This window comes from Streptomyces sp. NPDC090088 (genome assembly GCF_044747345.1).
In the GTDB taxonomy this organism is placed as follows: domain Bacteria; phylum Actinomycetota; class Actinomycetes; order Streptomycetales; family Streptomycetaceae; genus Streptomyces.
On the sequence record NZ_JBIVDZ010000003.1, the window covers coordinates 875,363 to 987,129 of the forward strand.

General features: G+C 72.4%; 103 protein-coding genes and 1 tRNA gene (2 of these 104 running past the window's edge). 65 read left to right on the forward strand and 39 right to left on the reverse strand.

Translation table 11 applies throughout. The annotated features are described in order from the left end of the window. The 8 genes from tmk to ACIPSJ_RS19815 all read left to right on the forward strand — a co-directional run. A protein-coding gene (gene tmk / locus ACIPSJ_RS19780) for a dTMP kinase (protein WP_401347278.1) crosses the window boundary here: on the forward strand, window positions 1-2,471 show its 3' portion. The gene continues 844 nt to the left of window position 1, outside the view; the window shows 2,471 of its 3,315 coding nt (coding positions 845-3,315); the start codon falls outside the window, past its left edge; its stop codon occupies window positions 2,469-2,471. 250 nt (window positions 2,472-2,721) lie between these two features. After that, complete coding sequence (locus tag ACIPSJ_RS19785) at window positions 2,722-3,927, forward strand: DNA polymerase III subunit delta' (protein WP_401347281.1); 1,206 nt, start codon at window positions 2,722-2,724, stop codon at window positions 3,925-3,927. Window positions 3,928-4,015: 88 nt separating this feature from the next. Then, a complete protein-coding gene (locus ACIPSJ_RS19790; protein WP_401347284.1) occupies window positions 4,016-5,656 on the forward strand; it encodes an alpha/beta hydrolase in 1,641 nt (546 codons plus the stop codon). Window positions 5,657-5,762: 106 nt separating this feature from the next. Then, window positions 5,763-5,839 (forward strand) — tRNA-Thr (locus ACIPSJ_RS19795). A 496-nt stretch (window positions 5,840-6,335) separates the two neighbouring features. Next, window positions 6,336-6,977, forward strand: coding sequence for a hypothetical protein (locus ACIPSJ_RS19800; RefSeq protein WP_401347286.1), 642 nt, complete (start codon window positions 6,336-6,338; stop codon window positions 6,975-6,977). Further along, window positions 6,974-9,208: a bifunctional serine/threonine-protein kinase/ABC transporter substrate-binding protein gene (locus tag ACIPSJ_RS19805; protein WP_401347289.1), complete on the forward strand. Its 2,235-nt coding sequence runs from the start codon at window positions 6,974-6,976 to the stop codon at window positions 9,206-9,208. The genes ACIPSJ_RS19800 and ACIPSJ_RS19805 overlap by 4 nt, the downstream gene beginning before the upstream one ends. A gap of 68 nt (window positions 9,209-9,276) precedes the next feature. Further along, complete coding sequence (locus ACIPSJ_RS19810; protein ID WP_401347291.1) at window positions 9,277-11,394, forward strand: ABC transporter substrate-binding protein; 2,118 nt, start codon at window positions 9,277-9,279, stop codon at window positions 11,392-11,394. Window positions 11,395-11,684: 290 nt separating this feature from the next. After that, the gene (locus ACIPSJ_RS19815) at window positions 11,685-14,414 is read left to right on the forward strand and encodes an AAA family ATPase (protein ID WP_401347293.1); all 2,730 of its coding nucleotides are present in this window, start codon (window positions 11,685-11,687) and stop codon (window positions 14,412-14,414) included. Here the strand turns inward: ACIPSJ_RS19815 and ACIPSJ_RS19820 are convergent. After that, entirely contained in the window at window positions 14,398-14,814 is a 417-nt protein-coding gene (locus tag ACIPSJ_RS19820; RefSeq protein WP_359206094.1) for a hypothetical protein, read from the reverse strand. The genes ACIPSJ_RS19815 and ACIPSJ_RS19820 overlap by 17 nt on opposite strands. Window positions 14,815-15,108: 294 nt before the next feature. On the opposite strand from ACIPSJ_RS19820, the gene ACIPSJ_RS19825 reads away from it, so the two are divergent. Beyond that, on the forward strand, window positions 15,109-16,002 hold the full coding sequence (locus ACIPSJ_RS19825; RefSeq protein ID WP_355727048.1) for a glycosyltransferase: 894 nt from the start codon (window positions 15,109-15,111) through the stop codon (window positions 16,000-16,002). 400 nt (window positions 16,003-16,402) lie between these two features. Then, complete coding sequence (locus tag ACIPSJ_RS19830) at window positions 16,403-19,546, forward strand: BTAD domain-containing putative transcriptional regulator (protein WP_401347296.1); 3,144 nt, start codon at window positions 16,403-16,405, stop codon at window positions 19,544-19,546. A gap of 45 nt (window positions 19,547-19,591) precedes the next feature. Here the strand turns inward: ACIPSJ_RS19830 and ACIPSJ_RS19835 are convergent, their stop codons facing one another. Together ACIPSJ_RS19835 and ACIPSJ_RS19840 are read right to left on the reverse strand one after the other, a co-directional pair. Further along, window positions 19,592-21,280 carry a bifunctional 3'-5' exonuclease/DNA polymerase gene (locus tag ACIPSJ_RS19835; protein ID WP_355727051.1) on the reverse strand — a complete coding sequence of 563 codons (1,689 nt, stop codon included), beginning with the start codon at window positions 21,278-21,280 and terminating at the stop codon, window positions 19,592-19,594. Window positions 21,281-21,347: 67 nt separating this feature from the next. After that, complete coding sequence (locus ACIPSJ_RS19840; RefSeq protein ID WP_359206089.1) at window positions 21,348-22,136, reverse strand: Clp protease N-terminal domain-containing protein; 789 nt, start codon at window positions 22,134-22,136, stop codon at window positions 21,348-21,350. Window positions 22,137-22,271: 135 nt separating this feature from the next. On the opposite strand from ACIPSJ_RS19840, the gene ACIPSJ_RS19845 reads away from it, so the two are divergent. Continuing rightward, complete coding sequence (locus tag ACIPSJ_RS19845; RefSeq protein ID WP_401347299.1) at window positions 22,272-23,432, forward strand: DUF2786 domain-containing protein; 1,161 nt, start codon at window positions 22,272-22,274, stop codon at window positions 23,430-23,432. A 135-nt stretch (window positions 23,433-23,567) separates the two neighbouring features. Here ACIPSJ_RS19845 and ACIPSJ_RS19850 read toward each other — a convergent pair whose 3' ends face one another. From ACIPSJ_RS19850 to rpmB, 4 genes are all read right to left on the reverse strand, one after another. Further along, window positions 23,568-24,083, reverse strand: a complete 516-nt coding sequence (locus ACIPSJ_RS19850) for a DUF4232 domain-containing protein (protein WP_359206085.1) — start codon at window positions 24,081-24,083, stop codon at window positions 23,568-23,570. A gap of 153 nt (window positions 24,084-24,236) precedes the next feature. Further along, window positions 24,237-24,794 carry a hypothetical protein gene (locus ACIPSJ_RS19855; RefSeq protein WP_401347302.1) on the reverse strand — a complete coding sequence of 186 codons (558 nt, stop codon included), beginning with the start codon at window positions 24,792-24,794 and terminating at the stop codon, window positions 24,237-24,239. A 123-nt stretch (window positions 24,795-24,917) separates the two neighbouring features. Beyond that, a complete protein-coding gene (rpsN, locus tag ACIPSJ_RS19860) occupies window positions 24,918-25,223 on the reverse strand; it encodes a 30S ribosomal protein S14 (RefSeq protein WP_355727058.1) in 306 nt (101 codons plus the stop codon). A gap of 18 nt (window positions 25,224-25,241) precedes the next feature. Beyond that, window positions 25,242-25,478, reverse strand: coding sequence for a 50S ribosomal protein L28 (rpmB, locus tag ACIPSJ_RS19865; RefSeq protein WP_401347448.1), 237 nt, complete (start codon window positions 25,476-25,478; stop codon window positions 25,242-25,244). A gap of 64 nt (window positions 25,479-25,542) precedes the next feature. Here rpmB and rpmG point away from each other — a divergent pair, with 64 nt between their 5' ends. The 8 genes from rpmG (at window position 25,543) to ACIPSJ_RS19905 (ending at window position 29,110) form a co-directional block, all read left to right on the forward strand. After that, a complete protein-coding gene (gene rpmG, locus ACIPSJ_RS19870) occupies window positions 25,543-25,707 on the forward strand; it encodes a 50S ribosomal protein L33 (RefSeq protein ID WP_355727060.1) in 165 nt (54 codons plus the stop codon). A 9-nt stretch (window positions 25,708-25,716) separates the two neighbouring features. Beyond that, a complete protein-coding gene (locus ACIPSJ_RS19875; RefSeq protein WP_401347306.1) occupies window positions 25,717-25,965 on the forward strand; it encodes a type B 50S ribosomal protein L31 in 249 nt (82 codons plus the stop codon). Next, window positions 25,965-27,140 (forward strand): CobW family GTP-binding protein, encoded by a 1,176-nt coding sequence (locus ACIPSJ_RS19880; protein ID WP_401347309.1) that lies wholly within the window; start codon window positions 25,965-25,967, stop codon window positions 27,138-27,140. Before ACIPSJ_RS19875 ends, ACIPSJ_RS19880 begins: the two co-directional genes overlap by 1 nt. Before the next feature lie 7 nt (window positions 27,141-27,147). Continuing rightward, window positions 27,148-27,384: a 30S ribosomal protein S18 gene (gene rpsR, locus ACIPSJ_RS19885; protein ID WP_359206074.1), complete on the forward strand. Its 237-nt coding sequence runs from the start codon at window positions 27,148-27,150 to the stop codon at window positions 27,382-27,384. Window positions 27,385-27,473: 89 nt separating this feature from the next. Next, the gene (locus ACIPSJ_RS19890; protein ID WP_359206072.1) at window positions 27,474-27,851 is read left to right on the forward strand and encodes a VOC family protein; all 378 of its coding nucleotides are present in this window, start codon (window positions 27,474-27,476) and stop codon (window positions 27,849-27,851) included. Window positions 27,852-27,878: 27 nt separating this feature from the next. Then, the gene (locus ACIPSJ_RS19895; protein WP_355727068.1) at window positions 27,879-28,223 is read left to right on the forward strand and encodes a metalloregulator ArsR/SmtB family transcription factor; all 345 of its coding nucleotides are present in this window, start codon (window positions 27,879-27,881) and stop codon (window positions 28,221-28,223) included. Next, window positions 28,220-28,690 (forward strand): SRPBCC domain-containing protein, encoded by a 471-nt coding sequence (locus tag ACIPSJ_RS19900; protein ID WP_401347312.1) that lies wholly within the window; start codon window positions 28,220-28,222, stop codon window positions 28,688-28,690. Before ACIPSJ_RS19895 ends, ACIPSJ_RS19900 begins: the two co-directional genes overlap by 4 nt. A 150-nt stretch (window positions 28,691-28,840) precedes the next feature. After that, entirely contained in the window at window positions 28,841-29,110 is a 270-nt protein-coding gene (locus ACIPSJ_RS19905; RefSeq protein WP_177232996.1) for a DUF397 domain-containing protein, read from the forward strand. A 92-nt stretch (window positions 29,111-29,202) separates the two neighbouring features. Here ACIPSJ_RS19905 and ACIPSJ_RS19910 read toward each other — a convergent pair whose 3' ends face one another. Continuing rightward, window positions 29,203-29,682: an ATP-binding protein gene (locus ACIPSJ_RS19910; protein ID WP_401347313.1), complete on the reverse strand. Its 480-nt coding sequence runs from the start codon at window positions 29,680-29,682 to the stop codon at window positions 29,203-29,205. A 354-nt stretch (window positions 29,683-30,036) separates the two neighbouring features. On the opposite strand from ACIPSJ_RS19910, the gene ACIPSJ_RS19915 reads away from it, so the two are divergent. From ACIPSJ_RS19915 to ACIPSJ_RS19925, 3 genes are all read left to right on the forward strand, one after another. Continuing rightward, window positions 30,037-30,861, forward strand: coding sequence for a helix-turn-helix transcriptional regulator (locus ACIPSJ_RS19915; protein WP_359206852.1), 825 nt, complete (start codon window positions 30,037-30,039; stop codon window positions 30,859-30,861). Between the two features lie 110 nt (window positions 30,862-30,971). After that, window positions 30,972-32,432, forward strand: coding sequence for an aldehyde dehydrogenase family protein (locus ACIPSJ_RS19920; protein WP_359206066.1), 1,461 nt, complete (start codon window positions 30,972-30,974; stop codon window positions 32,430-32,432). Between the two features lie 112 nt (window positions 32,433-32,544). Then, entirely contained in the window at window positions 32,545-33,081 is a 537-nt protein-coding gene (locus ACIPSJ_RS19925; protein WP_359206064.1) for a DinB family protein, read from the forward strand. A gap of 23 nt (window positions 33,082-33,104) precedes the next feature. Here the strand turns inward: ACIPSJ_RS19925 and ACIPSJ_RS19930 are convergent, their stop codons facing one another. Both ACIPSJ_RS19930 and ACIPSJ_RS19935 read right to left on the reverse strand, forming a co-directional pair. After that, window positions 33,105-34,514, reverse strand: coding sequence for a glutamate decarboxylase (locus ACIPSJ_RS19930; protein WP_359206062.1), 1,410 nt, complete (start codon window positions 34,512-34,514; stop codon window positions 33,105-33,107). Between the two features lie 58 nt (window positions 34,515-34,572). After that, complete coding sequence (locus ACIPSJ_RS19935) at window positions 34,573-35,859, reverse strand: ion channel protein (RefSeq protein WP_401347317.1); 1,287 nt, start codon at window positions 35,857-35,859, stop codon at window positions 34,573-34,575. 103 nt (window positions 35,860-35,962) lie between these two features. On the opposite strand from ACIPSJ_RS19935, the gene ACIPSJ_RS19940 reads away from it, so the two are divergent. Further along, the gene (locus ACIPSJ_RS19940; RefSeq protein ID WP_359206059.1) at window positions 35,963-36,733 is read left to right on the forward strand and encodes a MerR family transcriptional regulator; all 771 of its coding nucleotides are present in this window, start codon (window positions 35,963-35,965) and stop codon (window positions 36,731-36,733) included. Here ACIPSJ_RS19940 and ACIPSJ_RS19945 read toward each other — a convergent pair whose 3' ends face one another. Continuing rightward, window positions 36,734-37,102 (reverse strand): YbjQ family protein, encoded by a 369-nt coding sequence (locus ACIPSJ_RS19945; protein WP_401347319.1) that lies wholly within the window; start codon window positions 37,100-37,102, stop codon window positions 36,734-36,736. 156 nt (window positions 37,103-37,258) lie between these two features. On the opposite strand from ACIPSJ_RS19945, the gene ACIPSJ_RS19950 reads away from it, so the two are divergent. Further along, window positions 37,259-38,101, forward strand: a complete 843-nt coding sequence (locus ACIPSJ_RS19950) for a DedA family protein (RefSeq protein ID WP_401347450.1) — start codon at window positions 37,259-37,261, stop codon at window positions 38,099-38,101. Between the two features lie 122 nt (window positions 38,102-38,223). Here the strand turns inward: ACIPSJ_RS19950 and ACIPSJ_RS19955 are convergent, their stop codons facing one another. Both ACIPSJ_RS19955 and ACIPSJ_RS19960 read right to left on the reverse strand, forming a co-directional pair. Continuing rightward, a complete protein-coding gene (locus ACIPSJ_RS19955; RefSeq protein WP_401347322.1) occupies window positions 38,224-39,879 on the reverse strand; it encodes a threonine/serine exporter ThrE family protein in 1,656 nt (551 codons plus the stop codon). 128 nt (window positions 39,880-40,007) lie between these two features. Further along, window positions 40,008-40,499 (reverse strand): inorganic diphosphatase, encoded by a 492-nt coding sequence (locus ACIPSJ_RS19960; protein ID WP_089099927.1) that lies wholly within the window; start codon window positions 40,497-40,499, stop codon window positions 40,008-40,010. 124 nt (window positions 40,500-40,623) lie between these two features. Here ACIPSJ_RS19960 and dacB point away from each other — a divergent pair, with 124 nt between their 5' ends. The 6 genes from dacB to folE all read left to right on the forward strand — a co-directional run bounded on the left by dacB (window position 40,624) and on the right by folE (window position 48,369). Next, window positions 40,624-42,234, forward strand: coding sequence for a D-alanyl-D-alanine carboxypeptidase/D-alanyl-D-alanine-endopeptidase (gene dacB, locus ACIPSJ_RS19965; protein WP_401347325.1), 1,611 nt, complete (start codon window positions 40,624-40,626; stop codon window positions 42,232-42,234). A 77-nt stretch (window positions 42,235-42,311) separates the two neighbouring features. Then, entirely contained in the window at window positions 42,312-43,445 is a 1,134-nt protein-coding gene (locus tag ACIPSJ_RS19970) for a zinc-dependent metalloprotease (protein ID WP_359206053.1), read from the forward strand. Window positions 43,446-43,657: 212 nt separating this feature from the next. Next, complete coding sequence (tilS, locus tag ACIPSJ_RS19975; RefSeq protein WP_355722252.1) at window positions 43,658-44,752, forward strand: tRNA lysidine(34) synthetase TilS; 1,095 nt, start codon at window positions 43,658-43,660, stop codon at window positions 44,750-44,752. Window positions 44,753-44,818: 66 nt separating this feature from the next. Continuing rightward, entirely contained in the window at window positions 44,819-45,379 is a 561-nt protein-coding gene (gene hpt / locus ACIPSJ_RS19980; RefSeq protein ID WP_359206847.1) for a hypoxanthine phosphoribosyltransferase, read from the forward strand. A 207-nt stretch (window positions 45,380-45,586) separates the two neighbouring features. Next, a complete protein-coding gene (gene ftsH, locus ACIPSJ_RS19985) occupies window positions 45,587-47,626 on the forward strand; it encodes an ATP-dependent zinc metalloprotease FtsH (protein WP_359206050.1) in 2,040 nt (679 codons plus the stop codon). A 137-nt stretch (window positions 47,627-47,763) separates the two neighbouring features. Continuing rightward, window positions 47,764-48,369, forward strand: a complete 606-nt coding sequence (gene folE / locus ACIPSJ_RS19990) for a GTP cyclohydrolase I FolE (protein ID WP_355722245.1) — start codon at window positions 47,764-47,766, stop codon at window positions 48,367-48,369. 19 nt (window positions 48,370-48,388) lie between these two features. Here the strand turns inward: folE and ACIPSJ_RS19995 are convergent, their stop codons facing one another. The 6 genes from ACIPSJ_RS19995 to ACIPSJ_RS20020 form a co-directional block, all read right to left on the reverse strand. After that, window positions 48,389-48,877 (reverse strand): DUF3180 domain-containing protein, encoded by a 489-nt coding sequence (locus ACIPSJ_RS19995; protein ID WP_355722242.1) that lies wholly within the window; start codon window positions 48,875-48,877, stop codon window positions 48,389-48,391. 50 nt (window positions 48,878-48,927) lie between these two features. After that, window positions 48,928-49,539, reverse strand: a complete 612-nt coding sequence (folK, locus tag ACIPSJ_RS20000; protein ID WP_355722240.1) for a 2-amino-4-hydroxy-6-hydroxymethyldihydropteridine diphosphokinase — start codon at window positions 49,537-49,539, stop codon at window positions 48,928-48,930. After that, window positions 49,536-49,895 carry a dihydroneopterin aldolase gene (gene folB, locus ACIPSJ_RS20005; protein ID WP_355722237.1) on the reverse strand — a complete coding sequence of 120 codons (360 nt, stop codon included), beginning with the start codon at window positions 49,893-49,895 and terminating at the stop codon, window positions 49,536-49,538. Before folB ends, folK begins: the two co-directional genes overlap by 4 nt. Before the next feature lie 278 nt (window positions 49,896-50,173). Beyond that, window positions 50,174-50,677, reverse strand: a complete 504-nt coding sequence (locus ACIPSJ_RS20010) for a nuclear transport factor 2 family protein (RefSeq protein ID WP_401347333.1) — start codon at window positions 50,675-50,677, stop codon at window positions 50,174-50,176. Next, entirely contained in the window at window positions 50,674-51,552 is an 879-nt protein-coding gene (gene folP / locus ACIPSJ_RS20015; protein WP_359206045.1) for a dihydropteroate synthase, read from the reverse strand. The genes ACIPSJ_RS20010 and folP overlap by 4 nt, the downstream gene beginning before the upstream one ends. A 96-nt stretch (window positions 51,553-51,648) precedes the next feature. Then, window positions 51,649-53,460, reverse strand: coding sequence for a phosphatidylglycerol lysyltransferase domain-containing protein (locus ACIPSJ_RS20020; protein ID WP_401347336.1), 1,812 nt, complete (start codon window positions 53,458-53,460; stop codon window positions 51,649-51,651). A 224-nt stretch (window positions 53,461-53,684) separates the two neighbouring features. Between ACIPSJ_RS20020 and ACIPSJ_RS20025 the strand changes: the two genes are divergently transcribed. Together ACIPSJ_RS20025 and ACIPSJ_RS20030 are read left to right on the forward strand one after the other, a co-directional pair. Then, window positions 53,685-54,800, forward strand: a complete 1,116-nt coding sequence (locus tag ACIPSJ_RS20025) for an alpha/beta hydrolase-fold protein (RefSeq protein ID WP_359206041.1) — start codon at window positions 53,685-53,687, stop codon at window positions 54,798-54,800. Between the two features lie 97 nt (window positions 54,801-54,897). Then, entirely contained in the window at window positions 54,898-56,163 is a 1,266-nt protein-coding gene (locus tag ACIPSJ_RS20030; protein WP_401347339.1) for a hypothetical protein, read from the forward strand. Between the two features lie 119 nt (window positions 56,164-56,282). Here the strand turns inward: ACIPSJ_RS20030 and ACIPSJ_RS20035 are convergent, their stop codons facing one another. Then, window positions 56,283-57,614, reverse strand: a complete 1,332-nt coding sequence (locus ACIPSJ_RS20035) for a PH domain-containing protein (protein ID WP_355722223.1) — start codon at window positions 57,612-57,614, stop codon at window positions 56,283-56,285. Beyond that, complete coding sequence (locus ACIPSJ_RS20040) at window positions 57,611-58,114, reverse strand: PH domain-containing protein (RefSeq protein WP_359206036.1); 504 nt, start codon at window positions 58,112-58,114, stop codon at window positions 57,611-57,613. Before ACIPSJ_RS20040 ends, ACIPSJ_RS20035 begins: the two co-directional genes overlap by 4 nt. A 31-nt stretch (window positions 58,115-58,145) precedes the next feature. Here ACIPSJ_RS20040 and ACIPSJ_RS20045 point away from each other — a divergent pair, with 31 nt between their 5' ends. After that, window positions 58,146-59,297 carry an NADH-quinone oxidoreductase subunit D gene (locus ACIPSJ_RS20045; RefSeq protein WP_401347342.1) on the forward strand — a complete coding sequence of 384 codons (1,152 nt, stop codon included), beginning with the start codon at window positions 58,146-58,148 and terminating at the stop codon, window positions 59,295-59,297. Between the two features lie 35 nt (window positions 59,298-59,332). Here the strand turns inward: ACIPSJ_RS20045 and ACIPSJ_RS20050 are convergent, their stop codons facing one another. Then, complete coding sequence (locus ACIPSJ_RS20050; protein WP_401347345.1) at window positions 59,333-60,355, reverse strand: SAM-dependent methyltransferase; 1,023 nt, start codon at window positions 60,353-60,355, stop codon at window positions 59,333-59,335. 118 nt (window positions 60,356-60,473) lie between these two features. On the opposite strand from ACIPSJ_RS20050, the gene ACIPSJ_RS20055 reads away from it, so the two are divergent. Next, window positions 60,474-61,679 (forward strand): sensor histidine kinase, encoded by a 1,206-nt coding sequence (locus ACIPSJ_RS20055; protein ID WP_359206030.1) that lies wholly within the window; start codon window positions 60,474-60,476, stop codon window positions 61,677-61,679. 74 nt (window positions 61,680-61,753) lie between these two features. Beyond that, on the forward strand, window positions 61,754-62,428 hold the full coding sequence (locus tag ACIPSJ_RS20060; protein ID WP_359206028.1) for a response regulator transcription factor: 675 nt from the start codon (window positions 61,754-61,756) through the stop codon (window positions 62,426-62,428). 24 nt (window positions 62,429-62,452) lie between these two features. On the opposite strand, the gene ACIPSJ_RS20065 is transcribed toward ACIPSJ_RS20060, so the two are convergent. Both ACIPSJ_RS20065 and ACIPSJ_RS20070 read right to left on the reverse strand, forming a co-directional pair. Beyond that, on the reverse strand, window positions 62,453-63,553 hold the full coding sequence (locus ACIPSJ_RS20065) for a DUF5937 family protein (protein ID WP_401347348.1): 1,101 nt from the start codon (window positions 63,551-63,553) through the stop codon (window positions 62,453-62,455). Between the two features lie 83 nt (window positions 63,554-63,636). Continuing rightward, entirely contained in the window at window positions 63,637-64,815 is a 1,179-nt protein-coding gene (locus tag ACIPSJ_RS20070) for a threonine aldolase family protein (protein WP_401347350.1), read from the reverse strand. Window positions 64,816-64,997: 182 nt separating this feature from the next. On the opposite strand from ACIPSJ_RS20070, the gene ACIPSJ_RS20075 reads away from it, so the two are divergent. From ACIPSJ_RS20075 to ACIPSJ_RS20120, 10 genes are all read left to right on the forward strand, one after another. Beyond that, a complete protein-coding gene (locus tag ACIPSJ_RS20075; protein ID WP_401347353.1) occupies window positions 64,998-65,930 on the forward strand; it encodes a Rossmann-like and DUF2520 domain-containing protein in 933 nt (310 codons plus the stop codon). Continuing rightward, complete coding sequence (gene panC / locus ACIPSJ_RS20080) at window positions 65,927-66,949, forward strand: pantoate--beta-alanine ligase (RefSeq protein WP_401347356.1); 1,023 nt, start codon at window positions 65,927-65,929, stop codon at window positions 66,947-66,949. The genes ACIPSJ_RS20075 and panC overlap by 4 nt, the downstream gene beginning before the upstream one ends. Further along, the gene (locus ACIPSJ_RS20085) at window positions 66,946-68,679 is read left to right on the forward strand and encodes an L-aspartate oxidase (RefSeq protein ID WP_401347359.1); all 1,734 of its coding nucleotides are present in this window, start codon (window positions 66,946-66,948) and stop codon (window positions 68,677-68,679) included. Before panC ends, ACIPSJ_RS20085 begins: the two co-directional genes overlap by 4 nt. Window positions 68,680-68,684: 5 nt before the next feature. Beyond that, on the forward strand, window positions 68,685-69,662 hold the full coding sequence (nadC, locus tag ACIPSJ_RS20090) for a carboxylating nicotinate-nucleotide diphosphorylase (protein ID WP_401347361.1): 978 nt from the start codon (window positions 68,685-68,687) through the stop codon (window positions 69,660-69,662). A 4-nt stretch (window positions 69,663-69,666) separates the two neighbouring features. Then, window positions 69,667-70,464: a type III pantothenate kinase gene (locus ACIPSJ_RS20095; protein ID WP_089099902.1), complete on the forward strand. Its 798-nt coding sequence runs from the start codon at window positions 69,667-69,669 to the stop codon at window positions 70,462-70,464. Between the two features lie 325 nt (window positions 70,465-70,789). After that, window positions 70,790-71,407: a hypothetical protein gene (locus ACIPSJ_RS20100; RefSeq protein WP_365679950.1), complete on the forward strand. Its 618-nt coding sequence runs from the start codon at window positions 70,790-70,792 to the stop codon at window positions 71,405-71,407. Between the two features lie 343 nt (window positions 71,408-71,750). Then, window positions 71,751-71,933, forward strand: coding sequence for a hypothetical protein (locus ACIPSJ_RS20105; RefSeq protein WP_401347363.1), 183 nt, complete (start codon window positions 71,751-71,753; stop codon window positions 71,931-71,933). A 168-nt stretch (window positions 71,934-72,101) separates the two neighbouring features. Then, window positions 72,102-72,518 carry a BlaI/MecI/CopY family transcriptional regulator gene (locus ACIPSJ_RS20110; RefSeq protein ID WP_401347365.1) on the forward strand — a complete coding sequence of 139 codons (417 nt, stop codon included), beginning with the start codon at window positions 72,102-72,104 and terminating at the stop codon, window positions 72,516-72,518. 9 nt (window positions 72,519-72,527) lie between these two features. Then, window positions 72,528-73,061, forward strand: coding sequence for an amino-acid N-acetyltransferase (locus ACIPSJ_RS20115; protein WP_359225467.1), 534 nt, complete (start codon window positions 72,528-72,530; stop codon window positions 73,059-73,061). Window positions 73,062-73,325: 264 nt separating this feature from the next. After that, entirely contained in the window at window positions 73,326-73,661 is a 336-nt protein-coding gene (locus ACIPSJ_RS20120; protein ID WP_046730878.1) for an Lsr2 family protein, read from the forward strand. Here ACIPSJ_RS20120 and ACIPSJ_RS20125 read toward each other — a convergent pair. After that, window positions 73,640-74,341: an SCO3374 family protein gene (locus ACIPSJ_RS20125; RefSeq protein ID WP_401347369.1), complete on the reverse strand. Its 702-nt coding sequence runs from the start codon at window positions 74,339-74,341 to the stop codon at window positions 73,640-73,642. The genes ACIPSJ_RS20120 and ACIPSJ_RS20125 overlap by 22 nt on opposite strands. A gap of 430 nt (window positions 74,342-74,771) precedes the next feature. Between ACIPSJ_RS20125 and ACIPSJ_RS20130 the strand changes: the two genes are divergently transcribed. After that, the gene (locus tag ACIPSJ_RS20130; RefSeq protein ID WP_355722186.1) at window positions 74,772-77,297 is read left to right on the forward strand and encodes an ATP-dependent Clp protease ATP-binding subunit; all 2,526 of its coding nucleotides are present in this window, start codon (window positions 74,772-74,774) and stop codon (window positions 77,295-77,297) included. Window positions 77,298-77,349: 52 nt separating this feature from the next. Here the strand turns inward: ACIPSJ_RS20130 and ACIPSJ_RS20135 are convergent, their stop codons facing one another. Both ACIPSJ_RS20135 and ACIPSJ_RS20140 read right to left on the reverse strand, forming a co-directional pair. Then, window positions 77,350-80,394, reverse strand: a complete 3,045-nt coding sequence (locus ACIPSJ_RS20135; protein WP_401347371.1) for an NACHT domain-containing protein — start codon at window positions 80,392-80,394, stop codon at window positions 77,350-77,352. 47 nt (window positions 80,395-80,441) lie between these two features. Continuing rightward, on the reverse strand, window positions 80,442-81,044 hold the full coding sequence (locus ACIPSJ_RS20140; RefSeq protein ID WP_359225475.1) for an HAD family acid phosphatase: 603 nt from the start codon (window positions 81,042-81,044) through the stop codon (window positions 80,442-80,444). Window positions 81,045-81,500: 456 nt separating this feature from the next. On the opposite strand from ACIPSJ_RS20140, the gene ACIPSJ_RS20145 reads away from it, so the two are divergent. Continuing rightward, on the forward strand, window positions 81,501-82,052 hold the full coding sequence (locus tag ACIPSJ_RS20145) for a M23 family metallopeptidase (protein ID WP_359225478.1): 552 nt from the start codon (window positions 81,501-81,503) through the stop codon (window positions 82,050-82,052). Here ACIPSJ_RS20145 and ACIPSJ_RS20150 read toward each other — a convergent pair. Next, window positions 82,049-82,648: a TetR/AcrR family transcriptional regulator gene (locus ACIPSJ_RS20150; RefSeq protein ID WP_401347374.1), complete on the reverse strand. Its 600-nt coding sequence runs from the start codon at window positions 82,646-82,648 to the stop codon at window positions 82,049-82,051. The genes ACIPSJ_RS20145 and ACIPSJ_RS20150 overlap by 4 nt on opposite strands. A gap of 147 nt (window positions 82,649-82,795) precedes the next feature. Between ACIPSJ_RS20150 and ACIPSJ_RS20155 the strand changes: the two genes are divergently transcribed. The 4 genes from ACIPSJ_RS20155 to ACIPSJ_RS20170 all read left to right on the forward strand — a co-directional run bounded on the left by ACIPSJ_RS20155 (window position 82,796) and on the right by ACIPSJ_RS20170 (window position 86,263). Next, window positions 82,796-84,406: an MDR family MFS transporter gene (locus tag ACIPSJ_RS20155; RefSeq protein ID WP_401347377.1), complete on the forward strand. Its 1,611-nt coding sequence runs from the start codon at window positions 82,796-82,798 to the stop codon at window positions 84,404-84,406. A gap of 125 nt (window positions 84,407-84,531) precedes the next feature. Further along, the gene (locus ACIPSJ_RS20160; RefSeq protein WP_359225552.1) at window positions 84,532-84,975 is read left to right on the forward strand and encodes a helix-turn-helix transcriptional regulator; all 444 of its coding nucleotides are present in this window, start codon (window positions 84,532-84,534) and stop codon (window positions 84,973-84,975) included. Next, entirely contained in the window at window positions 84,972-85,403 is a 432-nt protein-coding gene (locus ACIPSJ_RS20165) for a VOC family protein (protein WP_359225485.1), read from the forward strand. Before ACIPSJ_RS20160 ends, ACIPSJ_RS20165 begins: the two co-directional genes overlap by 4 nt. Window positions 85,404-85,405: 2 nt before the next feature. Then, window positions 85,406-86,263, forward strand: a complete 858-nt coding sequence (locus tag ACIPSJ_RS20170) for a class I SAM-dependent methyltransferase (RefSeq protein ID WP_359225488.1) — start codon at window positions 85,406-85,408, stop codon at window positions 86,261-86,263. A 411-nt stretch (window positions 86,264-86,674) separates the two neighbouring features. Here the strand turns inward: ACIPSJ_RS20170 and cseC are convergent, their stop codons facing one another. The 5 genes from cseC to ACIPSJ_RS20195 all read right to left on the reverse strand — a co-directional run bounded on the left by cseC (window position 86,675) and on the right by ACIPSJ_RS20195 (window position 91,141). Continuing rightward, window positions 86,675-88,030 (reverse strand): two-component system sensor histidine kinase CseC, encoded by a 1,356-nt coding sequence (cseC, locus tag ACIPSJ_RS20175; protein WP_359225491.1) that lies wholly within the window; start codon window positions 88,028-88,030, stop codon window positions 86,675-86,677. 11 nt (window positions 88,031-88,041) lie between these two features. Then, window positions 88,042-88,746, reverse strand: a complete 705-nt coding sequence (gene cseB, locus ACIPSJ_RS20180) for a two-component system response regulator CseB (protein WP_401347379.1) — start codon at window positions 88,744-88,746, stop codon at window positions 88,042-88,044. Between the two features lie 56 nt (window positions 88,747-88,802). Continuing rightward, complete coding sequence (locus ACIPSJ_RS20185; RefSeq protein WP_365679864.1) at window positions 88,803-89,471, reverse strand: hypothetical protein; 669 nt, start codon at window positions 89,469-89,471, stop codon at window positions 88,803-88,805. Next, complete coding sequence (locus ACIPSJ_RS20190; RefSeq protein ID WP_217559609.1) at window positions 89,459-89,998, reverse strand: SigE family RNA polymerase sigma factor; 540 nt, start codon at window positions 89,996-89,998, stop codon at window positions 89,459-89,461. Before ACIPSJ_RS20190 ends, ACIPSJ_RS20185 begins: the two co-directional genes overlap by 13 nt. A gap of 267 nt (window positions 89,999-90,265) precedes the next feature. Continuing rightward, complete coding sequence (locus tag ACIPSJ_RS20195; protein ID WP_355722159.1) at window positions 90,266-91,141, reverse strand: A/G-specific adenine glycosylase; 876 nt, start codon at window positions 91,139-91,141, stop codon at window positions 90,266-90,268. Window positions 91,142-91,334: 193 nt separating this feature from the next. Here ACIPSJ_RS20195 and ACIPSJ_RS20200 point away from each other — a divergent pair, with 193 nt between their 5' ends. Continuing rightward, window positions 91,335-92,183, forward strand: a complete 849-nt coding sequence (locus ACIPSJ_RS20200) for a hypothetical protein (RefSeq protein WP_401347382.1) — start codon at window positions 91,335-91,337, stop codon at window positions 92,181-92,183. A 119-nt stretch (window positions 92,184-92,302) separates the two neighbouring features. Here ACIPSJ_RS20200 and disA read toward each other — a convergent pair whose 3' ends face one another. Both disA and radA read right to left on the reverse strand, forming a co-directional pair. Beyond that, on the reverse strand, window positions 92,303-93,427 hold the full coding sequence (gene disA, locus ACIPSJ_RS20205) for a DNA integrity scanning diadenylate cyclase DisA (RefSeq protein WP_355722153.1): 1,125 nt from the start codon (window positions 93,425-93,427) through the stop codon (window positions 92,303-92,305). An 80-nt stretch (window positions 93,428-93,507) separates the two neighbouring features. Beyond that, a complete protein-coding gene (gene radA / locus ACIPSJ_RS20210; RefSeq protein WP_359225507.1) occupies window positions 93,508-94,917 on the reverse strand; it encodes a DNA repair protein RadA in 1,410 nt (469 codons plus the stop codon). A 207-nt stretch (window positions 94,918-95,124) separates the two neighbouring features. Between radA and ACIPSJ_RS20215 the strand changes: the two genes are divergently transcribed. Beyond that, on the forward strand, window positions 95,125-96,819 hold the full coding sequence (locus ACIPSJ_RS20215) for a hypothetical protein (RefSeq protein WP_401347385.1): 1,695 nt from the start codon (window positions 95,125-95,127) through the stop codon (window positions 96,817-96,819). Between the two features lie 50 nt (window positions 96,820-96,869). On the opposite strand, the gene ACIPSJ_RS20220 is transcribed toward ACIPSJ_RS20215, so the two are convergent. Further along, a complete protein-coding gene (locus ACIPSJ_RS20220) occupies window positions 96,870-97,664 on the reverse strand; it encodes a hypothetical protein (protein ID WP_359225554.1) in 795 nt (264 codons plus the stop codon). A 146-nt stretch (window positions 97,665-97,810) separates the two neighbouring features. Here ACIPSJ_RS20220 and ACIPSJ_RS20225 point away from each other — a divergent pair, with 146 nt between their 5' ends. From ACIPSJ_RS20225 to ilvD, 4 genes are all read left to right on the forward strand, one after another. Next, a complete protein-coding gene (locus tag ACIPSJ_RS20225; protein ID WP_355727905.1) occupies window positions 97,811-98,743 on the forward strand; it encodes a Ppx/GppA phosphatase family protein in 933 nt (310 codons plus the stop codon). Between the two features lie 86 nt (window positions 98,744-98,829). Beyond that, window positions 98,830-99,660, forward strand: a complete 831-nt coding sequence (locus ACIPSJ_RS20230) for a sugar phosphate isomerase/epimerase (RefSeq protein WP_355727903.1) — start codon at window positions 98,830-98,832, stop codon at window positions 99,658-99,660. Beyond that, a complete protein-coding gene (locus tag ACIPSJ_RS20235; protein ID WP_359225518.1) occupies window positions 99,657-100,292 on the forward strand; it encodes a TetR family transcriptional regulator in 636 nt (211 codons plus the stop codon). The genes ACIPSJ_RS20230 and ACIPSJ_RS20235 overlap by 4 nt, the downstream gene beginning before the upstream one ends. Window positions 100,293-100,400: 108 nt before the next feature. Continuing rightward, on the forward strand, window positions 100,401-102,254 hold the full coding sequence (gene ilvD, locus ACIPSJ_RS20240) for a dihydroxy-acid dehydratase (protein WP_359225520.1): 1,854 nt from the start codon (window positions 100,401-100,403) through the stop codon (window positions 102,252-102,254). Between the two features lie 100 nt (window positions 102,255-102,354). Here the strand turns inward: ilvD and ACIPSJ_RS20245 are convergent, their stop codons facing one another. Then, complete coding sequence (locus ACIPSJ_RS20245; RefSeq protein ID WP_401347388.1) at window positions 102,355-104,514, reverse strand: serine/threonine-protein kinase; 2,160 nt, start codon at window positions 104,512-104,514, stop codon at window positions 102,355-102,357. A 180-nt stretch (window positions 104,515-104,694) separates the two neighbouring features. Between ACIPSJ_RS20245 and ACIPSJ_RS20250 the strand changes: the two genes are divergently transcribed. From ACIPSJ_RS20250 to proC, 7 genes are all read left to right on the forward strand, one after another. Further along, window positions 104,695-105,015, forward strand: coding sequence for an SH3 domain-containing protein (locus ACIPSJ_RS20250; RefSeq protein ID WP_401347390.1), 321 nt, complete (start codon window positions 104,695-104,697; stop codon window positions 105,013-105,015). Between the two features lie 19 nt (window positions 105,016-105,034). Then, window positions 105,035-105,373 carry a hypothetical protein gene (locus ACIPSJ_RS20255; protein ID WP_401347393.1) on the forward strand — a complete coding sequence of 113 codons (339 nt, stop codon included), beginning with the start codon at window positions 105,035-105,037 and terminating at the stop codon, window positions 105,371-105,373. Between the two features lie 55 nt (window positions 105,374-105,428). Then, on the forward strand, window positions 105,429-105,935 hold the full coding sequence (locus ACIPSJ_RS20260) for an EamA/RhaT family transporter (protein ID WP_359225529.1): 507 nt from the start codon (window positions 105,429-105,431) through the stop codon (window positions 105,933-105,935). An 89-nt stretch (window positions 105,936-106,024) separates the two neighbouring features. After that, entirely contained in the window at window positions 106,025-106,822 is a 798-nt protein-coding gene (locus ACIPSJ_RS20265; RefSeq protein ID WP_401347396.1) for a class I SAM-dependent methyltransferase, read from the forward strand. 316 nt (window positions 106,823-107,138) lie between these two features. Continuing rightward, window positions 107,139-107,948: an ABC transporter ATP-binding protein gene (locus ACIPSJ_RS20270; protein WP_359225534.1), complete on the forward strand. Its 810-nt coding sequence runs from the start codon at window positions 107,139-107,141 to the stop codon at window positions 107,946-107,948. Then, a complete protein-coding gene (locus tag ACIPSJ_RS20275) occupies window positions 107,945-108,727 on the forward strand; it encodes an ABC transporter permease (RefSeq protein WP_359225537.1) in 783 nt (260 codons plus the stop codon). The genes ACIPSJ_RS20270 and ACIPSJ_RS20275 overlap by 4 nt, the downstream gene beginning before the upstream one ends. Before the next feature lie 69 nt (window positions 108,728-108,796). Then, the gene (gene proC, locus ACIPSJ_RS20280) at window positions 108,797-109,609 is read left to right on the forward strand and encodes a pyrroline-5-carboxylate reductase (protein WP_359225540.1); all 813 of its coding nucleotides are present in this window, start codon (window positions 108,797-108,799) and stop codon (window positions 109,607-109,609) included. Window positions 109,610-109,631: 22 nt separating this feature from the next. On the opposite strand, the gene ACIPSJ_RS20285 is transcribed toward proC, so the two are convergent. After that, a complete protein-coding gene (locus ACIPSJ_RS20285; RefSeq protein ID WP_401347400.1) occupies window positions 109,632-110,258 on the reverse strand; it encodes a cysteine hydrolase family protein in 627 nt (208 codons plus the stop codon). Between the two features lie 75 nt (window positions 110,259-110,333). On the opposite strand from ACIPSJ_RS20285, the gene ACIPSJ_RS20290 reads away from it, so the two are divergent. After that, window positions 110,334-111,383, forward strand: a complete 1,050-nt coding sequence (locus ACIPSJ_RS20290; RefSeq protein WP_401347402.1) for a GlxA family transcriptional regulator — start codon at window positions 110,334-110,336, stop codon at window positions 111,381-111,383. On the opposite strand, the gene trpS is transcribed toward ACIPSJ_RS20290, so the two are convergent. Next, window positions 111,302-111,767, reverse strand: partial view of a tryptophan--tRNA ligase gene (trpS, locus tag ACIPSJ_RS20295; protein ID WP_401347404.1) — the final stretch only. The gene runs 581 nt beyond the window's last position; only the last 466 of its 1,047 coding nucleotides appear in the window; its start codon lies beyond the right edge, outside the window — the gene reads right to left on this strand; it ends in the stop codon at window positions 111,302-111,304. The genes ACIPSJ_RS20290 and trpS overlap by 82 nt on opposite strands.

Below are 111,767 nucleotides of genomic sequence, written 5' to 3' on the forward strand. Positions count from 1 at the left end.
GCACCGACATGGGCCGCACCGGCGTCATTCCGCTGCTGGTGCTGGCCTGCGCCGCCGTCGCCGGGGCGGTCTCCGCCGCCGTCGCCGTCTCCGTGCTGCACGCGCGGGACCTGGGCGGCGGCCCGGTCCTGTACGGCCTGCTGGTACTCGCCCTGACCGGCGGAGTCGCCGTCGGCATCCGGACGGCGCCCGCGCTGCTGCCGACGCTCTCGCGCCGCCGGCTGCTGTCGCTGGCCATCGCCTTCACCGGCATCGCGCTGCTGGCCGCCGGTCTGGTCCCGGACGTCACCACCGTGCTGCTGATCGTCACGCTGGCCGGCATCGGCGCGGGCGTGGCGGCCAACACCGGGCACACCCTGCTCGACCAGGAGACCGAGGACTTCCGCCGGGCGCGCACCACCGAGCACCTGCACGCGGTGGTCCGGGTCGCCATAGCGCTCGGCGCGCTCGTCGCCCCCCTGGTCGCCGCGCTGATCGGCCCGCACCGGCTGGAGAACGGCAAGTTCGTGTTCGCGCACGGCGGCGCCGCGTTCACGCTGATGCTGGTCGGCGCGCTGCTGCTGCCGGTGGCCGTGCTGGTGCTGGCCAAGCTCGACGACCGCGCGGGCGTACCGCTCCGCCACGACCTGCGGGACGCGCTGCTCGGCGGCGACGACCCCGCCCAGGCCCCCGCGGGCAACGGTTTCTTCATCGCCCTGGAGGGCGGCGACGGCGCCGGCAAGTCCACCCAGGCCGAGGCCCTCGCCGAGTGGATCCGCGCCAAGGGCCACGAGGTCGTGCTCACCCGTGAGCCGGGCGCCACCCCGGTCGGCAAGCGGCTGCGCTCGATCCTCCTGGACGTCTCGTCCGCCGGTCTGTCGCACCGCGCGGAGGCGCTGCTGTACGCCGCCGACCGCGCGGAGCACGTCGACACCGTCGTACGGCCCGCCCTGGAGCGCGGCGCGATCGTCATCTCCGACCGCTACATCGACTCCTCCGTCGCCTACCAGGGCGCCGGCCGCGACCTGTCCCCGACCGAGGTCGCCCGCATCAACCGCTGGGCCACCGACGGGCTGGTCCCGCATCTGACCGTCCTGCTGGACGTGGTGCCGGAGACCGCCCGGGAGCGGTTCACCGAGGCCCCCGACCGCCTGGAGTCCGAGCCCGCCGAGTTCCACGCGCGCGTACGGGCCGGATTCCTGACGCTGGCCGCCGCCGACCCCGGCCGCTACCTGGTGGTGGACGCGGGCCAGGAGCCCGAGGCGGTGACCACGGTCATCCGGGCCCGCCTCGACACCGTGCTGCCGCTGTCCGAGGCCGAGGTCAAGGCCGCCGAGGAGGCCCGCAAGAAGGCCGAGGAGGAGGCCCGCCGCAAGGCCGAGGAAGAGGCCGCGCGCAAGGCCGAGGAGGAGCGCCTGGAGCGGGAGCGCCAGGAACAGCTCGCCAAGCTGCGCGCCGAGGAGGAGGAGCGCAAGCGCCGCGAGCTGGAGGAGGCGCAGCGCCGCGAGGCCGAACGGCAGGCGGAGGAGGCCCGGCAGCGGGCCGAGGAGGCGCGCCGGAGGGCCGAGGAGGAGCAGGCCCGGCTGCTCGCCGAGGAGAAGGCCCGCGCGGAGGCCGAGGCCCGCCGCAAGGCCGAGGAGGAGCAGCGCCGCAAGCGTGCCGAGGAGGAGGCGCGGCTGCGCGCCGAGGCCGAGGAACGGCGCCTGGAGAAGCAGCGCAAGGCCGAGGAGGCGCTGCTCAAGGCCGAGCAGGCACGGCGTGCCGCCTCCGAGGCGGCGGCCGCGGCCGACACGGCCGCCCGGGAGTCGGCCGCACCGCAGCCGACGGCGCCCGGTGTCACCCCGGAGGCCACGACCATGCCGACGCCCGTGGTGCGGCCCGGCGACGGGCCTCCCGCGGCACCCACGCGCGCGACCGACGAGACCACGGTGCTGCGTCCGGTACGCGACGAGCGTGCCCCCGCCACCCGGCAGTCCGAGCCGGAGTCCGAGTCCGAGGTGACGGCGCAGCTGCCGCAGCCGCAGCCGCCGGTGCCGTCGGCGGGGGCGGCCGACGAGACCGCGGTGCTGCCCGCGGTGGGCGCGGCCGACGAGACGGCCGTACTGCCGCCGGTGCGGTCCGGTGCCGCCGACGAGACCGCCGTACTGCCTCCCGTGCGCGACGACGCGACCCCGCCCACCGGCACCACTCCGGCGGACCGGATGCCGACGGGCTTCTTCCGGGACGAGCGGGACGAGCGGGACGGGCGCGACGGGCGGGATGAGTCGGACGGGCGGGACGGGGGGAACCCCGACGGCTCCGAGGGCCGCACCCGCGAGCTGCCGCAGGTCGAGGCCGAGGGCCCGGCCCCGCGCCGGCGCCCGCGCCCCGACTGGGCCGAGGAGACCCCGCTGGACGACCTGCCGTCGCTGGCGGACGAGCTGCTGGGCACGTACGACGAGCAGGAGCACGACGACGGGCGGGGCCGCCGGGGTCGCGGTCGGCGCGGCTGAGGTTTCCGCACGGAGCGTGGGGGCGGTGCGGGCCGGGGTTCCGGCCGGTGCCGCCCCCACGCCGTTGTGACGGGCGTGGACCGCGTCGTCAGTGGGGGCCGCACAGCTGTCGGTGGAGCCCGCTGTCAGTGGGGGCCCGCACAATGGAAGCCGGATCGGAACCGGCTCAGGATCGGAACCGGATCCTGATCGGGACCTTGGACATCGGACGTTCGGGCATCGACCTTGGACGGAAGGGTGGCGTGACCCCATGACCGTGTGGGACGACCTCGTCGGGCAGGAGCGGGTGAGCGAGGCGCTCGTCGCCGCCGCCCGGGACGCCGACGCCCTGGTCACCGCCGCCGCGGCCGGCCAGCCGCCGCCGGAGTCGTCGAAGATGACCCATGCCTGGCTGTTCACCGGCCCGCCCGGCGCCGGCCGCAACCAGACGGCGCGGGCCTTCGCCGCCGCCCTCCAGTGCGTCAGCCCCGACCGTGCCCTCGGCGGGGCCCCCGGCTGCGGCTTCTGCGACGGCTGCCACACGGCACTGATCGGCACCCACGCGGATGTCACGACCGTCGCCGCCGTCGGCGCCGAGATCCTGGTCAAGGACATGCGCGACACGGTCCGCAAGTCGTACACGTCTCCCGCGAACGGCCGCTGGCAGATCATCCTCGTCGAGGACGCCGAGCGGCTGAACGAGAAGTCGGCCAACGCCGTCCTCAAGGCCGTCGAGGAGCCCGCACCCCGCACGGTCTGGCTGCTCTGCGCCCCCTCGCTGGAGGACGTGCTGCCCACGATCCGCTCCCGCTGCCGCCACCTGAACCTGAGCACGCCCTCGGTCGCGGCGGTCGCCGACATGCTCGTCCGGCGGGAGGGCATCGAGCCCCAGGTGGCCGAGGCGGCCGCCCGCGCCACCCAGGGGCACGTCGACCGGGCCCGCCGGCTGGCCACCGACCCGGCCGCCCGCGAGCGCCGGGCGGCGGTGCTCAAGCTGCCGCTGCGCCTTGACGAGGTCGGGGCCTGCCTGAAAGCGGCCCAGGAACTGGTGGACGCGGCGGCGGAGGACGCCAAGCAGCTCGCCGAGGAGATGGACGGCAAGGAGACCGAGGAGCTGAAGGCGGCGCTCGGCGCGGTCCAGGGCGGGCGGCTGCCGCGGGGCACGGCGGGCGTGATGAAGGACCTGGAGGACATGCAGAAGCGCCGCCGGACCAGGACCCAGCGGGACAGCCTCGACGTCGCCCTCACCGACCTGACCGGCTTCTACCGCGATGTCCTGGCCCTCCAGCTGGGCTCCAGGGTCGCGATCGCCAACGGCGATGCCGAGGACGCCCTGGAACGGCTGGCCCGGGCCGGCTCGCCCGAGTCCACACTGCGCCGCATCGAGGCCATCGCCGCCTGCCGGGACGCCCTCGACCGCAATGTGGCGCCGCTGCTGGCGGTGGAGGCGATGACGATGGCGCTCAGAGCGGGCTGAGGTCCGACTCCGGTTGACGGGGTCACCCGTACGAGCCACAGACCTCACGCACGGCTCGTAGATCATCTCTCAGCGTTACGCTCGATTGATGCACATCAGGCGAATCCCCCGCCAGACCCGGAATCGGACCCAGGCCCGGAATCGGCCCCAGACCCCCACCCGGCGCCGGACCCGCACCCGGACCATGGCGGCCGCCCTGCTCTCGGCCGCCGCCCTGCTCGGCTCGGCGTGCTCCTCCTCCGACGGCACGCCCGCGTCGACCTCCGCCGGGGTCGCCCAGCTGGCCGCGCTGCCCCGCTCGACGCCGTCCACGCTGGCCCCGTACTACGACCAGAGGCTCACCTGGCGCAGCTGCGGTGTCCCCGGCTTCCAGTGCGCGACGATGAAGGCGCCGCTGGACTACGCGAAGCCGGGCGCGGGTGACGTCCGGCTCGCGGTCGCCCGGAAGCAGGCCACCGGCAAGGCGAAGCCGCTCGGTTCGCTGCTGGTCAACCCGGGCGGCCCGGGCGGCTCCGCGGTGGACTACCTCCAGCAGTACGCCGGCATCGGCTACCCCGCCGAGGTGCGGGCACGCTACGACATGGTCGCGGTGGACCCGCGCGGGGTCGCCCGCAGCGAGCCCGTCGAGTGCCTGGACGGACCGCAGATGGACACGTTCACCGAGACCGACATGACCCCCGACGACCAGCGGGAGACGGACCAGCTGGTCGCCCAGTACAAGAAGTTCGCGGAGGCCTGCGGGGCGCACTCGGCGCGGCTGCTGCGCAACGTCTCCACCGTCGACTCGGCGCGGGACATGGACATCCTGAGGGCGGTGCTCGGCGATCCGAAGCTGAACTACGTGGGGGCGTCGTACGGCACGTTCCTCGGCGCGACCTACGCGGGCCTGTTCCCGGACCGGGTCGGACGTATGGTCCTCGACGGCGCGATGGACCCCTCTCTCACCGCGCGCGAGCTGAACCTGCAGCAGACGGCGGGGTTCGAGACGGCGTTCCAGTCCTTCGCCGAGGACTGCGCGAAGCGCACCGACTGCCCGCTCGGCGACAAGGGCAGCACCCCGACGCAGATCGCCGACAACCTCAGCACCTTCTTCAAGAAGCTCGACGCGCACCCCCTCCCGACCGGCGACCCGGACGGCCGCAAGCTCACCGAGTCGCTCGGCACGACCGGCGTGATCGCGGCGATGTACGACCAGGCGGAGTGGGAGCGGCTGCGCGACGCGCTGCACGCGGCGACGAAGGAGAACGACGGCGCGGGCCTGCTCGCCCTCTCCGACAGCTACTACGAACGCGACCCCGACGGCCGCTACTCCAACCTGATGTTCGCCAACGCCGCCGTGAACTGCCTGGACCTGCCGCCCGCCTTCAACGGCCCCGCGCAGGTGGAGAAGGCCCTGCCCGAGTTCGAGAAGGCGTCCCCGGTGTTCGGCCCCAACCTGGCGTGGGCCTCGCTCAACTGCACGTACTGGCCGGTGCGGGCGACGGGGACGCCGCATCGCATCGAGGCGAAGGGTGCCGCCCCGATCGTCGTGGTCGGCACCACCCGCGACCCGGCGACCCCCTACCGCTGGGCCCAGTCCCTCGCCGGCCAGCTCTCCTCGGCCCGCCTCCTCACCTACGTCGGCGACGGCCACACCGCGTACGGCCGGGGCAGCGCCTGCATCGACTCGGCGATCGACACCTACCTCCTCAAAGGCACCCCTCCGACGGACGGAAAGCGCTGCTCATAGCCCTGCGGCCCGCCCCGGAGCCACCGCTCCGGGGCGTGTACGGAGCACCCCGGGAAACTGTGTAGACTTACCGACGTCGCTGATCGCACCATAGTGCGGGCGACGCGCCGCCTTAGCTCAGATGGCCAGAGCAACGCACTCGTAATGCGTAGGTCTCGGGTTCGAATCCCGAAGGCGGCTCCATCAAGACCCAGGTCACGGCGTTAGTGACCTGGGTCTTTTGTTGTGTTCCCGGAGGTTCTCAGTCGCGACCGGGGTGTTCGGGTTGTCGTGTTCGTGTCACGGGGTGGGCTCGGGGTCGCAACGGGGGAAACCGGGGGAGCCCGCGAGGTCGTCCGGAGCCTTAACTGGCTATTTCCTTAAGGGTAGTTGGCGTTGTGCGGAGTTGCGCCACACTGCCTGCAGGCGACGGGGGCAGGGAGGGGTGTGAGGCATGGCAGGGTGGAGACGCAGGCCCGTCTTAGGCGTGGCGGCGGGGGCGCTGCTGCTGGCGGGCTGTACGAGCGGGTCGGGGGACGACACCGGGGCGAGTCCTCGTAAAGGCTCAGCAAGCCCTGGAAGTCCTACGGGTTCCGCAAGTCCCAGTCCCCGTCCCAGTGCTTCGGCGGCGGCCTCCAGCGAGCCGTACACGCTCGCCGAGGACCGGGCGCCGAAGACGCGGGCCGAAGCGGTCGCGTTCGTGCGGGGGCTGGCGGTGCGGCCGGACTACTTCGGTGCGGGGTATCGCAGGCGGGAGCCGTACGAGAGCGATCCGGCGCAGTGGGCCGTGCTGGGCGAGGACTGTCTGTGGCGGCGCCAGGCGCTGCCGGACACCGCGCTGGCCAGCCTCACGCGGGCGTTCGAGCTGCCGGAGCAGGGCGGCAAGGGGCCGGTGTACGTGTCGTTGACCGTCACCGTGCACGAGAACACCGTGGCGGCGCGGCGCGACATGGCGGGGGCGTTGGAATCGGCGCTGCGCTGTCCGGAGCAGCGGCTGAACGCCACGGACGTGGTCAGTGGTCTGTACTCCCGGGTCGACGCGGCCGCCGACGGGCGCAACCCGGTCACCGAGGACGACCTGACGGAGTCCGGGGAGTGGATCGCCGACGGCGCGAGCAAGGCGTACCCCTTCGACTGGTACAAGTTCCGGCTCGGCCCGGTGACCGTGGCCGCGACGGCGCGGCACGGCGCGGGCCGCAGCGAGCAGGAGGAGGACACCGTCACCGGCGAGGTCTTTCAGGGGGTGAGCCTGGTCGCCACCGACATCGACCGCTGGGGTGAGCGGGGCGGCGACGCGGGCGGCACGGACGAACCCACCGCCACGAAGGGGGCGGACCGGTGAGCGAACCGTTGCGGTCCTCCGACCCGTCCCGCATCGCGGGGTTCCGGCTGCTGCGGCGGCTCGGCGCGGGCGGCATGGGCGTCGTCTACCTCGGGCGGACCGACGCGGGCGCCCTCGCCGCGGTCAAGGTGATCCGGGGCGAGAGCGCCGGTGAGGACGACTTCCGGGCACGGTTCGCGCGGGAGGCGGAGCTGGCGCGGCGGGTGGACAACCCATGGGTGGTGCCCGTCCTGGACGCCGACGCCGAGGCGCGCGAGCCCTGGCTGGCCACCGCGTTCGTCCCCGGCCCCGACCTGTCCGAGGCGGTGGCGGCGTACGGTCCGCTGCCGGTGCGCGCCGTCGGCGTGCTCGGCGGGCTGCTGGCCGGCGCGCTGGACGCGGTGCACACGGCCGGGCTGGTCCACCGGGACGTCAAGCCGGGCAACGTCCTGCTCGTGCCGGACGGCCCCCGCCTGATCGACTTCGGCATCGCACGCGCGGCGGACGACACGGCGCTCACCGCGTCCGGGCTGGTCGTCGGCACGCCCGGCTTCCTCGCCCCCGAACAGGCCGAGGGCCGGCCCGCGACACCCGCGAGCGATGTCTTCGCCCTCGGCTGCGTGCTGGCGTACGCGGCCACCGGAACCCCGCCCTTCGGCACCGGGGCACCGGACGCCCTGCTGTACCGCACCGTCCACGACGAGCCCGGACTCGGCGGAGTGGACGGCGAGTTGCGGACCCTGGTGGAGCGCTGCCTGGCCAAGGACCCCGACGCCCGGCCCACGGCCGAGGAGATACGGCGGCTGCTCGCCCCGGACGTTCCGGACGGCTCCGGCGACTGGCTCCCCGACTCCGTCGCCCGGATGGTCGCCGCGCGCGCCGCCGAGAGCCTCGCCCTGCCCGACATCGAGCCCACGGCCGTGGACGGGCCCGACCCACGGGACCCCGGGGACACGCGGGATGCGGGGGACCCGCGGGACCCGTCGGACGCCCCCGTCCGCCACCCCGGCCGCCGGCGCCTGCTGCTGGCCGGCGGTGCGCTGCTTCTCGCGGGCGCGGGGACGGGCGCGGCGGTGTGGGCGACGGGGGACGACGACAGGAAGCCGTCCGCCGCCGCGCGTCCCGTGTACGTCCTCGGTGTGCACACGGCGGCCGACGCGGCCCACACCGCCGTCAGCCGGGCCTGTGAACGCGCGGCCCGGCTGGCCGTCGCCCAGCACAACGCCACACCGAAGCGCGCCTACGACCTGAAGGTGCGGGTCCGCTCCGACCAGGGGGACGCGTCCTCCGCCCGCAAGGTGGCGCTCGCGTTCACCACCGACCGCGACGTCGTCGCCGTACTGGGACCGGTTGCCGAGATCCCGATGCAGTCGGCGGCGGCCGTCTACGGCGAGGCGGGGCTGACCCATGTGTCCAGCACCACCGGCCTGCAGGACTACTTCGTGACCTCGCCGAAGACCTCGTTCCAGACCGGCGCCCCGCATCTCGCGCTCGGCACCTGGATCGCGTACCACGCCCTGGCGACCGGGCAGGTGGGTCTGGCCGGCGTCGTCATCGACCGGGCCGGCGGCTCGATCGTGCAGGACCAGGGCACCCCCCTGGTCAGTGGCTGGCGCAAGATCGGTGGCGAGGTCATCCCCCGCGTCGTGGCGGAGGGGACCGACGACGGCCCGCGGGCGGTCCGCGACCTGCTCGCCGCCGGTGTCCAGGACGTCGTCTACCTGGGCCTGCTGGACGCCACCGTCCGCGCGGCCGGGGAACTGGCCGCGGCAGGCTTCACCGGTCCGCGCTGGATGCAGCACCAGCTCTACGGCTCGGACTTCCCGCGCCGCGCGGGAGCCGCGGGCGAGGGCTGGTACGTGGTCACCTCGGCCGTGGACCCCGCCGTACTGACGACGCAGCGGGCCAAGGACTTCACCGCGGCCTGGCGCAAGCGCTACCGCACCACCCCGGAGCCGTACGCCACCGAGGCCTACGACAGTGTGCGGATGCTGCTCACCGAGTTCGCCCGCACGGTCCCGGCCGGGGCCCGCCGCAGGCCGGTCCGGTCCGAGCTGGCCGAGCGGCTGGGGAAGCCGAAGTACAAGTACCAGGGCATCGCCAGGACATACGCCTTCGGCGATTATCACCACTACGACAACTCCGGGAACGGCTGGGCGGCCCAGACCTTCGTCCACCAGGTCCACGACGGGAGCTTCCGCCAACTGGGCTCACTCGCCGACCTGTACAGCGCGTCGAAGGCACAGAGCTGACGAAGGTGCGGAGCTGACGAGGGCCGACGGCGGGCGGGACCGACGGCCGGGGAACGGAGGCGGCTGACGTGGAGCGGCTTCTGCCCGCCGATCCCTCGGTGATCGGCGGGTACCGGCTCGCGGGGCGGCTCGGGGCCGGCGGCATGGGCGTCGTCTACCTGGCGCGCTCGCCGCACGGCGCCTGGTGCGCGCTGAAGGTGATCCGTGCCGAGTACGCCGACGACCCCGGTTTCCGGGCCCGGTTCCGCCGGGAGGCCGAGCTCGCCGCGCGCCTCACGGGCCGATGGACGGTACCGGTCCTCGGGGCGGACGCCGAGGCGCGGGAGCCGTGGCTGGCCACGGCCTATGTGCCCGGCCCGTCCCTGGCCGAGGCCGTCGCGCTGCACGGGCCCTGGCCGGAGGCGCAGGTGCGCGGCCTGGGCTCCGCGCTGGCCGAGGCGCTGGACGGGGTGCACACCGCCGGGCTGGTCCACCGGGACGTCAAGCCCGCGAACATGCTGTTGGCCGTGGACGGGCCGCGCCTGATCGACTTCGGGATCGCGCGGGCCGTCGGCGCGACCGCGCTCACCACGGACGGCTCCGTCGTCGGCTCGCCCGGCTACCTTTCGCCCGAGCAGGCCCGCGGGCGCACCGTGGGCCCGTCCAGCGACGTCTTCTCGCTCGGCTGCGTCCTCGCGCGTACGGCCACCGGCCGGCCCCCGTTCGGCACCGGCGGTGCCGCGGCCGTGCTGTACCGGACCGTGCACAAGGAGCCCGACCTCGACGGCTTGCCCGAGGGCCTCGACGGGATCGTACGGCGGTGTCTGGCGAAGCAGCCGGAGTCGCGTCCCGGGCCGCGGGAACTCGTGGATGTCTTCGGTGAGTTCGCCCCGGAGCGCTGGCTGCCAGAGGGGCTGCCCGCCCTGGTCGCCGCCCGGGCCGCCCGCGTCCTCGACCTGCCCGTGCCCGAACCGACCATGCTCTCCGGGCCCGCCCCCGCGGACCCGGCCGACGCCCCGCCCTCGCCCACCCGGCGCCGGCTGCTCGTCGCGGGAGCCGCGCTCGGGGTCTCCGCGGCGGGCGGGGCGGGCGCGTGGTGGCGGTGGGGCCGCGGCACCGCGCCCCCGAGCGACGGCTCCACCCGGCGGACCCGCCAGGTGATCGCGCTGCTCGGCAGCCCGGACGACGCCTTCCACCAGAACCAGGTGCGCGGCGCCCGGCTCGCCGTCGAGCAGCACAACAAGGACGCCGGGCGCACCGTCGACCTCGTGCTGCGCACCGCCGACGACCGGGGCACCGCGGCGGGCGCAGCCGCGGCCGCGGCCCGGCTGGCCGCCGACCCGGCGGTGTCCGTGGTGATCGCCACCGGCGGCAACACGACCGCGCCCGCGACCCTGCCGCCGTGCACGGAGGCCCGGCTGACCGTGCTGATCACCCGCGCCGACACCGAGGAACTCAACAGCGTCAACACCACCACCGGGCTCGTGCTGCGCATCACCCGGACCACCGGCCCGCCCGCGGTGCTGCGCTATCTGAACCGGGCCGTCCGACCCGCCCGTACGGTGATCGTGAACGACCTGGCCACCGCGACGGCGAGCCTGTCCGCGGTCCGCATCACCACCACCTACGGCAAGCTCGACAGCAAGACCGTGGTGGAGGACGTGGCCGCGGACGCGGACTTCACCGCCGTCGCCCGCCGTATCGCCGTCCGTCCCGAGGACGCCGTCCTCTTCGCCGGGGTGCGGCCCGATCGTGCCGCCGCCTGTGCCCGCGCGCTGCGGGACGCGGGCCACCGGGGCGTCCGGGTCGCGGGTGAGCACGTCCTCGCCGCGCCCTTTCTCGCCGTCGGCGAGGACTGGCGGGTCGGCGCGGGCTACACCGACGCCGGCGCCGACCCCCGTACCAGGGCGTTCGCCGCCGCGTTCCGGGCCCGCCACGGACAGCCGCCGGGCCCCTGGGCGGCCGAGGCGTACGACGCCGTCCGGTTCGCCGCCCAGGGGCTCACCGCCCTCGGCGACGACGAGCGGTCCACCCTGCGCGCGGTACTCCTGCGCCACCCCTGGCAGGGCATCACCCGCCGCGTCGGCTTCGACTCCGTCGGACAGTTCTTCCAGGTCCAGGAGGACACCGGCGAGTTCCTGTACCGCGTGACCGACGGAACGGCACGCTTCGTGACGCGCTCCGACGACATCGACGCGAAGACGTGAGGGGGAGGGGGAGGGGAGGAGAGGAGGGGAAGGGACGGGAGGGGGAGCAGGGCGTGAGGCGCGGTCGGTGACGGCGGGGTGTGGTGCGGCGGCGGGGGTGTGGCCCGGTGGCGACGGTGTGGCCCGGCGGCGAGGGCCCGGGGTTGGGTGGGCCGGGTGCGGTGCCGCGGGGCGGGGGAGTCGTCTGCTTCTGATGCGATTCGCCGGATATGTTCACAGGCTCCGTCGCCGGTCCTAGAGTGAGGCTGCCACGCGGCGCAGGGTCCGGGGACGGATGGGGGGCGGGCGTCATGGCCGAACGCTTCGGCGTGGGCTGCGGGTTCGTGGGGCGGGAGGCCGAACGGGAGCTGCTGGGGCGGTTGTACGAGGAGGCGGGGGCGGGGCGGCCCCGGGTGGTGGTGGTCGAGGGGCCGGCCGGGATCGGGAAGACCGCGCTGGTACGGCGGTTTCTCGCCGAGTCGGGGGCGGAGCGCGTGGTCGGCGGGAGCGGTGCGGAGAGCGAGAGCGGGTTGCCGTACGGCGGGGTGGCACAGCTGCTGGGGAAGGGGCGGAGGTATCCCGATCCGCTGGCCGCCGGGTCCTGTCTGCTGGAGGCGGTCGGTGAGCTGCAGGGCGGCCGGGGGGCCGTCGTGCTGTTCGTCGACGACCTGCACTGGGTGGACGGGCCGTCCCTGCACGCGCTGGCCTTCGTGCTGCGGCGGCTGCGGGCCGACCAGGTGCTGGCCGTGCTGACCGTGCGGGACAGCGAACGGCCGCGATTACCGGAGAGCCTGCGGAGGGTGCTCGACCAGGACTCCACCGTGCGGGTGCGGCTCGGCGGGCTCACGGTGGCCGAACTGGCCGAACTCGGCGCCCGGATGGGACGGGGGACCGGCCTGCCGGGGCGGGCGGCGGTCCGGCTGCACGCCCACACCGGGGGCAATCCGCTGCACTGCCGGGCCCTGCTGGAACGGCTGTCCGAGGAGGTGATCGGCGCGGACGACACACCGCTGCCGGTACCGGAGCCGTACGCCGCGCTCGTACTGCACCGGCTCGCGCGCTGTACCGGGCCGGCCCGGGACCTCGTCGTGGCGGCCGCCGTGCTCGGCACGCCCTGCGCGCTGGAGGCGGCGGCCCGGCTGGCCGGCCTCGCCGAGCTGCTGGAGCCTCTCGAAGAGGCCCTGAAGGAAGGCCTGCTGACCGAAGGCCGGGACGGCTGTACGACGAAGGTCGACTTTCCGCATCCGCTGTCCCGAGCCGCCGTCTACCACGCGCTGGGGCCCGCCCGGCGGACCGAACTGCACGCGCGGGCCGCCGAGTTGGCGGAAGGGGAGTTCGCCCGGCTGCGGCACCGGGTCCGTGCGGCACACGGACCGGACGACCGGCTCGCCGCCCTGCTCGCGGACTGCGCGGGGCGGCGCGCCCGGGAGGGGCGGTGGGCGGACGCCGCGACCCTGCTGCAGGACGCCTCGCACCTGGCGCGGCCGGACACCGAGCGGGTGCGGCTGGCCGTGGAGGCGATCGAGGCGCTCCTGCTGGACGGCCGGGTGGACGAGGCGAGTTGCCTGCTCGACGAACTGCCGCGCGACACCACGCCGGTGGCGGCCGTGCGGTACGCGCAGGGCTGCCTCGCCGCGACCCGGGGGCACAACACCCGGGCAACCGTGCTCTTCGAGGAGACCTGGCGGCTGAACGCGGAGCGCCGGGACCCCGCGCTCGCCTCCCGCACCGCCGCCCGGCTGGCCGCGATGGCGCTGCTGCGCGGGCACGGCGAGGCGGCCCGGCGGTGGGCGGAGACCGCGTCCCGGCAGTCGGGCACCGCCCCCGCCGCCCGCATGCTGCGCTACACCCACCTCCTCGCCCTCGGCATGAGCGGCCGCGACGGCGAGGGACTGGCCCGCACGGACGGCCTTCCGGACCCGGCCCTGGTGCCGCCGGGCGATGTCGACCTGCTGCTGGGGCGGGGCGTGCTGCACCTGTGGCGGGACCGGATCGCCCTGGCGCACGACGAGTTCGAGGCGGCGGCGGAGGTGCTGCGGCAGGGGCCGGTACCGCTGCGGGCGTTCGCGCTGTGCCTGGTCGGGGAGGCCGAGCTGCGGCTGGGACGGTGGGACGAGGCGGTCACCCATCTGGAGTACGCGGCCTCGATCGCCGCCGACGGCCATCAGATCTGGCTGACGTCGTTCCCGCACTCCGCGGCGGCCTTCGTACTCGCCGCCCGGGGCGAGTTCGACCGGGCCGCGGGGCACGCGGACAGCGCGGCCGCCGTCCCGGACCGTACCGATCCCACCGACGCGGCCCACTGCTATGCGGCGCGGGCCCGGGCCGCCGTGGCGACGGTACGCGGCCGGCCCGCCGAGGTCGTCGCCGCGTTACGGCCGCTGCTCGCCTGCGACCGCGACCACTCGGTGAACCAGCCGGGCGTGCTCGCCTGGCGCGACCTGCTGGCGGACGCGCTCGTCGCCGAGGGCCGCCCGGAGGAGGCCGAGGCCGTGCTGGAGCCGTACGAGAACGCGGCGTTCGAGCGCCGGCGGTACTCCGACCTGGCGGCGGCCGGCCGGGTGCGCGGCAATCTGCACGCCGCCCGGCACGAGGCGAAGGCCGCCGAGGAGGCGTACGAGACGGCCGTCGAGCACGCCGTGCGGGTGGGGCTGCCCTTCCACCGGGCCCGCGCGGAGAGCGACTTCGGCGCCTGGCTGCGCCGGGCCGGACGGCGTGCTGCCGCCCGGGAGCACCTGGCCGCGGCCCGGGCGGTGCTGGTGGAGCTGGGTGCCGTGCCCTTCGTGAAGGCCTGCGACCGGGAGCTCGTCGCCTGCGGGGTCCGCCCCGGCGGCGAGGGCGAGGTGCGGACGCCGGACGGCCTCACCCCCCAGGAGCACGCCGTGGCTCAGCTCGCGGCGACCGGGCTGACCAACCGCCGGATCGCGCGCGAGCTGATCCTGAGCGTCAAGACCGTCGAGTACCACCTCAGCCACGCCTACGCGAAGCTGGGCATCCGTTCTCGCGTCGGTCTTGTCGCCCACTTCAGGGCTGGATCATGAACAGGGGGCTCTCGGCGAGGGTGGCGCCGGGGTGCTGGTGGCCGTAGACCACGGAGCCGTACGCCTGGACCAGGTGGCCCTTGCGCTTGGCCAGTTCGGTCCCGGTGATCACGAACTTGAACGAGGCCGCGAGGTCGGACCAGGTCGCGTCGGCGAAACGGCCCGCCACCTTGTTGGGCGTGGCCACCCCGGGCACGGTCGCGGGGATGAGAGTGCCGTCGCTGAGGTCCCTGACGACGAGGGTCACGAGGTAGTCCCCGTGCCCGTCGAACAGGATGAGGCCCGCCTCCGCCTCCAGCACGACCAGGGCGTCGTTGCCGGGAGTCAGCGTGACGTCGGCGATCTTGCCCTTCTCCTCGCGGCTGAAGATGCGGACGATCTGCGCGTCGTTCGGTCCCATGAGGTGGTGTCCCTCCCGTTGGCGGCCGGCGGTCCCGGCCGGACGTTCCGGACACTAGGGACGGCGCGCGGCCCGGACCTCAGGGAGCGCCCAGGGGAAAACCCCGGGGTACGGGCGCGCGTCAACGCGCGATCAGGTCCGGAGTTCGCCCCCCGTAAGGAAAATCGCTGTAAAAGGGCCGCAAACTAAACCGAAGTCAGGACTACGACCCCCATTGAGGCAACATCGTGGTTAACGGTGAGTGTCGCGCGGTCAGGGCGTGGCACCGCCGAAGGCCGGGATGGGGTGAGGGGCATGGCGCAGCCGAGGATCGCGGTCGCCGTGGTGACCATGGGGAACCGGCCCGACGAAGTCGACGCCCTGCTCAGGTCCGTCGCGAAGCAGGACCTCGCCCCCGCCCGGGTCGTGATCGTGGGCAACGGCTGCCGGCTGCCCGAGTTCGCCGACCGTCTCGACCTGCCCGGCGAGGTGACCACCGTCGAGGTCGAGGACAACCTCGGCTGCCCCGGCGGCCGCAATGTCGCCCTCGCCGCGCTGCGCGCGCACGGCGACGTGGACGTGGTCGTCGAACTGGACGACGACGGGGTACTCGTCGACGTCGAGGTGCTCCGCCAGGTCCGCGACCTGTTCGCCGCCGACCCGCGCCTCGGCATCGTCGGCTTCCGCATCGCGGACGAGCACGGCGAGACCCAGCAACGGCACGTGCCGCGCGTCGGCAACGCCGACCCGATGCGCGGGGGTTACGTCACCGGATTCCTCGGCGGCGGCCACGCCCTGCGCATGTCCATGCTCACAGAGACCGGCGACTGGCCGGCCGAGTTCTTCTTCGCGCACGAGGAGACCGATCTCGCCTGGCGGGCCGCCGACGCCGGCTGGAAGATCCTCTACGCGCCCGAGCTGCTCCTGCGGCACCCCCGGACCTCGCCCGCACGGCACGCCGTCTACTTCCGGGTGACCGCCCGCAACCGGGTCTGGCTGACCCGCCGTCGGCTGCCGCTGCCGCTGATCCCGGTCCATCTGGCCGTGTGGACGCTGATCACCCTGCTGCGCACCCGGTCGACGGGCGGGCTGCGCGCCTGGTTCGGCGGCTTCGTGGAGGGGATGCGCGAACCGGCCGGCGAGCGCCGGCCCATGCGCTGGCGCACGGTGTGGCGGCTCACCCGGCTCGGGCGTCCGCCGGTCATCTGAGGGACGGTTCCGGAAACGGGACGAGGGTTCCGGTCGTTCACCTCCGCCGACCGGAACCCTCTCGCGTCCCCGGATCCAGGCCTGCGGCGACACTCCCCCGAGTTACGCGACTGATGCGCGCGCCGTCGGGCCCGATCCGATGCGAAGATCACATCAAGGCTCGCCAACGGATCGCTAACATGTGGCCAGTGGTTCCCCCGGAGGCCGCCGACCGGTTGGCGTGAAGCCGCCGTACGGCTCCGGGGACAGGCCGGAAACCCAGCGGATTCCGGCTCCGACCGGCACGGCGAAGATGGCGGGAAGTCGTCCCCGACGGATGGGATCCCGCCAGGAACCAGGAATCAGGGACCGGGAATCACGGACCAGGGACCGGCGGGCATCCCCGCTGTGCGGGAAGGCGATGGGCGGAGTGATGCGGCGGTACGAGCTGCGGTTCGGACTGCTGGGACCTCCGGTGCTGTACCCCGCCGGGGGCGAGGTCCGGCCCATCGGCAGCCCCAAGGTGCGCGCGCTGCTGGCCGCGCTGCTCCTGGAGGCCGGGCGGGTGGTCTCCGTCGACTCGCTCAAGGACGCGCTGTGGGGCGGCGCGCCCCCGGTCTCCGCGCAGGCCTCGCTGCACAACCACGTCACCCGGCTGCGCCGGCTCCTCGACGACCCGGAACGGCTGCGGGCCGTCCCGCCCGGATACCTGCTGCGCGTCGACGACGGTGAGCTGGACGTCGACGTCTTCGACGCCCGGGTCACGGAGGCGCGCACGGCGCACGGGCGAAGGGAGTGGGCGCCGGTGCTGCGCGCCTGCGCCGGGGCGCTCGCGCTCTGGCGGGGTGTTCCGCTCGGCGGCCTGCCCGCCGACTTCGGCGGCCTCGCCTTCGTCCAGCGCCTGGAGGAGGCCCGGCTGTCCCTGCTGGAGTGGCGCTACGACGCGGAGCTCGCCCTCGGCGGGCCCCGACCGGGCGGTGTCGTACCGGAGTTGGCGGCGCTCGTCGCGGAGTACCCGTTCCGTGAGGCCTACCACCGCCAGCTGATGCTCGCCCTGCACCGCACGGGGCGGCAGGCCGAGGCCCTCGCGGTCCACCGCGACCTGCGCGACCGCCTGCGGGAGGAGCTGGGCATCGAGCCGGGGGCGGCGGTGCGCGAGGCCCATGTGGAGGTGCTGCGGGGGAGCGGTGCGGTGGGCGACGCGGTGGGGGACGCGATGGGGCAGGGAGTGTCGGACGAAGCGGCGGGTGCGGGTGAGTGGGGGCCGGTCGCGCAGTTCCCCGCGCCCCTACGGGGCGCTTCGACCGGGCGTCGGCCGGAAGCCGAAGTCGCCGATGTCCCCGCCGAGTCCACCCCGGCCGCAGAGCGACCCGTCGGCGCCGGTTCTACGCGCGGCGAGTCCCCCGCCCCCCGTCCCGCCCAACTCCCGCCACCGCCCGCCCACTTCACCGGCCGTACCGCCGTCCGTGAGGAGCTGGGCCGCGCGCTCACCCCGGCGGCTTCCGCCCCGGCCCCCGCCGTGGCCGTGGTCAGCGGTATGGCCGGGGTCGGCAAGAGCGCGCTCGCCCTGCAGGTCGCCCATCAGTTGCGGGAACGTTTCCCCGACGGGCAGCTCTACGTCAACCTGCACGGCGCCACCCCGGGCGTGCCCCCGCTCGCCCCCGCCCAGGCGCTGGCCGCGCTGCTGCGGGACCTCGGCGCCGACCCCCGGCACATCCCCGAACACCCGGACGCGGCCACCGCGTTGCTGCGCTCCCTGCTCGCCCCGACCCGCACCCTGCTGCTGCTCGACGACGCCGCGAGTGCCGCCCAGGTACGGCCGCTGCTCCCGGGCGGCCCCGGCTGCGCGGTGATCGTCACCAGCCGGTCGCCGCTCACCGCCCTCGACGGCGCGCGCCGGCTGCCGCTGGGGCCGCTGACCGGCGAGGACAGCGCCGCGCTGCTGCGCGCGGTCAGCGGACGGGAGGAGATCGACGCCGGTCACCCGCTCGTCGGCCTCACCGGCCGGCTTCCGCTCGCCCTGCGGGTGGTCGCCGCCCGGCTGGCCGCCCGCCGCGCCCTCACCCCCGAGACGCTGGCCGGGCAGCTGGCCGCCACCGAGGGCAGGCTGCACCACCTCGAATACGACGACCTGAGCGTCCGGCGCTCCCTGGCCGTCGCCCATGACGCCCTCGCGGTCGCCGGCCGCGCATCCGACCGCGACGCCGCCGACGCCCTGCGCCACCTCGGCGCCCTGGAACTGCCCACCTACGGCGCCCCGTTGATCGCCCGGCTCGCCGGCACCGACCCGCGTCGCGCCGAGGCCGCCCTGGACCGACTGGTCGACGTGGCCCTGCTGGAGGAGACCGCGTACGGCCGCTACGCACCGCACGACCTGGTGCGGGACTTCGCGCGGGAGTTGGCCGGGGCCGGCGGCGCCGACCGCGCCGAGGCCGCCCTGACCGCCCTGCGCTGGTTCGCCGCCGTCGCCGAACTCGCCCTCGTCGCGATCCTCGAACCCGGCCTCGACCAGGGCGACCGCCGCCGCCCCACCGCCGCCCAGCCCCCCGAACACCAGCCGTACGTCGCCACTCTGCCGCCCTTCGAGTGCGCCGAACACGCCTTCGCCTGGGGCGATCTGGAGCTGGAGAACATCGTCGCCCTGGTGGGGCGGTACGCCGACACGGCCGACCCCCGGATCAGCGCGTACCTGTCCACCCTCGTCCGGCTCCTCTTCCCCTACGTCCTGCGCGGCGGCCGGGTCGCCGAGATGGAGGTGCTCGGCACGGCGGCCCTGGCCGCCGCCCGCCGGCTCGGGGACGAGCCCGCCGAGGCCTACGCCCTGGGCGACCTCGCCGGACTGCGCTTCCTGACCGGCCGCCAGCGCGAGGCCCTCGCCCTGACCGACCGGGCGCTCGTCCTCTGGCGGCGGCTGGACGTGACGTCCTGGATCCGGCGCAGCCTGAACAACCGGGGGCTGCTGCTGGAGGGGCTCGGCCGGTACGAGGAGTCGGGGGAGGCGCTGCGGCAGAGCCTGGCGTACTCCCGGCAGCTGAACGACCCCTACGGCGAGGCCGTCACCCACAGCCACCTCGGCAACCTCTACGAGCACACCGACCCGCGCGCCGCCATCGAGCAGCACCGGCGCTCCCTGGCGATCGGGGACACGATCGGCGCCGTCATCCTTCAGCACTCGGCGCACTGCAACATCGGCTTCGCCCACCTCACCCTCGGCGAACCGGCCGCGGCCGCCACGCACTTCGAGGAGAGCCTGCGCATCCTCGGCCGGCACGGCGACTGGCACGGCGAGTCCCAGACCCGGCTCGGCCTGGTCCGCGCGCTGCGCGGCCTCGGCCGCACCGACCGCGCCCACCACGAGTGCACCGAGCTGCTGCACCGGGCGGACGCCCGCGCCGACCGCTACAGCGGCGGTCTCGCCCGCCACCAGCTCGGTCTGCTCCTGCGCGAACAGGGGCGCACGGGCGAGGCGTACGAGGTCTGGCGCGCGGCCCTGGCCGCCCTGGACGGCACGGACGAGCCGGACGTCCTCGCGGAACTGCGCGAACTGCTGGCACCCGATGACTGATCACCCGGTGACCGATCACCCGGTGACCGATCACCCGGTGACCGGTCACTTCGCGTCGGCATAGCACTCCACCACCGCCGTCGTGAACGGGAATCTGACCGGTGTCTCGCCGAACGTCAGCCGTCCGGCCAGGTCGGCCGCCTCCCGGATCGCCGCCACGACCCTCTCGGTCTCCTCCTCGGGACAGTGCACGATCACCTCGTCGTGCTGGAAGAAGACCAGTTCCGCCGCCAGGTCCGCGCAGGTCCGGCGCAGCGCGGCGAGCATCAGCAGGGCCCAGTCGGCGGCGCTGCCCTGGACGACGAAGTTGCGCGCGAAGCGGCCCCGGGCACGGGAGTTGGTGGAGGCGTACCCCGGCACCCAGCCGTCGGCGGTCTGCTCCTCCGCCTCCTCCTGGGGCATGCCCGCCTCCTCCGCGCCGTCGCCCGCACCGGCCGCCGGCGGGCAGGTCCGGCCCAGCCAGGTGCGCACCAGCCGGCCCTCCTCGCCCTCCCGTGCCGCGTCGTCGACATAGGCCACCGCCTTGGGGAAGCGGCGTCTGAGCGCGGCCAGGTTCTTCAGTCCGTCGCCGGAGGTCTGGCCGTAGACCGCGCCGAGGACGGCGATCTTGGCCTGCTGGCGGTCGCCGGAGAAGGCGCGGTCGGAGACGGACTGGTACAGGTCGGTCTCCCGCCCGGCGACCTCCATCAGCCCGGGGTCGCGGGAGATGGCCGCCAGCACCCGGGGCTCCATCTGGTCGGCGTCGGCGACGACCAGCCGCCAGCCGGGGTCGGCGACCGCGGCCCGCCGGATCACCTTGGGGATCTGCAGCGCGCCCCCGCCGTTGGTCACCCAGCGCCCGGTGACCGTGCCGCCCGCGTGGAACTCGGGCCGGAAGCGGCCGTCCCGCACCCAGTCCTGCAGCCAGGTCCAGCCGTGCGCCACCCAGATCCGGTACAGCTTCTTGTACTCCAGGAGCGGTTTCACCGCCGGGTGGTCGACGGACGAGATCTCCCAGCGGCGGGTGGACCTCACCTTGATCCCGGCCTGGGCGAAGGCCTTGACCACATCGGCGGGCAGATCCGGGCGCACCCGCCGGCCGAAGGCGGCCGACACCTCGTCCGCCAGCTCGGCCAGCCGGCGCGGTTCGCCGCCGCCCGCGTACCGCTCGCCGAGCAGTTCGCGCAGCACCTCGCGGTGCACCTCGGCGCTCCAGGGCAGGCCCGCGCGGTTCATCTCGGCGGCGATCAGCATCCCCGCCGACTCGGCGGCGGTCAGCAGCCGCATCCGGGCGGGGTGTTCGGCCCGGTCGTGCCGGCGCTGCTGCTCGGCGTAGACCACGAGGAGTTCGTCGAGCGTGAGGCGGGCGGTGCCCTCCGGCTCGAACAGCGGGGACTGCGCGCCCGGTTCGGCCGAGCGCTGCGGCGGGTCGGGCGGTACGGGGCCGCCCCGGAGGCGGGCCAGGGCGGCGGCGGCCGAACGCGGCTCACCGGACCGTCCCTCGTGGCCCAGCAGAAGTGTCTCGGCGTCCTCGATGTCGTAGCACCGCTCCACTCGCACCCCCGTGGCGAGCAGGCGCGGGTAGACCTCGGCGGTCGACCGCCACACCCAGCGTGTGACCTCCGGGCGGCCCCTGACCGCCCCGGCGAGATCGGGCTCCCGCCGCACCGGTCCGGCGGGCAGCCCGTCCGGACCGAGGGGGGCGACATCCACGCCACCGTCCTCGGCCGGAGCGAGAGCCCACCGGTCGGTCATGCTGCGAGTGTGGCAGGCAGCACTGACAATCCCTCTGACCTGCGAATTCGATGGCCGAGGAGGTTTCTCAGCCGGCTTCGCCCCGCTCCGCGTCGCCCGTCGCCCCGGCCGCGCCCGCCGCCTCCGTCGCCGCCTTCTTCTGCTCTCCCAGCAGGGCCAGCACCTTGGCGACGTACTCCTCGGTGGCCGGTTTGGTGATGCCGAGGCCGCTGAGGACGCCCGTGCCGTTCTCGTGTTCGAGGAGGGCCAGCAGCAGGTGTTCGGTGCCGATGTAGTTGTGGCCGAGGCGCAGGGCCTCGCGGAAGGTGAGTTCGAGGGCCTTCTTGGCCTCCGGGCCGTACGGGACGAGTTCGGGGGCGTCCTCCGCGGCGGGCGGCAGCGTGGCCGTCGCCGTCTGGCGCACGGTGTCCAGCAGCACGCCCTGCGCGAGGATCGCCTTCGCCGCGATGCCCTCCGGTTCGGCGAGCAGCCCGAGCACCAGGTGCTCGGGGCGGCCCTCCGGGTTGCGCGCCGCGACGGCCTCGTTGTGGGCCGCCATGACCACGTTCCGGGCGCGCGGGGTGTAGCGGTCGAAGCCCTGGCTGGGGTCGAGGTCGGCGGACTCCTTCGGCACGAACCGCTTCTGTGCCGCCTGCCGGGTGACGCCCATGCTCTTGCCGATGTCGGTCCAGGAGGCGCCCGAGCGCCGGGCCTGGTCGACGAAGTGCCCGATGAGATGGTCGGCCACGTCGCCCAGGTGGTCGGCGGCGATCACCGCGTCCTGGAGCTGGTCGAGGGGTTCCGGGTGCACCTTCTTGATCGCCGCGATCAGATCGTCGAGGCGCACGGATGCCGTGATGTTCTGGTCGGTAGCCATGTGTCAACCCTAGGTTGACATGGCGAGGGTGTCAACCGTCGGTTGACAGTCTCGGCGGGGGCCTGCCGCCGGGGCTGTCCACAGGGTGTGGACAGCCCCCCGCGTGCCGTCGGTGCCGCATGGCACGATCGACGGGTGACCAGCAGTGAGCCCAGCACCGTCGACCGAGCCTTCCGTACCGCCCTGTACGACGACACCGACTCCGGCCTCGACACGGGCGCGTCCCTCCTCGCGGCCGACTCCGGCGCGGACGCGGAACTGGCGCGCCGGGGCCGGGACTTCGTCGCAGCGGCCTGGCGGCGCGGCTGGCAGCCCGCCGACGTCGTACGGCTGGTGCGGCGCGAGCTGGAGGACGCGCACGTCCGCCTCGCCGCCGGGCTGATCCGGGCGCAGGTGCCGGACGACCGGCCGCGCGGCCCGCGCTGGCGGGCCCAGCTCGACGTGCTGCCGGACGGCGACGCGCGCGTGGGCGACCGTTTCTCGCGGGCCACCGCCGTCCTGGAGCTGTACCGGCTGCTGCTGCGGCTGCCCGCGCTGGACCCCCTCGACGAGCCCGGTGCCGGACCGGCCGCCGGGCCCGGTACCGGGTCCCGAGCGGACACGGTCCGGCCCGGGTCCCGCATGCTCACCCGGATCCGCGCGCTGCTCGCCAAGGCCGAGGCGACCGGCTACCCGGAGGAGGCGGAGGCGCTCAGCGCGAAGGCCCAGGAGCTGATGGCCCGGCACAGCGTCGACGAGGCGCTGCTCGCCGCGGGGGCGCCCGCCCCGGACGCGCCCGGCGCCTGCCGGATCGGGGTGGAGCCGCCGTACGAGCAGGCCAAGGCGGTGCTGCTGGACGCGGTCGCCACGGCCAACCACTGCCGCGCGGTGTGGAACGAGCCGTTCTCCTTCTCCACGGTCGTCGGCTTCGCGGCGGACCTGGAGGCGGTCGAGCTGCTCTACACCTCGCTGCTGGTGCAGGCCACGCACGCGATGACGAAGGCGGAGGCCACCCAGCGGGCGGGCGGCCGCAAACGCACCAAGACCTTCCGCCAGTCCTTCCTGGCGGCCTACGCCCACCGCGTCGGCGACCGGCTGGCCGCCGCCGCGGAGTCGGCCGTGGCCGAGACCGGGACGGCCGTGGACCTGCTCCCGGTCCTGGCAAGCAGAGAGACGGCCGTGGCCGACCGTATGGAGCGGATGTTCCCGGAGACGACCACGACCCGCCTGCGCGGTGTGACCGACGAGGCGGGCTGGACGGAGGGAACGCGCGCAGCGGATCAAGCACAGGTCCGCTCCCGCTCCCAGCTTCCCTGACCGCACACGCGCCCCGTCAGGGGCGCGGGACTGTATCGCCATGCGGCTCCGCCGCGCGGGCGCGGCCGGCGCCCACCGGCGCTCACCCGGCGCCCGGCCGAACCGGTCGCTCCGCAGTCGGTCGGCGTTTCGCCGTCAGTCGCCCGCCTGCTGGAACGCTCCCACCGTCGCGTTCGGCTTCGTCGCCGACCCCTTGCCCGCCACCGCCCCGTACTTCCACGGGAAGCTCTGCGTCGCGTCGCTGCCCGGCAGGGACACCTCCATCGACGTGGCCGCGAGGCTCGCCGCGTCGCCGTCCTTGCCCCGCACGTAGCTGATGGAGAACGTCGCGGAGTCGCCCTTGGCCAGCTTGAGCTTCTGGTTCTTCGCGCCGGACAGCGAGGAGAGCGACGCGGAGGTGCCGCCCGCCTTGAGCGTCACCCCGGCGAACCCGTCCAGCGTGCACGGCGCGCTCTGGTTGGTGAGGCTCACCGGCACCTCGCCGGTGTCCCCGGCGGCCGGTGCGACGCTCGCGGAGCCCACCTGGACGGAGACCTTGCCGATCTCGCAGGCGGAGCTGTTCTTGCTGCTGGACCCGGAGCCGCCGTTGTCGCAGGCGGTGAGGGCGAGGGCGGCGGCGAGGGCCGTGACGGTGAGCGGAATGGCGCGCATGTGCAGATCCCCATCGAGGTCGTGACGGTGTCCCAGCATCATCACGCCCCCGCCCGGCTCCCGCTCGCCCGCCCCCGTCCTTGACCCGTTCGGGGGGTGTTCGCCCGGCCCGTGACGGCGGCCGGCACCCGCGCCGCCCGGCCGGATCCGGCCCTACTGACCAAGGCCGGCCGTCGGCAGCCCCGACGGCAGCTTGCCGCCCTCGGCCTTGGTGTAGGTCTCCTCGCCGGTCTTCCCCGACCAGGTGACCTTCATACTGCTCTTGCTGACCGAGTCGACCATTCCGGTGGCCCGGCCCTTGCTGCCGTCCGTGCAGGTGAGGCGGATCATCCGCATCCCGGCCTCCTCGCCCGCGGTCCCGCTGCACACGGCCCCGCCGGTCTCGAAGAGCCCCGCGGACTTCCCGGTGACCACCAGGGCGACGATCTTGCCGCCGCTGGTGGTGATCCAGCTGCCCTGCAGCGCGTCGGACGAGGCCGTGGCGCTGTCCGAACCGGCCGTGGCGCTCGCCGCGGCCGACGGCGTGCCCGACGGCGTGGCCGAGGAGTCGCCGCCGGAGTCGCCACCGCCGCTGCACGCGGTCAGCGCGAGCGCGCCCACCAGCCCCGCGGCGGCGGCCGCGATCCGCACGACCGGCCGCGCGGAGGCCGCGGCGGACGCCGGTACGGAAGAGACGGAAGCGTTGGGAGCAGCCGATGCGGAAGAAGCCATGGCCGAAGCCGTCTCCGCAGGCGTCGTAGCCGTACTCGCCGTAGCCGTGGTCACCGCAACGCTCCCGGGTTCTAGGGGGTCGGCCGCCCGGCTGCCCGGACGACAGCCGCAAGCTACCAGGACTCACCAAGAGGACTTGCGTACGCCGGGTAGGTATCCGCTGTGGGCCTGGTCCCGCAGATTCACCCGGGACAGGCCGAACGCGCGGAAGTAACCGCGCGGCCGGCCGTCCACCTGGTCGCGGTTGCGCACGCGCGTGGCGCTCGCGTCGCGCGGCTGCCTGTCCAGCTCACGCCGGGCGGCGAGCCGCTCCTCCGCCGTCGAGGACGGCCGCCGGACGATCTCCTTCAGTTCGGCCCGCCGGGCGGCGTACCGCGCCACGGTCTGCCGCCGCCGCTCGTTCTTCGCGATCTTGCTCTTCTTCGCCATATCGGTGCCCCGCCCCCTTCAGACCTTCACGCCCCGCGCGCGGATGCGCGCCACCGCCGCCTCCACGCCGATCGCGTCGACCGTCCTGACGGCGCGGGCGCTGAGCCGCAGCCGTACGTGGCGGCCCTCGCCCGGCACCCAGTAGCGCTTGGTCTGGATGTTCGGGTCGAAGCGGCGGGAGGTCCGCCGGTGGGAGTGGGAGACGCGGTTGCCGAAACCGGGCTGGGCGCCGGTCAGCATGCAGTGCGCGGACATGGTGACGTAGCTCTCCTCGGAATAGTTAGTGCTAATGGGATTCATTTTCAGTAAGATAGCAGTCATGGCACGCAACGAACTCCGCCCGGTCGTCAGGCTCCGGTCCACCGCAGGGACCGGCTACACCTACGTGACCCGCAAGAACCGCCGGAACGATCCGGACCGTATGACGCTGCGCAAGTTCGACCCGGTCGCCGGCCGGCACGTCGACTTCCGAGAGGAGCGCTGAACCCCCGCCATGCGCAAGGGAATCCACCCGGACTACCGGCCCGTCGTGTTCCGTGACCGGGCCGCGGGCCACGCCTTCCTCACCCGCTCGACGATGACCAGCGAGAAGACGGTCGAGTGGGCGGACGGCCGGACCTACCCCGTGGTCGACGTCGAGATCTCGAACGTCAGCCACCCCTTCTACACCGGCACCGCCCGCGTGCTGGACACCGCCGGGCGCGTCGAGCGCTTCGAGCGGCGGTACGGAAAGCAGGGCTGATGCGTCCCGCCGCCCCGCTCCCCGTCGTGATCGTCGGCGGACTGCACGCCGACGCCCGCAGACGGACCGTCGCCCGGCTGCTCGCCGACGTCCCCGGCAGCGTCGTACTCCACCACGACCTCGCGACGGCCGCCGACGGCACGGTCGTGCGGACCGTGCGGGACGCCGGCGGAGTCCTCGCCGCCGGTGAGACGCCCCTGGTCAACGACTGTGCCTGCTGTGCCCTGCGCGAGGACCTGGTGCCCGAGCTGCGCAGGCTCGCCGACGACGGCCGTACCCGGCTCGCCGTCGTCGAGCTGTGGGACTCCGTCGAGCCCAAGGCGATGGCCGAGGTGGTCGTCGCGGGCGGGCTCACCGTCACCGGGGTGATCACCGCCGTCGACCCGGCCCTGCTGCTGCCGTACCTCGGCAACGGCGACGACCTCGCCGACGCCGGCCTCGCCGCGGCCGCCACCGACCGGCGCACGGTCGCCGACACCTTCGCCCGGCAGCTGGAGTACGCCCCGGTCCTCGCCGTCCTCGACTCCCCGGAGGCCGACGGCGAGGACCACGAGCTGCTCGCGCAGCTCCACCCGACCGCCCGCCGGGTCCCCCTCCCGGGCGGCCACCCCGGGGACTCGGCGGGCCCCGCTCCCGGCGCCGCGCTGGTCCGGGCCGCCCTCGCCGGCTTCGACGTGGAGGCGGCCGCCGCCGCCCAGCACCCGGCCTGCGCCCTGCTGCCCGCCGAGGCCGACAGCCACGGGGTGTCCACGCTGGTCTGGCACCGCAGGCGGCCCTTCCACCCCGAGCGGCTGTACGCGGCCCTGGAGGACCTGACCTGCGCGGCCGCCCGCAGCCGGGGCCGGTTCTGGCTCGCCGACAAGCCCGATGTGCTGCTGCACTGGGACGCGGCGGGCGGCGCCCTCTGCGTGGAGAGCGCCGGGCCGTGGCTCGCCTCCCTGCCGGACGCGGCCTGGGAGATGGTCCCGCCGGTGCGCCGGGCCGCCGCGGCGCTCGACTGGCACCCGGAGCACGGCGACTGCTGCCAGCACCTGGTCTTCACCTCCCCCGGCCTCGACCGTGACGGGCTCGAACGGCTCCTGGAGTCCTGCCTGTTGACCGACACCGAGTACGCCGCCGGGCGAGCCGCCTGGAAGCGGCTGCCGCCCGCCTTCGACACCCTCCTGGAGGTCTGACCCCGCCATGCCCCGCAAGACCGACCGCAAGCCGACGCCGAACCGGCCCAACCCGCTGGACCGGGCGGGCGTGACGTACATCGACTACAAGGACACCGACCTGCTGCGGAAGTTCCTCTCCGACCGCGGCAAGATCCGCGGCCGCCGGGTCACCCGCGTCTCGGCGCGGCAGCAGCGGCTGCTGGCCCGGGCGATCAAGAACGCCCGCGAGATGGCACTGCTGCCGTACGGGCCTGTCCGCTAGGAGACCACCGGGGCCACGGGGCCACGGGCCATAGGTAGGAACTTCCCTACGCTTGACCGGTAGGGAAGTCCCTACCTATTCTCGTTCCCATGACCACGCACATCACCCACGCCTCCTTCGTCACCCTCCCCGTCACCGACCAGGACCGCGCCCTGCGCTTCTACCGGGACGTCCTCGGCTTCGAGGTCACCGCCGACCTGGAGATGCCGCCCGGACGCTGGCTCCAGGTCGCCCCCAGGGGCGCGCAGACCGTGTTCACCCTGTCCGGTCCGGGGATGGGCGATTTCGAGCCCGGGTCCGCTCGGGGGATCATGTTGGTGACGACCGATGTCGACGCCGACTGTGCGCGGCTCGCCGGGGCGGGCACCGACGTGCGGGGCCCGGACGCGTTCCCCTGGGGCCGGATGGCCTCCTTCCGGGACCCGGACGGCAACGGTCTGATGCTGCTCACGGAGGCCCGGCCATAGAGGCCCGGTCATAGGGGAGGACCCGGCATGACCGCGACCGGCGCCGTCGAGGACCAGGTCTTCGCCGCGCTCGCCAACGCCACCCGCCGCGAGGTGCTGCGGCTGCTGCGCGACGGCGGGCCGCAGCCGGTCCAGGCCCTGGCCGACCACTTCGACATGCGCCGCCCCAGCCTCTCGGAACACCTCAGGGTGCTCCGGGAGGCCGGCCTCGTCTCCGAGCAGCGCTCCGGCCGGCAGCGCATCTACCGCCTGGAGGCGGCCCCCCTCGCCGACCTGCAGGACTGGCTCCACCCGTACGAGCGGTTCTGGCGCGACCGGTTGAAGGGCCTCGGCGCGCTGCTCGACCGCATGCCCGACGATGATCAGCCATGACGACCGAGCACCCTGGTGACGGCGACCTCACCACCATCCGCGTGGACCAGTTCCTTCCGCATCCGCCCGCGAAGGTCTGGCGCGCCCTCACCGAGCCGGACCTGCTCGTGCAGTGGCAGATGCAGGGCGCGGAGAACTTCCGCCTCGAGGTCGGTCACCGGTACCGGATGACCTCGGTCCCGCGTCCCAACACCCGCTTCTCCGGCGTCGTCGACGTGCAGGTTCTCGCCTACGACCGGGAACGGATGCTGTCCGTCCGGTGGTCCGATCCCGATCCGGCCAATCTCGCTCACTGGACCATCACATGGACGCTGGAACATGAGGGCCGCGGTACGCGTCTGTTCCTAGTACACGAGGGATTCGATCCGGACGATCCTGCGCAGATGATGGCGCGCACGATCATGGACGGGGGCTGGCGGTCGCATGTCTTCGCAGCTCTGGGGCAGACGCTGGAACGGGTTCGGTAAAGCGGACGTCAAAGCTGTAACCGCAGGAACACCCCGCGTGCACGTGCATCTGCTCATGCATCTGCACATGAACAAGGTTATGATCCGGGTCAGTTGACCAGAGCACCAATGGTCACATCAGCCAGTTAGTGCACCACCGGGGAGCGACCTGTGGACCTCGACGTTGATGGCGTGTACGGGGGGTTTGACGTGTACAACGGCATGGCTGCCACGCAGCTGGACGGAGTGGCCTGGCAGAAGAGCAGGCACAGCAACTCGCAGGGTTCCTGCGTCGAGTTCGCCCGGCTGCCGGGCGGCGACGTGGCGGTCCGCAACTCGCGCTTCCCGGACGGGCCGGCGCTCGTCTACACGCGCGCCGAGATAGAGGCGATGCTGCTCGGCGTCAAGGACGGCGAGTTCGACCACCTGATCACGAGCTGAGCCGGGGCCGCTCCCGGGGCAACTCCGGGCAATCGTCGTAGAACGCTCGGTAACGCGCGTAGAAGCCCGGCATCCCGCGATGCCGGGTTCGGCTACTCGTCCGGCTGGAGCCGGAACAGCGCCCAGACGACCTTGCCGTTGAGGGTGCCGGCCAGCGGGTGCCAGCCCCAGCTGTCGCTGAAGGAGTCGACCAGGAACAGCCCGCGGCCCGACTCGGCGGAGAAGTCGTCGGAGTCGCGGGGGGTCGGGGTCGCGTGGCTCGGGTCGCGCACCGCGCACACCAGCCGCTCGGTCCACCGCATCAGGTGCAGCCGCACGGCCGGCGCCTGCGGTGCGGCGAGGCAGTCGGTCTCGCCGGGCACCGCGTGCCGCAGGGCATTGGTGACGAGTTCCGAGACGACGAGACAGACGTCGTCGAAGCGGTCGCCGACATCCCACTGGTCGAGGGTTCTGCGGGTGAACCGACGGGCTTCGCGCACGGCTTCGTAACGGGCGGGCAGAGCGCAGGAGGCGGCGCTGGACACGGCCGCGGGGTCGAGCGGCGGAAGGCCCTGCCGTAATGGCTTGAGCATGGTCGATCCATTCGTCCCCATGCGAGGCACTCCCGGGAATTCGCGGTCGTTGCGATGCAGCGGTGGCGCGGGACCATGGTTTCGGATGCGCACAGCAGATGCAAGGGCAGATGCACGTGCACGCGACCGAATTGGACCCTCCCGTACCGCTTGTTGGCCATTTTTTCCGCCAACTTGCAGTCCTTGGCTCACTACCTGCTTGCCACTTCCTGTGCTTAGACTTTGGCCGCTTTCCGTTTCCGTAACCGGACGAGTACTGCTCGAAGTGTTTTAGTGGCAGACTGCGGGCCCTGAAGACGGTTGGGGAGGCTGGCGAACGTGAGCGCGGGAGAGCCCGGATCGGTGGTGCGGCGCATGCTGCTCGGCTCGCAACTCAGGCGACTGCGCGAGGCCCGGGGAATCACCCGCGAGGCCGCGGGGTACTCGATCCGTGCCTCCGAGTCGAAGATCAGCCGCATGGAGCTGGGCCGGGTGAGCTTCAAGACCAGGGACGTGGAAGACCTGCTGACGCTGTACGGCATCACCGACGAGGCGGAGCGCGAGCAGCTCGTGTCCCTCGCCCGCGAGGCCAACGTGGCGGGCTGGTGGCACAGTTACTCGGACGTCCTGCCGACCTGGTTCCCCACCTATGTCGGCCTGGAGGGCGCGGCGCATCTGATCCGCGCGTACGAGGTGCAGTTCGTGCACGGCCTGCTGCAGACCGAGGCCTACGCGCGCGCCGTGGTGCGGCGCGGTATGAAGGGGGCCAGCGAGGCCGACGTCGAGCGCCGGGTCACCCTGCGCATGGAGCGGCAGAAGTACCTGGTGTCCGAAAACGCCCCCGACTTCCACATCGTTCTCGACGAGGCCGCCCTGCGCCGGCCCTACGGCGACCGCGAGGTGATGCGCGGTCAGCTCCAGCACCTCGTCGAGATCTCCGAGCGGTCCAACGTACGGCTGCAGATCATGCCGTTCAGCTTCGGCGGGCACTCCGGGGAGGGCGGCTCCTTCACCCTGCTCAGCTTCCCGGAGTCGGACCTCTCCGACGTGGTCTACCTGGAGCAGCTCACCAGCGCCCTCTACCTGGACAAACGCGAGGACGTCGCCCAGTACGAGCAGGCCCTCAAGGAACTCCAGCAGGACAGCCCGGGACCGGACGAGAGCCGGGACCTGCTCCGGGGTCTCCTGCAGCTTTCCTAGGGCTCTCCCCAGAAGTTCGCTCTCTGTCCCCAACTCCCCTGTGACACAAGTACGATGACGCGTGATCAGACCGTGATGTTGATCATGTCTGCTAGTGATTTGGGGATCACATGTCGTCGTACTTCACCGACCTGGCCCAGCAGTACATCGACGGCGAGTGGCGCCCGGGGACCGGTTCCTGGGACATCATCGACTTCAATCCGTACGACGGTGAGAAGCTCGCGTCGATCACGATAGCCGCGGTCGAGGAGATAGATCAGGCCTACCAGGCCGCCGCGCGCGCCCAGAAGAAGTGGGCCGCCACCAACCCCTACGCCCGCCGGGCCGTCTTCGAGAAGGCGCTGCGCCTCATCGAGGAGCGCGAGGCGGAGATCACCGAGGCGATCATCGCCGAGCTCGGCGGCACCCACCTCAAGGCCGGCTTCGAACTGCACCTCGCCAAGGAGTTCCTGCGCGAGTCGATCCAGTGGGCGCTGCGCCCCGAGGGCAAGATCCTGCCCTCCCCGGTGGACGGCAAGGAGAACCGCCTCTACCGCGTGCCCGTCGGTGTGGTGGGCGTGATCAGCCCCTTCAACTTCCCCTTCCTGCTGTCGATCAAGTCGGTCGCCCCGGCGCTCGCGCTCGGCAACGGCGTGGTCCTCAAGCCGCACCAGAACACCCCGATCGTCGGCGGCACCCTGGTCGCGAAGCTCTTCGAGGACGCGGGCCTGCCGGGCGGCCTGCTCAACGTCGTCGTCACCGACATCGCGGAGATCGGCGACGCCTTCATCGAGCACCCGATCCCCAAGGTCATCTCCTTCACCGGCTCCGACAAGGTCGGCCGCCACGTGGCCACGGTCTGCGCCTCGCTCTTCAAGCGCTCGGTGCTCGAACTGGGCGGCAACAGCGCGATCGTGGTCCTCGACGACGCCGACATCGACTACGCGGTCGACGCGGCGGTCTTCAGCCGGTACGTCCACCAGGGCCAGGTCTGCATGGCCGCCAACCGCGTCCTGGTCGACCGCTCGATCGCGGACGAGTTCACCGAGAAGTTCGTCGCCAAGGTGAAGACCCTCAAGTCCGGCGACCCGCGCGACCCGCAGACCGTCATCGGCCCAGTGATCAACTCCCAGCAGGCGGAGTCCCTTTCGGCCACGGTCGAGCAGGCCGTCGCCGAGGGCGCCACCGCCCTGGTGCACGGCACCACCACCGACAACCTGGTCGAGCCCTCGGTCCTCACCGGCGTCCCCGCCGACTCCGACCTGCTCCGCCAGGAGGTCTTCGGCCCGGTCGCCTTCCTCATCCCGTTCGACGGCGAGGAGGAGGCCGTACGCATCGTCAACGACACCCCGTACGGCCTCAGCGGCGCGGTCCACACCGGGGACGTCGAGCGGGGCGTGGCCTTCGCCAAGCAGATCGACACCGGCATGTTCCACGTCAACGACGGCACCGTGCACGACGAGCCGCTCGTCCCCTTCGGCGGTGAGAAGCACTCCGGCATCGGCCGTCTGAACGGCGAGACGACCGTGGAGTCCTTCACCACGATGAAGTGGATCTCGGTGCAGCACGGACGCAGCGGCTTCCCGTTCTAGAAGCCCTCTGTAACAGCTCGGCGCCCCGGGCCCTTTAGGACGCGATCTGTCCTAGAGGGCCCGTAGCTTCGGTCGTGTCAGGGAAACACGACCTGAGGAAAGGCGGCCGGTCATGGTCACTCACGTTCCCGCGGAAGCACAGGGCGACGAGCGCGGAGCACTGCTCTCCTTCATCGAGGAGCAGCGCGGCGGCATCCGCCGGGCCCTGCTCGGCCTCACCGACGAGCAGGCGTCGAGCAAACCCAGCGCGAGCGAACTGTCCCTGGCGGGCCTGCTCAAGCACTGCGCCGAGGTCGAGCAGAGCTGGATCGCCCGCGCCAGGCAGGAGCCGCCGGCGATCGTGCGCGACCAGTCGAACTGGCACGAGACCTTCCAGCTGGTCGGCGACGAGACGGTGGCCTCGCAGCTCGCCCACTGGGAGCAGGTCGCCGCCGAGACGGAGAAGTTCATCCGCTCCGTCCCCAGCCTCGACGACACCTTCCCGCTCCCCGAGGCCCCCTGGTTCCCGAAGGGCAGCGTCTCCATGCGCTGGGTCTGCCTCCACCTGATCCGCGAGACCGCCCGGCACGCTGGCCACGCCGACATCGTCCGCGAGTCCCTGGACGGGAAGACGGCCTTCGAGCTGGTGGCGCTGGAGCAGGGGTCCTAGTTCCCAGGGCCGAACGAAAGGCCCTAGTGATGGAAGCTGGTGGCCGCGTCCTTGTCGTGGGTCAGTGGATGCGGCTGCCGGCGCAGTCCGGGCAGCAGCCGGGTCAGGTCCTCGACGAACAGGTCGGCCAGGTCCTTCGAGAAGCCGTTGCGGCACACCACCCGCAGCACGGACAGGTCCTCCCGGTTGGCCGGGAAGGTGTACGCCGGCACCAGCCAGCCGTTCTCGCGCAGCCGCCGGGACACGTCGAAGACGTCGTACGCCGTCACGTGGTCGGCGGTGGTGAAGGCGAACACGGGCAGTTCGTCGCCGCGCGTCAGCAGCCGGAAGTCGCCGAGCGCCTCGACGCGTTCGGCGAGCCCGGTCGCCACGTCCCGGGACGCCTGCTGCACCGCGCGGTAGCCGTCCCGGCCGAGCCGCAGGAACGTGTAGTACTGCGCGACCACCTGGGCGCCGGGGCGGGAGAAGTTGAGGGCGAAGGTGGGCATGTCGCCGCCCAGGTAGTTGACCCGGAAGACGAGCTCCTCGGGCAGCGCCTCCTTGTCCCGCCACAGGGCCCAGCCGACGCCCGGGTAGACCAGGCCGTACTTGTGCCCTGAGGTGTTGATCGACGCCACGCGCGGGAGGCGGAAGTCCCACACCAGGTCCGGGTCGAGGAAGGGCGCCACCATCCCGCCGGACGCGCCGTCCACATGGACCGGGACGTCGATCCCGGTGCGCTCCTGGAGGGCGTCCAGGGCCGCGCAGAGGTCGGCGACCGGCTCGTAGGACCCGTCGAAGGTGGAGCCGAGGATGGCGACGACCCCGATGGTGTTCTCGTCGCAGAGGTCGGCGGCGGCCTGCGCGTCCAGGTGGTAGCGGTCGCCCTCCATGGGCACGAACCGGGGCTCCACCTCCCAGAAGTTGCAGAACTTCTCCCAGCAGACCTGGACGTTGATGCCCATGATCAGGTTCGGCCGGGCACCGCCCGGATAGCGGTCGGCGTTGCGCTGCGCCCAGCGCCGCTTCAGCGCCATCCCGGCGAGCATGCAGGCCTCGCTGGAACCGGTCGTCGAACAGCCGATGGTGTTGGCCGGATCCGGCGCGTTCCACAGGTCGGCGAGCATCGCCACGCAGCGCCGCTCCAGCTCCGCGGTGCGCGGGTACTCGTCCTTGTCGATCATGTTCTTGTCGTCGCACTCCGCCATCAGGACGCCGGCCTGCGGCTCCATCCAGGTGGTGACGAACGTGGCCAGATTCAGCCGGGCGTTGCCGTCCAGCATCAGCTCGTCGTGCACCAGCTGATAGGCGGTCATGGGCGGCAGCGGGCCGTCCGGCAGCCGGTGCGTGGGCGGGGCCTCGGCCATGCCGGCGACCGGGTTCGCCTCACCGAAGAACGGGTTGACGGACATGGGGCGCTCTTGGTGCTTCTGGGAACCTTTGTGGAGCGGCATGAAAGGTGCCTCCTAGAGGAATTCACGACTCACGATGCACAGGGTCGACTCACGGGGATCAGCGCAGGGCCGTACCGTCCGCCCGCAGCTGCATTCTCGGCCGCCCGGTCACCATCAGCCACGCGGGCAGGGACGCGACGCACAGCAGCGCGATGATGCTCGGCGAGGCCACCAGCACCGCGGCCGTGAACAGGCTCACCCAGCCCTGGCGGGTGATCGCCAACAGCATGCCCAGTACACCCGCCGCCACGCTCGCCGAGGGCTGGACCGCGGGCACCAGGGCGTGGGCGCACAGCCCGAAGGCCGCGCCGATGAACACCGAAGGGAAGATCCGGCCGCCGCGGAAACCGCAGGAGGCGGCCACCAGCAGCGCGGCCAGCTTGACGACCGCCATCCCGGCGAACTGCCCGGCCGACCAGCCCTCGGGGTCCTTCGCCAGCTCCGCGACCTCGTCCAGCCCCTTGAAGAGCGTCAGATGGCCGCCCAGCGCCCCCAGCAGGCCCAGCACCAGTCCGCCGGCCGGAAGGGCCACCATGGGGTGCCGGAGACGCCGGAAGGCGCCGTGGACGTACGGGAAGGCGTAGACGGCGCACATGCCGAGCAGCGCGGCCGCGGGGGCCACCACCAGGGCTCCCAGTACGTCGGGCCAGCGCGGGCGGCCGAGCGCGGGCAGCCCGAGGTCCAGCGTCGGACGGCTCACCAGGGCGGTCGTCATCGCGCCCGCCCCCGCGGCCATCAGCGGCCCGAAGAGGTTGTCCCACAACGCCCCCTTCAGCGGCTTCCCGGCCAGCGCCTCGGAGATGACCAGGGCCGCCGCCACCGGCGTACCGAACAGCGCGCCGAGCGTCGCCGCGTCGGCCAGCGCGGGCCACAGCGAGTTGGGCAGCCGGGGCATCGCGAGCCGCCCCAGCCACAGCGCGAGCCCGACGTTGACGGCGATGAGCGGGTTCTCCGGGCCGAGGCTCGGCCCGCCCGCCAGCATCAGCACGGTCGCCAGGACCAGCCCCGGCAGCACGGCCGGGGGCATCGCCACCGCCTCCAGCCCCAGGGTGGCCGGATCCGGCCCCGCGTGCCCGGGCACCTTCCACACCACAAGACCCACCGCGATACCGGTGGCCGTCAGCATCACGACCATCCACAGCACCGAGTACCGTCCGATGCCCAGCGCGTCCGGCAGGTTGTTCCACAGCACGTGCTGGAGCCGCTCGGCCAGCGAGCTCACCAGCAGGAACAGCAGACTGCCGCCGACCCCGACGACCAGAGCGGGCAGGATCAGCGGCAGCAGGGCACGCGCGGGGGCCGAGGGCGGGGTGGGGAGCGCCTGGTGCGCGGTGTCCTGGGCCACGGGCCCACCATAAGCGGGCAAAACCGGCACAACATCCTGAACGGAACCGGCTTGCACCTCACGTGGCGTGAGGCCCCAGGGTGGAGCGCGGAAAGGAGCGGAAGTGAACTACTCCGTAGGACAGGTCGCCGGGTTCGCCGGCGTGACCGTGCGCACCCTGCACCACTACGACGAGATCGGCCTGCTGGTCCCGGGCGAGCGCAGCACCGCGGGCCACCGGCGCTACGGCGACGCCGACCTCGAACGGCTCCAGCGGATCCTGTTCTACCGGGAGCTCGGCTTCCCGCTCGACGAGGTCGCGGCCCTGCTCGACGACGAGGCGACCGGACGGGCCGACCCGCGCGCACACCTGCGCCGGCAGCACGACCTGCTGACCGCCCGGATCGAGAAGCTGCAGAAGATGGCCGCGGCCGTGGAGCACGCCATGGAGGCACGCAGGATGGGCATCAACCTCACCCCCGAGGAACGCTTCGAGGTCTTCGGCGACAAGGACCCCGACCGGTACGCCGAGGAGGCCGAACAGCGCTGGGGCGGCACCGAGGCCTACGCCGAGTCGCAGCGCCGCGCGGCCCGCTACTCCAAGGCCGACTGGCAGCGCATGAAGGACGAGGTCGACGACTGGAGCGCGCGTTACGCCGCCCTGGTGACCGGCGCCGAGCCGCCGACCGGCGAGCGCGCCATGGACCTGGCCGAGGAACACCGCCGGCACATCTCGGCCTGGTTCTACGACTGCCCGTACGCCCTGCACCGCGGCCTCGCCGCGATGTACGTCTCCGACGAGCGCTTCAAGGCGTTCTACGACTCGATGGCCCCCGGTCTGGCCGAGCACCTGAAGGAGGCCATCGAGGCGAACGCGGCCCGGCACACGGTCTGACTAGACGGCCCTGTCGATGATCACGGCCGTCCCGTAGGCACACACCTCGGTCCCCACGTCCGCCGCCTCGGTCACGTCGAACCGGAAGGCCAGCACGGCGTTGGCACCCCGCGCGCGTGCCTGCTCGACGAGCCGGTCCATGGCCTGGTTACGGGTCTGCACCAGCGTCTTCGTCAGCCCCTTCAGCTCACCGCCGATCATCGACTTCAGACCCGCGCCGATCTGACTGCCCAGGTGCCGGGAGCGCACGGTCAGCCCGAAGACCTCGCCGATGACCTCGCGCACCCGGTACCCGGGGATGTCGTTCGTGGTGACGACCAGCACATCCGGCTGCGGCCCCTGGCCGCCGCCGTACTCTTCGATACCCATGTCCACAGCCATTCCCCAGGCCGGGCACAGTCCATCCTGGTTCCACCCATGGAACCTGGGGCGGACACATTGCGTTGATAGCTTTGTGCGCCCGCACATGGAACTCGTAGTGCCCTCACCCCTCAGGAGCCCGGAACCGTGACGACCGGAACCACGATGACGCTCGCTCTCGGCCCGAGCTGGTTGGATCCGAACCAACTTCTCGACTCGTTCGGCATCTGGGGTCTGCTCCTGGTGGTCTTCGCCGAGTCCGGCCTCCTGATCGGTTTCTTCCTCCCGGGCGACTCCCTGCTGTTCACCTGCGGCATGCTGATCACCTCGCACCAGCTGGACTTCCCCCTCTGGGGTGCCGTCGCCCTGATCTGCGTCGCCGCGATCCTCGGCGACCAGGCGGGCTACATGTTCGGCAAGAAGGTCGGCCCGTCGCTCTTCAGCCGCCAGGACTCCCGCCTCTTCAAGCAGGAGAACGTCGCCAAGGCCCACGAGTTCTTCGAGAAGCACGGTCCGAAGTCCCTGATCCTGGCCCGCTTCGTCCCCGTGATCCGCACGTTCACGCCGATCATCGCCGGCGTCAGCGGCATGAAGTACCGCTCGTTCCTGACCTTCAACGTCATCGGCGGCATCCTCTGGGGCGCCGGCGTCACCCTGCTCGGCTCCTGGCTCGGCAAGATCGACTTCGTCAAGAACAACATCGAGGCGATCCTGATCCTGATCGTCCTCGTCTCGGTGGTCCCGATCATCATCGAGTTCCTCCGCGCCCGCTCCAAGGCCAAGAAGGAAACGGCCCAGCCGCAGCCGCCGCTCCAGCAGCCCCCGGCGTACCCCGTGATGGACGACGCGACGACGCAGCTGCGCAGGATCGAGCCGACGTACGAGCAGCCGCAGCAGTACGCGCAGCAGCCCCAGCCGCAGTACGGGCAGCAGCAGCCGTACTACGGCCAGAACGGCTACGGCCAGCAGCAGTACCCGTACAGCGAGGACCAGTACCGAGCGCCGTAAGCGGAAAGCGCTCCGAAGGGGCGCGGGGCTGTGTTGAATCTGCGGCTACCGCTGCGTGGGCGCGACCAGCCACGACGCACCCGCACCCGCCGACGCACCCGCACCGGCTCCCCCTCAGGCGCTCAGAACCCCCTCGTCCGCTTAGCGGCCCGCCGCTTCCCCGCCGACCCCACCCGCAGGGTCAACCGGGAGATCTCCGACCCCAGGTTGACCCCGATGGCGATCGCCATGGCCAGGGACGCCGCCTTGGCCAGCGACACCAACCCCTTGTCGACCTCGTTCTGGGCCATCGACAGCAGCCCGAAATACGTCGCCGACCCCGGCAGCAGCGGCCCGATCGCCGCCGTCGTGTACGGCAGCGCGGACGCGAACCGGAACCGGGACAGCAACTGCCCGAACAGCCCCACCAGCCCCGCCGCGACGGCCGTGGAGGCGACCGGCGAGATCCCCCCGGCGTAGTGCATCGCGCCGTAGACCGACCAGGCCACACCCCCGTTGAGGGTCACGGCCAGCACGGTGGATCGTTCCTGCTGGAGCAGTACGGCGAAGGTCAGCGACAGCACCATCGACGCGGCGATCTGCAGCAGCGGCCGTGCGGAGGTGTTGAGCGCGACATCGGGATTGAGCCGGCCGCCCAGTTTCAGGCCGAAGTACAGGACCGTCAGCACCCCGATGACGATGCCGACGAAGAAGTACATGACCTCCAGCAGCCGCGCGGACGCGGTGATGTAGAAGCCGGTCAGCCCGTCCTGGACGCCCGCGACGAGGGCCCGCCCGGGCAGCAGCGCGAACAGCCCACCGGTGACGACGGCGGACGCCGCGACGTCGATGTGGGCGACCGCGAACGCCACCCCGATCGCGGCCGGCGGCATCGCGGCGACCATGAACTGGTAGAACTCCGGCAGCCCCCGCCCCGCGCACAGCCACGCCAGCCGGTCGCCGAGCATCGCGCCCACCGCCGCCGCCACGAACACCAGCAGGTCACCGCCGACGAGCACGGAGGCCGCCCCGGCCAGCAGCCCGCTCGCGGCGGTCAGCGCCCAGCCGGGGTACGGGTGCCGGTTGCGGCGGATCTCGGCGAGCCGCCGGTAGGCCTCCTCCAGGGAGACATGGGCCTCGGGGTCGGTGAGGTCGTCCACGAGCCGGAAGACGGCCGCCAGACGCGTGTAGTCGGTCCCGCGCCGCCGCACCGTCCGGGACGCCGTCACCGGGTCGTCGACCAGCGAGGGCTGGTACGAGATCGCCAGCAGCGTGAAGGTGACGCCCGGCTCGCAGCGGTCGAGTCCGTACGACCGGCAGACCGCGAACATCGCGGCCTCCACGTCCTCCGCGCCCTCGCCGCCGGCCAGCAGCAGCTCCCCGATACGCAGCGTCAGGTCGAGCACGCGCGGGACGGCCGGACCGCCCTCCTCCGTCTTCTGCACCGGCTCCGGCGCCGGCCGCTCGGCCACCGGCATGCGCAGCATGGTGCGCATCCGGTCCTGCCAGGGCGCGTCCTTGACGAGACTCACGGCGGGAAACCCGGAGGCGGGCGTGAAGACCGGCGGGGCGTCCTCGGCGCTGTAGGTGCTCGGCGTGCTGAACGCCGACCCCTCCGGCTCGGCACTCACCGGCTGCCGGGCCGCCAGCCCCTCCGGCACGGCGAACTCGGACGTGCTCTCGGGTTCACCGCCGCCCTCGGGGACCGCGATGCCCGCCGGCACGGCGAACTCGGACGTGATCTCCGGGTCGTACCGCGCCTCGTCCGAGGTGGGCTTGCGGTCCTCCGCCTCCGTCACGGTCGTAACGCTCCCTGAACGACATCTGCACGTAGGCCTCAGTATGCGCGTGAGCACACAGCGGACACGAAAAACGGGCCGCACGCGCGCGTGCGGCCCGTTCCCGGGCAGGGCCTGCCTGGGTGGTCTCAGTGACCGCCGGACTCCTTGAAGCGCTTGTAGGACCGCTCGATCTCCACCTCGGCGTCGGTGCGGCCGACCCAGTTGGCGCCCTCGACGGACTTGCCGGGCTCCAGGTCCTTGTAGACCTCGAAGAAGTGCTGGATCTCCAGGCGGTCGAACTCCGACACGTGGTGGATGTCGCGCAGGTGCTCCACCCGCGGGTCCGTGGCCGGAACGCACAGCAGCTTGTCGTCGCCGCCGGCCTCGTCCGTCATCCGGAACATGCCGATCGCGCGGCACTTGATCAGGCAGCCCGGGAACGTGGGCTCGTCCAGGATGACCAGCGCGTCCAGCGGGTCGCCGTCCTCGCCGAGAGTGTTCTCGACGAAGCCGTAGTCGGTCGGGTAGGCGGTCGAGGTGAAGAGACGACGGTCCAGGCGGATCCGACCGGTCTCGTGGTCCACCTCGTACTTGTTCCGCGAACCCTTCGGGATCTCGATCGTGACGTCGAACTCCACCGGTGGCTCCTCCATGATCAACACATAGTTCTGGTGGTTAAGTGTCCCTCACGCAGGTGTGTGATCGCGAAAGGGGCTGGTGGTCGTGCCAGAACTGAGGTCTTGGCAGTCCGCGAAACCGCGTGTGCGGAAGATCGCGGGCGCCGTACGACCGCGTCTGGCACGCGTCGCGACCGTCACGAAACCGCAGGTGGCGCGGTTGCGGCAGGCAGTGGGACCGCAGCTCGCACGCGTCACGCGCGCGGCCGGACCCCAGCTGGTCACCCTGGTCCGCCCCCCTCGTCCCCGGACCCTCAAGACCTGGCAGTACACGGCGGGCGCCGCCACGGCCGGGCTCGCGCTGGCCGCCGGTGTGGTGACCGCGGCGGGCCCCTGGGACGCCACCGGCCAGCGTACGGCCGAGCGGGACCGGGCGGCCGCGCTGGAACGGACGGGTGGCGCAGATCACGGCTCCGGTGCGGACTCCGTCACAGCCGACGGCGAGCCCAGCCCCGCGCCCAGCGCCGGGTCGGTCCTGACGGGCCTGGGCGGCGCCACGAACACCGTGAAGTCCACCCCCAGCGGCCGGCCCGCCGGGATCTCCGGAACGGCCGTCACGGACGTCCTGAAGCCCCTGCTGGCCGATGCGGCACTCGGCCGCACCCGCACCGCCGTGGTCGTCGACGTGGCCACCGGCGGGCGCCTGTACGCCTCCGGCGCCGACACGGCCCTCACCCCCGCCTCCACCACCAAGATCGCCACGGCCGTCGCCGCCCTCCACGCCCTCGGCCCCGACCACCGCCTCACCACGCGCGTGGCCCTCGAACCCGGCACCAGGGAGGTCGTCCTGGTCGGCGGCGGCGACCCCACCCTCACCGCGCACAAGGACCCGGAAGGCTGGGCCAGCCTGCGCACCCTCGCCACCGCGACCGCGAAATCGCTCACCGCGCGGGGCATCAAGCAGATCACGCTCTCGTACGACACCACGCTCTACGCCGGCGCCGACCTGCACCCGATCGGCGTCAACGGCAACCTCGCGCGCGTGAGCCCCCTGATGGCCGACGAGGGCCGCACCGACGACTCCACCGAGGGTCCGGTGACCCGCGTGAGCGACCCGGCGGCCGACGCGGCACGGAAGTTCGCGGGCTTCCTGCAGGCCGCCGGCATCAAGACCTCGTCCCCCGGCACCTCCAAGGCGAGCAGCCGGGCCGCCACCCTCGCCACCGTCTCCTCGCCGCCGCTGTCCTCGATCGTCGAGCGCATGCTGACCAACAGCGACAACGACATCGCCGAGGCCCTGGCCCGGCAGACGGCGCTGGCGAGCGGCCGGCCGGCGAGCTTCGACGGGGGAGCGGCCGCCATCGCCGCCCAACTGACCCGGCTGGGCCTGCCGATGACCGGCGCCTCCTTCCACGACGGCAGCGGCCTCAACCGCGACGACCGGCTGACCGCGAACCTTCTCACCGCCCTGCTCGCCAAGGCCGCCGACGCCGACCGGCCGGGCCTGCGCCCGGTCCTCACCGGCCTCCCCGTGGCCGGCTTCACGGGCACCCTGACCAGCCGCTACGCGGACGGCGCGGCAGGCGTCGTACGCGCCAAGACGGGCACCCTGACCGGCGTCAACACGCTGGCGGGCACGGTCGTCGACAAGGACGGCCGGCTGCTGGCCTTCGCCTTCCTCACCTCGGACACGACGAGCCCCGAGGAGGCGCAGGCGGCACTGGACCGGACGGCGACGGCGCTGGCGGGGCTGTAGCCCATGACACAAGTCACGCGAAGCTCACCAACCTCCACGGCCTGCCCGAAGGGGGACCGCTCACGTACGGTTGACGCATGACGAGCATCGGTGGCGCTGCCTCATCAGGGATGGTCGACTGGAATCTCGCGGTGGCGACCGCGACCCGACTCGTGCGGCCGGGCCCCGAGGTGAGCCGCGACGAGGCCCGGACCATCGTCGCCGAGCTGCGGCGGCACGCGAAGGCCTCGGAGGAACACGTCCGGGGCTTCACCCGTATGGGGACCGGCGACGTCCACGACACCCCCGTTCTGGTGGTGGACCGACCCGGCTGGGTCAAGGCCAACGTCGCCGGGTTCCGGGAGCTGCTCAAGCCGCTCCTCGACAAGATGCAGGAGCGGCGGGCCGGCAGCCCGGGCGGCGCGGTCCTCGGCGCGGTCGGCGGCAAGGTCACCGGCGTCGAACTGGGCATGCTCCTGTCGTTCCTGTCGTCCCGGGTCCTCGGCCAGTACGAGACCTTCGCCCCCGCCTCCCGCGACCTCCCGGCGGACGAGAACGGCGGCGGCCGGCTGCTGCTCGTCGCCCCGAACATCGTCCACGTGGAGCGCGAACTCGAGGTCAAGCCCCACGACTTCCGGCTCTGGGTCTGCCTGCACGAGGAGACGCACCGCACCCAGTTCTCCGCGGTGCCCTGGCTGCGCGCCCATCTGGAGGGCGAGATCCAGTCGTTCCTGTCGGAGACCGACGTCGACCCGATGACCGTCCTGGAACGCATCCGGGACGCCGCCCAGTCCCTCGCCGGCAGCCGCCCCGAGGCCGAGGAGGACGACGGCGGACGGTCGTTCGTCGAACTGGTGCAGACCCCCGCCCAGCGCGAGATCCTCGGCCGGCTCACCGCCGTCATGTCCCTCCTGGAGGGCCACGCCGACTTCGTGATGGACGGCGTCGGACCGGCCGTCGTGCCGACCGTCGCGGAGATCCGCGAGAAGTTCCAGCAGCGGCGTGCCAAGGGCGCCTCCCGGCTGGACATGACCCTGCGCAAGCTGCTCGGACTCGACGCCAAGCTGCGCCAGTACCGCGACGGCGAACGCTTCGTGCGGGCCGTCGTCGACCAGGTCGGCATGGACGGCTTCAACCGGGTGTGGACCTCGCCGAACACCCTGCCGACCAAGTCGGAGATCGCCAAACCGGCGGACTGGGTCGCGCGGGTGCACCGCAAGGCCGAGTCGTGAACCCGCGGATGTGTGTCGTGAACCAGCGGATGTGTGGTGAACCGAATCCGGCCTGCGGCAGGCGAACGCCCCTTCAATCACCCGTCCGAGGGACCGTGAGCGATGGGTAGGCGTGCAATGCTCGGGGAACGGCCCGTTTCTGTCACCATCTACACACTCTGAGTGACCGATCTCGGGATCACCCCCCGAAAACTTCATGAAGGGAACCGGACATGGGTCCCCATCCTGCGGTCGCGGCGATACGCCTGGCGGTCCGCCGCGCCCTCCACGACATCCTCACCGACCTGAACCGCCACAGCCGCACCCCCGGTGAACGCGCCTTCGGGCACGCCGGTGTGCGGGTCGTGCGCCCCGTCGGAGACATCCCGGAGCAGACACCGAACGAGCGGCCCCCCTCCCCGCTCGTCCTTGTGGCATGCTCCGGCGGCGCCGACTCCATGGCGCTCGCCTCCGCCCTCGCCTTCGAGGCACCCAAGCTCGGCATCCGCGCGGGCGGCATCACCGTCGACCACGGCCTGCAGCCCGGCTCCGACCTGCGCGCCGAGGAGGTCGTCCTCAGACTGCGCGAACTCGGCCTCGACCCGGTCGAGTCGATCACCGTGACCGTCGGCCGCGACGGCGGACCCGAGGCGGCCGCCCGCGACGCCCGCTACGCCGCCCTGGACGCCGCCCTCGAACGGCACGACGGCGCGGCGGTCCTGCTCGGCCACACCAGGGACGACCAGGCCGAGACCGTCCTGCTCGGCCTCGCCCGCGGCTCGGGCATCCGCTCCCTGTCCGGAATGGCCGCGGTCTCGGGGGCCGGCGGCCGTTACCGGCGCCCCTTCCTCCAGCTGGACCGGCAGACCGCCCGCAAGGCCTGCATGGTCCAGGCGCTGCCCGTCTGGGACGATCCTCACAACGCGGACCCGGCCTACACCCGCTCCCGGCTCCGCCACGAGGGACTGCCCGCCCTGGAGAAGGCCCTCGGCAAGGGCGTCGTCGAGGCCCTCGCCCGCACCGCCCAGCTCTCCCGTGACGACGCCGACGCCCTGGACACCTGGGCCAGCCAGGCGGAGGCCTCCGTACGGGACGCCGCGGGCCTGCTGGAGTGCGCCAAGCTCTACGCCCTGCCCCCCGCGGTGCGCCGCCGGATCCTGCGCCGTGCCGCCATCGAGGCGGGCGCACCGGCCGGTTCCCTGTTCGCCCGGCACATCGAGGAAGTCGACCGGCTGATCACCGGCTGGCGCGGTCAGGGAGCCATCAATCTCCCGGGCAAAGTCGTCGCCCAGCGCCAGGGTGGCAGACTGGTGATTCGGCAAGGCTGAATCCCGACCTCCCGGAGGGCTCCTCCGACGGGGTGGGTAGGCCGGTGGGACGACCGACCGAAAGTGATGCGGGTGGACGCGAAAGACATGGGTGCCGACCTTCAGGCGGTACTCATCACCAAGGAAGAGATCGACGCGAAGCTGGTCGAGCTGGCCGCGAAGATCGACGCGGAGTACGCGGGCAAGGACCTGCTCATCGTGGGCGTCCTCAAGGGCGCCGTGATGGTCATGGCGGACCTCGCCCGGGCGCTGTCCACCCCCGTCACCATGGACTGGATGGCCGTGTCCTCCTACGGCGCGGGCACCCAGTCCTCCGGTGTGGTGCGTATCCTCAAGGACCTCGACACCGACATCAAGGGCAAGCACGTCCTGATCGTCGAGGACATCATCGACTCCGGGCTGACCCTGTCCTGGCTGATCAACAACCTCGGCTCCCGCGAGCCCGAGACCCTGAAGATCTGCACGCTGCTCCGCAAGCCGGACGCGGCCAAGGTCGCCATCGACGTCGAGTGGGTCGGCTTCGACATCCCCAACGAGTTCGTCGTCGGCTACGGCCTCGACTACGCCGAGAAGTACCGCAATCTCCCGTTCGTCGGTACGCTCGCGCCTCACGTCTACGGCGGCTGACCCCCGGCTGATACGCCGGAGGGTCCACTTACGTAAGACGATCGGGAACCCCAGCGGGTTTCGCGCCGTTGGAGCATGCAGAGACGGGTTTGCCAGCCGTCCGAGCCGCTCCGTGCGGCTTTGGGTAACAAAGCTGGGGTACCGTCAGAAGAACTGTCTTATCAAACTCACTATGGCAGGAGGGACGGGGCGTCTCGCTCCGTATGGATGGACGTGAAGCGATACTTCCGTGGGCCGGTCATGTGGATCGTGCTGGCCGTCCTTGCCGTGGTCGTGTTGATGCAGGTCGTCGGCTCGTCCGGCGGCTACAAGACGGTGGACACCGGCCAGGTCGTGGCGGCGATCAATGACAACAAGGTGGAATCGGCCAAGCTGACCACCGGTGACGAGCAGACCATCAAGGTCACGCTCAAGGACGGCGAGAAGGTCTCCGGCAGCTCGAAGATTCAGGCGAGCTACATCGGCGACCAGGGTGTGACCATCGCCAACACGCTGCAGACCAAGTACCAGGACAAGCAGATCCCCGACGGCTACACCGTCGCGCCGACGAAGCAGAACGCTTTCCTCGGTGTCCTGCTCTCCCTGCTCCCCTTCGTCCTCATCGTGGTCGTCTTCCTGTTCCTGATGAACCAGATGCAGGGCGGCGGCTCCCGCGTCATGAACTTCGGCAAGTCCAAGGCGAAGCTCATCACCAAGGACACCCCGAAGACGACGTTCTCGGACGTCGCGGGCTGCGACGAGGCCGTCGAGGAACTCCACGAGATCAAGGAGTTCCTCCAGGAGCCGGCCAAGTTCCAGGCGGTCGGCGCCAAGATCCCCAAGGGCGTGCTCCTCTACGGCCGTCCCGGCACCGGCAAGACGCTCCTCGCGCGCGCCGTCGCCGGCGAGGCCGGGGTGCCCTTCTACTCGATCTCCGGTTCCGACTTCGTCGAGATGTTCGTCGGTGTCGGTGCCTCCCGAGTGCGTGACCTCTTCGAGCAGGCCAAGGCGAACGCCCCGGCGATCGTCTTCGTCGACGAGATCGACGCGGTCGGCCGCCACCGCGGCGCCGGCCTCGGCGGCGGTCACGACGAGCGCGAGCAGACCCTGAACCAGCTGCTCGTCGAGATGGACGGCTTCGACGTCAAGGGCGGCGTGATCCTCATCGCCGCGACGAACCGGCCCGACATCCTCGACCCGGCGCTGCTGCGCCCCGGCCGCTTCGACCGCCAGATCGCGGTCGACCCGCCGGACCTGCAGGGCCGTCTGGAGATCCTCAAGGTCCACCAGAAGGGCAAGCCGGTCGCGCCCGACGTCGACCTCGCGGCGGTCGCCCGCCGCACGCCGGGCTTCACCGGCGCGGACCTGTCGAACGTGCTGAACGAGGCGGCGCTGCTCACGGCCCGCAGCGACAAGAAGCTGATCGACAACCTCAGCCTGGACGAGGCGATCGACCGTGTGGTCGCGGGCCCGCAGAAGCGGACCCGGATCATGTCGGACAAGGAGAAGAAGATCACCGCGTACCACGAGGGCGGACACGCCCTGGTCGCGGCGGCCTCCCCGAACTCCGACCCGGTCCACAAGATCACGATCCTGTCCCGCGGCCGGGCCCTCGGCTACACGATGGTCCTGCCGGACGAGGACAAGTACTCGACCACGCGCAACGAGATGCTCGACCAGCTCGCGTACATGCTGGGCGGCCGCGCGGCCGAGGAACTGGTCTTCCACGACCCGACCACGGGCGCCGCGAACGACATCGAGAAGGCCACGGCCACCGCCCGCGCGATGGTCACGCAGTACGGCATGACCGAGCGTCTCGGCGCGATCAAGTTCGGCGGCGACAACACCGAGCCCTTCCTCGGCCGTGAGATGTCCCACCAGCGCGACTACTCGGAAGAGGTCGCCGCCCTGGTGGACGAGGAAGTCAAGAAGCTCATCGAGAACGCGCACAACGAGGCCTGGGAGATCCTGGTCGAGAACCGCGACGTCCTCGACAACCTGGTGCTCCAGCTCCTGGAGAAGGAGACCCTGGGCAAGGAGGAGATCGCCGAGGTCTTCGCGGCGATCCACAAGCGGCCCGCGCGCCCCGCGTGGACCGGCTCCTCCCGCCGTACGCCGTCCACCCGCCCGCCGGTGCTCTCCCCCAAGGAGCTCGCACTGACCAACGGGGCGAACGGCTCGACGCCGGCGATCAGCACCGCGAAGTCCACGGCGGCCGAGTCCGCCCCGGCGGTCGAGAAGGCCCCGGAGGACCGACCCGAGAGCTGAGTCACACCGCTCTCACCTGGCTCGGAATGGATGCCGCGCCCCCCAGGATCTAGCCTGGGGGGCGCGGCATTTCCGTAATGCCTGTACATGAGGCGCGTGATCCACATGCGTACACCCGATGGAACGAGGCACCCCAGATGACCGACCCCGTGACCCTGGACGGCGAGGGCCCCATCGGCGAGTTCGACGAGAAACGCGCCGAGAACGCCGTACGCGAACTGCTGATCGCGGTCGGCGAGGACCCGGACCGTGAGGGGCTCCGCGAGACTCCGGCGCGGGTGGCACGTGCCTACCGGGAGCTGCTGGCCGGGAACTACCAGGAACCGGAAGAGGTCCTGACGACGACGTTCGATCTCGGGCATGACGAGATGGTCCTGGTCAAGGACATCGAGATCGTCAGCCTGTGCGAGCACCACATGCTGCCGTTCCACGGTGTGGCCCACGTCGGCTACATCCCGGCGGAGACCGGCAAGATCACGGGTCTGTCGAAGCTCGCCCGCCTGGTCGAGGTGTTCGCCCGCCGCCTCCAGGTGCAGGAGCGGCTCACCACACAGGTCGCGGACTCCCTCATGCGGATCCTGGAGGCCCGGGGCGTGATCGTCGTGGTGGAGGCCGAGCACATGTGCATGTCGGTGCGCGGGATCCGCAAGCCGGGCGCCAAGACGACCACGTCGGCGGTGCGCGGCCAGCTCAGGGACGCCACGACCCGCGCCGAGGCGATGAGCCTGATACTGGCGCGCTGATCCTGCGGGGGAGCGGGGCTCACGCCACCGGCTCGGCCCCGCTGTGGTCGTTGTCGTCGTCCTCCGGGAGCTTGCAGACGCGTTCCAGGAACATGGCCGCCGCTATGACGCCGATGCCGGCGAGGACCGAGAAGGCGGCGTAGAGGGCCTGGTCGCGGCGGGCGGGGATGTCGAGGAGTTCCAGGAGGAAGACGCCCGTGCCGCCGTACATGCCGGCGACCAGGGCCGCGACCAGGGCGCTGGCCTGGCCGAAGACGACCGCGCGGGCCGCCATCAGGGGATCGACGCCCTTGGCGCCCGGGCGCCGCTCGCGCTGGGCCTTGAAGCGGGCGCGCAGCGAGAGCGCCGTGGAGAGCAGGACCACGGCGATCAGGGCCAGCACGATGGGGGCGGCCACCGGCACGCTGGGCAGGGTCCCCACCGAGTTCCACAGGCGGGCGGCCGCCCAGGACAGCACCGCGGCCACGACGAAGACGCCGGCCAGCACCCTGATCCGCAGCTCTTTCACTGTGTTCCTTCAGCTCCCCCGCAGCGATGTGGTCGTCTTGACCTTAACGACTACTCGGGCAGTCGGAGTTCCAGGTCCGCACGCGCTTCCACACCGTGCCGGGTGACGGCGGTCAGCAGCTCCGCGACCGGGCCGCGGCCGGGCAGCTGGGCCTCGGGGTCGATGTCGTACCAGGGCGCGAGCACGAAGGCGCGCTGGTGGGCCCGCGGGTGCGGGAGGGTGAGCTGCGGGTCGTCGGAGACGACGTCGGCGTAGGCGACGATGTCGACGTCGAGGGTGCGCGGGCCCCAGTGCTCGTCCCGCACCCGGTTGAACGCCTCCTCGACCGCGTGCGCCCGCTCAAGGAGGGAGGACGGCGGGAGGGTGGTCTTCAGCACCACGATCGCGTTGAGGTACGTCGGCTGGCTGCCGGGCTCGACGCCCCACGGCTCCGTCTCGTACACCGGCGACACGGCCTTGATGCGGACGCCCGGGGTGTCCTCCAGCGCGTCGACGGCGCCCTGGAGGGTCTCCAGGCGGTTGCCGAGGTTGGAGCCGAGGGCGACCACCGCGCGTTTGGGGTTGGAGAGCGTGGTGTCGGCGGCGTCGACCTGCTCGACGACGGAGGCGGGCACCGGCTGTACGGTCGGGTCGCTGGGACCCCGCAGGGAGGATGCGGTCATACTCGGCTCCGGGTGATGGTGACGGTGACGTCGTCGAACGGGACGGTGATGGGCGCGTCGGGCTTGTGGACGCGGACCTCGACCTCTTGTACCCCCTCGTGCTTCAGGCAGGCCTGGGCGATCCGCTCGGCGAGCGTCTCGATCAGGTTCACCGGTTCCCCCTCGACCACGGCGACGACCTCCTCGGCCACGATGCCGTAGTGCACGGTCTTCGCGAGGTCGTCGGTGGCCGCCGCGGGCCGGGTGTCCAGGCCGAGGACGAGGTCCACGATGAAGGTCTGGCCCTCCTCGCGTTCCTTGGGGAAGACACCGTGGTGCCCGCGGGCCCTGAGGCCGCGCAGCGCGACACGATCCACGCGAATCACTCCTGCAATCGTCGGTGACGGCGAGGTCGCGTCGCGTGCGGACGACGGACCGGCCACACATGAATCTACCTGCGGGCACTGACAGCGCCGGGGTGCGGGGCGGCGGCGTCCGCCCTGGCCGGCAGGGTTCATCGCGCGTTTCCCCCGGAGAACCCGGCGGCTCACGGGCTGGTAGCCGTAGCTACTCGCGAGTTCGTGATTCCAGCCACTTCTTGGTCCGCGAGGGGGGTCGGAGGGGCCGGAGGGGCGGCCGGAGGAGGTTCCTCCGCTCAGGACGGAGCGTCGTCCTCCTCGTCCTCGTCGGCCTCGGACAGTACGGGGGAGGCGTGGTGGGACCAGAGCTTCCAGCCGTCCGGGGTGCGCCGGAACACGTTGGTGGCGACGACGAGCTGGCCCACCAGCGGGCCCAGCTCCTGCCCGCCCTCCGGGGCCGGGCCGCCGCTGAGGATGTTCTCCGTGCAGGTCACCAGGGCGGTGTCGCCGGTGACGGAGACATGCACGTCGGTGAGGAAGAACTGGATGTAGTCGGTGTTCGCCATGATCAGCGCGTACGACCTGAGGACCTCGCCGCGGCCGGTCAGCACCGGCCAGCCGGGGTGCACGCAGGAGATCACGCCGCTGTCCGCGGGGTCGTGGTACTCCTCGTCGACGCCCAGGTCGGCGGGGGTGAGCCAGAGGGAGGAGACCCGTTCGAAGTCGCCGTTCTCCAGTGCCTCGTAGAAGGCGGTGTTGGCCGCCTCGACCTGCTCGACGTCGGTATGGGGGGCGCTCACCGGGCTCCCTCTGCGGCGCGGGCTCCCTCAATGGCGCGCGCGACCCGTACCGCGTCCGCCGTGGCGCGCACCTCGTGCACGCGCACCGCCCACGCGCCGGCGTGCGCGGCGAGCGCGGAGACGGCGGCCGTCGCCGCGTCACGCTCCCGGGCCGGCGGGGGCGCCCCCTCGGGTCCGGCCAGCACCCGGCCGAGGAACCGCTTGCGGGAGGCGGCGACCAGCAGCGGGTGGCCCAGGGCGTGCAGCCGGTCGAGGTGGGCGAGCAGGGTCAGGTCGTGCTCGGAGTCCTTGGAGAAGCCGAGACCGGGGTCGACGACGACCCGGTCGGGTGCGATGCCGCCGGCGAGGACGGCGTCCACGCGCGCGCGGAGTTCGTCGATGACCTCGGCGACGACGTCGTCGTACGCGCCCCTGACGTTGCCGCCCTCCAGGAAGCCCCGCCAGTGCATGACGACGAAGGGCGCGCCGGACTCCGCGACGGCGGGGATCATGCCGGGGTCGGCGAGGCCGCCGCTGACGTCGTTGACGAGGGCGGCGCCGGCGGCGAGGGCCTGCCGGGCGACCGAGGCGCGCATGGTGTCGACGGAGACGACGACGCCTTCGGCGGCGAGGCCGCGGACGACGGGGATGACCCGGCGCAGTTCCTCGGCCTCGTCGACGCGGGTGGCGCCGGGGCGGGTGGACTCGCCGCCGACGTCGACCAGGTCGGCGCCCTGGGCGACGAGGTCGAGACCGTGCTTGACGGCGATGGTCGTGTCGAACCAGCGGCCGCCGTCGGAGAAGGAGTCGGGGGTGACGTTCACGACCCCCATGACCGCGCAGCGGTCCCATGCCGGAAGCCCTGTCACCTGGCCACGCCCGCTCTGGTTGTTCATACGTTCAGCGTAGGCCCCGCCGGGGCGGGGCCGTGCGGCCCGAGCGGAGCCCCCGGGCTGGAGGGGGAGGGGCCCCGCCCGGGCCCGTCGGTGGGGTCAGGCCGCCCGGACCTCGTGCTCGGCCACCTGGTGCGTGCAGGGGCGGGCGGCCGGGGAGGTGCGGCGCAGGAAGCGCGGGAGCGGAAGGGCGAGGTTGACGAAGCCCTCGGCCTGCATGGCGGCGAGGCCGATGCGCGGGAGGTCGCCGGAGGCCCGGTAGACCACGAAGCGCGGCTCCCAGCGCGGCTGGAACTTCGCGTTGAACTTGTACAGCGACTCGATCTGGAACCAGCGGGACAGGAAGACCAGCAGTCCGCGCCAGGCCCGCAGCACCGGCCCGGCGCCGATCTTCTCGCCGCGCGCGAGCGCCGAGCGGAACATCGCGAAGTTGAGCGAGATCCGGGTGATGCCGAGCTTCGGGGACGCCTGGAGGGCGGCCACGATGAGCAGTTCGTTCATCCCGGGGTCGGCGGCGCGATCGCGGCGCATCAGGTCGAGGGAGACACCGTCGGTGCCCCAGGGCACGAAGTGCAGGATCGCCTTGAGGTCGCCGTAGGGACCGGGCAGTTCGTCGGCCTTGTGGGCGGTGGCGATCAGGCAGTCGCCGTCGGAGGGGTCTCCTATGCGGCCGAGCGCCATGGAGAAGCCGCGCTCGGTGTCGGTGCCGCGCCAGTCCTCCGCCGCCCGGCGGATGCGGTCCAGTTCGGCCTCGCCGACGTCACGGATGCGCCGTACCCGGGTTTCGTAGCCGGCCCGCTCGATGCGCTTGACCATCTGGCGCACGTTGCGCATCGCGCGTCCGGCGAGCGAGAAATCCGCCACGTCCACCACCGCCTCGTCGCCCAGTTCGAGCGCGTCCAGGCCGGTCTCGCGGGTCCACACCTCGCCGCCCGTCTCCGAGCAGCCCATGACGGCGGGGGTCCAGGAGTGGGCCTTGGCCTCGTCCATGAAGCGTTCGATGGCGCCGGGCCAGGCCTCGACGTCGCCGATGGGGTCGCCGCTGGCGAGCATCACGCCGGAGACGACGCGGTAGGTGACCGCCGCCTTGCCGCTGGGCGAGAAGACGACCGCCTTGTCGCGGCGGAGCGCGAAGTGGCCGAGGGAGTCACGGGCGCCGTGCTTCTCCAGCAGGGCGCGCAGCCTCGCCTCGTCCTCCTCGGTGAGGTGCGCGGCGGGGTGTTCGGGGCGGAACGCGAGGTAGATGGTGGTGACGGCGGTGATCAGGCCGAGCGCGCCGAGCGAGAAGGCGACCGTCCAGGAGGTGGAGCCCTCGTAGTCGACCGGGCCCTCGAAGCCGAACAGGCCGTAGATCACGTGGGTGAGCCGGTCGGCCAGGCTCGGGTCGCCGATGGTGCGCCTGGGGTGGGCGCTGACGATGACCAGGCCGAGCGCGAGGGAACCGGCGCTCATGAGGACGAAGTTGGCGAGTGCCCGCCACCGGCTGCGCGGGTCGGGCAGCGCCTTGAACTCGTCGCGGTGGATCACCAGCGGCACGAACAGCGCCAGCGAGATCAGCGCGCCGATGAGCGAGTGCCGGTATACGAACTGGGAGATCGCACCGGCCGGCAGCAGCGCGACCGCGGCCCGCCACGCCCGGCGCTTGCGCCGCTTGAGTCCGTGCGCGAGCAGCAGCAACAGCACCCCGGCGCTGAGCGAGAGCGCGGCCGCGAACGGCCCGAGCGAGCCCGGCAGCACCTCGGCCATGGCGTGCATACGGCTGTGGCGGAAGCGCGGGAACACACCCGCGGCGATGTCCAGGGCGCCCACGACGGCGCACGCCCGGCCGACCAGAGCGGGGACGGCCTCGGGACGCGGACCACGGACTATGCGCCGCGCCCGGCCTGATCGGCTCGGAACCTCGCCCGACATTTCCCCATCTATCCTGACAGACATCGCATCCCGTAGTTCTGCGAGAGACCTTGAATCCGGTGCCGATTCGGGCATCCGGCGACATTGCGCCCTCTAGGACGGTGTCTCGGGGGGAGAGGTTCACTCCTCACCGGAAAGCCGGTTCAAAGGCCAGGGAAAGCCCAGGGCAAGCCTCGCTGAAAGCGGTGGTCGCCACGGGGGAAAGCGCAGGCAGGGAGCACCTCATGGGTCTCACGAGCAATAAAATGCTGGGATTGGCGATCTTGTCCGCCGTACTGCTGTTCGTCGGTACCGTGTGGCTGTGGCCCCGGCTGGCCCGGCGGAACTGGCGGTCCGTCAGCGGTCGTGTCGGCCTTTTGCTGGCCACCCAGTTGGCGCTCTTCGCGTGCCTGGGGATAGCCGTCAACCAGGCTTTCGGTTTCTACGCGAGCTGGGCGGACCTGTTCGGCACGGAGACCGACCAGGGTGTCGTCGTCGACCACGCGTCCGGCGGCCCGGTGCAGGTGGTGGCCACGTCCGAGGTGCACGGCATGGGCGGCTCGCTGCCGCGGACGGCCGGCCAGGTGCAGCAGGTCGACATCGTCGGCCGTAAGACGCACATCGCCACCCCCGCGTACGTGTACCTGCCGCCGGAGTACTTCCAGCCGCAGAACCGCACCCGTACGTTCCCGGTGGTGGTCGTCCTCAGCGGCTATCCCGGCACCGCGCGGGCGCTGGTCGACAAGCTGCACTACCCGCGCACGGCGCAGCACCTGGTCCGGGACGGGCGGATGCGGCCGACGATCCTGGTGATGCTGCGGCCCACGGTCGCCCCGCCCCGGGACACCGAGTGCGTGGACATCCCGGGCGGCCCGCAGACCGAGACCTTCTTCGCCAAGGACCTCCCCGAGGCCGTGCGCGCGCACTACCGGGCCGTCGGCAAGCAGGGCCGCTGGGGGATCGTCGGCGACTCGACGGGCGGGTACTGCGCGCTCAAGCTCGCGATGCACCACCCCGACGTGTACGGGGCCGGCGCCGGACTCTCCCCGTCGTACAAGGCGCCCCTGGACGCCACGACCGGCGACCTCTTCCAGGGCGACCGACAGCTGCAGAACCGCGCGAACCTCTGGTGGCTGCTGCGGCACGAGCCCGCCCCGGACACGTCCCTGCTCGTCACCAGCAGCAGGATCGGGGAAACCAACTACAAGGACACGCTGAAATTCATCACGCGCGTGCAGGCCACGAAGCTGACCCGGATCTCGTCGATCATCCTCGACAGCGGCGGTCACAACTTCAATACCTGGCGCCGGGAGATCCCCGCGACTCTCCAGTGGATCAGCGGCCGATTGGGCGATCACTGAACCCGGGCTCTGTCGATGCCGTGTGAAGACTTCGTTGTCGCTGTGTTTTTACGGCCCGGGGCACCACGATTCGCCTACGCGCGGTAAGTTTCTGGCCATGCCACGTGGACGTCACCGCCATTCCCCGCCTTTGCACAGGCTGTTGCCTCCCTCGGCGATCGCCGGTGTCTCCCTCGTCTGCGCCCTTGGCCCCTGGTTGTCCTCCCAACCGACGGTGCTGCGCACCCTCGCGGCGATAGCCGCGGCCACCGCGGCCGTCGGTGCCGCCGTCATGCGGCGCTGGGACACCGACGCGGGCAAGCAGGTGGCCGACCTGTCACGCGCGCGTGCGAGCGACGAGTGGCGCCACGAGGAGCGGATCGCCGAGCTGGAGACCGACCTCGAGGAGTCGCGGGAGCTGCGCACCAAGCTGGAGCAGCGGCTGCGCGCGAAGCGGGCGGAGCTGGCGGGACTGCGCAACGAGCACGCGTCCCTGCTGCGCCGCTACGCCACGGCGGAGACCGAGCGCGCGAGCGCCCTGGAGGGCCGCCGGCTGCTGGAGATCGAGGCGACGGTGCCGTCCAACGAGCTGCCGGCCGGCGGGGCCGCGGAAATGCTCGAAGAGGCCGAGGACGTCGTCGAGGAGCTGACGGTCGAGGAGACGACTCCCGCGGTCTTCTCGCCGGAGGGTTCCAAGCTGTTCCTGCGGGCCAAGGTGGCATTGGCCCGGTTCGACGAGAGCGACACCCCGGCGGCCGAGGCGGACGCCGACGGCGAGAGCGTGGCGGAGACGGCTGCCGAGCCCAAGACGGCCAAGGCCAAGGGCGAGTCCGCGCCGGAGGACGAGGACCAGGGGCAGCCCGAGGCGGCCGACGGGCACGCGCGCGCGGCCGCCGCCATCACGGCCGGCCCGGAGGACACCACCCCGGCCGAGTCCGAACGGCCCGAGCGGTCCGAAGGGGCCGAGGAGTCGGCAGCGCCCGAGGGGTCGGCAGCGCCCGAGCAGTCCGCGGGGCCCGAGCAGGACGTCCCGGCCGCGACCGCGCCGTCCGTCAATTCCGTGCGGCCCACCGGGCACTTCACGGTGCCGACCGCGGTGGCCGTGCTGCCGGCGGCGCCCATCCCGAGGCCGCTGGTCACCGGCGGGTTCGACTTCTTCGGCACGCAGAAGGGCGCCGCGGCGGGCGGGCTGGACACCATGCACAACGAGGACCTCGCGGACGTCGTCGGCCAGGAGGCGCTCGCGCTCCACAAGGCCGATTCCGAGGCCGAGTTCAAGCCCGCCGACCCGGAGTCCCGGGGCGTCGGCCAGGTCATCGACCTGACCGCGCACGACGAGACGGAGCAGATCAACCTCGGCGGCCTGCGCAGCGCCGCCTCCTGAAGCCGAAGCCACGCCGCCTCCTGAACACGCGGCGATCCTGAGGCCGGGACACCCGACGGGGTCCCGGCCTCAGGCCGTGCAGGGCGTTGAGGCGTCCCGGGCTCAGGCCGCCCCCGGTCTCAGGCCATCCAGCGGTCCGGGCGCGCGGTTCGGCGGCCCGTGCGGGAGCGCTCGGCCTGCTCCCGCAGCAGCGCGGCGGCCTCCTCGGCGCCCCGTAGACGGGCCGTGACGGTCTTGTTGGCCCCCGTGTCCACATGAACGTCCGCGAGCCGCCACAGGCGCTCCCAGGGCCCCTGCGTCAGCCGTACGCTCTGGACCTTGGCGTGCGGGACCAGCGACAGCTTCCGGCGCAGCAGCCCGTGCCGGGCGGCGAACACCGCGTCCGTGACCGCGAACCCGTAGCCGCGCCACCACAGCGGCACGCACCATTCGGCGCGCCGCGGCGACCGCGACAGCCCGGCCGGCACGGTCACCCCGGGCAGCACGCGCGCGACGACCGACTCGGCGACCGCGCGGGGCGCGACCGGCACCAGCACGGAGTTCGCCGACCCGGCCACGTCCAGCTCCACCCGCACCCAGCGCAGCGGCCGCCACAGCAGCGGCTCCACGATCCGCACGGTCTGCACCCGGCCCGGCGGCACCGTCTCGTGCGTGCGGTCGAGCAGCCCGTGGTCGATGTGCAGCCCGTCCGGGGACTCCGCGAGCGTCCAGTCGTACTCCGCGACGAACCGCCCCGCGCTGGCCGTGGCCGCCGCGCCGAGCAGCGGCAGGGCGGTGGCGAGGACCGTCCACACGCTGTGGGTGGCCAGCCACAGCAGCGGCGGGACGACGAGGGCGGCGGCCAGCGAGCCCCAGGTGGCGCCGGTCAGCACGAGGGCGAGCGCGAGCTTGTTCGGGGGCACCCGCATCAGCTCGTGGGCCGGCGCCTCGCCGACCTCGTGCGCGGTCTCGGGCGCGAATCCGGCGGCACGCGCGAGCAGCTCCGCGCGGAGCGCCCGCGCCTCGCCCTGGCCCAGGAAGGCCAGCTCGTCCTTCTTGTCGGTGCCGACGACGTCTATGCGCAGCTTGGCGACGCCCGCCACGCGCGCCAGCAGCGGCTGGGTGACGTCCACGGCCTGGATCCGCTCCAGCCGGATGTGCGCGGTGCGCCGGAACAACAGGCCGGTACGTATGCGCAGTTCGCTGTCGGTCACCGCGAAGTGGGTGAACCACCAGGTGAGGAAGCCGTAGAGGGCGCCCGCGGTGACCAGGGCGGCGAACCCGGCCAGCAGCATGGTCGTGGTCAGTTTCGTCAGCTGTTCCTGGGCCTGGTTCGGGTCGTGCATCGCCCATCCCGCGATCACCGCGACCGGCGCCCACGCCCGCCGGAACGGCGTCACGGGGTGCAGCCGCCGCTCGGTCACGGCGGCCCGGTCCGGGCGTACGGCGTCATCGACGCCCGGCGTGGTCACAGGCCCGCCGATCGGGCCTCGCCGAGCTCGGTGAGCCGGTCGCGCAGCCGTTCCGCCTCGGCCGGGTCGAGGCCCGGGATGGTCGCGTCGGTGGCCGCGGCGGCGGTGTGCAGCTGGACGCTGGCCAGCCCGAAGTGCCGCTCGACGGGCCCCGAGGTCACCTCCACCAGCTGCATCCGCCCGTAGGGCACCACGGTCTCCTCGCGCCACAGCACACCACGGCTGATCAGCAGGTCGTCGGCGCGCTCGGCATAACGCCAGGACCGCCAGTTGCGGCCCAGCAGCACCCAGCCCCAGGCCAGCAGGGCCAGCGGCAGCAGCGCGAACGCCGCCCACACCGGGCCCGCGAGCAGGCCGAGCAGCAGCCCCACGGCGAGGGCGGTCAGCCCCAGCCACACCACCAGCAGCAGTCGGCGCATCCGCAGCAGGCCGGAGGGCAGTCCCGTCCACACCGGCTCGGTCCCCGTCGTCCCGGCGCCGGCCGGGCTCCCCGTCTCCATATGCCCAGCGTACGTAGGAGAGACTGGGACCATGACTCCTACGACGGAGACCACGGTCGGGATCGGCGGCGCCGCGGAGAGCACCGACATGGTGCTCAACATCGGTCCCCAGCACCCCTCCACGCACGGTGTGCTGCGGCTGAAGCTGGTGCTGGACGGCGAGCGGATCGTCTCGGCGGAGCCGGTGATCGGCTATATGCACCGGGGCGCGGAGAAGCTCTTCGAGGCGCGCGACTACCGGCAGATCATCATGCTCGCCAACCGCCACGACTGGCTGTCGGCCTTCTCGAACGAGCTGGGCGTGGTCCTCGCCGTGGAGCGCATGCTCGGCATGGAGGTGCCCGTCCGCGCGGTGTGGACGCGCACCCTGCTCGCCGAGCTGAACCGGGTGCTCAACCACCTGATGTTCCTCGGCTCCTATCCGCTGGAGCTGGGCGGGATCACCCCGGTCTTCTACGCGTTCCGCGAGCGCGAGGAGCTCCAGAACGTCATGGAGGAGGTCTCCGGCGGGCGCATGCACTACATGTTCAACCGCGTCGGCGGCCTCAAGGAGGACCTCCCGGCCGGCTGGACCGCACGCGCGCGTGCGGCGGTGACCGCCGTGCGCTCCCGGATGGACGTCTTCGACGACCTGGTCCTCGGCAACGAGATCTTCCGGGGGCGTACCCGGGGCGTGGGCGCCCTCACGCCGGAGGCCGTGCACGGGTACGGCGTGAGCGGGCCCATCGCGCGCGCCTCGGGCGTCGACTTCGACCTGCGCCGCGACGAGCCCTACCTGGCCTACGGCGAGCTCCAGGACACCCTCAGGGTGGTCACCCGGACCGAGGGCGACTGCCTGGCCCGCTTCGAGTGCCTCCTGGAGCAGACCCACAACGCCCTGGACCTGGCCGACGCCTGTCTGGACCGGTTCGCCGAGCTGCCGCCGGGACCGATCAACCAGCGGCTCCCCAAGGTGCTCAAGGCGCCCGAGGGCCACACCTACGCCTGGACCGAGAACCCGCTCGGCATCAACGGCTACTACCTCGTCAGCAAGGGCGAGAAGACCCCGTACCGGCTGAAGCTGCGCTCGGCGTCGTACAACAACATCCAGGCACTGACCGAACTGCTGCCGGGGACGCTGGTGGCGGACATGGTGGCGATCCTGGGGTCGATGTTCTTCGTGGTGGGGGACATCGACAAGTAGGTCCGCGGGCACGCGGGCCGGGCGCCGGCGGCGGGTCAGAGCAGGGTGTCCGCGATGCCCACCGGCTGGACCAGCCAGAGGAAGTCGCCGAGGCCGCCGGGGGCGGTGAGTTCGGCGGCCTCCCCCGCGGTCGAGAGGGCGCGCACGTAGCCGGCGGGGTTGGTGGAGGCGAGCGTGAGCGGGGGCCGGCCGGCGATCACGCCCAGGGCGCGCAGGGCGTCGCGCTGGGTGCACAGCAGCGCCTCGGGCAGCCTGAGGGCCGGGTCGAGCGCCGCGCACGCGTCCAGCGCCACATGCGCCGTGATGTCGCACGACCCGTTCGGCACGGGGAATGTCGCGCGCCCCGCGCGGAAGCCGGTGAGCGTCCCGAACGGGGGGCGGGTGTCCACCGTGTGCGCGTAGTCCACGGCCACCGCGAGCCCCCTGCGCAGGCCGGTGACGGCGGTCGCCCAGGCCTGGTCCCGGGGCAGCCCGATCTCCGCGCGCAGCCCCGGTTCGGTGCCCAGCGGCCACCACCGCGCGAGCCACTGCGCGTCCGCGCCGGACACCCGCTCCCCGAGCAGCTCGACGCCGTCCCGCCGGACGTGCACCAGGCGGGGTACCCCGGCCGGGTCCACCTCGGCGACGTCGACCGGGACGTTGTCGAGCCACTCGTTGGCGAAGAGCAGGCCGCTGATCGTGCGCGGGGGCTCGGCGAGCCAGGTGACGCGGTCGGCGAGGCCGGGCGGGCGGTCGGCGATGTCGACGGCGTACGCGTGCGTGCGTGCCGCCACCTCTCCGGGCAGCGCCGCCAGCACGCCGGTGACCAGCTCGCCCCGCCCGGCGCCCATGTCGACGAAGTCCAGCGTCTCGGGGCGCCCCAGCGTCTCGTCCACCCGGCACAGCAGCTCGGCCACGGCCTCGGCGAACAGCCCCGAGGCGTGCACCGACGTACGGAAGTGCCCGGCCGGCCCCTCCGGGCGGCGGTAGAAGCCGCCGGGGCCGTACAGGGCCGTCTCGGTGGCCGCACGCCAGCCGCGCGCGTCGTCGGCCGTCTCTCGCGTCGCCTCATCCGTCACCGGGCCAGACTAGGCGTACAGGTGATCACCTTCTCCACCTTGCGGAGTACGCGTGCGGAACAGGGATCGGCCCTCCGGTTGACCCCTGCACCTATCACGCTTCCCTACTCTGGGTTACGTGCAGCGCCTCTATGACTTCCTCCGCAGGCACCCGACATGGGTCGACAGCTTCTGGGCCGTCGCCCTGCTCGGGATCTCCGGCGCGAGCATCTGGAAGCTCGGTGAGGCTCAGCAGCACCACGGGTCCAGGGCCGCCATGCTGGCCGTGTCCGTCGTGATGTGCGTCGTCGTCGCGCTGCGCCGCCGGTTCCCGGAGCCGATGCTGCTGCTGGCCGCGGCCACCGGCCTGGCCCAGCTGGTGCTGGACGTGGAGACGACCGTCGCCAACTTCGCCATGCTGGTGATCGTCTGCACGAACGCCGCCGTCGGCGCGCGCTGGGCGTCCCGGTTCGGCCTCTACACGGGGCTGGCCGCCGCGCCGCTGGCGCAGATCCGGTGGCCGCAGGACGAGGCGAGCTTCCCGGGGCACGTCGCGATCGTGCTGTTCCAGACGGTGCCGTTCGTGCTCGCCTGGGTGCTCGGCGACTCCATGCGCACCCGCCGCGCCTACTTCGCGCAGCTGGAGGAGCGCGCCGCCCGGCTGGAGAAGGAGCGCGAGGCGCAGGCCAAGGTGGCGGTCGCCGCGGAGCGCGCCCGGATCGCGCGCGAGCTGCACGACGTGGTCGCGCACAACGTGTCCGTGATGGTGGTCCAGGCCGACGGCGCCGCCTATGTGCTGGACGCCGCCCCCGACCAGGCCAAGAAGGCCCTGGAGACGATCTCCTCCACCGGCCGCCAGGCCCTCGCCGAGATGCGCCGCCTGCTGGGCGTGCTGCGCACGGGCGAGCACAAGGAGGTCGGCGAGTACGTCCCGCAGCCGGACGTCGAGCAGATCGACGAGCTCGTCGAGCAGTGCCGCAGTTCCGGCCTGCCCGTCGACTTCAAGGTCGAGGGCACCCCGCGCCCGCTGCCCAGCGGGGTCGAGCTCACGGCGTACCGGATCGTGCAGGAGGCGCTCACCAACACCCGCAAGCACGGCGGTCCCAACACGGGAGCCAGTGTGCGGCTGGTCTACTTCGACGACGGCCTCGGCCTGCTGGTGGAGGACGACGGCAAGGGCGCCCCGCACGAGATGTACGAGGAGGGCGGCGCCGACGGGCAGGGACACGGCCTGATCGGCATGCGCGAGCGCGTCGGCATGGTCGGTGGCACCCTCGACGCGGGACCCCGTCCCGGCGGAGGATTCCGCATCAGTGCCCTGCTGCCGCTCAAACCAGCGCATTGACACAGACGCACGCCCCCGGTTGACACCTGTCACGCCCCGGAACAAACGTACGAACGGCAACGGAAGAGGACCCGATGACGATCCGCGTCATGCTCGTCGACGACCAGGTGCTGCTGCGCACCGGGTTCCGGATGGTGCTCGCGGCGCAGCCGGACATGGAGGTCGTCGCGGAGGCGGGCGACGGCGTCGAGGCCCTCCAGGTGCTGAGGTCCACCGACGTGGACGTGGTGCTGATGGATGTGCGCATGCCCAAGCTGGACGGGGTGGAGGCCACCCGCCGCATCTGCGCGGAGCCCGAACCGCCCAAGGTGCTCATCCTGACCACCTTCGACCTCGACGAGTACGCCTTCTCGGGGCTGAAGGCGGGCGCCTCCGGCTTCATGCTCAAGGACGTGCCGCCGGGCGAGCTGCTGGCCGCCATCCGCTCGGTGCACAGCGGTGACGCCGTCGTCGCGCCCTCCACCACCCGGCGCCTCCTCGACCGCTTCGCGCCGATGCTGCCCTCCGCCGGCAAGGAGGCGCAGCACCAGGAGCTGAACCGGCTCACCGACCGGGAGCGCGAGGTCATGGTGCTGGTCGCGCAGGGCCTGTCGAACGGTGAGATCGCGGGCCGCCTGGTGCTGTCCGAGGCGACCGTGAAGACCCACGTGGGCCGCATCCTCACCAAGCTCGGGCTGCGCGACCGGGTCCAGGTGGTCGTGCTCGCCTACGAGACCGGACTGGTGCGGGCGGGCGGCGGGCACGGCTGACGCGCCGCCGTACCGCGCGGGCGGCTAGCGGAGTATCCCTTCCAGGAAGTCGCTGCCCAGCCGGGCGACCACCGTGACGTCCAGCTGGTGCAGCACGTACCGCCCGCGGCGGCGGGTGGAGACCAGGCCCGCCTTCTTGAGCACACCCAGATGCCGGGACACCTCCGGCGCCGACAGACCCTGCGCCTGCGCCAGCTCGCTGGTGGTGTACGCGCTGCGCGCCAGGTACCGGCACAGCCGCATCCGGACGGGGTGCGACAGCGCCGCCATCCGCAGCGTGAGCTGCTCCACCGAGGCCGGGGAGGCCAGCTCCGGCGAACCGACGGGGTAGTGCAGCACCGGCTGCCAGCCGTAGCGGTGCAGCACCATCAGATGCGGCCAGCCGAGGCTCGTGGGCACCAGCAGGAGGCCGTCGGCGGCGGCCGTGGCGTGGCCGTCGGTGAGCTTGTCCACGGTGATCCGCTCGGCCGCCCCGTCGAGGGTCACGGACGGCGAGACCGCGGTCAGCGCCTCGGCCAGCCCCTTGCGCCGCAGCAGCTCCGTCTTGTGCCGGGCGTCGGCCGCCAGCTGGTGGCGCAGCCGCGACCAGGCCTCGTCGAAGAACGCCTCGGCGCAGTCCTCCAGGAACCGGCGCAGCCACGCGCGCACGCTCGGCGGATCGTCGAGCAGCCGCCGGGCGAAGCGGACCTGCCGCGGACCGCGCGAGGCCGCTACCTCCAGCGCCCGCCCGCGCGCGGCCGGGTCCGACAGCAGGCCCGGCGCCCGCGTCCCGTAGGACAGCGCGCAGGTGAACTCCAGCGCCGCGTCCACGAACTGCTCGTCCGTCAGTTTGTCGAGCTGGTCCAGCTCCTCGGCGAGCGTGCCGCCCGGGACGGCGCCCGGCACGGCCGCGTACGGCAGGAACAGGTCCGAGAACGTCGTCCGCCACAGGAAGTCCGCCTCGCACATCCGGTCCGCCAGATGCGGCTCCAGAGCGGCGGCCACCCCGGTCACCCAGCCCTGGAGACCCGGGTGGTGCCCCGGTTCGGACAGCGCGTGCAGCGCCATGCCGAGCTCGGCCAGCGGAGAGGGCACGACGGCGACCCTCTCCGGCCGCAGCCCCGCGATGTCGATACGTACGCTCATGTCCCCATCGTGCACCCCGGCACCGACAACGCCCCCGTGGATTGACGGCCGCCGTCAATCCACCCGGCCTCCGGCGGGGGCGGCTAGGGCAGCCGCGCCACGAAGTCCGCGACCGCCGCCCGCACGTCCCGCGCGGTCCACTCCAGCCCCTCGGCGGTCACCGTCACCTCGTTCATGGACAGCCCCGGGCCCTTCGCCTCCCACGGGCCCACGAAGAGATAGGTGCCGGTCTCCTCGGCCTGCCGGACCGCCGCTTCCGCCAGCACGTCGGGCTCGTACGGCAGCCAGACCTGGAACTGGTGCGTGTGCGGCTCCTCGGGGTGGACGCGCGCCCAGGGGACGCCCGCCCCGGCGAAGCCCTCGCGCAGGGCCGCGGCGACCACGCGCGCGTGGCGGACGTAGTCCGGGAGGCGGGGCAGTTCGCGCTCCAGGCCGACGAGGGCCGCCAGGGCCGTCGGGAACTGCTGGAAGACCATGCCGCCGTAGCGGTGGCGCCAGGTCTTCGCCTCCTCGACCAGGGGCTTGGGGCCCGCCAGCGCGGCGCCGCCGAACCCGTCGAGGGACTTGTAGAACGAGACGTAGACGCTGTCCGCCAGCTCCGCGATCTCGTGCAGGGGGCGCCCGAAGCGGACCGTGCACTCCCACAGGCGCGCGCCGTCGAAGTGCACCACCGCGTCGCGCTCCCGGGCCGCCTCCACGACCTCCGTGAGCTCCTCCCAGGTCGGCAGCACGAAACCGGCGTCCCGGAGCGGCAGTTCCAGCATCAGCGCCCCGAAGGGCTCCTCGACGTCGCGTATCTCCTGGGCGGTGGGGAGCCGGGGCTCGCCGGTGACGCGCACCGTGCGCAGGCCGGCGACCTCGCGGAAGGCGTCCCGTTCGTGCACCTCGGGGTGGCCGAGGGCGTGCAGGGCCACCGTGGGGTTGCCGGTGCGGGCCGCCCAGCAGCGCAGGGCGACCTGCTGGGCCATCGTGCCGGTCGGGAAGAACGCGGCGGCCTCCGTGCCCAGCAGGGCCGCGACGCGCCGCTCCAGCGCCTCGACGATCCCGTTGCCGTAGATGTCCGCCGGTTCGTCCAGGTCGTACACCTCGGGCGCCGCCTCCTGGAGCCGCGCCAGCCGTTCGCGCAGGGAGGCGCGCAGGCCCATGCGCGCGAGGACGCGGTCGGCCCTCCGGTAGGCGGCCGCGCGCCGCTCCCGCATCTCCTGCTCGGCCGGCAGGGTCTCCTGCGGCCGTTCGTCCTGGGGCGTCGCCGTATCGCTCATGCCGAGGATGATGCCGTGGCGCGAGGAAGGAGGGCCCCGGAATTTCGCGCGGGACCGTCCCCGGGATGTGACCGGTCACCCACAGCCTGTGGACAACCAACGGGGCTCCGACCCGATAGCGTTAACATGACGAGAAATCGTCCGGTACCCAGAGCGGACTGGAACGGGAAGGCCACCCTCGCGTGAGTACATTCCAACAGCCAGACCTCAGTGACCGCCCCGCGCGGCTCACCGTCGGCGTCGTCGGCGCCGGCCGGGTGGGTCCCGCGCTCGCCGCGTCCCTGCAGCTCGCCGGGCACCGCCCGGTGGCCGCCTCCGGAGTCTCCGAAGCCTCCCGGCGGCGCGCCGAGGCGCTGCTGCCCGACGTCCCGCTGGTACCCCCCGCCGAGGTCCTCCGGCGCGCCGACCTGGTGCTCCTGACCGTCCCCGACGACGCCCTGCCCGGCCTGGTCACCGGCCTCGCCGAGACCGGTGCCGTACGGCCCGGCCAGCTGCTCGTGCACACCTCCGGGCGGTACGGCACCGGGGTCCTGGACCCGGCCCTGCGCGCGGGCGCGCTGCCGCTGGCCCTGCACCCGGCGATGACCTTCACCGGGACACCGGTGGACGTCCAGCGGCTCGCGGGCTGCTCGTTCGGGGCCACCGCGCCCGAGGAGCTGCGGCTGGCCGCCGAGGCGCTCGTCATCGAGATGGGCGGCGAGCCGGAGTGGATCGCCGAGGAGAACCGCCCGCTGTACCACGCGGCCCTCGCCCTCGGCGCCAACCACCTGGTCACCCTGGTCGCCCAGTCCATGGAGCTGCTGCGCACGGCCGGCGTCGAGGCCCCCGACCGGATGCTCGGCCCGCTGCTGGGCGCCGCCCTGGACAACGCCCTGCGCTCCGGCGACGCGGCGCTGACCGGCCCGGTCGCGCGCGGGGACGCGGGGACCGTCGCCGCGCACGTCACCGAGTTGCGCCGGCACGCCCCGCAGGCCGTCGACGGCTATCTGGCGATGGCCCGCGCGACGGCCGACCGGGCGCTCGCCCACGGTCTGCTGAAGCCGGAACTCGCCGAGGACCTCCTGGGCGTCCTCGCCAACGGCACGCACACGTCCGAGAACGGGGAAGACCGATGACCCGCCACCCCCTCGCACTCGCCCCCACCGTCGACGACCTCAGGGCCGCCCGGGACCACTCCGCGGTGCCGGGCCGTACCGCCGTCGTCATGACCATGGGCGCCCTGCACGAGGGCCACGCGACGCTGGTCCGGGAGGCCCGCGAGCACGTCGGCGGCGAGGGCTTCGTGATCGTCACCGTCTTCGTGAACCCGCTGCAGTTCGGCGAGGGCGAGGACCTCGACCGTTACCCGCGCACCCTGGACGCCGATCTCAAGATCGCCGAGCAGGCCGGCGCGGACGTGGTGTTCGCCCCCGCCGCGGACGAGGTCTACCCCGGCGGCGAGCCCCAGGTCCGCATCACCGCGGGCCCCATGGGCACGGTCCTGGAGGGCGCCTCCCGGCCCGGGCACTTCGACGGCGTCCTCACCGTCGTCGCCAAGCTGCTGCACCTCACCCGTCCCGACGTGGCCCTGTTCGGGCAGAAGGACGCCCAGCAGCTCGCCGTCATCCGGCGCATGGTGCGGGACCTGAACTTCGGCGTCGAGATCGTCGGCGTGCCGACCGTGCGCGAGGCCGACGGGCTCGCGCTGTCCAGCCGCAACCGCTACCTGTCGACCGACGAGCGGCGCACGGCCGTCACGCTGTCGCGCGCGCTGTTCGCGGGCCGCGACCGGCACGCGGCACAGGAGGCGCTGCGCGCGCGGGCCCTCGAAGTGCCCTCCACGCGCGCGCGTGCCGAGGCGCTCAGCGCCATAGGGGAGTCCCGCGCCGCCGCCGACGCGCACGCCGTGGCCAAGGCCGTGCCCGGCGCCGCGGCCGCCGTCCGGGCGGCCGCGCGCGCGGTCCTGGACGAGGGCGTCCACTACGACCCGCCGCTCGCCCTGGACTACCTCGCCCTGGTCGACCCCTCCGACTTCACCGACATCGACGACGACTTCACCGGAGAGGCCGTCCTCGCCGTCGCCGCCCGGGTCGGGACGACCCGGCTGATCGACAACATCCCCCTCACCTTCGGAACCTTCGGAGCCGCCTCGTGACCAGCACAGGCACCAGCACAGGCATACGACTGCACGCGCCCGCCCCCGGCTGGAGCATCTCGGCGGACGTGGTCGTCGTCGGATCCGGCGTGGCCGGCCTGACCGCGGCCCTGCGCTGCCAGGCCGCCGGGCTCAGCACGGTCGTCGTCACCAAGGCCCGCCTGGACGACGGCTCCACCCGCTGGGCGCAGGGCGGCATCGCCGCCGCCCTCGGCGAGGGCGACACCCCCGAACAGCACCTCGGGGACACCCTGGTGGCCGGCGCGGGCCTGTGCGACGAGGAAGCGGTACGGATCCTCGTCACCGAGGGCCCCGGCGCGGTACGGCGGCTCATCGACACCGGTGCCATCTTCGACGAGTCCTCCGAGGGCGGCCTCGACCTCACCCGCGAGGGCGGCCACCACCGGCGCCGGATCGCGCACGCCGGCGGCGACGCCACCGGCGCCGAGGTCTCCCGGGCCCTCGTCGAGGCGGTACGCGCGCGGGGGCTTCGCACCTTCGAGAACGCGCTCGTGCTGGACCTGCTGACCGACGCCGAGGGCCGTACGGCCGGTGTCACCCTGCATGTGATGGGCGAGGGCCAGCACGACGGCGTGGGCGCCGTGCACGCCCCCGCGGTGGTCCTCGCGACCGGTGGCATGGGCCAGGTGTTCTCCGCGACCACCAACCCCTCGGTGTCGACCGGCGACGGCGTGGCGCTGGCCCTGCGCGCGGGCGCCGAGGTCAGCGACCTCGAATTCGTGCAGTTCCACCCGACCGTGCTGTTCCTCGGCCCGGACGCGGAGGGCCAGCAGCCGCTGGTCTCCGAGGCGGTCCGCGGCGAGGGCGCCCACCTGGTCGACGCGGACGGCGTGCGCTTCATGGTGGGGCAGCACGAGCTGGCCGAGCTGGCCCCCCGGGACATCGTCGCCAAGGGCATCCTGCGCCGGATGCTGGACCAGGGCGCCGAGCACATGTACCTGGACGCCCGGCACTTCGGCGCCGACATGTGGGAGCACCGCTTCCCGACCATCCTGGCCGCCTGCCGGGCCAACGGCATCGACCCGGTCACCGAGCCCATCCCGATCGCCCCGGCCGCCCACTACGCCTCCGGCGGCGTGCGCACCGACGCGCGCGGCCGGACCACCGTGCCCGGCCTGTACGCGTGCGGCGAGGTCGCCTGCACCGGCGTGCACGGTGCCAACCGGCTCGCCTCCAACTCCCTCCTCGAAGGCCTCGTCTACGCCGAGCGCATCGCCGCCGACATCACGGCCGCCCGCGCGGACGACGGCCTGCACGCGCGCGTGCCCGTCCCGGTCCCGCACCCGGAGAAGCCCGCGCACCCGCTGCAGGCCGCCGAGGCGCGGTTCACCATCCAGCGGATCATGGCCGAGGGCGCCGGCGTGCTGCGTTCCGAGGGGTCCCTCGCCACCGCCGCCGGGCAGCTCCAGCGGCTGCACACCGAGGCCCGCGACGCCCTCGACGAGAACGGCAAGACCGCCGAGCCCGGCGTCGACACCTGGGAGGCCACCAACCTCCTGTGCGTCGCGCGCGTGCTCGTCGAGGCGGCCCGGCGCCGCCAGGAGACCCGCGGCTGCCACTGGCGCGAGGACCACGCCGACCGCGACGACGCACACTGGCGGCGCCACATCGTCGTACGGCTCAATCCGGACCGTTCACTGGCCGTGGGCACCACCGACACCGCAGACTTCCCCCCTACCCGGCCGCACCAGCCACACCAGGAGCAGTGACAGACGTGAGCACCAACGATCTTCCCCTCGCCGGCGGCGGTGGCTGCGGCGACGGCTGTGCCTGTGGCGCCGAGGGCGACGAGGAGTACCTGGAGTGCGGGCTCGACCCCGCGCTCGCCGAACTCCTGGCCGCCGCCGGGCTCGACCCCATCGAGATCGAGGACATCGCCAACGTGGCCGTCCAGGAGGACCTGGCGGGCGGCGTGGACGTGACGACCCTCGCGACGATCCCCGAGGAGGCCGTGGCGACCGCCGACTTCGTCGCCCGCGAGGCGGGCGTCGTCGCCGGCCTCCGGGTCGCCGAGGCCGTGGTCTCCGTGGTCTGCACGGACGAGTTCGAGGTCGAGCGGCACGTCGAGGACGGCGACCGGGTCGAGGCCGGGCAGCCGCTGCTGTCGATCACCACCCGCACCCGCGACCTGCTCACCGCCGAGCGCAGCGCGCTCAACATCCTGAACCGCCTGTCCGGCATCGCGACCGCCACGCGCGCGTGGGCGGACGCCCTGGAGGGCACGGACACGCGCGTGCGGGACACCCGCAAGACCACCCCGGGGCTGCGCTCCCTGGAGAAGTTCGCGGTGCGCTGCGGCGGGGGCGTCAACCACCGCATGTCGCTCTCCGACGCGGCCCTGGTCAAGGACAACCACGTGGTCGCCGCCGGCGGTGTCGCCCAGGCCTTCAAGGCCGTCCGGGAGGCCTTCCCGGACCTGGCGATCGAGGTCGAGGTCGACACGCTGCACCAGCTGCGCGAGGTCGTCGACGCGGGCGCCGACCTGATCCTGCTGGACAACTTCACGCCGATGGAGTGCGAGGAGGCCGTCGCGATCGTCGACGGGCGCGCGCTCCTGGAGGCGTCCGGGCGGCTCACTCTGGAGAACGCGCGGACGTACGCCGACACCGGCGTGGACTTCCTGGCCGTCGGCGCCCTCACCCACTCCTCGCCGATCCTGGACATCGGCCTGGACCTGCGCGACGCGGAGTGACCCCATGCTCCTCACGATCGACGTCGGCAACACGCACACCGTCCTCGGCCTCTTCGACGGCGAGGACATCGTCGAGCACTGGCGCATCTCCACGGACGCCCGCCGCACCGCCGACGAGCTGGCGGTGCTCCTCCAGGGCCTGATGGGCATGCACCCGCTGCTCGGCGACGAACTCGGCGACGGCATCGACGGCATCGCGATCTGCGCGACCGTGCCGTCCGTGCTGCACGAGCTGCGCGAGGTGACGCGGCGCTACTACGGCGACGTCCCCGCGGTGCTGGTGGAACCCGGGGTGAAGACCGGGGTGCCGATCCTCACCGACAACCCCAAGGAGGTCGGCGCGGACCGGATCATCAACGCGGTCGCCGCCGTCGAGCTGTTCGGGGGACCGGCGATCGTCGTCGACTTCGGCACGGCCACCACCTTCGACGCGGTCTCCGCGCGCGGGGAGTACGTCGGGGGCGTGATCGCGCCCGGTATCGAGATCTCCGTGGAGGCGCTGGGCGTCAAGGGCGCGCAGCTGCGGAAGATCGAGGTGGCCCGGCCGCGCAGCGTGATCGGCAAGAACACGGTGGAGGCCATGCAGGCGGGCATCGTCTACGGGTTCGCCGGGCAGGTCGACGGGGTGGTCGGCCGGATGGCCCGGGAGCTCGCCGACGATCCCGACGACGTGACGGTGATCGCCACCGGTGGGTTGGCGCCGATGGTCCTTGGGGAGTCCTCGGTGATCGACGAGCACGAGCCGTGGCTGACGCTGGTGGGACTGCGGCTGGTGTACGAGCGGAACGTGTCGCGGATGTGAGCGGCCGGTGGGGGCGGACGTGGGGCGGGTTTCGCCCCCGCCGCCCCTACCCGTCCCGTCCTCCAGGGGGCGAGCCCCCTTCGCCCCCAGCCGGTGCCGTCCCTGGGGGCTGCTGCCCCACCCGCTACCGCCCCCGGACCCCCGCTTCGGCCTGGACGGCCTCGTCCTCTCGTCCTCGAACGCGGGACGGGCTGGGTGGCGGCGCGGGTCGTGTTGCGGCTGAGCGGGTGGACCGGTGGGCGCCACACCCTGCCCGCTATGTCGAGTTTGTCTGATTTACGCGTATCTTCGGTTCATGCCCACGCCCTACGGATCCCGCGGCGGCATGGCGTTCGGTGCGGAGGAGCTGCGTGTGCTCCGTCGCGCCCTCGCCCTCGCCCTTCACCCCGGTCCCGCCTCCGCCGACGACATCAAGGACTGTCATCGGCTGGCCGAGTCGCTCGACGAGGCGGTGCGCGAGGGAGACCGGTTGCGTGCCTTTCTGGTGGCCGATCTCGCCCGGTACCGCGCGGCCCTGCCCGGGACCGCCGCCGGCTATCTCGCCCTCCTGGAGGAGGCGCTGGGTGCCGGACACCGGCCCACCCCGGACGACCTCGCCGCGCTCCGGGCCCTGCGGGGGAACACCTCCGCCGCCGCGCTGCTCGACCGGTGCCAGGACCTCGCCGAGCGCGATGTGCGGGCCCGGCTCGCCCAGGGCGCCCGGAAGGTACCGGCGCCCGCCGTTCCGGTCTCCAGGGTCCGCCTGACGGCCCTGCCGGGCGGTGTCGCCAAGGAGCCGGAGAAGAAGCCGAACGAGAAGCCCGCCGAGCGCCCGGCCCCGCAGCCCCCCGCCCCCGAGCCCGCCGAACCGAAGCGCCCCATCCCCACCCCGGGCGAGGTCTTCCCCCGCCGCCGCCCCACCCCGCCCCCCGCCGGCCCCCCACAACAACTCGCCGCGGGCTGAGCGCCCACCGGACCCGTCAGAGCCGGCCACCCGGGTCGCCCACCTGAGCCAGTCACTTGAGTCGGCCGCCCGGGCAGGCCGCCCGATCGGTATCCGGGTCGGTCACCCCGGCCGAACACCCGGCTCGGTCACCCCGGCCGAACACCCGGCTCGGTCACCCCGGCCGAACACCCGGCTCGGTCACCCCGGCCGAACACCCGGCTCGGTCACCCCGGCCGGCCGCCCCGGCCGCCTGCCCCGGTCGCCCGGCCCGGTCACCCGGAAAGCGGCAGCTCGCGCGGCTTGGGGGATGGTTGGCTCACCCCGCCCCTTTCGCCCGGTGTCGCGTGGCTACTCTGGACGCATGGAATACGTTGCCGCGCTCCTGCCTCCGGTCGTCATGGCCATCTTCTTCATCGGCCTGGTCCGGGTCATCGTGAAGACCCAGGGCGGGGCCGCCAAGGCCAAGGAGGACGCCGCCGTCGACGCCGCCCTCGAGCGTGCGGCGGGCGCCCGCGCGGCCGCCGCCCCGAACGCCGACGCCTGAGCGCCCGGGCGCCGCCAACTCCCTGGGCGTACGACTCACCGCGCCTCCGCACCGCGGCCGCGCTTTCCGAGTCGTACGCCCTTTTTGTTCGCCTTTGTTGGTGAAAGTGCACGTCCGGCACGCCATTGGCGGGATCTCCCACTATTGTTCTGAGCTGTGCCTCGCCCATTGGGAGAACTCGAAGACGCGGTCATGACGCGGGTGTGGAAGTGGAACCGCCCGGTGACCGTTCGAGAAGTCCTGGAAGACCTTCAGCAGGAACGGTCCATCGCGTACACCACGGTGATGACCGTTTTGGACAATCTCCATCAGAAGGGCTGGGTCCGCCGGGAGGCCGAAGGGCGCGCCTATCGATATGAGGCCGTCTCCACCCGGGCCGCCTACGCGGCCGCCCTGATGAACGAGGCGTGGTCGCAGAGCGACAACCCGGCGGCCGCCCTCGTCGCGTTCTTCGGGATGATGAGCGACGAACAGCGCCACGCCCTCAGAGACGCCGTACGCATCGTGCAGGGTCCGGAAACCCCGGAACGGCCCGAACGGGAAGAGGAGAACCCCGGCTCGGTGCCGGACCGCGGCGGGCGATAGCGTCCGCTCATGTCAGCGATGCGCCCCGAAGTCACCGCAAAAGCCATCACCGTCCGGCGGGCCCGGACCGGCGATGTCCCGGCCGTGCGCCAGCTCCTTGACGCGTACGTCCGCGACCGCATCCTGCTCGACAAAGCCACGGTGACGCTTTACGAGGACATCCAGGAGTTCTGGGTCGCCGAACGCGACGACAACGCCGAGGTCGTCGGCTGCGGCGCACTGCACGTGATGTGGGAAGACCTCGCGGAAGTACGCACTCTCGCGGTGAAGCCGGGCCTCAAGGGCGCCGGTGTCGGTCATCAAGTGCTGGAGAAGTTGCTGGAGACCGCGCGTTGGCTTGGTGTTCGCCGCGTTTTCTGTCTGACCTTCGAAGTCGAGTTCTTCGGGAAGCACGGCTTCGTGGAGATCGGCGAGACGCCGGTGGACACCGATGTCTACGCGGAGCTGTTGCGTTCCTATGACGAGGGTGTCGCGGAGTTCCTCGGACTCGAACGAGTGAAACCGAACACCTTGGGCAACAGCCGGATGCTTCTGCATCTGTGATCGCGAAGGATCCGCATCGATCCGCAAGGATCCCCGTGGATCGGCCCGCTATTCCGGGCGTCCCGCCATGCCCGGGTTCCCTATGTCCGAAACGCGCATGTTTCCGGGTGGGAGCGGGCCCCTCGGTCTCTCCCAGGGGTTTGTGTTTTTCCCGCAAAAGCGGTTTGCTTTCCGACGTACTGCAGTACTGCATATAACAGGGGGCGGCGAAACGGCGGACGCCGCAGACCCCCGGCCCTGAAGTTATCGATGAAAGGAAATCCGGTGGCACAGAAGGTTCAGGTCCTTCTTGTCGACGACCTCGACGGCGGCGAGGCGGACGAGACCGTGACGTTCGCGCTGGACGGCAAGACGTACGAGATCGATCTCACGACCGCCAATGCGGACAAGCTGCGCGGCCTTCTCGACCCGTATGTCAAGGGTGGTCGTCGTACCGGTGGCCGCGCTTCGGGCGGACGCGGAAAGGCCCGTGCGGCTTCCGGCGGCAGCCAGGACACCGCGCAGATTCGCGCGTGGGCGAAGGAGAACGGTTACGAGGTCAACGACCGCGGCCGTGTTCCGGCGACGATTCGCCAGGCCTACGAGGACGCCAACGCCTGACTGTCCGGCACACCGCGGCCCGCGCGCCGCAGCCGGGCCCGGTGGCACTCCGTGGCCACCGAGTCCACCAGCCGTACGAGATCGGGGGCGCCGTCAGCGCGCCCCACGGCCGACAACGTCGGCAGCGAGGCCTCGACCTCGCACCCCGGCTCGGGGGGCCGCAACCAGACGGCGGCCCCCTGCACGGCCTGATCGCGGCCGTCGACGGATCCGGGCAGCGACCGGGTTCCGGGGTGCTCCGGCTCGGGCCGCACCGGAGCGTCCATCCGGCCGCCGGCGCCCAGCGCCCGCAGATCGAGGGCCAGCGCGCCCCACTCCAGCCAGTCCAGCAGCCCCGGCAGCTCCTCCGCGCCGCCCGCGGCCATCAGCAGCCGCAGCCGCCCGCCCTGAAGGGCCACCGGCGAGCCCGGCCCCAGGTGCCTGAGCGCCTTGGCGCCCGCCTCGGCCGGTACTTCCAGCACGTCGAAACGCACGCCCGTGACCAGCCGCAACGGCTCTCCGGGCGCCCCGGGCACTGTTGCCCACCCCAGATCGTTCTCGTACCAGTGCCGGAGCCGGACCTCCTCCCGTCCGTCCGGTGCCGCGGCGGATCCCCCACCGGGCCCGCCGCCGGAACCAGAACCGAGCGGACGGCGGGGGTGAGGGACTGTGGAAGAAGCCGGAGCGGCTGTGCCAGCCATGCCGAGTGCAACAGCCACGAGCCCGCCCGGGTTACGCTGGGTGCGCGTGCGAACGCGCAGAGTGCCGGAAATGGGGCCTCGTGGGGGTCCGGAGGGACGCAAGGTTGTTCGCCCGTAGCGGAGGGACCGGGGGCTCACGGCATGGACTGTCAGTCCGAACGGGTAAGACATCCCTAGTGGGAGGGGGCGACACGCAGGCGAGGCCGTCTCACGTTCGCCATCGGCGTACTGACGGAAGGGGTAACTGCCTGGCCTGCGGGAACATCGTCTCGCACCATCGGGTTGGAGCAGATGTCGGCGTTCGGGGTCAGGAGGCCATCGACGGTGTCGGCAGTTGGAATGAGCGGTCCCCGCTTGCGGGACTAAGCTGCGGAAGGACAGGGAGGGGAAGTTCCCCCCACTGCCTGACCGCTCTGAGGAGCGATTAACGATGTTCGAGAGGTTCACCGACCGCGCGCGGCGGGTTGTCGTCCTGGCTCAGGAAGAAGCCCGGATGCTCAACCACAACTACATCGGCACCGAGCACATCCTCCTGGGCCTGATCCACGAGGGTGAGGGTGTCGCCGCCAAGGCCCTTGAGAGCCTCGGGATTTCGCTCGAGGCGGTCCGCCAGCAGGTGGAGGAGATCATCGGCCAGGGCCAGCAGGCCCCGTCCGGGCACATCCCCTTCACCCCCCGTGCCAAGAAGGTCCTGGAGCTGTCGCTCCGCGAGGCCCTCCAGCTCGGCCACAACTACATCGGCACGGAGCACATCCTGCTCGGCCTGATCCGTGAGGGCGAGGGCGTCGCCGCCCAGGTCCTGGTCAAGCTGGGTGCCGATCTCAACCGGGTGCGGCAGCAGGTCATCCAGCTGCTCTCCGGCTACCAGGGCAAGGAGACCGCCACCGCAGGCGGGCCTGCCGAGGGCACCCCCTCGACGTCCCTGGTCCTCGACCAGTTCGGCCGGAACCTCACCCAGGCCGCTCGTGAGTCCAAGCTCGACCCGGTCATCGGGCGCGAGAAGGAGATCGAGCGGGTCATGCAGGTGCTGTCCCGCCGTACCAAGAACAACCCGGTCCTGATCGGTGAGCCCGGCGTCGGCAAGACCGCCGTCGTCGAAGGCCTCGCCCAGGCCATCGTCAAGGGCGAGGTGCCCGAGACCCTCAAGGACAAGCACCTCTACACCCTGGACCTCGGCGCCCTGGTCGCCGGCTCCCGCTACCGCGGTGACTTCGAGGAGCGCCTGAAGAAGGTGCTCAAGGAGATCCGCACCCGCGGCGACATCATCCTGTTCATCGACGAGCTGCACACGCTGGTCGGTGCGGGTGCCGCCGAGGGCGCCATCGACGCCGCTTCGATCCTGAAGCCGATGCTGGCCCGCGGTGAGCTGCAGACCATCGGTGCCACCACCCTGGACGAGTACCGCAAGCACCTGGAGAAGGACGCGGCCCTGGAGCGCCGCTTCCAGCCCATCCAGGTCGCCGAGCCGTCCCTGCCGCACACGATCGAGATCCTCAAGGGTCTGCGTGACCGGTACGAGGCCCACCACCGGGTCTCCATCACGGACGAGGCGCTGGTCCAGGCCGCCACCCTGGCCGACCGGTACATCTCGGACCGCTTCCTGCCGGACAAGGCGATCGACCTGATCGACGAGGCCGGTTCCCGGATGCGCATCCGCCGGATGACCGCGCCGCCGGACCTGCGCGAGTTCGACGAGAAGATCGCCGCCGTCCGCCGGGACAAGGAGTCCGCGATCGACTCGCAGGACTTCGAGAAGGCCGCCTCCCTCCGCGACAAGGAGAAGCAGCTCCTGGCCGCCAAGGCCAAGCGGGAGAAGGAGTGGAAGGCCGGCGACATGGACGTCGTCGCCGAGGTCGACGGCGAGCTGATCGCCGAGGTCCTCGCCACGGCCACCGGCATCCCGGTCTTCAAGCTCACCGAGGAGGAGTCCTCGCGTCTGCTGCGCATGGAGGACGAGCTCCACAAGCGGGTCATCGGCCAGGTCGACGCCGTCAAGGCGCTGTCGAAGGCGATCCGCCGTACGCGTGCCGGTCTGAAGGACCCGAAGCGCCCCGGTGGCTCGTTCATCTTCGCCGGCCCGTCCGGTGTCGGTAAGACCGAGCTGTCCAAGGCCCTCGCCGAGTTCCTCTTCGGTGACGAGGACGCGCTGATCTCCCTCGACATGTCGGAGTTCAGCGAGAAGCACACGGTCTCCCGTCTCTTCGGTTCGCCCCCCGGCTACGTGGGCTACGAGGAGGGCGGCCAGCTGACGGAGAAGGTGCGGCGCAAGCCGTTCTCGGTGGTGCTGTTCGACGAGGTCGAGAAGGCGCACCCGGACATCTTCAACTCGCTGCTGCAGATCCTGGAGGACGGTCGCCTGACCGACTCCCAGGGCCGGGTCGTGGACTTCAAGAACACGGTCATCATCATGACGACCAACCTCGGCACCCGGGACATCTCCAAGGGCTTCAACCTGGGCTTCGCGGCCTCGGGTGACACGAAGACCAACTACGAGCGCATGAAGAACAAGGTCCAGGACGAGCTCAAGCAGCACTTCCGGCCCGAGTTCCTCAACCGCGTCGACGACGTGGTCGTCTTCCCGCAGCTGACGCAGGAGGACATCCTGCGGATCGTCGACCTGATGATCGGCAAGGTGGACGAGCGCCTGAAGGACCGGGACATGGGCATCGAGCTCTCCCAGTCCGCCAAGGAGCTGCTGTCCAAGAAGGGCTACGACCCGGTGCTGGGCGCGCGGCCGCTGCGTCGCACGATCCAGCGCGAGGTCGAGGACACGCTCTCGGAGAAGATCCTCTTCGGCGAGCTGCGCCCCGGTCACATCGTGGTCGTCGACACGGAGGGCGAGGGCGACTCCGCGACCTTCACCTTCCGCGGCGAGGAGAAGTCGGCCCTGCCCGACGTCCCGCCGATCGAGCAGGCGGCCGGCGGTGCCGGTCCGAACCTGAGCAAGGAGGCGTAAGCCTCACGGCTACGCCCTGAGAAGGGGCCGGTGCTTTCGGGCACCGGCCCCTTCAGCGTTTCACCAGGCTGATGTCCACGCCGGGGAAATGCCCGGAGAACCGGGACAGCGGGAAGGTGTGCCCCGGCATGTTCTGCAGCGTCAGCGTGCGCAGCCCCGGCAGCCTGCGGGCCAGCGTGGAGAGGTCCTCGGTGCCGAGCAGCCCGGGGATCCGCAGCGCGCCGACGCCGGACAGCTCCGGCAGGTGCGCGACGGACAGCGGCAGCTCCCGGAGGATCCGCGCGTTCAGGTGCAGGCTCCGCAGCCCGGGCAGGGCGGCGACCGCCTGCCAGTCGGTCTCCGACAGTTCCCTCGTCAGCGGGCCGAGGCTGAGATCCGTGAGGCTGCTCCAGTGCGCCAGGCCCCGCAGACCGGTGCGGTCGGTGCTGCTCCGGCCGAGGAACAGGAACTCCAGCTCCGCCCCGGTGGGCAGGACGTCGGTGAGGCTCTCGCCCGGCAGCTCCTGCTCCACGGTGAGCCGGGTCAGCGAGCGCAGTGACCCGAGGCCGGTGACATCGGCGACCTGCCCGCAGACGAGCTCGGCCAGCGGAAGCTCCGCGAGCCGGTCCAGGTCCCGTATCTCCGGGCAGCGGGCCAGCAGGAGCGTGCGCAGGGACCCGAAGCGCGGCAGCGCGCCCAGGTCGGTGAGGAGCGGGTTGTCCCGCAGGTCGAGGTAGACCAGCGCCTCCGGCTCGGGTACGGCGGCCAGGATCTGCTCGGCGGAGTGCGCGCCCAGGAACGCGAGGCCCTGCCAGGGCCGCATCCCCGCCAGCGCCGCCCGCTGCTCGGCGGACTCGCAGCGCACGAAGAGCTTCTCCCGGTCCAGGTGGTCCAGCACCTCCGACGCGTAGGCCGTGGTGTCGAAGCGGCTCCAGGTGCCCGCGAGCTGCCGGCGTACCTCCAGATCCGGATGCCCGCGGAACCGGCGCAGCACCCCGAGGGCCCCCTCCGGTTCCTCGGCGCCGAGCACCGAGGCGGTGACGGTGACGCCCAGCGCCTCCTGCCGCGTCAGTCCCTCGGGTCCCGGCAGCAGCTCCAGCACCAGCGGCCCCGCCTCCGCCAGTGCCTTGGCGTCCTCGGTGGTCGGCGGCGGGATCAGCTGGGCCGCCCGCCGTTCCACCTCCGCCCGCACGCCCGCGTCCAGCGCGGCCGCGTGCTCCAGGCAGGCCAGCGCCAGCAGGGTCAGCCGGGGGACGTCCCGTGCGAGCAACTGCCGGAGCAGAGCGGCCCGTTCCCGGGGCCGCGCATGCGCCACGGCCATGCGGATCACGTCTTCCCACTGGGTGTCGTCCGCGTGGCCGGCGAGGACGTCCAGGTGGCCCTCCTCCACCGCGTACCGGGCGCCCAGGTAGTCCTGGAAGGTGCGGTGCACGAAGTCCAGGACGCCCTCGGCGGGCCGGCGGACGGTTCCGCTGCGCAGGAGCAGGGTGCGCAGCACGGTCGGCGCGTCCCAGCCGCCGGGCAGCGCGACGGACGGCAGGCAGCGGTCCACGATCGCCTCGGCCGTCTCCAGGTCCATCTCGGTACGGCCGCTCAGCACCAGCGCGTAGGCGAGGCGCTGGAGCAGCTCCAGCTGGGCCTCCTCGCCCAGCTCCACCTCGTCCACGGACCCCATGCCGCGCTCCCGGTCCCGGCGGGTCAGCAGCATCGCGAGGGCGGCGTCGTACAACTCCTTGCGGCCGGTGGGGAGGTAGCCGCGGCGTTCGCGGTGCAGGGCGCAGATCAGGCCGCACATCAGGGGGTTGGTGGCGAGCCGGGCGAGGTCGCGTTTGGTGCGCAGGGAGTCGAGGAGCGGGCCCTCGAACTCCGGGGCCCGGGCCGCCGTGTGCCAGCGGTGGACGAAGGTCGCCACGTCCGCCCGGCGCATGGGGGCGAGGGCCAGTTCGCCGAAGCCCTCCGGGGCGAGCCAGTCGGCGCGGACCGCGGTGGGACGGGAGGTCAGCAGCCAGCGGTTGCCCGGGAAGGCGTGGAGGAGGGAGCTCAGCCAGTCCCGGGCGCGGTTGCGGTCGGCGTCGGGGATCTCGTCCAGGCCGTCCACGAGGACCAGGGCGCGGCCCGCCGCCAGGACGCGTTCCGCCCAGCCCTCGGGGGCGGACAGCGGGCTGCCGACCGCGGTCAGGAAGGCGGCGGGCGCCGGGAAGGCGGAGGCACCGCGGATCAGGGTGCGCAGCGGGAGGACGTACGGGATGTGCGCGCCCTCGCGGGCCGCCGTCACCGCCAGCCACTGGACCAGCGTGGTCTTGCCGGAGCCCGCGTCGCCGCGCAGCAGGACGCGGTCGTGGGCGCGGAGGGCCTCCTCGGCGGGGAGCCGGCGGGTGGCGGAGGTGTCCCCTGGGACGGGGCCCTCGTCGGCGGCCGTCGCCTCCAGGCTCAGGTACGCGACCTCCAGCGGCCAGCGGTCCGGGGAGTCGCGCAGGTCGATGCCGTAGATGGTGATGTGGTTGTGGCGTTCGGCGACGTAGGAGCGGTAGCGGCGCTCGAAGGCGGTGTCGCGGGCGTCCGGGCGGGGTGTGCGGGCCAGCAGTTCGTCGATCTTGGCGATGAGTTCGGCCTGGGCCCGGGTCTGCTCCACGAGGGTGCGGGCCACGAAGGTGGAGCGGCGGGTGAAGAACTCCAGGATCTGCAGGCAGGCCCACTCGGTCGCGGAGTCGAGGAAGTGGTCGGCGTCGGCGGAGAGACCGTCGGGGGCGGCCGCCGCGCGCGTCAGCTTCGTGGCCAGGTCGCGGTGGCCCAGCCGTACGGCCTGGACGTCGTCCATGTCCAGGTCGCCCAGGGCGAGCAGCCGGCGGGCCAGCGCGTCGGCGACGGCGATCTGCTCCCGGGACCGGAAGGGCGGCTCGCCGGGTGAGTCGACCGCCTGCCGGACCAGGTGCTCGGCGAGCTTGTGCACGTCCTTCTCGACCAGTGCGCGCTTCTCGCCGCGGAAGGACACCAGGCTCTTCAGCCGCACCGGCCGGTCCACCAGCCCCGCGCCCGGGCCGTCCGCCACGAACAGCTTCTTCAGCAGCGGGCCCATCAGGCTCGACGCCAGCTTGCCGCCCAGTACCGTCGGCTCCATCCGCCCACCCCCGTGATTCGCGCGAACGGATGGAGCCTAGCGGGGGGTTACGACAGCTGGCCGTCGTAGTCCGGCAGCTTGAACGTCTTGTCGGCGTGGCCGCCCGAGAGGTCGGTGGCGCTGTTGCCGATGTTCGCGATGATGTCGTAGCCCTTGTTCTCGATGTCGACGCGCTGGGCGGTCTTGTAGGCGGCGACGTCCTTGAAGAGGTCGAGGAGACCGCGGACGTAGAGGCCGGAGACCTGGTAGCCGTCGTGTTCGAGGTTGTACTCGGTCGGCAGGTAGATGATCCCCGGGCGGGCCGTGACGAAGAACAGCGATACGCCGTGCTCCTGGGCGTACTCGGCGACGTTCAGGACCGGCTTGTTGGCCGGCTGGGGCCAGCTGAAGCCGAAGTCGGTCTCCAGCGTGGTGTTGTCGATGTCGAAGACGATCGCCTGCTTCTCGCCCGGCTTGGCGGCGGCGATCCGGCTCTTCAGGTAGGGCAGGGCCTGGTCCATCACGGACTGGCAGTCCTGCTGCCAGGTGGCGTAGTCGACCGTGCCGGCGCTGCTCTGCGTCGCTGCCTGGGCCGGCGCGGCCATCCCGGCGAGCGCGGCCACGGAGACGGCGGTGGCGGAAATGCGGCGGGTCCAGGTGCCTGTGGTCATCGGTGTGGGGTGTCCTCTCACGTCTGTGCGGCTGCCCATGTTGTGTCAGGGGCATGGTGAGTGGGGCAGGTGGCGCGAGGGGAACCGTAGGGTTACCGATGGGTAGGTGGCCAGAGGTGTGCGTCACAAATCCGCGGGCGCGGAGCATGGGAGCCGGTGACATACCGCACGGGAGAAATGTCCGTTACTAGCGCGGATAGTGCACCCTTTCGCCGGTTTGCGGGGGCTTTGCCGGCGCGACCCCGCGCGGGGCGGCGGTGCCGGGCCGGGCCTGTCCGGCCCTGGGGGTTCTGTCAAGAAAGGGTCAATTTTTGCCCTGGATACTAGGTTGTGTCGTAGATGAGGGGGCTTGGGTGGCGGCCGGTTTCCGGGTTACCAAGAGATGCCCCGTTCGGCGGCTGCCGGTGTGAGCCGGTGCCGAAGGGGGGTCCCTGCTGTCTACCCCACGAGGTTTCGATGTCCCTGCGCGCCGCTCTCCGTACCTCTCGCACGTCCTCGCTCCGCAAGCGGGCCGCCGTTCTGGCCGCCGGTGTCGGAGTCGCGGCCGTGGTGGGGTCGGGTGTCGCGTCGGCCGCCACCCCCGGTGCCGCCGCCTGGGTCGACCCGGTGAAGAAGTACACGCTCTCGGCGACCTTCAACCAGGCCGGCGGCATGTGGGCCGCCAAGCACAGCGGCCAGGACTTCGCCGTGCCGAGCGGTACCGACGTGGTCGCCGCGCACGGCGGCACGGTCGTCAAGGCCGGCGGCAACGGCGCCGGCGACGGTCCCGCGTACGGCAACGCCGTCGTCATCAAGCACGGCAACGGCCAGTACTCGCAGTACGCGCACCTGTCCCGCGTCGACGTCAGGATCGGGCAGATCGTCAAGACCGGCCAGCACATAGCCCGGTCCGGCAACACCGGCAACTCCTCCGGCCCGCACCTGCACTTCGAGATCCGTACGACCCCGAACTACGGCTCCGCGATCAACCCCGTCGCCTTCCTGCGCGCCAAGGGCGTGATCGTCTAAGAGGGGTTGGCGGAACCCCGGTGGGCCTGGGTCACCAGGTCCAGGGCGACTTCGAGGACGGCTTCCTGCTTCTCCTTGGGGTCGCCTTCGAGTTCCTGCATCATGAACATGCCGGCGTGCAGCGTGAACACCGCGCTGATGCAGCGGACCTGGTCGGTCAGCGGGGCGTCCGGGTCGATGAAGATGCTCCGCAGGCCGCGCATCCGGTCCTTGAAGGTGTCGCCGATCCGCAGTTCGCGGACGGTCGCCTGGTTCTCCTGCATGAACCGGAACAGCGGCCCGGCCTCGGCGAGCGCCTCGCTGTAGCGCCGTACGATCTCCAGCTTGATCTCCAGGGTGTGCGGCTGGTCCGCGCCCCACTCGATCAGGTCCTGGATCGGCTGTGTCAGGTCCTCGAAGACGCTGACCAGGATCTCTTCCTTGGTCTTGAAGTGGTAGTACAGGGCCGCCTTGGTCACGTCGAGGCGCTCGGCGATCTCCCGCAGGGAGGTCTTCTCGTAGCCCTGCTCGGCGAAGAGTTCGAGCGCCACGTCCTGGATGCGCTGGCGGGTGTTCCCGCGGCGCTGCTGCTTGGTGCCGTCCATGGTGACGCTCATCCTCTTACTCCTCGCACTCCCGCGAAACTTGCTTGCCGCCCGGCTAGTAAACTTACTTGACGCCCGGCTAGTGACGGGTCTAGCTTCCCAGTGTAGTGAACTAGCCGGGCGGCAAGTAAGTACCTGTCGCCGGGGGGAGTGGGAGAGATGGCGGACACCCAGGCGGCCGGTACCGGCCAGGAGACTCCGGGGGCACCCGGGGCACCGGAAGCGGCCGAGCAGCCGCAGAAGGAGCCGAAGAGCGTACGGGTCGTGATGCTCGCGCTCATGGTCGCGATGATGCTCGCGATGCTCGACAACATGATCGTGGGTACGGCGATGCCGACGATCGTGGGTGAACTCGGCGGCCTCGAACACCTGTCGTGGGTCGTGACCGCGTACACCCTCGCCACCGCGGCGTCCACCCCGCTCTGGGGCAAGATCGGCGACATGTACGGGCGCAAGGGCGCCTTCATGACCTCCATCGTCATCTTCCTGATCGGCTCCGCGCTCAGCGGCATGGCCCAGAACATGGGCGAGCTGATCGGGTTCCGGGCCGTCCAGGGCCTCGGCGCCGGTGGTCTGATGGTCGGCGTCATGGCGATCATCGGTGACCTCGTGCCGCCCCGCGAGCGCGGCAAGTACCAGGGCATGATGGCCGGCGTCATGGCGCTCGCCATGATCGGCGGCCCGCTGGTCGGCGGCACCATCACCGACAACTGGGGCTGGCGCTGGGCCTTCTACATCAACCTGCCGCTCGGCGTGGTCGCGCTGGCCGCCATCAGCGCCGTACTGCACCTGCCGAAGAGGCGGAACAAGGCGCGCATCGACTACCTGGGCGCCGGCCTGCTGACCCTCGGCATCACCTCCATCGTGCTGGTCACCACCTGGGGCGGCTCCGAGTACGCCTGGACCTCCGCGCGGATCATGGAACTGATCGCCATCGGCGTCGTCTCCCTGGTCGGGTTCGTCTTCTGGCAGACCAAGGCTGCCGAGCCGATCGTGCCGCTGCACATCTTCCGCAGCCGCAACTTCACCCTGATGTCGATCATCGGCTTCATCGTGGGCTTCGTGATGTTCGGCGCCACCCTGTTCCTGCCGCTCTACCAGCAGTCCGTGCAGGGCGCGTCCGCGACCAACTCCGGTCTGCTGCTGCTCCCGATGCTCGGCGCGATGCTGGTCACCTCGATGGTCGCCGGGCGGGTCACCACCAGCAGCGGCCGCTACAAGATCTTCCCGATCGTCGGCGGTGTGCTGCTGACCGTGGGGCTCTACCTGCTGTCCACCATGGACACCGACACCTCCCGGTTCACCTCCGGGGTGTACATGGCCGTCGTCGGCCTCGGCATGGGCTGCCTGATGCAGATCACCATGCTGGTCGCGCAGAACAGCGTGGAGATGAAGGACATGGGCGTCGCGTCCTCCTCCACCACCCTGTTCCGGACGCTCGGCTCCTCCTTCGGTGTGGCCATCATGGGCGCGCTCTTCAACAACCGGGTCCAGGACGTCATGGCCCAGCGGGCCGGTTCGCTGGGCTCCAAGATCACGGAGCAGTCGGCGCAGCTGGACGCGAAGAGCCTGGCGAAGCTGCCGGCCGCGGCGCGCGAGGCGTACCAGCACGCGGTGTCGGCCGGCACGCACTCGGCGTTCCTGCTCGGTGCCGTGATCGCGGTGGCGGTGCTGGTGGCGGCGGTCTTCGTGAAGGAGGTGCCGCTCAAGGGAGGGCAGTCCGCGTCCTCCGAGGAGGCGGCGCCGATGCCGGTGGTCGAAGCGGTCTGACGACACACCCTCCTTGTCGAACGCCGGACGGCTGGATCCCCAGCCGTCCGGCGTCGTTGTCAGTGCCCCGTGCCACCATCGGCCCTGTGGAGAAACTGCGGCAGCTGCGGCGGGCCAAGGACGCCATGGACCGGGACTGGGCCGACCCGGCCCTGGACCTGGACGCGGTCGCCGCGCACGCCGGGTACTCGCGGTACCACTTCCTGCGCGCCTTCAAGGAGGCGTACGGCGAGACGCCCGGCCAGTACCTGACGCACCGCAGGATCGAGCGGGCCGAGGAACTGCTCCGCGCCGCGGACCTCGGCGTCACCGAGATCTGCCATCTGGTCGGCTTCAGCAGCCTGGGCACCTTCTCCGCGACGTTCAAGGCACGGACGGGGCTCAGCCCCACCGAGTACCGGGCCGAGCATGTCGGCAGCGGCGCCTCCCTCATCCCCGGCTGCTACGCCCTGCTCTGGGCCGGCGGGTTCCCGCGCAGGAGCGCAATTTCCGAGAAGCGCGCCGAGCGCCCCGCTGCCTACCGTGACGGACAGGAACAGCAACCGTCCGGCAGGAGTACCGAGCCATGATCCAGGGTCTGGCCATCACCACCGTGTGGACCTTCGACCAGCAGCGCACCAAGGCCTTCTTCACCGAGAAACTCGGCTTCGAGGTGCGCGACGACATCGCCATGGGGGACATGCGGTGGGTCACCGTCGGCGCCAAGGGCCAGCCCGGCGTCGAACTCGCCCTGATGCGCCTGGACGGGCCGGGCCTCGACCCCGAGTCCGCCGAGGCGCTGCGCAAGCTGGTCGCCAAGGGGGTCATGGGGGCGGGCGCGTTCCGCACCGACGACTGCCGGGGGGACTACGAGACGTTCAGCGCGCGCGGCGTCGAGTTCGTCCAGGAGCCCAAGGAACGGCCGTACGGCATCGAGGCGATCTTCCGTGACGACAACGGCAACTGGTACTCGCTGACCCAGCGCAGCGAGGAGCTCGACCTCTCCAAGGAGTTCTGAGCATGACCACGGAGACCGGGCCCGACCACACCGCCGTGCGCACCGCGCTGTGGCGTGCGCTGCATCTGCGGGCCGACGCGCCGCCGTACGTCATCGAGGACGAGGTCGGGCTCCGGCTCGCCGAGCCGGTGGCCGGGGACGACTGGCGGACGCGGCCGGACATGGACGTCGAGGCGACCCGGCGGACCCGGGCGTCCATCGTGGCCCGGGCCCGTTTCGTCGAGGACCTGGTGGTGGCGGAGGCCGGGCGCGGGGTGGGCCAGTACGTCGTCCTCGGCGCCGGGCTCGACACCTTCGCCCAGCGCCGGGCCGACGACATCGCCGCGACCGGGCTGCGGGTGTTCGAGGCCGACCGGGCCGGAGCCGTGGCATGGAAACGGCGGCGGCTGACCGAACTGGGGTACGGCGTGCCCGAGTGGCTGACGCTGGTGCCGGTGGACTTCGAGGGGGACTGGTGGGGGCAGCTGACGGCCGCCGGGTTCGATCCGGGGCGGCCGGCGGTGGTCGCCTCCGCCGGGGTCACCATGTACCTCACCGAGGACGCCCTCACCGCCACCCTCCGGCACATCGCCCGGCTCGCCCCCGGATCGACGCTGGTCACGACCTTCCTGCGGCCCGTCGAGGACGTCGAGCCGGACCAGCAGGAGCAGCTGCGAGTGGCCCAACGGGGCGCCCGGGCCTCCGGCACCCCCTTCCTGAGCTTCTACGCGCCCGCGCGGATCGCGGACCTGGCCATGGCGGCCGGCTTCCGCGACACCCGGCACGTACCCGCCGAGGAACTCACCCGACGCTACTTCGCGACCCGGCCGGACGACCTGCGCCCCTCGCGGGGCGAGGAACTGCTGGTGGCCACGACGTGAGTCGCTGCGGTCGGGGCGGCCCGAAGCCTGGTGGTCGGTCGGCCCGGTCGGAAGCCTGGCGGTCGGTCGGGCCTGGGGCGCTGCGGTCGGCCCGGTCTGGGGCGCTGCGGTCGGCCTGGTCTGGGTCCCCTGGGCGGTCCCGCCTGAGTCGTCGCTGCGGGCGGCCAGCTCGGAGCCCCCGTGGGCGGCCCGCTCGGAGCTCCCGTGGTCGGCCCGGCCTGGATCGTGGCGGTCGGCCCTGAGCCGTGAGCGGTCGGTTTGCTGGCGCGGTGGGCAAGCCGTCGAAGCGCGAACCGGCCGTGCGCGCGGCGTCCCGGCTGGGCAAGCCTCAACACTGCGGCCCGAGTCTCGGCGTCCCGGCTGCGTAGACCCCGGCGGCGCGGTCGGAGCCTCAGCGCCGCGGCTCGTGCCTCAGCGGCCCGCCTGGGCCGGGCCCGGGAGCATCGGGTAGCTGCCGGTGGCGGTCGGGGCGTGTTCCGGGAGCCAGAGGACGGCTACCGCGCCCTCGGAGGGGATGTGTTCGGGGGCGCCGACCGGGCGTACGTTGCGGAAGGTGAGGCGGGCGCCGAGGACGCGGGCCTGGCCGGCGGCGATGGTGAGGCCGAGGCCGTGGCCCTGGCCCGCGCGGTCCTCGCTGCCGGTGCGGAAGCGGCTCGGGCCGTCGGCGAGGAGTTTCTCCGGGAAGCCGGGGCCGTGGTCGCGGACCCGGATGACCCGGCCCTCGACGGTCACCTCGATGGGCGGCCTGCCGTGCCGGGCCGCGTTGGCCAGCAGGTTGAACAGCACCCGTTCCAGGCGGCGCGGGTCGGTGGTGACCTCCGACTCGTGCACCACCCGCACCTCGATCCGCGGATCCTTCGCGGCCACCCGCCGGGACACGAACTCGCCCAGCATGATGTCCTGCAGCTCGGCCCGCTCGGAGGCGCTGTCGAGCCGGGCCACCTCCAGGACGTCCTCGACGAGCGTGCGCATCGCCTTCGCCCGGTCCAGGACCAGTTCGGTCGGGCGGCCGGGCGGGAGGAGCTCGGCCGCCGTGAGCAGCCCGGTCACCGGCGTCCGCAGCTCGTGCGCGATGTCGGCCGTCACCCGCCGCTCCGCTTCGAGGCGCTGCTGCAACGCGTCCGCCATGGCATCCACCGCGCGCGCCAGGTCGTCGGTCTCGTCCCGGACCACCCCGCCGATCGCCTCGCGCACCCGGACGTCCGGCTCGCCCTGCGCGACCTGGTTGGCCGCGGCCGCCGCCTTGCGCAGCCGCCCCGAGAGCTGGCCGCCGATCAGCACCCCGAGCGCGCTGCCGCCGAGGACTACGGCGATGGAGCCGATGACGAGGGCCTGGTCGAGGTCTTTCAGCACGTTGCTGCTGCGGTTGGCGAAGGTGCTGTGCAGGGACAGCACCCGCCCGTCCTTGGCCTGCACCGCCGCCCAGATGTCCGGCGCCCCGTGTCCGCGGTCGATGACGTCGGTCGCCCGGCGGCCCGCGTCGACCCGCTCGCGCAGGGCCGGCGGCAGCATCGGGTCGTCGATCTTGACGTCGGGGAAGTTCGCCCTGCCGTACAGCTCGTAGTTGCGCTGGCCGAGCTGGAGCCGGTCGTTGGCCAGCTCGCGTGCGTTGTCCAGCATCGAGACCCGGGCGGCGTTGTGCACCACCAGGCTCAGCGCGATCGCGACCAGCGCGCCGACCAGTGCGATCGCCGCGCTCAGCTTCCAGCGGAGCCCGGTGCGCAGCCCCGGACCCCGGTACCGGATGGATCTGGTGAACCCCCGCATGACCGCCCCGTTCAGGCCTTCAACTTGTAGCCGAAGCCGCGGACCGTCTCGATCCGGTCCTGGCCGATCTTGGTGCGCAGCCGCTGCACATGGACGTCGACGACCCGGGTGTCCCCGCCCCAGCCGTAGTCCCAGACGCGTTCGAGCAGCTTGTCGCGGGAGAGCACGGTCCCCGGCGCCGACGAGAACTCCAGGAGCAGCCGCATCTCGGTCGGGGTGAGCGCGACGGTCTGTCCGGACCGGCGCACCTCCATGCCCTCGGTGTCGATCTCCAGGTCGCCGAAGGCGAGGATGCCGCCGGAGACCGGAGCCGCGTCCTCGTGCGGCCGGTCACCGCCGCTCGCGTGGCCGAAGCGGCGCAGCACCGCCCGGATCCGGGCGACCAGCACGGCACCGTCGAACGGCTTGGTGACGTAGTCGTCGGCGCCCGCCTCCAGGCCCAGCACCACGTCGATCGAGTCGGCCCGCGCCGACAGCATGATCACCGGCACGGTGGACTCGTCGCGGATGCGCCGGCACAGGCTCACCCCGTCCAGTCCCGGCACCATCACGTCCAGCAGGGCGATGTCGGGCCGGTCGCTGCGGAACGCGTCGAGGCCCGACAGCCCGTCGGGCATGGCGGTGACCGCGAAGCCGTCCCGCTCCAGGGCGAGCTGGGTGGCCTCGCGGATGACATCGTCGTCCTCGACGAACAGGACGTGGGTCTGGTCTGCCATCCCGGATCTCTCGGTAGTCGGTGGGGGTGGGGACAGGGGCGGGGCGGGGAGCGGGGTCAGTCGGCCGGCGAGGGGACCGGCGTGGCCTCGCCGCCGCCCGCCGCGTTGCCGTAGTCGGTGTGGTGGAAGTCCTCCTGGACGAAGCGCCCGGAGGCCCAGTTGTAGGTGATCACGTTCTCACCGGACGGGCTCGACACCGGGTCGCCCTTCTCGTACACCTGCTTGGTCACGCTCAGATCGCCCTTGTCGATCTCCGCGTAGACCGGGGACTCCTCGGCCTTGAAGACATTCTTGTACGCGCCGCTCTCCTTGCGGTACACATACGCCCCCACCCCGACCGCGTCCCCGCAGGTCAGCACGTTGACGACGACGTCCTCGACGGGGCCGCCGGTCAGATCGCCGTAGGTCACGTCGACCGGGTACTCGTCGCCCGCGCACGGGGTGAGGTCCCGCTTCACCGTGGCCGAGACCGCCGGGTCGGCCTTCACCAGCGCGACCGCGTCGACCTTCTCGTAGGTCTGGGACGGGCTGGGCGAGGGTGCGGCGGCGGCCGGGGCGTTGCCGACCGAGTCGTCGTGCGCCGGGCCCTCGTCCCGGGCTCCGGTGCCGCCGGTGCCGCAGGCGGCGGCGAAAAGGGCGAGGGCGGCGAGCACGGCCGTCGCCGTGATCACCGCCTGTGCACTCGCCGGGCCCCGGCTGGGCCCTGTGCCGGTCAGGCCGCGCAACGCTCCCGCTCCTCACGCTCCAGCGCGCGTGCGTCGAGGTCGCGGGACTCCAGCTCCTCGCGGAGCCGGGCGAGCGCCCGGTGCAGCGTGCTCTTGACCGTTCCGGCCGACATGCCGAGGGCGGCGGCCGTCTCCTCCGTGGACATCTGCTCCCAGTGTCGCAGCACCACGACACTGCGCTGCTTCGGAGCCAGAACCTTCATGATGTCCATAAGGAGCGCGCGGTCCGCGTGCTGCTCGGTGGAGTCCTCCACGCAGGCGTCGGGCAGCTGCTCGGTCGGGACCTCCTCCAGCTTCCGGGCCCGCCACCACTCGGTCCGCGTGTTGATCATGACCCGGCGCAGGTAGGCGTCCGCGAGCTTCTTGTCCTCGATGGTCTCCCAGCGGCCGTACGTCCGGACCAGCGCGGTCTGCAGCAGGTCCTGGGCGTCCGTCGGGTCCGGGACGAGCCGGCGGGCGCTGCGCAGCAGCGCGTCCTGCCGAGTGCGGACGTACTCCTCGAATTCGAGCACCTCGCCCTGCGCCATGATCAACCGCCTCCCGATCCCCGTTTTCCCCGGCCCTGTGCCTGAGTCCCTGCCGTCCCGCGGTCCTGGCGGGCACAGAAACGAAGCTACGGACCTGTTGTCACGGGCCTGTGCGGAGCAGCCTGCGGGTAGCAATCGGCTGTCCGTCGGTTGTGTAACGGAAGTAGGTTCGGGGTAAGCGGGTGCGGGTTTATGGCCGGTAATGAGGTGATTTGCCGCAGGGTCGGGACCGTAACAGAGGCCCTTCTCCTGTGATGTGGCTGTACGTCAGCTCAGCGGAAGCCGGTACAGGCCGCCCGTGAGCGGCTCCACCAGACCGTCCGAGACCAGCCCGTCCAGCGCGCGGGCCCGCTGCACCGGCTCGTGCCAGACCCGGTCGAGCGTCGTCTGCGGCACGGGGGTGTGCGCCTCGCGCAGTACGGCGAGCAGCTTGCCGCGCACCTGCCGGTCGGTCCCCGCGTACGTCTGCCCGCGCCGGGGCGGACCCTCGTGCTCCGGCTTTCCGGCCAGCAGCCAGGCGCACTCGCCGGCGATCGGGCACTGCCGGCACGTCTCGTTCTTCGCCGTGCACACCAGCGCGCCCAGCTCCATGGAGGCGGCGGCCCAGCGGGCGGCGGTCCGCTCGTCCTCGGGCAGCAGCTCGCGGGCGAGCCGGCGCTCGGCGGCGGTCGTCGCGTTCGGCGGGTACTGCACCCCGGTCACGGCCCGCGCGAAGACCCGCCGCACGTTCGTGTCCAGCACGGCGTGCCGCTGACCGTAGGCGAAGGAGGCGACGGCAGCCGCCGTGTACTCCCCGATCCCGGGCAGGGCGAGCAGCTGCGCGTGATCCGTCGGTACGTCGCCGCCGTGCCGTTCCGTTATGGCGACGGCGGCGCCGTGCAGCCGCAGGGCGCGCCGCGGATAGCCGAGCCGACCCCAGGCGCGGACCGCCTCACCGGGCGCCTCCGCGGCGAGGTCGGCGGGGCGCGGCCAGCGGGCGAGCCACTGCTCGTAGACGGGCAGCACGCGGCTCACCGGCGTCTGCTGCAACATGAACTCGCTGACCATCACACCCCACGGGCCCGCCTCCGGGCGGCGCCAGGGGAGGTCGCGGGCGTGGGCGTCGAACCAGGCGATCACAGGGGTGTGCAGCTTCTCAGTCATGGCCCTTCCGATCCTGCCACGTCCGGCGGCGGGTGGGGTGGACGTGGTCCGCGGCGGGGCGGGGGGTTGACGCCACGCGGTGGTGAAGGCGGGCCGGGCCGAGGGGAGTTGCCGGAATGATGATCCGGAAAAGTTGAGGTTTGGGCGGCGGGTGGGGCGTGGAACTGCTCGGATCTCTCGTACAGTTTGGGCCGTGGGATCTCTGCGCAATCCGGTCGGGCCGCTTCCCTCCTCCATCTACTGGCGACGGAGGGTCGCCATGCTGTCGACGCTCGCCGTCCTGGCGCTGCTGATCGCATGGATCGTGACGTCGGGCGGCGGAGGCGGCAAGAAGAACGCCGACGGCTCGGACGGCAAGAACCCCGTGTCCACGATCACGCCGGGGCCCTCCGGCAGCGGGCCGGCCATCAGCCAGGCCCCCGGCGGACGGGACGACTCCAGCGGCGGCGGTTCGGGGAGCAGCACCGGTTCGAGCCCTGGCTCCGGTTCCACGGACGGGAGTTCGGCCGGTTCGAGCGGCGACTCCTCGTCGGGTTCGGCCGGTTCCTCCGGCTCCTCCGGTTCCTCGTCCGGTTCGGGCGGCGACGTGACCTCGGGTTCCGGCGGTACGGTCGCCTCCCTGCCGGGGACGTCCACCCTCCCCAACTGCACGGCCGCTTCCGTGACGTTGAGCCTGAAGAGCCTGCGCAACTCCTACTCGCCGGAGCAGACGCCGACCTTCGAACTCACGGCGAAGAGCGCCTCGTCCAGCGACTGCAAGATCGACCTCGGCCCGAAGAACGCGGTCCTCACGATCACGGCCGCCAGCGCCGACGACACCTACTGGTCATCGGCCGACTGCCCGAAGACGGCGGCGAGCCGCTGGTACCGCGTGCCCGCCGGCAGCAGCATCACCTACACCCTCAAGTGGGACCGCAAGCCCAGCGCCGCTCAGTGCGCGACCCCTCCGGCGGGCTCGGCCGGCACGGGAACGTACCTCTTGCAGGCAGAGGCCCCGGGCTTCACGAAGGCACAGGCTTCCTTCGTGCTGGCGGCTGATTAGCGCCTCGTCCTACAGCGCCCCGTCTGCAGCGCCCCGTAAGGGGCGCGGGGAACTGCGCGACCAGCCCCCACCGGCCCGCACTCGCCGTACAACGCACCCCGCCGAGCTACTGGGCGAACTCAGACATACCGCTCAAGAATCGAAGACTCCGCCAGCCGCGACAGCCCCTCACGCACACTCCGCGCCCGAGCCTCCCCGACCCCGTCCACCGTCTGCAGGTCGTCCACGCTGGCGGCGAGCAGCTTCTGCAGCCCCCCGAAATGCTCCACCAGCCGGTCGATGATCGCCCCGGGCAGCCGCGGCACCTTCGCCAGCAGCCGGAACCCGCGCGGCGACACCGCCGAGTCCAGCGCCTCCGGCGAACCGGTGTACCCCAACGCCCGCGCCACCGTCGGCAGTTCCAGCAGCTCCGCATGGCTCAGCGCGTCCAGCTCGGCGAGCGCCTCGTCGACCGTGCGGGACCGCTTCGCCGTCGGCTCGGGCACATAGTCCCGGACCACCAGCTCCCGCTCGGGCTCGACCCCGGCGATCAGTTCGTCCAGCTGGAGCGCGAGAAGCCGCCCGTCGGTGCCCAGTTCGACCACGTACTCGGCGATCTCCGTGGCGATCCGCCGGACCATCTCCAGCCGCTGGGCGACGGCCGACACGTCGCGGACCGTCACCAGGTCCTCGATCTCCAGCGCTGACAACGTTCCCGCGACCTCGTCCAGGCGGAGCTTGTACCGCTCCAGCGTCGCCAGCGCCTGGTTCGCGCGGGACAGGATCGCCGCCGAGTCCTCCAGGACCCGGCGCTGACCGTCGACGTAGAGCGCGATCAGCCGCATCGACTGGGAGACCGAGACCACCGGGTAGCCGACCTGCTTGGAGATCCGGTCCGCCGTGCGGTGCCGGGTGCCGGTCTCCTCCGTCGGGATCGTGGCGTCCGGTACGAACTGGACGCCGGCCCGGAGGATCTTCGACTGGTCGGAGGAGATCACGATGCCGCCGTCGAGCTTGCACAGCTCCCGCAGCCGGGTCGCCGTGAACTCGACGTCCAGCACGAAACCGCCCGTGCACATCGTCTCGACCGACTTGTCGAAGCCGAGGACGATGAGCCCGCCGGTGTTGCCGCGGAGGACCCGCTCCAGGCCGTCCCGCATGGACGTGCCCGGAGCCACAGCGCTCAGCGAGGCGCGCATCAGGCCATCGGAACCGGCACTCCCACCGGACTTTCCGGGAGCCGCTGCCCGGTCGTTGGCTGCCACTGCACTCCTCCGGTCGCAGGTTCTGAGGCGCTCCCGCACCCGCACGCGGTTCGTACGGACGGGCGAGACCAGGGCAAAGTCTACCGGCGCTCCTCCGCCTCCCGTGGGGCCTCTCGGCGACGGGAGCGCGGCAGCACCCGCAGGGCGTCCCCTATGTCGGCGACTTCCAGGACCTTCATACCCGGCGGGACCTTGCCCGGATCGCCCGGTACGAGCGCGTGCGTGAAGCCCAGACGGTGTGCCTCGGAGAGCCTGCGCTGGACGCCGGTGACCCGTCTGACCTCGCCCGCGAGGCCGACCTCGCCGATGGCGACCAGGTTCTTGGGCAGGGGGGTGTCGCTCGCGGCCGAGGCCAGCGCCAGCGCGATCGCGAGGTCCGCCGCCGGCTCGGAGAGCTTCACACCGCCCACCGTCGCGGAGTAGATGTCCCGCTTGCCGAGCGCGCTGATCCGCCCGCGCTGCTCCAGCACCGCCAGCATCATCGAGACCCGGGAGGTCTCCAGGCCGGAGGTGGTCCGGCGGGGGGAGGGGATCTGCGAGTCGACGGTGAGGGCCTGGACCTCGGCGACCAGCGGACGGCGGCCCTCCAGGGTCACGGTCAGGCAGGTGCCCGGGACCGGTTCGGCACGTCGGGTCAGGAAGAGTCCGCTCGGGTCGGCGAGGCCGGTGATGCCCTCGTCGTGCAGCTCGAAGCAGCCGACCTCGTCGGTGGCGCCGTAGCGGTTCTTGACGCCGCGGACCAGACGCAGCCGCGCGTGCCGGTCGCCCTCGAAGTGCAGGACGACGTCCACCAGGTGTTCCAGCAGCCGGGGGCCGGCGATCGCGCCGTCCTTGGTGACGTGGCCCACCAGGAGGGTCGACATGCCCCGCTCCTTCGACGCGCGGATGAGCGCCCCGGCCACCTCCCGCACCTGGGCCATGCCGCCGGGCGCGCCGTCGATCTCGGGGGAGGCGACCGTCTGCACGGAGTCCAGGATCAGCAGCGACGGCTTCACCGCGTCCAAGTGGCCGAGGACGGCGGACAGATCGGTCTCGGCGGCGAGATAGAGGTGGTCGTCGAGGGCGCCGATGCGGTCGGCGCGCAGCCGGACCTGGCTCGCCGACTCCTCGCCGGTGACATAGAGGGTGCGGTGCTCGTCGCTGGCCGACTTGGCCGCCACGTCGAGCAGGAGGGTGGACTTGCCGACGCCGGGCTCGCCGGCCAGCAGTACGACCGCGCCGGGGACCAGACCGCCGCCGAGGACCCGGTCCAGCTCGGGCACGCCGGTCGTCCGCGCGGTGGCCTGGCGGCCGTCGACCTGGCCGATGGGCACCGCGGAGGTGGTGACCCGGCCGGGAGCCGTCGTACGGACCGCGGGCGCGCCGTACTCCTCGATCGTCCCCCAGGCCTGGCACTCGGCGCAGCGGCCGAGCCACTTCGCCGTCTGCCAGCCGCACTCGGTGCAGCGGTACGACGGTCGGTCCTTCGCGGTCTTGGTACGGGTGGCCATGCGGAAACCGTAGCCCCCGCCACTGACAGCGGGACCGGGGCGTCGCAGGTGACGGGTGTGAGTGGACCGGTCTCGGCCACGCCCGGTGAGGAACGAGCCACGGAATAACGGGTTCCTGTCCCCTTATGAGGGATCGTTTCACCCGTACGGATTAAAAGTGCTCAAGCCGCAAGAAGGGGCCATACGCCGCCGCCTACGGTCGCACGGGTGATGAGCAGCAGCCCGGAGACCTCGACCCGCACGACCGGCGCACACCGGGCGCACCGGGAGGCGCGTACGGCGCGTGATCGTACGGCGGCGCGCGCGCTGGCGCAGCGACCGCCGGCGCGTTACGAGCCGTACCTCGACGGGCTGTTCACCTACTGCCTCTCGGTGCTGTGCGACCACGACGCGGCCACCGCCGCGCTCGGGGACGTCCTCGCACTCGCCGAGCGGCGCGGGCAGCGCGTCCCGGAGGCCGCCGGCGACCGCCGGGCCTGGCTGTACGCGCTGGCCCGCTGGGCCTGCCTGCGCGGGCTCGCCCAGGCCAAGCAGAAACGTCAGGCCACCCACGCGGCGGGCCGCCACATCGCCCCCGACGCGCCGGCCGGCACCGAGGTCCAGGAGCAGCGGCGCCGCGAACTCGCCCTGCTCGCCTGGCCCGAGGCGGCCGGCACCACCCCCGAGCAGCGCGAGGCGCTCGAACTCGCCGTCCGCCACCACCTCGCCGCGCAGGAGGTCGCCGCCGTCCTCGGCATGGACCTGGCCGGCGCCCGTGAGCTGCTCGCCTCCGCCGCCTGCGAGGTGGAACGCACCCGCGCGGCCCTCGCCGTCGTCGAGACCGGCGGCTGCCCGAGCGTCTCCCACCTCACCGGGGACAGCCAGCTGGTGCTCAGCAGCGCCCTGCGCCGCGAACTGGTCCGGCACGTCGACGACTGCCCGCGCTGCCGTCGTACCGCCGAGCGCGCGGCCCCCGGGCGGTGGCCCGGCGCGATGACCACGCCCGCCGAGCTGCCCGTCCTGGAGGCGCCCCGCGCGGCCCTGCACATGGCCATGGCCCACCAGCCACGCGCGCGGGGCGCCGCGGTTCCGCGCTTCGACCGGCGCGGCTTCCCGATGGACCCCAAGGACCACGCGGCCCGCCGCGACCGGCTCCGCGCGCGTGCCGTCACCACGACCGTCGTCGCCACGGTCGTGGCCGCGCCGGTGCTGGCCCTGTGGGCGGCCTACCGGGGCTCACCGGTGGGCGAGACCCACGACGGGCCGTCCGCGACCGCGCGGGAGGCCGCCGGCCCCGACGCGCTCGACGGCGACCGGACCGGGGGCTACGAGAACGCCGGAAACGCCGGCACCAGACCCGGGCCGCGCATCGGGAAGGACGGCAAGGCCGACGTCTCCGTGGAGGTGATCAGCGTCGCCGGGACGGACCGGAAGGCGACCGGCGCGGGGCACCTCGCGGTGACGGCCGCGAACGACGGCGACACCACGCTCATTACGCTCGCGGCGTCCGGGGACGCGCCGGTGCGGTGGTCGCTGTCCACGCCGGCCGGGTGGCTGTACTTCTCGCGATCCGCAGGAACGCTACAGCCGGGCGAGTCGTTCACGATCAAGGTGTACGTCGATCATCTGCGGGAGCCGGCCGGGCGCTGGGGGGCGCGGGTGGCGGTGGCGCCGGCCGGGGCGGTGGTGTCGATCGGCGGGTACGGGATGGCTCCGCCGTCGCGCCGGGGGCCCAAGCCGACCCCTGGCGGGGGGCCGGGGCCGACGGCGACGGGGTCGGCGTCCGCCGGGCCGACACCGCCGGCCAGTGAGCCGCCGACGTCGGCTTCGCCCACGCCGACCGCTTCGGACACGGGGGCGCCTCCGACGGAGTCGGCCTCGCCGACGGAGAGCGAGAGCGCGGGGGCGCCGGCGAGTCCGTGAGTCCGTGAGGGAGGGGAGGGGGCTGCGGTGAGGGGGCGCCTTGGCGGGCGTCAGTCCTTGGGATCCGCCGGATGGGGTGCCAGCAGGGGGAGCTGGCCGGCCAGGCGCTGCTCGCACAGTTCGACGAGGCGGTCGTAGCCGGCCTTGCCCATCAGTTCGGTCAGTTCCGGGCGGTAGGAGACGTAGACCGGGTCGCCGGCGCCGTGGGCGGAGGTGGCCGAGGTGCACCACCAGTGGAGGTCGTGGCCGCCCGGGCCCCAGCCCCGGCGGTCGTACTCGCCGATCGAGACCTGGAGGACGCGGGTGTCGTCGGGGCGGTCGATCCAGTCGTAGGTGCGGCGGATCGGGAGCTGCCAGCAGACGTCCGGCTTGGTCTCCAGCGGCTCGCGGCCCTCCTTCAGCGCGAGGATGTGCAGCGAGCAGCCCGCGCCGCCCGCGAAACCGGGGCGGTTCTGGAAGATGCAGGAGCCGTTGAAGGGGCGGGTCTGGCGGGAGCCGTCCTCGTCCTCCGAGATCCAGCCGTCGCGGGTGCCCTCGTCGTGGTGCTGCCAGATGTCCGGCGTGAGCCTCGCCACGTGATCGGCGACCCGCTTCTCGTCGTCCTCGTCGGAGAAGTGCGCGCCCAGCGTGCAGCAGCCGTCGTCCGCGCGGCCCGCCTGGATGCCCTGGCAGCCGCTGCCGAAGATGCAGTTCCAGCGCGAGGTCAGCCAGGTCAGGTCGCAGCGGAACACCTGCTCGTCGTCCGCCGGATCAGGGAATTCCACCCATGCGCGCGCGAAGTCGAGGCCCTTCTCGTCCGCTGCGAGAGCCTGCCGCGACGTCTTCGACGGCTTCGGTGACTTCACCCTCGAAGAACCGTCGGCAGATTGGGCGCCCTTGTGGTCCTTCGTCTTTTTCGTCTTTGGCACGGGTCCAGGGTAAGTCGCCCGGGGCCGGTTCGGGGACGGCTCCAAGGACAGGTTCCGGCCCAGGTGGCAGTAGCGTTCCGTACATGAGACTCGGTGTCCTCGACGTGGGATCTAACACGGTGCATCTGCTGGTGGTGGATGCGCACCCCGGCGCGCGCCCGCTGCCGGCGCACTCGCACAAGGCGGAATTGCGCCTTGCCCAACTCCTCGACGGCAACGGGGCCATCGGCCCCGACGGGGTCGAGAAACTGGTCGACGTCGTCCGGGACGCCCTGCAGGCCGCCGAGGACAAGGGTGTCGAGGACCTGCTGCCGTTCGCCACGTCCGCCGTGCGCGAGGCCACCAACGCCGACGACGTGCTCGCGCGTGTGAAGGCCGAGACGGGCGTCGAGCTCCAGGTCCTCACCGGGGCCGAGGAGGCCCGGCTGACCTTTCTCGCGGTGCGCCGCTGGTTCGGCTGGTCCGCCGGGAAGCTGCTGGTCCTGGACATCGGCGGGGGCTCGCTGGAGGTCGCGTACGGCATCGACGAGGAGCCGGACGCGGCGGTCTCGCTGCCGCTGGGCGCGGGCCGGCTCACCGCCGGCTGGCTCCCCGGCGACCCGCCCACCTCCGACGACATACGGGCGCTGCGCCGCCATGTACGCGCCGAGATCGCGCGGACGGTCGGCGAGTTCAGCCGCTTCGGCGCCCCCGACCACGTGGTCGCCACGTCCAAGACCTTCAAGCAGCTGGCCCGTATCGCCGGCGCGGCCCGCTCCGCCGACGGCCTCTACGTCCAGCGCGAGCTCAAGCGGGGCTCCCTGGAGACCTGGGTCCCGCGGCTGGCGGCCATGAGCACGGCCCAGCGGAGCGCGCTTCCGGGGGTGTCGGAGGGACGGTCCGGCCAGCTGGTGGCGGGTGCGCTGGTCGCGGAGGCCGCGATGGACCTCTTCGAGGTGGAGAACCTGGAGGTCTGTCCGTGGGCGCTCCGGGAGGGCGTCATCCTGCGGCGCCTGGACCACATGGGATCGGCGTAGCCCGGCAGGGGCGCCGACGCGACCCTGGTCACAACGGCGAGCAGGCGCCCCCTTCCCACCCGGCCCCACCCCGTAACCTGTCCCTCGTGGCAAAACCAAGGGACGTCGTCCGCATCCCGGATGCGAAGGTCGCGCTCTCCACGGCCTCCGTCTACCCGGAGTCGACGGCGACGGCCTTCGAGATCGCCGCACGCCTCGGGTACGACGGCGTCGAGGTCATGGTGTGGACCGACCCGGTCAGCCAGGACATCGAGGCCCTGCGCAGACTGAGCGACTACCACCGCATCCCGATCCTCGCCGTCCACGCCCCCTGTCTGCTGATCACCCAGCGGGTCTGGTCCACCGACCCCTGGGTCAAGCTCCAGCGGGCCCGCGCCGCCGCCGAGAAGCTGGGCGCGAGCGCGGTCGTCGTACACCCCCCGTTCCGCTGGCAGCGCCAGTACGCCCGCGACTTCGTCGAGGGGATCTGGCGGATGGCGAACGAGACGGACGTACGGTTCGCGGTGGAGAACATGTACCCCTGGCGCTACCGCGACCGCGAGATGCTGGCGTACGCCCCCGACTGGGACGTCACCAAGGACGACTACCGGCACTTCACGATCGACCTCAGCCACGCCGCGACGTCCCGGGTGGACGCGCTCGCCATGGTGGACCGCATGAGCGACCGGCTCGGCCACGTCCACCTCGCCGACGGCCGCGGCTCCGCCAAGGACGAGCACCTGGTGCCGGGGCGCGGCACCCAGCCCTGCGCCGAGCTGCTGGAGCGCCTCGCGCTCACCGGCTTCGACGGCCATGTCGTCATCGAGGTCAACACCCGGCGCGCGATGTCCGGCGCGGAGCGCGAGGCCGACCTCGCGGAGGCCCTGGCCTTCACCCGCCTGCACCTGGCCTCGGCGCTCAAGGTGCCCCGCCGATGACGGGTACCGAGAACGGCGGCACGGACACGACGGGTGCCGGTACCCGGCGCCGCGGCCGGCCCCCGCGTACCGAGTCGGCCGGCACCCGGGACCGTATCCTCGTCGCCGCCCGCGAGGAGTTCGCCGAACGCGGTTACGAGAAGACCTCCGTACGCGCAATCGCCAAGGCGGCCGGTGTGGACTCCGCGCTGGTCCACCACTACTTCGGCACCAAGGACCAGATCTTCGAGGCCGCCATCTCGGTCGCCTTCGCCCCCGCGCTGAACGCGCCCGCCGCGATCGCCGACGGCCCGCCGGACGGTGTCGGCGAGCGCCTGACCCGGTTCATCTTCGGCGTCTGGGAGAACCCCACCACCCGTAAGCCACTGCTGGCGATCGTCCGCTCCGCCGTCAACAACGAGGCCGCGGCCACCGTCTTCCGCCGGCTGATCGCCACCCAGCTGCTGCGCAGGATCGCCGGACAGCTGGACCTCCCGGACGCGGAGCTGCGCGCCGAGCTGGCGGCCGCCCAGCTGATCGGCTGCGCGATGCTGCGCTACGTGATCAGGGTGGAGCCGCTGGCCTCGGCGGACCTGGAGCAGATCGTGCGCCGGGTCGCCCCGGTGGTGCAGGGGCATCTGACCGGGCCGTGACCAGCCCGGCTGAGATCTCTGTCCCGCATTCCGGACACCTCGTCCCGAGGCCTGAACAACGGGCGTACGCTCAATAGCAGCCCTATCTGTCTGAAGGAGCGAGCGACGATGCCCGAGCTGAGGTCCCGCACAGTCACCCACGGCCGCAACATGGCGGGCGCCCGCGCCCTTATGCGCGCCTCCGGTGTACCCGGCGCGGACATCGGCCGGAAGCCGATCATCGCCGTCGCCAACTCCTTCACCGAGTTCGTGCCGGGTCACACCCACCTCCAGCCGGTCGGCCGGATCGTCTCCGAGGCGATCAAGGAGGCGGGCGGCATCCCGCGCGAGTTCAACACCATCGCCGTGGACGACGGCATCGCGATGGGCCACGGCGGCATGCTGTACTCCCTTCCCTCCCGCGACCTGATCGCGGACTCGGTCGAGTACATGGTCGAGGCGCACTGCGCCGACGCCCTGGTCTGCATCTCCAACTGCGACAAGATCACCCCGGGCATGCTGATGGCCGCCCTGCGGCTGAACATCCCGACGGTCTTCGTCTCCGGCGGCCCCATGGAGGCCGGCCGCGCGACCCTCGTCGACGGCACGGTCCGCACCCTCGACCTGGTCGACGCGATCTCCGACGCCGTGAACGACAAGATCTCGGACGAGGACATCCTCCGTATCGAGGAGAACGCCTGCCCGACCTGCGGCTCCTGTTCCGGCATGTTCACCGCCAACTCGATGAACTGCCTGACGGAGGCGATCGGCCTCTCCCTCCCCGGCAACGGCTCCGTCCTCGCCACCCACACGGCCCGCAAACAGCTGTACGTCGACGCGGCCACCACGGTCATGGACATCACCCGCCGCTACTACGAGCAGGACGACGACACGGTCCTGCCCCTCAACATCGCGACCTTCGCCGCGTTCGAGAACGCCATGGCCCTCGACATCGCGATGGGCGGCTCCACCAACACGATCCTGCACCTGCTGGCCGCCGCCCAGGAGGCGGGCGTCCCGTTCGGCCTGGAGGAGATCAACGAGGTCTCCCGCCGGGTGCCCTGCCTCGCCAAGGTCGCCCCGAACGTCGCGAAGACCCGCACGTACTACATGGAGGACGTGCACCGGGCCGGCGGCATCCCCGCCCTCCTCGGCGAACTGCACCGCGGCGGCCTCCTCAACGAGGACGTCCACTCCGTCCACAGCCCGTCCCTCGCGGACTGGCTGAAGACCTGGGACGTGCGCGCCGGCTCCCCGTCGCCCGAGGCGATCGAGCTGTGGCACGCGGCCCCCGGCTGCGTCCGCTCCGCCGAGGCCTTCTCCCAGTCCGAGCGCTGGGAGGCCCTCGACGAGGACGCGGCCGAAGGCTGCATCCGCAGCGTCGAGCACGCCTACTCCAAGGACGGCGGCCTCGCGGTCCTCAAGGGCAACCTCGCCGTCGACGGCTGCGTGGTCAAGACGGCCGGCGTCGACGAGTCCATCTGGACCTTCGAGGGCCCCGCGGTCGTCTGCGAGTCCCAGGAGGAAGCCGTCGAGAAGATCCTCAAGAAGCAGGTCACGCACGGCGACGTCGTCGTGATCCGCTACGAGGGTCCCAAGGGCGGCCCCGGCATGCAGGAGATGCTCTACCCGACGTCCTTCCTCAAGGGCCGCGGCCTCGGCAAGTCCTGCGCCCTGATCACCGACGGCCGCTTCTCCGGCGGCACCTCCGGCCTCTCCATCGGCCACGCCTCCCCCGAGGCGGCCTCCGGCGGCACCATCGCCCTCGTCCAGGACGGCGACCGCATCCGCATCGACATCCCGGGCCGTTCCATCGAGCTCCTCGTCGACGAGGCCGAACTCGCCCGCCGCGAGCAGGCCCTGGGCGGCGTGTACGCCCCGAAGAACCGCGAGCGCAAGGTCTCGGCCGCACTCCGCGCCTACGCCGCCATGGCCACCAGCGCCGACAAGGGCGCGGTCCGCGACGTCTCCAAGCTGGGCTGACCCGCGCCTGCCGTAGCGCCCACAGCGCAGCAGCCGCCGTAGCGCCTCAGGGGCCGCCTCCCACACGGGGCGGCCCCTTCCCCTTCCCCCCGGCCCGCCGTCACCAGCCGGCCGGATCACCCGCGTCCACGGCGAAGACGGTGCCGTCGGGGGCGGTGGCGTAGATGTGGGAGGCGAGGATCATGGGGGCGGGCACCGAGGTGGCGACCCCGCCCGAGCCGGTGCCGAAGCGGGGCGAGGTCTGCCCGGCGACCTTCCCGCTGTGCGCGTCCACCGCGATGAGCCGCCCGTCGGCAGCGGAGAAGTAGACGTGGCGGTCGTCGGCGACGGGTGCCGAGCCCCGGCTCACCGACGTCTCCAGGTGCCAGGTGCGCCGGCCCGCGCCCACGTCGACGGCGTCCAGCGAACCGGTGGCGGCCAGCACATAGACCACGCCGTCGTGCACGCCGGCCTGCGCGTCCGCGCGCGGTGCGGGCAGCTTGACGCGGTGCGTGGCCCCGGACGCCGGGGTGTAGCGGACCACGGCATCGGTGTCGCCGTACACCGGATCGGCGGCGAGCAGGAAGACCGCCCCGCCCTGCGCGCCCACCGGCAGCAGCAGACCCTGCAACGACGTGTCCCACCGAACGTCTCCGGTGGCCGGATCGACGGCGGCGAGCCGGGTACTGGTGCCGTCCGCGGACGTACTCGTCACATATGCCGACGACGGGTCCGAGGGGAAGAAGTCGATCCGCTGTATGCCGTGCCCGCCGGTCGGCCGGCTCCACTTGGTGGTGCCGGTCGCGCTGTCCACCCCGGTGACCGTGCCGTCCGCGCCCGCGAGCAGGAGCATGCCGTCGGCGTACTTCATCCCCTTGTTGTCGGGCAGGTCGTGCTGCCACCGGGTCCTGCCCGAGTCCGGATTGAGCGCCGTCACCTGCCGGCCCTCGTCGGTGACCAGCTGGACGAGCCCGGCGGACAGGACCGGGGGCCTGCCCCAGCGGATGTCCGCGACGGTGTGCCGCCAGAGCACGGCACCTGTCACCGGGTTCAGGGCGAAGGCCGTGGACGCCTCGGTGCAGAACAACTTCCCGTCACCGGAGGCGCATAGCGGGGTGGACGCGCCCTTGGTGACCGGGTTCGCCTGCCAGGCGGCGAAAGCGGCGGACGTGGTCCTGGGGCTGCCCTCCCGTGGCTGCGGGGTGCCCCCGGCGACCCACTGGACCACGGCAGCGACCGCGCCCAGCGCGAGAACCACGGCACCCGTGGCCATGGCGACGCGTCTGCCGAGGCGTGGCCCGGACGCCGGCCGCGGATCCTTCCCGCTCTCCTTCCGCTTCCCCTTCGCCGTCTCCTCCGACGGCTTCGGCCTCGCCGCGTCACCAGTGCCCTCATCGACCTCACCGGTGACACCGGCCCGCTGTGCCGGTATGAACGCCTGCGTGTCGTACGACGCCGACAACGACCGCAGCTCCCGCATCAGTTCGTCGGGCGTCGGCCGGTCCTCCGGCTCCTTGGCGAGACAACGCAGCACCAGCGGAGCGATCTCCTCCGGCACTTCGGTGATATCGGGCTCGTCGTGCACGACCTGGTAGGCGACGACATAAGGGCTGTCGGAGTCGAACGGCCCCCGCCCGGTCGCCGCGTGCACCAGCACCGACCCCAGCGCGAAGATGTCGGCGGCGGGCCCCACCTCACGCGGCCGCCGGAACTGCTCCGGCGCCATGAACGGCGGGGTACCGATCAACTTTCCGGTCTCGGTCCGCAGTTCGCTGTCTTTCGGCCGGGAGATACCGAAGTCGATGACCTTGGGCCCGTCCTCGGCGAGCAGCACATTGCTCGGCTTGAGATCCCTGTGCACCACGCCGACCCTGTGAATGTCGCGCAGCGCCTCCGCGAGCCCCGCCATCAGCCGGCGCAACTGGGCAGGGGGCATGGGCCCGTTCCGCTTCACCTGCTCGGCGAGGGTCGGGCCGGGGATGAAGAGGGTGGCCATCCAGGGCCGCGCGGCCTCGGGATCGGCGTCCACGACGGGCGCGGTGAAGGCACCGCTGACCTTGCGGGCGGCGGCCACCTCCTGCCGGAAACGGCCCCTGAACTCGCGGTCCTTGGCGAACTCGGCGTGCACGACCTTCACGGCGAGCTTCAGCCCCGAGGTGCTGCGGGCCAGATGGACCACGCCCATGCCACCGGAACCCAGGCAGGATTCCAGGCGGTAGTGCCCGGCGTACTCGGGAAGTTCCGCTTCCGCGCCCGCTCCGGTGTTGCGCTGTGGCGTCAAGGGACCACCCCCGTGCTGGTTCCGCGGAGCGCGACGCACGGAGCCTAGTCGATGACTCGTGCGATACAGAGGCGGCTTGCTAGCCTCCGCGTGCGAGTTACGCACATGTGTTTCGTGGCTCGATCGCGGGGAATCAACGGGACTCCATGGCACTCATGGGTTCAGTGGGGGGAGCACCACATGTCTGTCGAGCACGCGCAGGAAGCCGAGAGCAGCGGTGAGGAAGAGGCCGTCACGACCCTGGCGGCGTCCGTGCGCTACTACTCGGTCGCCCCGGGCCTCCGCCTGAACGTCCGCAGCGGCCCCGGCACCAGTTACGACGTCACCCGCGTCCTCCCCGAGGGCGCCAAGGTCCCGATCTACTGCCAGACGCCCGGCACGACGGTCTCCGGGTACTACGGCACGTCCAAGATCTGGGACAACATCAGCAACGGCGAGTTCGTGTCCGACGCCTATGTCAACACCGGCAGCGACGGCTACGTGGCCGACCGCTGCTCCTGATCCGGTCCAGGAGACTGGGATGACTCCCTCAAGACGCGCTTCCGTCCTTCTCGCGGGCTCCGCCGGAGCCTTCCTCATGGTCCTGGGCTCGGCCTCGACCGCCTCCGCCGTGACGACGTACGCGACCGCCCCGGGCGTCCGCGTGAACGTCCGCAGTGGCCCCGGCACCAACTACACCATCACCCGGACGCTCGTCGAGAACACCAGGGTCCCGATCTTCTGCCAGACGCCCGGCACGACGGTCTCCGGGTACTACGGCACCACCAACATCTGGGACAACATCGACAACGGCGAGTACGTGTCCGACGCCTACATCAACACCGGCAGCGACGGCTACATCGCCTCCCGCTGCGCCTGACCGGTCACCCGACCCCGTTCCGGAGCCCGCGAGCCCCCGGCGCCATAATCGTCCCGTGAGCGACGAACCAGGCACCCCGGACACCCCCGCGGGCTCCACCGGCGGCCCCCGCCCGGAGCCCCTCCGTTTCTTCGGTACGTCCTGGGTGGACCATGACGACCGCTACACCGTCCGCCGGATCGGCGTGGCGGCCGGCTCGCTCGCCGCCGCCGTCGGCTCCTGCCTGGTGCTGCGCCTCGCCTACGAGGGCGTGCAGCTGGCCGACACCGGATCCTTCGTGACCGTCCTGGTCGTCGCGATGTTCGCCATCTGCAGCGCGCTGGCGTTCCGGAACACGTGGGAGTCCTTCGGCAGGCGCCCCGACCCCGACCGGCAGGCCTCCCTGCGCGGCCTCCTCGCCATCGGCTTCGTCGGCTCCCTGCTCGCCTACTTCTTCCGCTCCCTCGTGGAGGCCCCCGGCGAGAAACTCCACCGCGCGGAGTACGAGACCGCCGTCCAGGAACACGAGCGCCGCTCCACCCGCCGCTCGGGCGACCCGTCGAAGAAGAAGCGGAAGCGCTGAGGCCGCCTGGAGGCAGCCGCCGGGGCGGGCACACCCGCCCCGCGGAAAACCTCTGTCCCCGCCGCTCCGCCGCCGAGGACCATGGCCGCATGACCACAGGCCAGTCGCACCTCCCGAACCCCACCCCCTCCCACGCCGCCCGCGCGCACTCCTTCAACGCCGCCGCGGCCCAGTACGCCGCGAACCGCCCCTCCTACCCGTCCGCGCTCCTCGACGCCGTCGAGGAGGAGGCCGGCCGCTCCCTCACGGGCGCCCGGGTGGTCGACGTCGGCGCGGGTACCGGCATCGCGACCGCCCTCCTGCACGCGCGCGGCGCCGACGTGGTCGCGGTGGAGCCGGGGGAGGGCATGGCCGCCCAGTTCCACACCACGCTCCCCGACGTCCCGATCGTCCGCGGCAACGGCAACGCCCTCCCCCTCGCCGACGACACCGCCGACTTCCTCACCTACGCCCAGGCCTGGCACTGGACCGACCCCGCCCGCTCCGTGCCGGAGGCGCTCCGGGTGCTGCGTCCCGGCGGTGCGCTGGCGCTGTGGTGGAACACGAGCGCCCTGGACGTCGACTGGATCGCCGACTCGTCCGCCCGTATCAGTCGCTTCTTCGGCATCGACGTCAAGGCCGAGCAGAGCAAGGCGGCCGACCGCACGGACCTCGCCGACCCCAGCGGGGCGCTCCGCTTCAGCCGCCGCGTGGTCCGCTGGAGCCGCCGGGTTCCCCTCGACACCCACCTCGCCAACATCTCCAGCCACTCGGCGTTCCTCGTCACCCCCGAGGAGCGCCGCACCGTCTTCCTCGCGGAGGAACGCGGCCACCTCCTGACGGTCTTTCCGGACGGCGTCGTCGAGGAGACGTACGACGTGCTGCTGCTCGTCGCCGTCAACTCCTGAGCGGTGCCTTTGCGGGCCCGGCCTGGCGCAGAGATTCGGGTGCGGGCCGGTGGGGGCTGGTCGCGCCCGCGCGGCGGAGCCGCACATCGATACCGCCCCGCGCCCCTGAAGGGGCGCCGCAGTCGCTGCTTCTTCAAAGCCGCGGGCATGCGTGCCGCTGAGGGCGGCACGGGTGGGCGCGGGCGGCACCATGCCAGCGTCGGCAAGCGCCCTCCGCCCCGCCCTCAGCGCACATGGCCGCCCCGCCCCCAGCGCACACGGCCGCCCCACCCCCCGCCCCTTGACGGCCCCCACCCCCCGGAGCATTATTCATCGCATGGTGAATTACTCGCCGGAGCCGCACGAGGCCGCCGGCAACTCAGCCCTGCCCCCTGCCGTCCGGGCCGCCGGACTCACGGCCGTCCGTGGTCCCCGCACCGTGCTCCGCGGCCTTGACTTCACCGTCCCGCGCGGCCAGATCACCGGCCTGCTCGGGCCCTCCGGATGCGGCAAGTCGACCCTGATGCGGTCGATCGTCGGCACCCAGGCGAAAGTCAGCGGCACGCTCGACGTCCTCGGCCGTCCCGCCGGGCACCCCACCCTGCGCACCCGTATCGGCTACGTCACCCAAGCCCCCTCCGTCTACGACGACCTGAGCATCCGCCAGAACCTCGACTACTTCGGCGCCGTCCTCGACCCCACCCGCCCCACCGCCGAGCGCCGCGCCGACGTCGAACGCGTCCTCGGCGAAGTCGACCTCACCGGCCACGCCGACGCGCTCGCCGGCAACCTCTCCGGCGGCCAGCGCAGCCGCGTCTCGCTCGCCGTCGCCCTGCTCGGCAGCCCCGAACTCCTCGTCCTCGACGAGCCCACCGTCGGCCTGGACCCCGTCCTGCGGCGCGACCTCTGGCACCTCTTCCACTCCATCGCCGCCGACCGCGGCGCCACCCTCCTCATCTCCTCCCACGTCATGGACGAGGCCGAGCGCTGCCACCGCCTCCTCCTCATGCGCGACGGCGAGATCCTCGCCGACAACACTCCCGAGGCCCTGCGCACCCGCACCGGCTCCGACACCGTCGAGGCGGCCTTCCTGCACCTCGTCGACGAAGCCGCCGCCCAGTCCCGCACGAAGGAAACCACCCGATGAGCACCCAGCCGGCCACCACCGCAGCCGCCCCCGTCAGCGCCCTCAACCTCTCCCGCACCACCGCCACCGCCGCCCGCGTCCTGCGCCAGCTCCGCCACGACCCCCGCACGATCGCGCTGCTGCTCCTCATCCCCTGCCTGATGCTGGTGCTGCTCCGCTACGTCTTCGACGGCAGCCCGCACACCTTCGACAACATCGGCGCCTCACTGCTCGGCATCTTCCCGCTCATCACGATGTTCCTGGTGACCTCCATCGCCACCCTCCGCGAACGCACCTCCGGCACCCTCGAACGCCTCCTCGCCATGCCCCTCGGCAAGGCCGACCTCATCGCCGGCTACGCCCTCGCCTTCGGCATCCTCGCGATCATCCAGTCCGCCCTCGCCACCGGCCTCGCCGTCTGGCTGCTGGGCCTGGACGTCACCGGCTCCCCGTGGCTGCTGCTCCTGGTCGCCCTGCTCGACGCCCTGCTCGGCACGGCCCTCGGTCTCTTCGTCTCGGCCTTCGCGGCCTCCGAATTCCAGGCGGTCCAGTTCATGCCCGCGGTGATCTTCCCCCAGCTCCTCCTCTGCGGCCTCTTCACACCCCGCTCCGAGATGCACCCCGCCCTCGAAGCGGTGTCGGACGTCCTCCCCATGTCCTATGCCGTCGACGGCATGAACGAGGTCCTCCACCACACCGACATGACCGCCACCTTCGTCCGGGACGTCCTCATCGTCGCCGGCTGCGCCCTGCTGGTCCTGACCCTGGGAGCGGCGACCCTCAGGCGCCGCACGGCATAGCACCGCCGGCACGTCCCGCCCACCGGACAACCATCCCGCCCCCCTCACCCCGGTGCGAAACTGAACCGCATGAGTCAGAAAGTCGCAGTCCTCGGCACCGGCAAGATCGGCGAAGCCCTGCTCAGCGGAATGATCCGCGCCGGCTGGGCGCCTGCCGACCTCCTGGTCACCGCCCGCCGCCCGGAACGGGCCGAAGAACTCCGCGCCCGCCACGGAGTCACGCCGGTCACCAACGCCGAGGCCGCGAAGACCGCCGACACCCTGATCCTCACGGTCAAGCCGCAGGACATGGGCACCCTCCTCGACGAACTCGCCCCGCACATCCCCGCCGACCGCCTCGTCATCAGCGGCGCGGCGGGCATCCCCACCTCCTTCTTCGAGGAGCGCCTCGCCACCGGCACCCCGGTCGTCCGCGTCATGACGAACACCCCCGCCCTCGTCGACGAGGCGATGTCCGTCATCTCCGCCGGCAGCCACGCCACCGCCGCCCACCTCGCCACCGCCGAGGAGATCTTCGGCGCCGTCGGCAAGACCCTCCAGGTCCCCGAGTCCCAGCAGGACGCCTGCACCGCCCTCTCCGGCTCCGGCCCGGCGTACTTCTTCTACCTCGTCGAAGCCATGACCGACGCCGGCATCCTGCTCGGCCTGCCCCGTGACAAGGCCCACGACCTCATCGTCCAGTCCGCGATCGGCGCCGCCGTGATGCTTCGCGACAGCGGCGAACACCCCGTCAAACTCCGCGAGAACGTCACCTCGCCCGCCGGCACCACCATCAACGCCATCCGCGAACTGGAGAACCACGGCGTCCGGGCCGCCCTCATCGCCGCCCTCGAAGCCGCCCGCGACCGCAGCCGCCAACTCGCCTCCGGCAAGAAGGACTGACGCTCGCCCCAGGGGGCGGTGGCTAGACCCGGGCGGCCGCCACGATCTCCTTCGTGGTCAGCACCCGCGCGAAACCGCCCCCGTGCAGGGACACCGCCGACGCCTGCGCCAACTCCTCCGCCGTGCGCCGCCAGCCGAACGGCCCCGCCAGATCGAAGGTGTGCGTCGCGTCGTAGGCCACCAGCACGTCGTACCCGAGATTCCCGCCCATCCGGGCCGTCGTCTCGACACACATGTTGGTCTGGATCCCGGCCAGCACGATCTGCCCGACACCCTGCCCCGTCAGCCAGGCCCCCAGATCCGGCGACCCGAGAAAGGCCGAGTTCACGGACTTCGTGACCAGCAACTCGGCGCCACCGCCACCGGCAGCCCCCTTCGCCCTCCTCTCCTCCACGTACTCCTTGAAGTCGTTCCCCTCCTGACCCGGCCGCAGCGGTGACCGCGGATTCACCGAGTCGTGCCGGACGAACACCACCGGCCGCCCGGTCTCCTGCCACACGTCGACGAGCGCCGCGATGTTCTCGTCGGCCCCGGGGTTGTTGCGCGGCCCCCAGAAGCCGAGCTCCTCGAAGCCCTTCTGCACATCGACGACCACCAGGGCCGCGCCGGCGTCGACAGCGAGCTGCCTGCTTTCCGTGTTGTCTCCCATGGCCACGATCCTGGCGCCGGGACCCGATCCGCCCCAGACGGGCAGAAGCCAGCGATCGATGGTTTACTGCCAGCCATGCCGCCACCCGAGCCCGCCACGCCCACCGAGGCTCCCGCGCAGCGCATCGCCCTCGTCGCCTTCCCCGGCATCCGCGCCTTCGACGTCTCCGTCATCACCGAGGTCTGGGGCACCGACCGCACCGACCGCGGCGCCCCCTCCTTCGACCTGCGCAGAGCCGCCGTCGACACCACCACCCCCATTCCCATGCGCGGCGGCCTGGCCCTGCACCCCGACCGCACCCTCGCCTGGCTCGACCGCGCCGATCTCATCGTCGTCCCCGGCCTCGACGAGCACCTCGCACCCGCACCCACCCCCGTTCTCGACGCGCTCCGCCGCGCCCACGCCCGCGGCACCACCCTCGCCGCCCTCTGCGGCGGCGCCTTCACCCTCGCCCAGGCCGGCCTGCTCGACGGCCGCCGAGCCATCACCCACTGGAACCTCATCGACCTCCTGCGCACCCGTCACCCCCAGGTCACCGTCGTCCCCGACGCCCTCTTCATCGAGGACGACAACATCTGGACCGCCGCCGGAACGGCAGCCGGCATCGACCTCTGTCTCCATCTGGTCCGGCAGGCCCACGGCGCCGAGGCCGCGGCCACCATCGCCCGCTCGATGGTCACCGCCCCCTTCCGCACCGGCACCCAGGCACAGTTCATCGAGCACCCCACGCCCCGCGCCGACCGCGACGCCGACACCCTCGCCGCCGTACGCGAACACGCCCTGCGCCGGCTGCACGAACCGCTCACGGTCGCCGACCTCGCCGCCCACGCCGGAATGTCATCGCGCAGCTTCGCCCGCCACTTCACCGCGGAAGCCGGCACGACCCCGCTCCGCTGGCTCCTCGACCAGCGCATCGCCGCAGCGCAGAAACTCCTCGAACGCACCGACCTGCCCATGCCCGAGATCGCCCGCCGGGCCGGCTTCGGCAGCGAGGTCACGATGCGCCAGCACTTCGCATCGCGCCTCGCCACCAGCCCCCGTGCCTACCGCGCCGCGTTCAACGCGGGCTCGGCCGCCACCGACTCCGCGAAGGCACCGGGCGGCAACAGCCCGATCGCCCGGTAGGCGGTATCGACGATCGGCCGGGCGATCGCCCGAGCCTTCTCCGCCCCATGCCGCAGCACCCCCTCCACATATCCCGGATCGGCACACAACTCCTTGTGCCTGGCCCGCACGGGCCTGAGCACCTCCAGCACCGCCTCCGCGGTGGCCTGCTTCAGAGCGCCGTACGAATCGTGAACGGTTGCCAGTGACTCAGGGTTCCCGCCCGTGCACGCAGCGAGAATCTCCAGCAGGTTCGCGACGCCGGGCCGCTCCTCCCGGTCGTACACGACCTCGCGCCCGCTGTCGGTCACGGCCCGCATGACCTTCTTCCGGATCACGTCCGGCTCGTCGAGCAGATAGACGATCCCCGGACCCGAGTCGTCGCTCTTCCCCATCTTCGACGTC

Excerpts from the sequence above, each read along its gene's own strand:
- ACIPSJ_RS20165 (WP_359225485.1), top strand. The coding sequence starts at position 84,972 with ATGATCCAGGGTCTGGCCATCACCACCGTGTGGACCTTCGACCAGCAG.
- ACIPSJ_RS20275 (WP_359225537.1), top strand. The coding sequence starts at position 107,945 with ATGAGCACCCAGCCGGCCACCACCGCAGCCGCCCCCGTCAGCGCCCTC.
- ACIPSJ_RS20170 (WP_359225488.1), top strand. The coding sequence starts at position 85,406 with ATGACCACGGAGACCGGGCCCGACCACACCGCCGTGCGCACCGCGCTG.
- ACIPSJ_RS19850 (WP_359206085.1), bottom strand. The coding sequence starts at position 24,083 with ATGCGCGCCATTCCGCTCACCGTCACGGCCCTCGCCGCCGCCCTCGCC.
- ACIPSJ_RS19895 (WP_355727068.1), top strand. The coding sequence starts at position 27,879 with ATGACCGCGACCGGCGCCGTCGAGGACCAGGTCTTCGCCGCGCTCGCC.
- ACIPSJ_RS19835 (WP_355727051.1), bottom strand. The coding sequence starts at position 21,280 with ATGACCGACCGGTGGGCTCTCGCTCCGGCCGAGGACGGTGGCGTGGAT.
- rpmG (WP_355727060.1), top strand. The coding sequence starts at position 25,543 with ATGGCACGCAACGAACTCCGCCCGGTCGTCAGGCTCCGGTCCACCGCA.
- ACIPSJ_RS19925 (WP_359206064.1), top strand. The coding sequence starts at position 32,545 with ATGGTCACTCACGTTCCCGCGGAAGCACAGGGCGACGAGCGCGGAGCA.
- ACIPSJ_RS20045 (WP_401347342.1), top strand. The coding sequence starts at position 58,146 with ATGACTCCTACGACGGAGACCACGGTCGGGATCGGCGGCGCCGCGGAG.
- ACIPSJ_RS20250 (WP_401347390.1), top strand. The coding sequence starts at position 104,695 with ATGTCTGTCGAGCACGCGCAGGAAGCCGAGAGCAGCGGTGAGGAAGAG.
- ACIPSJ_RS19825 (WP_355727048.1), top strand. The coding sequence starts at position 15,109 with ATGGCGCAGCCGAGGATCGCGGTCGCCGTGGTGACCATGGGGAACCGG.
- ACIPSJ_RS20100 (WP_365679950.1), top strand. The coding sequence starts at position 70,790 with ATGGCGTTCGGTGCGGAGGAGCTGCGTGTGCTCCGTCGCGCCCTCGCC.
- ACIPSJ_RS19910 (WP_401347313.1), bottom strand. The coding sequence starts at position 29,682 with ATGCTCAAGCCATTACGGCAGGGCCTTCCGCCGCTCGACCCCGCGGCC.
- ACIPSJ_RS20290 (WP_401347402.1), top strand. The coding sequence starts at position 110,334 with ATGCCGCCACCCGAGCCCGCCACGCCCACCGAGGCTCCCGCGCAGCGC.
- folK (WP_355722240.1), bottom strand. The coding sequence starts at position 49,539 with ATGACCGCATCCTCCCTGCGGGGTCCCAGCGACCCGACCGTACAGCCG.
- ACIPSJ_RS19875 (WP_401347306.1), top strand. The coding sequence starts at position 25,717 with ATGCGCAAGGGAATCCACCCGGACTACCGGCCCGTCGTGTTCCGTGAC.
- rpsR (WP_359206074.1), top strand. The coding sequence starts at position 27,148 with ATGCCCCGCAAGACCGACCGCAAGCCGACGCCGAACCGGCCCAACCCG.
- ACIPSJ_RS19920 (WP_359206066.1), top strand. The coding sequence starts at position 30,972 with ATGTCGTCGTACTTCACCGACCTGGCCCAGCAGTACATCGACGGCGAG.
- ACIPSJ_RS19950 (WP_401347450.1), top strand. The coding sequence starts at position 37,259 with ATGACGCTCGCTCTCGGCCCGAGCTGGTTGGATCCGAACCAACTTCTC.
- ACIPSJ_RS20285 (WP_401347400.1), bottom strand. The coding sequence starts at position 110,258 with ATGGGAGACAACACGGAAAGCAGGCAGCTCGCTGTCGACGCCGGCGCG.
- ACIPSJ_RS19880 (WP_401347309.1), top strand. The coding sequence starts at position 25,965 with ATGCGTCCCGCCGCCCCGCTCCCCGTCGTGATCGTCGGCGGACTGCAC.
- ACIPSJ_RS20125 (WP_401347369.1), bottom strand. The coding sequence starts at position 74,341 with ATGGCTGGCACAGCCGCTCCGGCTTCTTCCACAGTCCCTCACCCCCGC.
- ACIPSJ_RS20020 (WP_401347336.1), bottom strand. The coding sequence starts at position 53,460 with ATGTCGGGCGAGGTTCCGAGCCGATCAGGCCGGGCGCGGCGCATAGTC.
- ACIPSJ_RS19785 (WP_401347281.1), top strand. The coding sequence starts at position 2,722 with ATGACCGTGTGGGACGACCTCGTCGGGCAGGAGCGGGTGAGCGAGGCG.
- ACIPSJ_RS20190 (WP_217559609.1), bottom strand. The coding sequence starts at position 89,998 with ATGGCGCAGGGCGAGGTGCTCGAATTCGAGGAGTACGTCCGCACTCGG.
- ACIPSJ_RS20095 (WP_089099902.1), top strand. The coding sequence starts at position 69,667 with ATGCTCCTCACGATCGACGTCGGCAACACGCACACCGTCCTCGGCCTC.
- folP (WP_359206045.1), bottom strand. The coding sequence starts at position 51,552 with ATGAACAACCAGAGCGGGCGTGGCCAGGTGACAGGGCTTCCGGCATGG.
- ACIPSJ_RS20195 (WP_355722159.1), bottom strand. The coding sequence starts at position 91,141 with ATGACTGAGAAGCTGCACACCCCTGTGATCGCCTGGTTCGACGCCCAC.
- ACIPSJ_RS20235 (WP_359225518.1), top strand. The coding sequence starts at position 99,657 with ATGACGGGTACCGAGAACGGCGGCACGGACACGACGGGTGCCGGTACC.
- ACIPSJ_RS19840 (WP_359206089.1), bottom strand. The coding sequence starts at position 22,136 with ATGGCTACCGACCAGAACATCACGGCATCCGTGCGCCTCGACGATCTG.
- cseB (WP_401347379.1), bottom strand. The coding sequence starts at position 88,746 with ATGGCAGACCAGACCCACGTCCTGTTCGTCGAGGACGACGATGTCATC.
- ACIPSJ_RS19930 (WP_359206062.1), bottom strand. The coding sequence starts at position 34,514 with ATGCCGCTCCACAAAGGTTCCCAGAAGCACCAAGAGCGCCCCATGTCC.
- ACIPSJ_RS19855 (WP_401347302.1), bottom strand. The coding sequence starts at position 24,794 with ATGGCTTCTTCCGCATCGGCTGCTCCCAACGCTTCCGTCTCTTCCGTA.
- ACIPSJ_RS20145 (WP_359225478.1), top strand. The coding sequence starts at position 81,501 with ATGTCCCTGCGCGCCGCTCTCCGTACCTCTCGCACGTCCTCGCTCCGC.
- hpt (WP_359206847.1), top strand. The coding sequence starts at position 44,819 with ATGCGGGTGGACGCGAAAGACATGGGTGCCGACCTTCAGGCGGTACTC.
- cseC (WP_359225491.1), bottom strand. The coding sequence starts at position 88,030 with ATGCGGGGGTTCACCAGATCCATCCGGTACCGGGGTCCGGGGCTGCGC.
- ACIPSJ_RS19945 (WP_401347319.1), bottom strand. The coding sequence starts at position 37,102 with ATGGGTATCGAAGAGTACGGCGGCGGCCAGGGGCCGCAGCCGGATGTG.
- tilS (WP_355722252.1), top strand. The coding sequence starts at position 43,658 with ATGGGTCCCCATCCTGCGGTCGCGGCGATACGCCTGGCGGTCCGCCGC.
- ACIPSJ_RS20030 (WP_401347339.1), top strand. The coding sequence starts at position 54,898 with ATGCCACGTGGACGTCACCGCCATTCCCCGCCTTTGCACAGGCTGTTG.
- ACIPSJ_RS20115 (WP_359225467.1), top strand. The coding sequence starts at position 72,528 with ATGTCAGCGATGCGCCCCGAAGTCACCGCAAAAGCCATCACCGTCCGG.
- rpmB (WP_401347448.1), bottom strand. The coding sequence starts at position 25,478 with ATGTCCGCGCACTGCATGCTGACCGGCGCCCAGCCCGGTTTCGGCAAC.
- radA (WP_359225507.1), bottom strand. The coding sequence starts at position 94,917 with ATGGCCACCCGTACCAAGACCGCGAAGGACCGACCGTCGTACCGCTGC.
- ilvD (WP_359225520.1), top strand. The coding sequence starts at position 100,401 with ATGCCCGAGCTGAGGTCCCGCACAGTCACCCACGGCCGCAACATGGCG.
- ACIPSJ_RS20130 (WP_355722186.1), top strand. The coding sequence starts at position 74,772 with ATGTTCGAGAGGTTCACCGACCGCGCGCGGCGGGTTGTCGTCCTGGCT.
- ACIPSJ_RS19970 (WP_359206053.1), top strand. The coding sequence starts at position 42,312 with ATGACGAGCATCGGTGGCGCTGCCTCATCAGGGATGGTCGACTGGAAT.
- ACIPSJ_RS20040 (WP_359206036.1), bottom strand. The coding sequence starts at position 58,114 with ATGGAGACGGGGAGCCCGGCCGGCGCCGGGACGACGGGGACCGAGCCG.
- ACIPSJ_RS20225 (WP_355727905.1), top strand. The coding sequence starts at position 97,811 with ATGAGACTCGGTGTCCTCGACGTGGGATCTAACACGGTGCATCTGCTG.
- ACIPSJ_RS19915 (WP_359206852.1), top strand. The coding sequence starts at position 30,037 with ATGCTGCTCGGCTCGCAACTCAGGCGACTGCGCGAGGCCCGGGGAATC.
- rpsN (WP_355727058.1), bottom strand. The coding sequence starts at position 25,223 with ATGGCGAAGAAGAGCAAGATCGCGAAGAACGAGCGGCGGCGGCAGACC.
- ACIPSJ_RS20105 (WP_401347363.1), top strand. The coding sequence starts at position 71,751 with ATGGAATACGTTGCCGCGCTCCTGCCTCCGGTCGTCATGGCCATCTTC.
- ACIPSJ_RS20155 (WP_401347377.1), top strand. The coding sequence starts at position 82,796 with ATGGCGGACACCCAGGCGGCCGGTACCGGCCAGGAGACTCCGGGGGCA.
- proC (WP_359225540.1), top strand. The coding sequence starts at position 108,797 with ATGAGTCAGAAAGTCGCAGTCCTCGGCACCGGCAAGATCGGCGAAGCC.
- ACIPSJ_RS20065 (WP_401347348.1), bottom strand. The coding sequence starts at position 63,553 with ATGAGCGTACGTATCGACATCGCGGGGCTGCGGCCGGAGAGGGTCGCC.
- ACIPSJ_RS20135 (WP_401347371.1), bottom strand. The coding sequence starts at position 80,394 with ATGGAGCCGACGGTACTGGGCGGCAAGCTGGCGTCGAGCCTGATGGGC.
- ACIPSJ_RS19890 (WP_359206072.1), top strand. The coding sequence starts at position 27,474 with ATGACCACGCACATCACCCACGCCTCCTTCGTCACCCTCCCCGTCACC.
- ACIPSJ_RS20140 (WP_359225475.1), bottom strand. The coding sequence starts at position 81,044 with ATGACCACAGGCACCTGGACCCGCCGCATTTCCGCCACCGCCGTCTCC.
- ACIPSJ_RS20070 (WP_401347350.1), bottom strand. The coding sequence starts at position 64,815 with ATGAGCGATACGGCGACGCCCCAGGACGAACGGCCGCAGGAGACCCTG.
- ACIPSJ_RS20150 (WP_401347374.1), bottom strand. The coding sequence starts at position 82,648 with ATGAGCGTCACCATGGACGGCACCAAGCAGCAGCGCCGCGGGAACACC.
- ACIPSJ_RS20255 (WP_401347393.1), top strand. The coding sequence starts at position 105,035 with ATGACTCCCTCAAGACGCGCTTCCGTCCTTCTCGCGGGCTCCGCCGGA.
- ACIPSJ_RS20160 (WP_359225552.1), top strand. The coding sequence starts at position 84,532 with ATGGACCGGGACTGGGCCGACCCGGCCCTGGACCTGGACGCGGTCGCC.
- folE (WP_355722245.1), top strand. The coding sequence starts at position 47,764 with ATGACCGACCCCGTGACCCTGGACGGCGAGGGCCCCATCGGCGAGTTC.
- ACIPSJ_RS19830 (WP_401347296.1), top strand. The coding sequence starts at position 16,403 with ATGGGCGGAGTGATGCGGCGGTACGAGCTGCGGTTCGGACTGCTGGGA.
- ftsH (WP_359206050.1), top strand. The coding sequence starts at position 45,587 with ATGGACGTGAAGCGATACTTCCGTGGGCCGGTCATGTGGATCGTGCTG.
- ACIPSJ_RS20025 (WP_359206041.1), top strand. The coding sequence starts at position 53,685 with ATGGGTCTCACGAGCAATAAAATGCTGGGATTGGCGATCTTGTCCGCC.
- panC (WP_401347356.1), top strand. The coding sequence starts at position 65,927 with ATGACCCGCCACCCCCTCGCACTCGCCCCCACCGTCGACGACCTCAGG.
- ACIPSJ_RS20060 (WP_359206028.1), top strand. The coding sequence starts at position 61,754 with ATGACGATCCGCGTCATGCTCGTCGACGACCAGGTGCTGCTGCGCACC.
- ACIPSJ_RS19790 (WP_401347284.1), top strand. The coding sequence starts at position 4,016 with ATGCACATCAGGCGAATCCCCCGCCAGACCCGGAATCGGACCCAGGCC.
- ACIPSJ_RS19820 (WP_359206094.1), bottom strand. The coding sequence starts at position 14,814 with ATGGGACCGAACGACGCGCAGATCGTCCGCATCTTCAGCCGCGAGGAG.
- ACIPSJ_RS20265 (WP_401347396.1), top strand. The coding sequence starts at position 106,025 with ATGACCACAGGCCAGTCGCACCTCCCGAACCCCACCCCCTCCCACGCC.
- ACIPSJ_RS19900 (WP_401347312.1), top strand. The coding sequence starts at position 28,220 with ATGACGACCGAGCACCCTGGTGACGGCGACCTCACCACCATCCGCGTG.
- ACIPSJ_RS19815 (WP_401347293.1), top strand. The coding sequence starts at position 11,685 with ATGGCCGAACGCTTCGGCGTGGGCTGCGGGTTCGTGGGGCGGGAGGCC.
- ACIPSJ_RS20270 (WP_359225534.1), top strand. The coding sequence starts at position 107,139 with ATGGTGAATTACTCGCCGGAGCCGCACGAGGCCGCCGGCAACTCAGCC.